Origin of the sequence: Salinicoccus jeotgali (assembly GCF_039538805.1) — a bacterium.
GTDB classification, from domain to species: domain Bacteria; phylum Bacillota; class Bacilli; order Staphylococcales; family Salinicoccaceae; genus Salinicoccus; species Salinicoccus jeotgali.
Window position 1 is genome coordinate 57,672 of sequence record NZ_BAABCK010000013.1, and the last position, 115,343, is coordinate 173,014.

At 47.7% G+C, this 115,343-nt stretch carries 116 protein-coding genes (2 of these 116 cut by a window edge); 86 read left to right on the plus strand and 30 right to left on the minus strand.

Translation table 11 applies throughout. The features are described 5' to 3' along the window. The 7 genes in view from purF to purE are tightly spaced (each overlapping or abutting the next) and all read right to left on the minus strand, a layout consistent with a single transcriptional unit that may run on beyond the window. On the minus strand, positions 1-938 hold the 5' portion of the coding sequence (gene purF / locus ABD734_RS02730) for an amidophosphoribosyltransferase (protein ID WP_344701166.1). The gene continues 481 nt to the left of window position 1, outside the view; only the first 938 of its 1,419 coding nucleotides appear in the window; it begins with the start codon at positions 936-938; the stop codon falls past the left edge of the window. After that, the gene (purL, locus tag ABD734_RS02735; protein WP_344701499.1) at positions 917-3,094 is read right to left on the minus strand and encodes a phosphoribosylformylglycinamidine synthase subunit PurL; all 2,178 of its coding nucleotides are present in this window, start codon (positions 3,092-3,094) and stop codon (positions 917-919) included. Before purL ends, purF begins: the two co-directional genes overlap by 22 nt. Further along, positions 3,078-3,755: a phosphoribosylformylglycinamidine synthase subunit PurQ gene (purQ, locus tag ABD734_RS02740; protein ID WP_344701501.1), complete on the minus strand. Its 678-nt coding sequence runs from the start codon at positions 3,753-3,755 to the stop codon at positions 3,078-3,080. Before purQ ends, purL begins: the two co-directional genes overlap by 17 nt. Then, complete coding sequence (purS, locus tag ABD734_RS02745; protein WP_344701168.1) at positions 3,755-4,012, minus strand: phosphoribosylformylglycinamidine synthase subunit PurS; 258 nt, start codon at positions 4,010-4,012, stop codon at positions 3,755-3,757. Before purS ends, purQ begins: the two co-directional genes overlap by 1 nt. Next, positions 4,012-4,713: a phosphoribosylaminoimidazolesuccinocarboxamide synthase gene (purC, locus tag ABD734_RS02750; RefSeq protein ID WP_344701170.1), complete on the minus strand. Its 702-nt coding sequence runs from the start codon at positions 4,711-4,713 to the stop codon at positions 4,012-4,014. The genes purS and purC overlap by 1 nt, the downstream gene beginning before the upstream one ends. Beyond that, positions 4,710-5,834, minus strand: coding sequence for a 5-(carboxyamino)imidazole ribonucleotide synthase (gene purK, locus ABD734_RS02755; RefSeq protein ID WP_344701172.1), 1,125 nt, complete (start codon positions 5,832-5,834; stop codon positions 4,710-4,712). The genes purC and purK overlap by 4 nt, the downstream gene beginning before the upstream one ends. Continuing rightward, entirely contained in the window at positions 5,821-6,303 is a 483-nt protein-coding gene (gene purE, locus ABD734_RS02760) for a 5-(carboxyamino)imidazole ribonucleotide mutase (RefSeq protein WP_344701174.1), read from the minus strand. Before purE ends, purK begins: the two co-directional genes overlap by 14 nt. A 276-nt stretch (positions 6,304-6,579) precedes the next feature. Between purE and ABD734_RS02765 the strand changes: the two genes are divergently transcribed. Next, positions 6,580-7,431, plus strand: a complete 852-nt coding sequence (locus tag ABD734_RS02765; RefSeq protein ID WP_344701176.1) for a bifunctional 5,10-methylenetetrahydrofolate dehydrogenase/5,10-methenyltetrahydrofolate cyclohydrolase — start codon at positions 6,580-6,582, stop codon at positions 7,429-7,431. Between the two features lie 70 nt (positions 7,432-7,501). On the opposite strand, the gene ABD734_RS02770 is transcribed toward ABD734_RS02765, so the two are convergent. The 5 genes from ABD734_RS02770 to ABD734_RS02790 form a co-directional block, all read right to left on the minus strand. After that, entirely contained in the window at positions 7,502-8,458 is a 957-nt protein-coding gene (locus tag ABD734_RS02770; RefSeq protein WP_344701178.1) for a calcium/sodium antiporter, read from the minus strand. 97 nt (positions 8,459-8,555) lie between these two features. Further along, positions 8,556-8,954 carry a hypothetical protein gene (locus tag ABD734_RS02775; protein ID WP_344701180.1) on the minus strand — a complete coding sequence of 133 codons (399 nt, stop codon included), beginning with the start codon at positions 8,952-8,954 and terminating at the stop codon, positions 8,556-8,558. 14 nt (positions 8,955-8,968) lie between these two features. After that, complete coding sequence (locus ABD734_RS02780; protein WP_344701182.1) at positions 8,969-10,393, minus strand: sensor histidine kinase; 1,425 nt, start codon at positions 10,391-10,393, stop codon at positions 8,969-8,971. Beyond that, positions 10,390-11,061 (minus strand): response regulator transcription factor, encoded by a 672-nt coding sequence (locus tag ABD734_RS02785; RefSeq protein ID WP_344701184.1) that lies wholly within the window; start codon positions 11,059-11,061, stop codon positions 10,390-10,392. Before ABD734_RS02785 ends, ABD734_RS02780 begins: the two co-directional genes overlap by 4 nt. Positions 11,062-11,207: 146 nt before the next feature. Next, a complete protein-coding gene (locus tag ABD734_RS02790) occupies positions 11,208-12,344 on the minus strand; it encodes a globin domain-containing protein (RefSeq protein ID WP_344701186.1) in 1,137 nt (378 codons plus the stop codon). A gap of 185 nt (positions 12,345-12,529) precedes the next feature. Here ABD734_RS02790 and ABD734_RS02795 point away from each other — a divergent pair, with 185 nt between their 5' ends. Both ABD734_RS02795 and ABD734_RS02800 read left to right on the plus strand, forming a co-directional pair. After that, positions 12,530-12,940 (plus strand): RrF2 family transcriptional regulator, encoded by a 411-nt coding sequence (locus ABD734_RS02795; protein WP_344701188.1) that lies wholly within the window; start codon positions 12,530-12,532, stop codon positions 12,938-12,940. A 5-nt stretch (positions 12,941-12,945) separates the two neighbouring features. Beyond that, positions 12,946-13,692 (plus strand): immunoglobulin-like domain-containing protein, encoded by a 747-nt coding sequence (locus tag ABD734_RS02800; RefSeq protein WP_344701190.1) that lies wholly within the window; start codon positions 12,946-12,948, stop codon positions 13,690-13,692. Positions 13,693-13,797: 105 nt separating this feature from the next. Here ABD734_RS02800 and ABD734_RS02805 read toward each other — a convergent pair whose 3' ends face one another. Then, positions 13,798-14,313: a type 1 glutamine amidotransferase domain-containing protein gene (locus ABD734_RS02805; RefSeq protein WP_344701192.1), complete on the minus strand. Its 516-nt coding sequence runs from the start codon at positions 14,311-14,313 to the stop codon at positions 13,798-13,800. A gap of 154 nt (positions 14,314-14,467) precedes the next feature. On the opposite strand from ABD734_RS02805, the gene ABD734_RS02810 reads away from it, so the two are divergent. Continuing rightward, positions 14,468-14,707 (plus strand): hypothetical protein, encoded by a 240-nt coding sequence (locus ABD734_RS02810; protein ID WP_344701194.1) that lies wholly within the window; start codon positions 14,468-14,470, stop codon positions 14,705-14,707. Positions 14,708-14,737: 30 nt separating this feature from the next. Here the strand turns inward: ABD734_RS02810 and ABD734_RS02815 are convergent, their stop codons facing one another. Further along, on the minus strand, positions 14,738-15,178 hold the full coding sequence (locus tag ABD734_RS02815) for a hypothetical protein (protein ID WP_344701196.1): 441 nt from the start codon (positions 15,176-15,178) through the stop codon (positions 14,738-14,740). 146 nt (positions 15,179-15,324) lie between these two features. Here ABD734_RS02815 and ABD734_RS02820 point away from each other — a divergent pair, with 146 nt between their 5' ends. Together ABD734_RS02820 and ABD734_RS02825 are read left to right on the plus strand one after the other, a co-directional pair. After that, positions 15,325-15,507 carry a CsbD family protein gene (locus tag ABD734_RS02820; protein ID WP_344701198.1) on the plus strand — a complete coding sequence of 61 codons (183 nt, stop codon included), beginning with the start codon at positions 15,325-15,327 and terminating at the stop codon, positions 15,505-15,507. A 132-nt stretch (positions 15,508-15,639) separates the two neighbouring features. Then, entirely contained in the window at positions 15,640-15,882 is a 243-nt protein-coding gene (locus tag ABD734_RS02825; protein ID WP_344701200.1) for a hypothetical protein, read from the plus strand. 49 nt (positions 15,883-15,931) lie between these two features. On the opposite strand, the gene ABD734_RS02830 is transcribed toward ABD734_RS02825, so the two are convergent. After that, the gene (locus ABD734_RS02830; RefSeq protein ID WP_344701202.1) at positions 15,932-16,639 is read right to left on the minus strand and encodes a hypothetical protein; all 708 of its coding nucleotides are present in this window, start codon (positions 16,637-16,639) and stop codon (positions 15,932-15,934) included. Between the two features lie 276 nt (positions 16,640-16,915). Then, positions 16,916-17,272 carry a YugN family protein gene (locus ABD734_RS02835; RefSeq protein ID WP_344701204.1) on the minus strand — a complete coding sequence of 119 codons (357 nt, stop codon included), beginning with the start codon at positions 17,270-17,272 and terminating at the stop codon, positions 16,916-16,918. A gap of 144 nt (positions 17,273-17,416) precedes the next feature. Here ABD734_RS02835 and ABD734_RS02840 point away from each other — a divergent pair, with 144 nt between their 5' ends. Continuing rightward, positions 17,417-17,860, plus strand: coding sequence for a YlbF/YmcA family competence regulator (locus ABD734_RS02840; protein ID WP_344701206.1), 444 nt, complete (start codon positions 17,417-17,419; stop codon positions 17,858-17,860). Positions 17,861-18,003: 143 nt separating this feature from the next. Next, a protein-coding gene (locus ABD734_RS02845; RefSeq protein WP_344701208.1) for an IS3 family transposase occupies positions 18,004-19,334 on the plus strand; the annotation gives its coding sequence in 2 pieces (ribosomal slippage) (positions 18,004-18,376 and positions 18,376-19,334; 1,332 coding nt in all). A gap of 64 nt (positions 19,335-19,398) precedes the next feature. Here ABD734_RS02845 and ABD734_RS02850 read toward each other — a convergent pair. After that, positions 19,399-20,823 carry an APC family permease gene (locus ABD734_RS02850; protein WP_425568286.1) on the minus strand — a complete coding sequence of 475 codons (1,425 nt, stop codon included), beginning with the start codon at positions 20,821-20,823 and terminating at the stop codon, positions 19,399-19,401. A 109-nt stretch (positions 20,824-20,932) separates the two neighbouring features. Between ABD734_RS02850 and ABD734_RS02855 the strand changes: the two genes are divergently transcribed. Then, positions 20,933-22,237 carry an outer membrane protein assembly factor BamB family protein gene (locus ABD734_RS02855; RefSeq protein ID WP_344701212.1) on the plus strand — a complete coding sequence of 435 codons (1,305 nt, stop codon included), beginning with the start codon at positions 20,933-20,935 and terminating at the stop codon, positions 22,235-22,237. A 68-nt stretch (positions 22,238-22,305) separates the two neighbouring features. On the opposite strand, the gene ABD734_RS02860 is transcribed toward ABD734_RS02855, so the two are convergent. Both ABD734_RS02860 and ABD734_RS02865 read right to left on the minus strand, forming a co-directional pair. Further along, complete coding sequence (locus ABD734_RS02860; RefSeq protein ID WP_344701503.1) at positions 22,306-23,889, minus strand: SLC13 family permease; 1,584 nt, start codon at positions 23,887-23,889, stop codon at positions 22,306-22,308. A 295-nt stretch (positions 23,890-24,184) separates the two neighbouring features. After that, positions 24,185-25,105: a glycerophosphodiester phosphodiesterase family protein gene (locus ABD734_RS02865; protein WP_344701214.1), complete on the minus strand. Its 921-nt coding sequence runs from the start codon at positions 25,103-25,105 to the stop codon at positions 24,185-24,187. Between the two features lie 86 nt (positions 25,106-25,191). Between ABD734_RS02865 and ABD734_RS02870 the strand changes: the two genes are divergently transcribed. After that, entirely contained in the window at positions 25,192-25,455 is a 264-nt protein-coding gene (locus tag ABD734_RS02870; RefSeq protein ID WP_344701216.1) for a DUF2129 domain-containing protein, read from the plus strand. Positions 25,456-25,459: 4 nt separating this feature from the next. On the opposite strand, the gene ABD734_RS02875 is transcribed toward ABD734_RS02870, so the two are convergent. Further along, on the minus strand, positions 25,460-25,834 hold the full coding sequence (locus ABD734_RS02875) for a DUF7147 family protein (protein ID WP_344701218.1): 375 nt from the start codon (positions 25,832-25,834) through the stop codon (positions 25,460-25,462). A gap of 57 nt (positions 25,835-25,891) precedes the next feature. On the opposite strand from ABD734_RS02875, the gene rsmD reads away from it, so the two are divergent. Then, the gene (gene rsmD / locus ABD734_RS02880; RefSeq protein WP_344701220.1) at positions 25,892-26,437 is read left to right on the plus strand and encodes a 16S rRNA (guanine(966)-N(2))-methyltransferase RsmD; all 546 of its coding nucleotides are present in this window, start codon (positions 25,892-25,894) and stop codon (positions 26,435-26,437) included. After that, complete coding sequence (coaD, locus tag ABD734_RS02885; RefSeq protein WP_344701222.1) at positions 26,434-26,919, plus strand: pantetheine-phosphate adenylyltransferase; 486 nt, start codon at positions 26,434-26,436, stop codon at positions 26,917-26,919. The genes rsmD and coaD overlap by 4 nt, the downstream gene beginning before the upstream one ends. Here the strand turns inward: coaD and ABD734_RS02890 are convergent. After that, on the minus strand, positions 26,906-28,042 hold the full coding sequence (locus ABD734_RS02890; protein WP_344701223.1) for a nucleotidyltransferase: 1,137 nt from the start codon (positions 28,040-28,042) through the stop codon (positions 26,906-26,908). The two genes, coaD and ABD734_RS02890, sit on opposite strands and share 14 nt — an antisense overlap. A gap of 134 nt (positions 28,043-28,176) precedes the next feature. On the opposite strand from ABD734_RS02890, the gene ABD734_RS02895 reads away from it, so the two are divergent. Beyond that, complete coding sequence (locus ABD734_RS02895; protein ID WP_344701225.1) at positions 28,177-28,692, plus strand: YceD family protein; 516 nt, start codon at positions 28,177-28,179, stop codon at positions 28,690-28,692. A gap of 2 nt (positions 28,693-28,694) precedes the next feature. Next, positions 28,695-28,868 (plus strand): 50S ribosomal protein L32, encoded by a 174-nt coding sequence (rpmF, locus tag ABD734_RS02900; RefSeq protein ID WP_344701227.1) that lies wholly within the window; start codon positions 28,695-28,697, stop codon positions 28,866-28,868. A gap of 66 nt (positions 28,869-28,934) precedes the next feature. Here rpmF and ABD734_RS02905 read toward each other — a convergent pair whose 3' ends face one another. Beyond that, the gene (locus ABD734_RS02905; RefSeq protein ID WP_344701229.1) at positions 28,935-29,399 is read right to left on the minus strand and encodes an N-acetyltransferase; all 465 of its coding nucleotides are present in this window, start codon (positions 29,397-29,399) and stop codon (positions 28,935-28,937) included. Positions 29,400-29,513: 114 nt separating this feature from the next. Between ABD734_RS02905 and bshC the strand changes: the two genes are divergently transcribed. The 29 genes from bshC to pyrE all read left to right on the plus strand — a co-directional run bounded on the left by bshC (position 29,514) and on the right by pyrE (position 60,931). Next, complete coding sequence (bshC, locus tag ABD734_RS02910) at positions 29,514-31,097, plus strand: bacillithiol biosynthesis cysteine-adding enzyme BshC (RefSeq protein ID WP_344701231.1); 1,584 nt, start codon at positions 29,514-29,516, stop codon at positions 31,095-31,097. Between the two features lie 132 nt (positions 31,098-31,229). Then, positions 31,230-31,661: a division/cell wall cluster transcriptional repressor MraZ gene (gene mraZ / locus ABD734_RS02915; RefSeq protein ID WP_344701233.1), complete on the plus strand. Its 432-nt coding sequence runs from the start codon at positions 31,230-31,232 to the stop codon at positions 31,659-31,661. A gap of 11 nt (positions 31,662-31,672) precedes the next feature. Next, positions 31,673-32,602 (plus strand): 16S rRNA (cytosine(1402)-N(4))-methyltransferase RsmH, encoded by a 930-nt coding sequence (gene rsmH / locus ABD734_RS02920; RefSeq protein ID WP_344701235.1) that lies wholly within the window; start codon positions 31,673-31,675, stop codon positions 32,600-32,602. A gap of 11 nt (positions 32,603-32,613) precedes the next feature. Then, on the plus strand, positions 32,614-32,985 hold the full coding sequence (ftsL, locus tag ABD734_RS02925; RefSeq protein ID WP_344701237.1) for a cell division protein FtsL: 372 nt from the start codon (positions 32,614-32,616) through the stop codon (positions 32,983-32,985). Next, positions 32,972-35,119 (plus strand): penicillin-binding transpeptidase domain-containing protein, encoded by a 2,148-nt coding sequence (locus ABD734_RS02930; protein ID WP_344701239.1) that lies wholly within the window; start codon positions 32,972-32,974, stop codon positions 35,117-35,119. The genes ftsL and ABD734_RS02930 overlap by 14 nt, the downstream gene beginning before the upstream one ends. An 11-nt stretch (positions 35,120-35,130) precedes the next feature. After that, the gene (gene mraY, locus ABD734_RS02935; RefSeq protein WP_344701241.1) at positions 35,131-36,093 is read left to right on the plus strand and encodes a phospho-N-acetylmuramoyl-pentapeptide-transferase; all 963 of its coding nucleotides are present in this window, start codon (positions 35,131-35,133) and stop codon (positions 36,091-36,093) included. A gap of 1 nt (position 36,094) precedes the next feature. Next, on the plus strand, positions 36,095-37,429 hold the full coding sequence (gene murD / locus ABD734_RS02940; protein ID WP_344701243.1) for a UDP-N-acetylmuramoyl-L-alanine--D-glutamate ligase: 1,335 nt from the start codon (positions 36,095-36,097) through the stop codon (positions 37,427-37,429). A gap of 17 nt (positions 37,430-37,446) precedes the next feature. After that, a complete protein-coding gene (locus ABD734_RS02945) occupies positions 37,447-38,604 on the plus strand; it encodes a cell division protein FtsQ/DivIB (RefSeq protein WP_344701245.1) in 1,158 nt (385 codons plus the stop codon). Between the two features lie 109 nt (positions 38,605-38,713). Next, on the plus strand, positions 38,714-40,144 hold the full coding sequence (gene ftsA, locus ABD734_RS02950; protein WP_344701246.1) for a cell division protein FtsA: 1,431 nt from the start codon (positions 38,714-38,716) through the stop codon (positions 40,142-40,144). A gap of 36 nt (positions 40,145-40,180) precedes the next feature. Further along, complete coding sequence (gene ftsZ, locus ABD734_RS02955) at positions 40,181-41,308, plus strand: cell division protein FtsZ (protein WP_344701248.1); 1,128 nt, start codon at positions 40,181-40,183, stop codon at positions 41,306-41,308. 55 nt (positions 41,309-41,363) lie between these two features. Continuing rightward, positions 41,364-42,155: a purine nucleoside phosphorylase YfiH/LACC1 family protein gene (locus tag ABD734_RS02960; RefSeq protein WP_344701250.1), complete on the plus strand. Its 792-nt coding sequence runs from the start codon at positions 41,364-41,366 to the stop codon at positions 42,153-42,155. Further along, complete coding sequence (locus ABD734_RS02965) at positions 42,136-42,777, plus strand: YggS family pyridoxal phosphate-dependent enzyme (RefSeq protein WP_344701252.1); 642 nt, start codon at positions 42,136-42,138, stop codon at positions 42,775-42,777. Before ABD734_RS02960 ends, ABD734_RS02965 begins: the two co-directional genes overlap by 20 nt. Positions 42,778-42,782: 5 nt before the next feature. Beyond that, complete coding sequence (locus tag ABD734_RS02970; protein ID WP_344701254.1) at positions 42,783-43,343, plus strand: cell division protein SepF; 561 nt, start codon at positions 42,783-42,785, stop codon at positions 43,341-43,343. Positions 43,344-43,354: 11 nt separating this feature from the next. After that, complete coding sequence (locus tag ABD734_RS02975; RefSeq protein WP_344701256.1) at positions 43,355-43,660, plus strand: YggT family protein; 306 nt, start codon at positions 43,355-43,357, stop codon at positions 43,658-43,660. 100 nt (positions 43,661-43,760) lie between these two features. After that, positions 43,761-44,540 (plus strand): YlmH family RNA-binding protein, encoded by a 780-nt coding sequence (locus ABD734_RS02980; RefSeq protein WP_344701258.1) that lies wholly within the window; start codon positions 43,761-43,763, stop codon positions 44,538-44,540. Between the two features lie 26 nt (positions 44,541-44,566). After that, complete coding sequence (locus tag ABD734_RS02985; protein WP_344701260.1) at positions 44,567-45,082, plus strand: DivIVA domain-containing protein; 516 nt, start codon at positions 44,567-44,569, stop codon at positions 45,080-45,082. 266 nt (positions 45,083-45,348) lie between these two features. Further along, positions 45,349-48,087: an isoleucine--tRNA ligase gene (gene ileS / locus ABD734_RS02990; protein ID WP_344701262.1), complete on the plus strand. Its 2,739-nt coding sequence runs from the start codon at positions 45,349-45,351 to the stop codon at positions 48,085-48,087. A gap of 9 nt (positions 48,088-48,096) precedes the next feature. Continuing rightward, positions 48,097-48,582 carry a signal peptidase II gene (gene lspA, locus ABD734_RS02995; RefSeq protein WP_344701264.1) on the plus strand — a complete coding sequence of 162 codons (486 nt, stop codon included), beginning with the start codon at positions 48,097-48,099 and terminating at the stop codon, positions 48,580-48,582. Continuing rightward, positions 48,569-49,477 (plus strand): RluA family pseudouridine synthase, encoded by a 909-nt coding sequence (locus ABD734_RS03000; RefSeq protein WP_344701266.1) that lies wholly within the window; start codon positions 48,569-48,571, stop codon positions 49,475-49,477. Before lspA ends, ABD734_RS03000 begins: the two co-directional genes overlap by 14 nt. 200 nt (positions 49,478-49,677) lie before the next feature. Continuing rightward, the gene (pyrR, locus tag ABD734_RS03005; RefSeq protein ID WP_344701268.1) at positions 49,678-50,199 is read left to right on the plus strand and encodes a bifunctional pyr operon transcriptional regulator/uracil phosphoribosyltransferase PyrR; all 522 of its coding nucleotides are present in this window, start codon (positions 49,678-49,680) and stop codon (positions 50,197-50,199) included. Between the two features lie 16 nt (positions 50,200-50,215). Then, positions 50,216-51,568, plus strand: coding sequence for a uracil-xanthine permease family protein (locus ABD734_RS03010; RefSeq protein WP_344701270.1), 1,353 nt, complete (start codon positions 50,216-50,218; stop codon positions 51,566-51,568). Beyond that, complete coding sequence (locus tag ABD734_RS03015) at positions 51,531-52,412, plus strand: aspartate carbamoyltransferase catalytic subunit (RefSeq protein ID WP_344701505.1); 882 nt, start codon at positions 51,531-51,533, stop codon at positions 52,410-52,412. The genes ABD734_RS03010 and ABD734_RS03015 overlap by 38 nt, the downstream gene beginning before the upstream one ends. Next, entirely contained in the window at positions 52,412-53,683 is a 1,272-nt protein-coding gene (locus tag ABD734_RS03020; protein ID WP_344701272.1) for a dihydroorotase, read from the plus strand. Before ABD734_RS03015 ends, ABD734_RS03020 begins: the two co-directional genes overlap by 1 nt. After that, positions 53,683-54,768, plus strand: coding sequence for a glutamine-hydrolyzing carbamoyl-phosphate synthase small subunit (carA, locus tag ABD734_RS03025; RefSeq protein ID WP_425568288.1), 1,086 nt, complete (start codon positions 53,683-53,685; stop codon positions 54,766-54,768). Before ABD734_RS03020 ends, carA begins: the two co-directional genes overlap by 1 nt. Then, positions 54,761-57,937 (plus strand): carbamoyl-phosphate synthase large subunit, encoded by a 3,177-nt coding sequence (carB, locus tag ABD734_RS03030; RefSeq protein ID WP_344701274.1) that lies wholly within the window; start codon positions 54,761-54,763, stop codon positions 57,935-57,937. Before carA ends, carB begins: the two co-directional genes overlap by 8 nt. An 8-nt stretch (positions 57,938-57,945) precedes the next feature. Continuing rightward, positions 57,946-58,695 (plus strand): dihydroorotate dehydrogenase electron transfer subunit, encoded by a 750-nt coding sequence (locus tag ABD734_RS03035; RefSeq protein WP_344701276.1) that lies wholly within the window; start codon positions 57,946-57,948, stop codon positions 58,693-58,695. Beyond that, complete coding sequence (locus tag ABD734_RS03040) at positions 58,692-59,618, plus strand: dihydroorotate dehydrogenase (protein WP_344701278.1); 927 nt, start codon at positions 58,692-58,694, stop codon at positions 59,616-59,618. The genes ABD734_RS03035 and ABD734_RS03040 overlap by 4 nt, the downstream gene beginning before the upstream one ends. Further along, positions 59,618-60,316 (plus strand): orotidine-5'-phosphate decarboxylase, encoded by a 699-nt coding sequence (gene pyrF / locus ABD734_RS03045; RefSeq protein WP_344701280.1) that lies wholly within the window; start codon positions 59,618-59,620, stop codon positions 60,314-60,316. Before ABD734_RS03040 ends, pyrF begins: the two co-directional genes overlap by 1 nt. Next, positions 60,317-60,931, plus strand: coding sequence for an orotate phosphoribosyltransferase (gene pyrE, locus ABD734_RS03050; protein WP_344701282.1), 615 nt, complete (start codon positions 60,317-60,319; stop codon positions 60,929-60,931). Positions 60,932-60,973: 42 nt separating this feature from the next. Here pyrE and ABD734_RS03055 read toward each other — a convergent pair whose 3' ends face one another. Beyond that, positions 60,974-62,656, minus strand: coding sequence for a phospho-sugar mutase (locus ABD734_RS03055; protein WP_344701284.1), 1,683 nt, complete (start codon positions 62,654-62,656; stop codon positions 60,974-60,976). Next, positions 62,646-64,712, minus strand: coding sequence for a type I pullulanase (gene pulA, locus ABD734_RS03060; RefSeq protein WP_344701286.1), 2,067 nt, complete (start codon positions 64,710-64,712; stop codon positions 62,646-62,648). Before pulA ends, ABD734_RS03055 begins: the two co-directional genes overlap by 11 nt. 158 nt (positions 64,713-64,870) lie before the next feature. On the opposite strand from pulA, the gene glgB reads away from it, so the two are divergent. The 4 genes from glgB to glgA are packed head-to-tail and all read left to right on the plus strand — an operon-like array spanning position 64,871 to position 70,474. Further along, positions 64,871-66,796, plus strand: coding sequence for a 1,4-alpha-glucan branching protein GlgB (gene glgB, locus ABD734_RS03065; RefSeq protein ID WP_344701288.1), 1,926 nt, complete (start codon positions 64,871-64,873; stop codon positions 66,794-66,796). Position 66,797: 1 nt separating this feature from the next. Continuing rightward, positions 66,798-67,949: a glucose-1-phosphate adenylyltransferase gene (locus ABD734_RS03070; RefSeq protein WP_344701290.1), complete on the plus strand. Its 1,152-nt coding sequence runs from the start codon at positions 66,798-66,800 to the stop codon at positions 67,947-67,949. Further along, on the plus strand, positions 67,949-69,049 hold the full coding sequence (glgD, locus tag ABD734_RS03075; RefSeq protein WP_344701292.1) for a glucose-1-phosphate adenylyltransferase subunit GlgD: 1,101 nt from the start codon (positions 67,949-67,951) through the stop codon (positions 69,047-69,049). The genes ABD734_RS03070 and glgD overlap by 1 nt, the downstream gene beginning before the upstream one ends. A 24-nt stretch (positions 69,050-69,073) precedes the next feature. Then, positions 69,074-70,474, plus strand: a complete 1,401-nt coding sequence (glgA, locus tag ABD734_RS03080) for a glycogen synthase GlgA (RefSeq protein ID WP_344701294.1) — start codon at positions 69,074-69,076, stop codon at positions 70,472-70,474. 44 nt (positions 70,475-70,518) lie between these two features. On the opposite strand, the gene ABD734_RS03085 is transcribed toward glgA, so the two are convergent. Next, positions 70,519-72,219, minus strand: coding sequence for an Rqc2 family fibronectin-binding protein (locus tag ABD734_RS03085; RefSeq protein WP_344701296.1), 1,701 nt, complete (start codon positions 72,217-72,219; stop codon positions 70,519-70,521). A 140-nt stretch (positions 72,220-72,359) separates the two neighbouring features. Here ABD734_RS03085 and gmk point away from each other — a divergent pair, with 140 nt between their 5' ends. The 10 genes from gmk (at position 72,360) to ABD734_RS03135 (ending at position 84,289) form a co-directional block, all read left to right on the plus strand. Continuing rightward, positions 72,360-72,983: a guanylate kinase gene (gmk, locus tag ABD734_RS03090; RefSeq protein WP_344701298.1), complete on the plus strand. Its 624-nt coding sequence runs from the start codon at positions 72,360-72,362 to the stop codon at positions 72,981-72,983. Further along, complete coding sequence (rpoZ, locus tag ABD734_RS03095; protein ID WP_344701300.1) at positions 72,983-73,177, plus strand: DNA-directed RNA polymerase subunit omega; 195 nt, start codon at positions 72,983-72,985, stop codon at positions 73,175-73,177. Before gmk ends, rpoZ begins: the two co-directional genes overlap by 1 nt. Before the next feature lie 70 nt (positions 73,178-73,247). Then, entirely contained in the window at positions 73,248-74,438 is a 1,191-nt protein-coding gene (gene coaBC / locus ABD734_RS03100) for a bifunctional phosphopantothenoylcysteine decarboxylase/phosphopantothenate--cysteine ligase CoaBC (RefSeq protein WP_344701302.1), read from the plus strand. Beyond that, complete coding sequence (gene priA / locus ABD734_RS03105) at positions 74,438-76,819, plus strand: primosomal protein N' (RefSeq protein ID WP_344701304.1); 2,382 nt, start codon at positions 74,438-74,440, stop codon at positions 76,817-76,819. The genes coaBC and priA overlap by 1 nt, the downstream gene beginning before the upstream one ends. A 12-nt stretch (positions 76,820-76,831) precedes the next feature. After that, positions 76,832-77,776, plus strand: a complete 945-nt coding sequence (gene fmt, locus ABD734_RS03110; RefSeq protein WP_344701305.1) for a methionyl-tRNA formyltransferase — start codon at positions 76,832-76,834, stop codon at positions 77,774-77,776. Beyond that, a complete protein-coding gene (rsmB, locus tag ABD734_RS03115; protein ID WP_344701307.1) occupies positions 77,776-79,071 on the plus strand; it encodes a 16S rRNA (cytosine(967)-C(5))-methyltransferase RsmB in 1,296 nt (431 codons plus the stop codon). The genes fmt and rsmB overlap by 1 nt, the downstream gene beginning before the upstream one ends. Before the next feature lie 2 nt (positions 79,072-79,073). Further along, positions 79,074-80,177: a dual-specificity RNA methyltransferase RlmN gene (gene rlmN / locus ABD734_RS03120; protein ID WP_344701309.1), complete on the plus strand. Its 1,104-nt coding sequence runs from the start codon at positions 79,074-79,076 to the stop codon at positions 80,175-80,177. Positions 80,178-80,179: 2 nt separating this feature from the next. Next, the gene (locus tag ABD734_RS03125; RefSeq protein WP_344701311.1) at positions 80,180-80,926 is read left to right on the plus strand and encodes a Stp1/IreP family PP2C-type Ser/Thr phosphatase; all 747 of its coding nucleotides are present in this window, start codon (positions 80,180-80,182) and stop codon (positions 80,924-80,926) included. Then, positions 80,923-82,947 (plus strand): Stk1 family PASTA domain-containing Ser/Thr kinase, encoded by a 2,025-nt coding sequence (locus tag ABD734_RS03130; RefSeq protein ID WP_344701313.1) that lies wholly within the window; start codon positions 80,923-80,925, stop codon positions 82,945-82,947. The genes ABD734_RS03125 and ABD734_RS03130 overlap by 4 nt, the downstream gene beginning before the upstream one ends. A gap of 70 nt (positions 82,948-83,017) precedes the next feature. After that, the gene (locus ABD734_RS03135) at positions 83,018-84,289 is read left to right on the plus strand and encodes a cytochrome P450 (RefSeq protein ID WP_344701315.1); all 1,272 of its coding nucleotides are present in this window, start codon (positions 83,018-83,020) and stop codon (positions 84,287-84,289) included. 143 nt (positions 84,290-84,432) lie between these two features. On the opposite strand, the gene ABD734_RS03140 is transcribed toward ABD734_RS03135, so the two are convergent. Then, the gene (locus ABD734_RS03140; protein WP_344701316.1) at positions 84,433-84,738 is read right to left on the minus strand and encodes a rhodanese-like domain-containing protein; all 306 of its coding nucleotides are present in this window, start codon (positions 84,736-84,738) and stop codon (positions 84,433-84,435) included. A gap of 87 nt (positions 84,739-84,825) precedes the next feature. Here ABD734_RS03140 and rsgA point away from each other — a divergent pair, with 87 nt between their 5' ends. The 4 genes from rsgA to ABD734_RS03160 are packed head-to-tail and all read left to right on the plus strand — an operon-like array spanning position 84,826 to position 87,682. Next, positions 84,826-85,692, plus strand: a complete 867-nt coding sequence (gene rsgA, locus ABD734_RS03145; RefSeq protein WP_344701318.1) for a ribosome small subunit-dependent GTPase A — start codon at positions 84,826-84,828, stop codon at positions 85,690-85,692. After that, positions 85,693-86,337, plus strand: a complete 645-nt coding sequence (rpe, locus tag ABD734_RS03150) for a ribulose-phosphate 3-epimerase (protein ID WP_344701320.1) — start codon at positions 85,693-85,695, stop codon at positions 86,335-86,337. 4 nt (positions 86,338-86,341) lie between these two features. Continuing rightward, positions 86,342-86,968, plus strand: a complete 627-nt coding sequence (locus tag ABD734_RS03155; protein WP_344701322.1) for a thiamine diphosphokinase — start codon at positions 86,342-86,344, stop codon at positions 86,966-86,968. Positions 86,969-86,980: 12 nt separating this feature from the next. Beyond that, complete coding sequence (locus ABD734_RS03160) at positions 86,981-87,682, plus strand: DUF554 domain-containing protein (RefSeq protein WP_344701324.1); 702 nt, start codon at positions 86,981-86,983, stop codon at positions 87,680-87,682. A 53-nt stretch (positions 87,683-87,735) separates the two neighbouring features. Here ABD734_RS03160 and rpmB read toward each other — a convergent pair whose 3' ends face one another. Then, a complete protein-coding gene (rpmB, locus tag ABD734_RS03165) occupies positions 87,736-87,924 on the minus strand; it encodes a 50S ribosomal protein L28 (protein WP_344701326.1) in 189 nt (62 codons plus the stop codon). A 203-nt stretch (positions 87,925-88,127) separates the two neighbouring features. Here rpmB and ABD734_RS03170 point away from each other — a divergent pair, with 203 nt between their 5' ends. From ABD734_RS03170 to rplS, 20 genes are all read left to right on the plus strand, one after another. Then, complete coding sequence (locus ABD734_RS03170) at positions 88,128-88,496, plus strand: Asp23/Gls24 family envelope stress response protein (RefSeq protein ID WP_344701328.1); 369 nt, start codon at positions 88,128-88,130, stop codon at positions 88,494-88,496. Between the two features lie 21 nt (positions 88,497-88,517). Continuing rightward, a complete protein-coding gene (locus ABD734_RS03175) occupies positions 88,518-90,167 on the plus strand; it encodes a DAK2 domain-containing protein (RefSeq protein ID WP_344701330.1) in 1,650 nt (549 codons plus the stop codon). 56 nt (positions 90,168-90,223) lie between these two features. Next, positions 90,224-90,889 (plus strand): L-serine ammonia-lyase, iron-sulfur-dependent subunit beta, encoded by a 666-nt coding sequence (gene sdaAB / locus ABD734_RS03180; RefSeq protein ID WP_344701332.1) that lies wholly within the window; start codon positions 90,224-90,226, stop codon positions 90,887-90,889. 11 nt (positions 90,890-90,900) lie between these two features. Continuing rightward, entirely contained in the window at positions 90,901-91,773 is an 873-nt protein-coding gene (gene sdaAA / locus ABD734_RS03185) for an L-serine ammonia-lyase, iron-sulfur-dependent, subunit alpha (protein ID WP_344701334.1), read from the plus strand. Further along, a complete protein-coding gene (gene recG, locus ABD734_RS03190) occupies positions 91,773-93,740 on the plus strand; it encodes an ATP-dependent DNA helicase RecG (protein WP_344701336.1) in 1,968 nt (655 codons plus the stop codon). Before sdaAA ends, recG begins: the two co-directional genes overlap by 1 nt. A 245-nt stretch (positions 93,741-93,985) precedes the next feature. Further along, positions 93,986-94,558 carry a transcription factor FapR gene (fapR, locus tag ABD734_RS03195; RefSeq protein ID WP_344701338.1) on the plus strand — a complete coding sequence of 191 codons (573 nt, stop codon included), beginning with the start codon at positions 93,986-93,988 and terminating at the stop codon, positions 94,556-94,558. Continuing rightward, the gene (plsX, locus tag ABD734_RS03200) at positions 94,551-95,534 is read left to right on the plus strand and encodes a phosphate acyltransferase PlsX (protein ID WP_344701509.1); all 984 of its coding nucleotides are present in this window, start codon (positions 94,551-94,553) and stop codon (positions 95,532-95,534) included. The genes fapR and plsX overlap by 8 nt, the downstream gene beginning before the upstream one ends. Beyond that, positions 95,531-96,436 (plus strand): ACP S-malonyltransferase, encoded by a 906-nt coding sequence (gene fabD, locus ABD734_RS03205; protein WP_344701340.1) that lies wholly within the window; start codon positions 95,531-95,533, stop codon positions 96,434-96,436. The genes plsX and fabD overlap by 4 nt, the downstream gene beginning before the upstream one ends. Beyond that, positions 96,429-97,166 (plus strand): 3-oxoacyl-[acyl-carrier-protein] reductase, encoded by a 738-nt coding sequence (gene fabG, locus ABD734_RS03210; protein WP_344701342.1) that lies wholly within the window; start codon positions 96,429-96,431, stop codon positions 97,164-97,166. Before fabD ends, fabG begins: the two co-directional genes overlap by 8 nt. 34 nt (positions 97,167-97,200) lie before the next feature. Next, on the plus strand, positions 97,201-97,437 hold the full coding sequence (locus ABD734_RS03215) for an acyl carrier protein (protein WP_344701344.1): 237 nt from the start codon (positions 97,201-97,203) through the stop codon (positions 97,435-97,437). 96 nt (positions 97,438-97,533) lie between these two features. Next, entirely contained in the window at positions 97,534-98,301 is a 768-nt protein-coding gene (gene rnc, locus ABD734_RS03220) for a ribonuclease III (RefSeq protein ID WP_344701346.1), read from the plus strand. Beyond that, positions 98,301-101,855: a chromosome segregation protein SMC gene (gene smc / locus ABD734_RS03225; RefSeq protein WP_344701348.1), complete on the plus strand. Its 3,555-nt coding sequence runs from the start codon at positions 98,301-98,303 to the stop codon at positions 101,853-101,855. The genes rnc and smc overlap by 1 nt, the downstream gene beginning before the upstream one ends. Further along, positions 101,852-102,958, plus strand: a complete 1,107-nt coding sequence (ftsY, locus tag ABD734_RS03230; protein WP_344701350.1) for a signal recognition particle-docking protein FtsY — start codon at positions 101,852-101,854, stop codon at positions 102,956-102,958. The genes smc and ftsY overlap by 4 nt, the downstream gene beginning before the upstream one ends. Further along, a complete protein-coding gene (locus tag ABD734_RS03235) occupies positions 102,939-103,286 on the plus strand; it encodes a putative DNA-binding protein (protein WP_344701352.1) in 348 nt (115 codons plus the stop codon). The genes ftsY and ABD734_RS03235 overlap by 20 nt, the downstream gene beginning before the upstream one ends. An 11-nt stretch (positions 103,287-103,297) precedes the next feature. After that, positions 103,298-104,644, plus strand: a complete 1,347-nt coding sequence (gene ffh, locus ABD734_RS03240; protein WP_344701354.1) for a signal recognition particle protein — start codon at positions 103,298-103,300, stop codon at positions 104,642-104,644. 103 nt (positions 104,645-104,747) lie between these two features. Then, complete coding sequence (rpsP, locus tag ABD734_RS03245; protein ID WP_344701356.1) at positions 104,748-105,023, plus strand: 30S ribosomal protein S16; 276 nt, start codon at positions 104,748-104,750, stop codon at positions 105,021-105,023. A gap of 5 nt (positions 105,024-105,028) precedes the next feature. Further along, positions 105,029-105,256, plus strand: a complete 228-nt coding sequence (locus ABD734_RS03250; protein WP_344701358.1) for a KH domain-containing protein — start codon at positions 105,029-105,031, stop codon at positions 105,254-105,256. Positions 105,257-105,313: 57 nt separating this feature from the next. Then, positions 105,314-105,808: a ribosome maturation factor RimM gene (rimM, locus tag ABD734_RS03255; protein ID WP_344701511.1), complete on the plus strand. Its 495-nt coding sequence runs from the start codon at positions 105,314-105,316 to the stop codon at positions 105,806-105,808. Further along, on the plus strand, positions 105,805-106,470 hold the full coding sequence (gene trmD / locus ABD734_RS03260) for a tRNA (guanosine(37)-N1)-methyltransferase TrmD (RefSeq protein WP_344701360.1): 666 nt from the start codon (positions 105,805-105,807) through the stop codon (positions 106,468-106,470). The genes rimM and trmD overlap by 4 nt, the downstream gene beginning before the upstream one ends. A 140-nt stretch (positions 106,471-106,610) precedes the next feature. Next, positions 106,611-106,958, plus strand: coding sequence for a 50S ribosomal protein L19 (gene rplS / locus ABD734_RS03265; RefSeq protein WP_344701362.1), 348 nt, complete (start codon positions 106,611-106,613; stop codon positions 106,956-106,958). A gap of 37 nt (positions 106,959-106,995) precedes the next feature. On the opposite strand, the gene ABD734_RS03270 is transcribed toward rplS, so the two are convergent. Genes ABD734_RS03270 through ABD734_RS03280 form a run of 3 tightly spaced genes read right to left on the minus strand, consistent with a single transcriptional unit; the run spans position 106,996 to position 110,915 of the window. Next, positions 106,996-109,587: a YfhO family protein gene (locus tag ABD734_RS03270; protein ID WP_344701513.1), complete on the minus strand. Its 2,592-nt coding sequence runs from the start codon at positions 109,585-109,587 to the stop codon at positions 106,996-106,998. 19 nt (positions 109,588-109,606) lie between these two features. Beyond that, positions 109,607-109,984, minus strand: a complete 378-nt coding sequence (locus ABD734_RS03275) for a GtrA family protein (RefSeq protein ID WP_344701364.1) — start codon at positions 109,982-109,984, stop codon at positions 109,607-109,609. Continuing rightward, complete coding sequence (locus tag ABD734_RS03280) at positions 109,971-110,915, minus strand: glycosyltransferase family 2 protein (protein ID WP_344701366.1); 945 nt, start codon at positions 110,913-110,915, stop codon at positions 109,971-109,973. The genes ABD734_RS03275 and ABD734_RS03280 overlap by 14 nt, the downstream gene beginning before the upstream one ends. Positions 110,916-111,018: 103 nt before the next feature. Between ABD734_RS03280 and ylqF the strand changes: the two genes are divergently transcribed. The 5 genes from ylqF to dprA all read left to right on the plus strand — a co-directional run. Continuing rightward, positions 111,019-111,873 (plus strand): ribosome biogenesis GTPase YlqF, encoded by an 855-nt coding sequence (ylqF, locus tag ABD734_RS03285; protein WP_344701368.1) that lies wholly within the window; start codon positions 111,019-111,021, stop codon positions 111,871-111,873. After that, positions 111,870-112,631, plus strand: coding sequence for a ribonuclease HII (locus ABD734_RS03290; RefSeq protein WP_344701370.1), 762 nt, complete (start codon positions 111,870-111,872; stop codon positions 112,629-112,631). The genes ylqF and ABD734_RS03290 overlap by 4 nt, the downstream gene beginning before the upstream one ends. A gap of 80 nt (positions 112,632-112,711) precedes the next feature. Further along, on the plus strand, positions 112,712-113,878 hold the full coding sequence (gene sucC / locus ABD734_RS03295) for an ADP-forming succinate--CoA ligase subunit beta (RefSeq protein ID WP_344701372.1): 1,167 nt from the start codon (positions 112,712-112,714) through the stop codon (positions 113,876-113,878). A 17-nt stretch (positions 113,879-113,895) separates the two neighbouring features. After that, on the plus strand, positions 113,896-114,804 hold the full coding sequence (gene sucD / locus ABD734_RS03300) for a succinate--CoA ligase subunit alpha (RefSeq protein WP_344701374.1): 909 nt from the start codon (positions 113,896-113,898) through the stop codon (positions 114,802-114,804). 154 nt (positions 114,805-114,958) lie between these two features. Continuing rightward, positions 114,959-115,343, plus strand: the 5' end (the start) of a protein-coding gene (gene dprA / locus ABD734_RS03305; RefSeq protein ID WP_344701376.1) for a DNA-processing protein DprA. Its footprint extends 419 nt past the window's final position; the window shows 385 of its 804 coding nt (coding positions 1-385); its start codon is at positions 114,959-114,961; the stop codon falls past the right edge of the window.

The window sequence follows — 115,343 nt, forward strand, 5'->3', positions numbered from 1 at the left end:
AGTCCCTGCTCCTGTGGGATTCCGGATTCTTCAGAAAATCCTTTTGCAGCAGCAAGGCTCGAGTCCGGCACGCCGATCACTATATCCGCATCCACATCCATTTCCTTAGCCAACTGCTGACCGAGCGATTTTCTGATGGTGTATGTGGATGTATTGCGGAATTCCGAGTCGGCACGCGCAAAGTAGATGTACTCCATCGAGCACATATTCGGATGCGACGCGTCCGTATAACGGTCGAAGTCGATGCCTGCTTCACTCAATGTAATCAGTTCGCCGGGTTCGATATCACGTATGTACTCTGCACCGATTGCGGTGAAGGCACACGTTTCGCTGGCAACGCAATAGGCACCGTCTATCATGCCGAGCATGAGCGGACGCACACCATGATCATCCAGGGCGATGGTCAACGCCTCTTCGTCCAGGATGACGAAGGCGAAAGCCCCCTTGATCTGCCTGAGCGCCGTCTTGATGCGCGTTTTCCTGTCCGGGCTTTTATTTTTACGGATCAGATGTGCCAATGTTTCGGTGTCCGATGAAGTCTGGAAAATCGCCCCGTCGTCTTCTAAAGCCTCACGGACGCTCATGGCATTGACAAGATTGCCGTTATGCGCAAGGCCAAGGTCCCCCTTATGGCTTTTGAACAGGAATGGCTGGACGTTCGACAGCTCGCTGCCACCGCTTGTTGCGTACCTTACATGGCCGATGGCATGCGGAAAGCCATGCAGCGATGCCAGCTGTTCCCTGGAGAGCGCTTCGGTCAAAAGGCCCATGCCGCGTGCGCCGAAAAGGTACTCTTCGTTCGAACAGACGATGCCGGCCCCTTCCTGCCCCCGATGCTGGAGGCTGTGCAGTGCGATATAAGTCAATTCGGCGGCATCCGGATGGCCGTACACACCGAATATGCCACACTCTTCATTTAGTCCACGGATGTCATACATTTCGGGATTGCCCCTTCCCATGTGTTTGAGATGGCGTCCAGGCTACGTTCTATCGTCATATCACGCGATGCTACTTTGAATGCATCTTCTGTCAGGACCCCGATTTCGACAGCGCCTTCAATGTCTTGTCCACCTGCTCCGATGACGATGTAGCGGGAGGCATTTTCTGCAAAGAGATCTTCCCCGTCCATATCGAGTGATGCATCCACTCCGAGATGATGGAAGGCTGCGAGCTGCGCCAGTTTGATGGCGATGCCGCCACGGCCAATTGGTGCGATCTTTTTGATGCCACCGTTCTTCAGACGATCCCTGAGATCCATGCCGCGGCTGTATTCGATTTCCAGGTCGATGTGGCGTTCCTGCTTCGAAATATCTCCATCAATCAGCTTTTCAAGCTGACTGCCGGCAAAGCTTTTGTGTGTCTCACCCACCAGATAGATTGAATCCCCCGCCTGTATCTGGACGTCTTCCATGAAGCGCACATCTTCTATCAGACCGACCATGCCGATGACCGGCGTTGGTAGTATTGTGCCTTTGGATTCATTGTATAGGCTGACGTTGCCGGATACGACCGGTGTCGACAGCGTCCGGCACGCTTCTGCCATACCGCGCGTCGAAGCATCGAGCTGATGGTAGATTTCAGGGTTTTCAGGACTGCCGTAATTCAGGCAGTCAGTCATGGCAAGCGGGAGTGCACCAGTCGATATGATGTCCCTGAACGCCTGCGCGACGACTTCTTTACCGCCATTGAACGGATCGGCATAGACATAGCGGCTCTTGCCGTCGACCGTCATCGCGATGGCCTTATCCGTCCCTTCCACTCTGACGATCCCTGAGCCGAAACCTGACTTCTGGATGGTGTTCGAACCGACCTGATTATCGTATTGTTCATATATATAGCGCTTTGAACCATGGTTCGGATGGCTGAGCAGTGCATCGAATGCCGCGTTCAGATCTTCTTTACTGTAGTCATATGTTTTGTCGTCGACTCCTGGGTTTTTGCCTTCCAGCACATAGACAGGTGCCTCATCGGACAGTGGCTGTACGGGAATATCCGCGTACTTCTCGCCTTCATAGAAGAGTTCCAGACGGTCGGAGTCCGTCACTTCACCGATGACCGCGGAATCGAGTTCATATCCGTCGAACATCTTGAGGAATTTATCCTCTGTGCCGTCCTGTACGACAAGCAGCATGCGTTCCTGTGTTTCCGACAACATCATTTCGTATGGGGAGATGCCGTCTTCCCTGACAGGCACCTGGTCGAGGTAGAGCGCCATGCCCGATTCACCTTTGGCTGCCATTTCGGCACTTGATGATGTCAAACCTGCCGCCCCCATATCCTGGATGCCGACGAGTTCAGGCTGGTTGATGGCGTCAAGAGTCGCTTCCATCAGTTTTTTGCCGGTGAATGGGTCTCCAATCTGCACAGATGGACGCTTCGACTCTGATTCCTCAGATAACTCTTCAGACGCGAAAGTTGCGCCGTGGATGCCGTCCCGTCCTGTCTTCAGGCCGACATAGATGACTTTGTTGCCGACACCTTTGGCCGTCCCTTTTTGTATCTGGTCGTGGTCGATGACCCCGACACACATGGCGTTGACAAGCGGGTTGCCGTCATATGAAGAATCGAATTCGACTTCTCCTGAGACAGTCGGGATGCCGATGCAGTTGCCGTAGCCGCCGATACCAGATACGACGCCTCTGAGCAGCCAACGGTTGTTTGGTTCAGATAGCTCGCCGAAACGGAGGGAATTCAATAATCCGATCGGGCGCGCGCCCATCGATACGATATCGCGGATGATGCCGCCGACACCCGTCGCTGCCCCTTGGTAGGGTTCGACTGCAGAAGGGTGGTTATGGGATTCGACTTTGAAGACGATGGCCTGGTCGTCGCCGATGTCGACGACGCCTGCACCTTCACCCGGTCCCATCAGTACGCGTTCCCCTGATGTCGGGAACTGCCCGAGGAACGGTTTCGAATGCTTATACGAACAATGCTCACTCCACATGACCGAGAATATGCCGGTTTCCGTATAGTTCGGTTCCCTGCCGAGTATTTCCACGACATGCTTGTATTCTGCATCCGTCAAGCCCATCTCTTTATAGAGCTTGTCGTCTTTGATCATCTGTTCTGTCGGTTCATTGAATTTCATTATGAGTGGCCTCCCAGTTTGCCATATTTTCAAACATTCTCTTACCATCATCACTGCCGAGCAACGCTTCAAGTGCGCGTTCCGGGTGCGGCATCATGCCGAGGACATTGCCCGCTTCATTGATGATGCCTGCAATGTCGCCGCGCGAGCCGTTCGGGTTGTCCATGTATTCCAGGACAATCTGATTATTCTGCTTGAGCGTGTCATAAGTCTCATCATCACAGTAGTAATGCCCTTCCCCATGCGCAATCGGAAAAGTTACCGTTTCATCAGGCTGATAACCCGTTGTGAATGCAGTGCGGTTGTTGGACACTTTCAGCTTTTCATCCCTTGAGATGAATGTGTGGGTGTCATTGAATATGAGCGCACCTGGCAACAGGCCGATCTCAGTCAGTATCTGGAAGCCGTTGCATATGCCAGCTACCGGCTTGCCGGCTTCTGCCGCTTCGACGATTGCTTTCGTCACCGGTGCCACAGCAGCCATCGCACCGCTCCTCAAATAGTCCCCAAAACTGAAGCCACCTGGAATCAGGACACCATCATAACCTTCAAGCGACGTCTCCCGGTAATCGACGTAGTCCGCTTCCCCGCCGGACTTCAGGATAGCGTTCAGCATATCCCTGTCACAGTTCGATCCTGGAAAGCGTATCACAGCGAATTTCATCATTCAGCCACCTCGTCGATGATAGTATAGGAATATGTTTCGATGACTGTATTGGCGAATAGTTTCTCGGACAGCCGACGGACGCTTTCATCGATTTTCGTCTCGTCTGTTTCATCGATGTCGAAGTAGAGCACCTTGCCGACACGGATGTCGTTGATTTCCTCATGCCCCAGTTCGTGGACCGCCCGGTTCAGGGCCTCACCTTGTGTATCCAATACTTGCGGCTGCAGTGTGACGATCAGTTCAATCTTTTTCATTATATGAGTGCCTCCATCTTTTTATAAAATGCCCTGTAGGTGTCAATCAGTGATCCTGTACTGTTGCGGTAGACGTCTTTATCGAAATTCTCTTTGCTCTCCATATCCACGATGCGGCATGTATCCGGCGAGATTTCATCTGCGAGCATAATGACACCGTCACGATCTTTGCCGAACTCGATCTTGAAGTCGATCAGCGACAGCCCCATTTCCTTCATCATCGCTGTCAACACTTCATTGATCTTAAGGGCCTGCGCTTTAAGGTGGGCGACTTCCGCCACACTTGCGAGGTTGAGCATGGCGATATGGTCATCCGTGAGAAGCGGATCGCCGAGTGCGTCTTCTTTATAGAAGAACTCGACTAAAGGTGGGGTCATCGGCTGATGTGTTTTGAGGCCAAGACGTTTGACTATGCTGCCCGCGGCATAGTTCCGTACGACCACTTCGAGTGGGATGATATCAAGGGGCTTGACCAGCTGCTCGGTCTCACTGATGCGTTCTATATAGTGGGAGTCGATGCCATGCTTTTTCATATATGCGAATATGCCTGAAGAGATCAGGTTATTGAGACGTCCTTTGCCTGTCATGTAGTCGTGCTTTTCCCCATTACCGGCCGTCACTTCATCTTTATATTCAATCCGGTATGCCTCTTCTTCCGTCCTGTAGACACGTTTTGCCTTCCCTTCGTAAACGAGCATCATGACTCCTCCTTGATGAAATTCTCTTCCAGCCGATCAAGTGTTTCTAAGACATCGTCAGTGAGCACCGTCACGTGCCCCATTTTCCTTGCCGGCTTGCGCGCTGTCTTGCCGTAGACGTGGACGTGCCACTCCGGATTTGTGAAAAGCGTCTGTTCAAGGCGGTCGAGATCGGCACCGAGCAGATTCATCATGACTGCATGCTGGTGCTGATGAACGGCAGGCATCGGATGGCCGAGGATCGCCAGTATATGTGCATCAAACTGGCTGATGTTGCATGATTCGATTGTATGGTGGGCTGAGTTGTGGGGCCTCGGGGCGATTTCGTTCACATACAGCGCGCCGTCCTGACCGATGAAGAATTCTATCGTGAACACGCCGGTGAAATGCAGCTTATCCATGATTTTACGTGCCGCTTCCTGCGCTTTGGCTGTATATTGCGCATCAACACCTGCCGGTGCGATTGTGCGGTAGAGGACCTGGTCCTTGTGCAGATTTTCCTGAAGTGGGAAATATTCGACTTGGCCTGTCGTACTTCTGGCGACAGTCAATGATACTTCGCGTTCCAACTGCAAGTATTTTTCGGCAACCCATTCTGCCTGATCGAATGGAACCTCGATGCTTTCCATATGCGCCTGTGATTCGATCACCATCTGACCCTTGCCGTCATAGCCGCCCGTTGCGGTCTTGACGATGACAGGGTAGCCATTGGTGTCGGCGAATGACGCGAGTGCGTCTCGTGTCGATACTTTCGCATAAGGAACGATGGCCGCACCCGCCTCTTCTATCGCCGTCTTCTCGTAATCCCTGTTCTGCAGCGTCAGAACCGTCTCAGCACCTTGGGGGATATGGTAATCATCCACTAAGGTGCGCAGTATGTGGGCATCGATATTCTCGAATTCATATGTGACGATGTCCGACAATCTGCATAGTTCCTTAAGTGACTCAAAATCACTGAATTCCGCATGGATGAATGTATGACAAGTACTTCTCGCCGGCGCATCTTCAGAAGGGTCGAGCACCGCGACCCTATACCCCATCCTTAAAGCGCTCTGCGCAAGCATCTTTCCGAGTTGCCCGCCACCTATTATGCCTATCGTACCGCCTAGTTCAATCGAGCTCATTCTGCATTCCCTCCACTTTCTCTTCTAAAGTCTCCGTATAGGCTTCCAGTCGGCTGTAGAGGGCATCATCGCCAATCGCCAACATCTTTGCCGCGAGTATGCCTGCATTCGTGCTTCCCGCCTTACCTATCGCCGTTGTCGCGACAGGGATGCCGCCTGGCATCTGGACGATGGACAGCAGTGAGTCGAGGCCATTCAGCGCCTTCGATTCGATCGGGACGCCTATGACCGGTATGTGCGTCATCGACGCTACCATGCCGGGCAGATGAGCGGCACCCCCTGCACCCGCGATGATCACTTTGATGCCCCGATCCTTTGCATCCCTGGCGTAGTCCATCATCATTTCAGGTGTCCTGTGGGCACTGACCACTTTCTTTTCATAAGGGACGGATAGCTGATCCAGCATGTCGCACGCATGTTTCATCGTCGACCAGTCTGAAGAACTTCCCATAATCACTCCTACTGTCATAAACGAAACCCTCTCTTTTATCCGGATGTTTATTTCTTCAGATTCAGTTTAACAATAGAGTTCTATATAATCAACTCAAAAACGAACAATAAATTATTTTATATTAATATAGTTTGTATATAGACTAAATTATTTTTGCCTTACAGATTTATTATACGGCAATACACTCTGATTGGACTCTATTGATTTCAGAATTTTATGGTCTTCAATCTGGAAATTTATGCTCAGTTGTTGGATAATGGAGGAGAAATAGATAGAAACCAGGAGGGCTTTCATATGACAGCAGAACTATTGAACGGCAGAGAAATAGCGAAGGACTACCGCGCTGATCTTGCCGCCGAAGTCGAAAAGTTGAAGGAAGCAGGTACGACACCCAACTTGACCGTCGTCATCGCAGGCGACGATGGCGCATCTCTCAGCTACGTGCGGTCAAAGAATAAGGCAGCCGAAAAGATTGGCATGACTTCAGAAATTGTGCAGCTCGACGGAACGGTGACTGAGCAGGAAGTGCTGGACATCATCGCACGGCTGAATGATGATGATACAGTCAATGGTATCCTTGTCCAGGTCCCGCTTCCTAGCCAGGTCAGCGAAGAAAAGGTGCTGGAGGCGATTGCCCCAGATAAAGATGTCGACGGCTTCCACCCTATCAACATTGGACGCCTCTACACCGGACAAGAGACATTCGCACCATGTACACCACTTGGCATAATGGAGCTCCTCAAGCATACAGGTCCACTAGAAGGCAAGGATGTCGCCGTCATCGGACGCTCACATATCGTCGGGCAGCCGGTCGCAAAACTGCTGACCGATCAGAACGCCACGGTCACACTCATGCACTCCCGCACCCGTAATATGACCGATAAGCTGAAAGACTATGACGTCATAGTAAGCGCCGTCGGACAGCCGGGCCTCATTACAGGTGAACATCTGAAGGAAGGCGCCATCGTCATAGATGTCGGCAACAGCGTCGTAGATGGCAAGCTCGTCGGTGATGTCGACTTCGATTCCGCCAGTGAGACTGCAAGCTACATCACCCCAGTACCGGGCGGCGTCGGCCCGCTCACAATCACCATGGTACTAAACAACACACTGATCGCCGCCAAAAGGCAGAACCAATCCAAATGACGCCAAAAACCCCGGCTGGATCTGATTGTCATCAGATCCAGCCGGGGTTTAGTCCGTCACCGTCCACTATTCAATTTCGAATGATGATATAAGTGAGATAAGCCGTGTATGCCACCAGCATGAACGCCCCTTCCCTTCTGCCGATGGAGAAGTGCGTCCGCGAAAATATCAGAAGCAGCACGGTCAAACCAACCATGACAAAGCCGTCCAGGAACAGTTTCGATTCTGCGGCTATCGAACTTACGGTCGCAGCAGTACCGGTGACGAAGAATATGTTAAAGATATTGCTGCCGACCACGTTGCCGATTGCCATATCCCCCTTACCCTTCAATGCGGCGGTTACAGAAGTCATGATTTCCGGCAGGGAGGTCCCGACTGCCACAATCGTCAAGCCGACCAGCGCCTCGCTCATGCCGAGTGCCAAGGCGATTTCAGTCGCGCTGGACACGACCATTTCACCTCCGATGATGATGGCGGCCAAGCCGCCTAAAGTGAATAGGATATTCTTCCACCAAGGCTCGCCGTAGTCGGTTGGTGCTTCAGCCACTGTACCGGACCGGTTTTTGCGTGCCATTTCAAATACATAGTACAGAAATATCAGGAAAAACAGCAGGATGATGATGCCGTCTCCACGTGTAATCGCATTGCTCGGGCTATCTTGGAGGAATGTGTCCATCATAAGGACCATCATCACAACCGCCCCGAGCAGGGCGAAGGGAATCTCTTTGCGCACTGTTTCACTCTGTACCGTAAGCGGGGCGATGACCGCCGTCAAGCCGACCACAACAGTCATATTTACGATGTTACTGCCGATGACGTTGCCGAGGACAACGCCTGCACTGCCATCCAAAGCCGCGAGGATGGCGACGGTCGCCTCCGGGGAACTCGTCCCAAGCGCGACGATTGTCAAGCCGACAAGCAGCGGCGACACATTAAGTTTGACTGCAATATTCGAAGCGCCCTGCACAAAGTAATCTGCGCCCTTGATCAGAAGGACGAAACCGATTATAAGCAATATGTAGGCCAAGCGTCCCACCTCATTTCCGTATCATGGATTTGATATATTCTTAATATGCATTAAAACATAAAACGCTCCCCTGTGCCTTAAAAGGGGAGCGATTATTTTATTTTTCTGTACGCGGTTCGACGAAGAAGGTGATGACAAGGAACATCAGGAAGGCAAGCAGCAGTACGCTGCCGCCGACGATGAACAGGACTGTTGTGAACGTTTCATTCATATTGAATGGATCAAGCATATAGAAATACATGCCGACAGTCAGCAGCACCGCCCCCAAAATACCCGTTACACCATGGATATGCACAAGCACTTTATGCCGCACCGTGTAGACGCTGTAGAAGATTCCCCATGCAAACATGGAAAGCCAGCCCACCAGAAGTACGTGCGTGTGAATCGGCCGGATCGCGTAATCCATCTCCCCCGCCATCTGCGAACCGATGAATACACCGAGCAGCCCAAATGCCGCTGCCACCCTGATAAAATTAATGCCCCATTTTCTTTCCATTATAAATCCTCCTGTTATTTCTTCAATGTAATTGTAAATGTCGTGCCTGAACCAAATTCACTCTCGATTTCCACTTCGCCTCCAAGCATATCAAGCGTCTCCTTGACGATCGCAAGCCCAAGGCCTGAACCATTCGTCGAACGCGACTGGTCCACGCGGTAGAAACGCTCGAACAGCTGGTCCATATCTTCTTTTCTGATACCCACTCCCGTATCGCTGAAAATCACTTTCACCCGGTCACCTGCGTCAGTGAGCCTGATGAATATTTCATCACCCGGCCCCGAGTACTTGATGGCGTTCGACACAAGGTTATCCCAGACGTTGTAGAGCAGATGCGGATCGGACTTGACCGATACCTCATCAAGGGTATAGGACAAATCTATCTCTTCCTGATCGAGACGCCATGAAAATGCACGGATGACTTCCTGCACTTGTCGGTCGAGCCTGATTTCTTCATGCTTCACCTGATACGTTTGATCGTCAAAGCGGTTGAGTACCGTCAATTGCCTGGCCAGTGCAGACAGGCGCCTCGCTTCCTGGTGGACCACTTCCGCCGGCTGGCGGAGTCCCTTAGGCAAGTCCTGATCCATCATCAGCTTGGAATAGCCTTGGATATTGAGCAGCGGCGACTGCAGATCATGGGTGACATCACTGATGAACTTCTGCCGCATATAGCGGTTCTCACTCAACTGTCCCTGCATGGCGTCGAGACTGACGGCCAGTTGACCGATTTCATCCGGTGCATAGTTTTCCGGCTCGATAGCGTAATCGAAGTTCTCCCTTCTGATTTCATCCGCCGCCGTAGACAACCTCCCGAGCACCGTCGCCATACGCCGGGACATTATGATGATCGATATGAGACCGACTATGAAGACGGTCAAGAAAAAAACCAATCCAATGATATGGAATTCGCTGAACATCAAGGCACTGTCCTGCTTGATGAAGAGGGCATACTGTCCCCCTTCAACCTCAAGCGGGACGCCAACCGTATTCCTTACATCATTCATGAAATGGCCCATCATGAACCAATTGGCAAGCGTTGCCGCTTCGCCCTGGTATACACCACCATCCATGACATCCCGGACATTTGCCAAAGAGAGTTCCGTCCGGTCGAATGGCTCACCCGCTAAAGTGACGGCAGCAGTGTCAAAATCGACCACATCAGAATCTTTCCCCTCTACATCTTCCCGCTTTACTATAGCTCCTTGATAACCGAGGGATGTAAAGAGTTGCAGATGCTCATCGAGCACTGCTTCAGTCATGTCAGCCTTTTCCAGACCTGCGACGAAAGTTTCCGCAGTGTCGACAAGTGCCTGATCCATCTTTGGCTTCGAGTGGAGCATATAGAGGATATTTGCTGCAAGCAATGCAGTCAATGCGCTTAAAGCGATGACGATGACCAGCCCGATTATGAATTTTCTGTTCAGGGACTGTTTCATGCCTCCCCCTCCAATTTATAGCCAATGCCACGGACGGTGACGATCTCAAGAGGCACACGGTGCTTCTCAAGCTTCTGCCTGAGCCGGTTGATATGTGTATTGATCGTGTAGGCACCCGATTCAATGTCTCCCCACACCGCTTCTGCAAGATAATCACGGGTCACCACCCGCTCTGGAGTCTCCATCAGACAGGCAAACAGCTCGAGTTCCTTGACCGGCAGCATGAACGTCTTATCATGGGCCCTGACCTCGTAATGGATGCGGTCAAGGACGACCCCGTTGTAGCTCAACACTGAATGGCTGTCCGGCTGTGTGCGCTTGAGCACGGCCCGCACCCTGTAGATAAGCTCTTCCGGTTCAAATGGTTTGAGGATGTAGTCCTCAGCTCCTGCTGTAAACCCGCGTCCTTTATCTTCCAGCTGACCCTTGGCCGTAAGCAGAATGACCGGAATATCCAGGTCACCACTTAGTATCTCAGTAAGCTTGAAGCCATCCATACCTGGCATCATGACATCCACAACAGCGAGATCCACTTCATCATCCTCAAGTTGGCCAAGCGCGTCGTCCGCCGATTCTGCCAATATGGCTTTGTAGCCATCCTGCTTAAGATATATGGATACAAGTTGCCTGATATGCGGATCGTCTTCCACTACCATCACCTTCTGCACGTCTCCCCACTCCTTCCGTAAATATCTTATCACAATGATATAAACATAATATAAACAAAAACACATACAAAAATACACCCATCCGATTAGGGGCGGATGGGTGTATATGTCTATATGAAATGTGTTGGATGATTCAGGTTGGAAACCTAGACAGTCTGGAGACTCATTTTCGGGCCGAATGGCTCGAAGTGGATGCGGGATTCATCGATACCCAGTGCATCCAACTCTGCGATCATTGTATCCATGAAGCGCATGGAACCACAGATGTACACTTGTCGGCCATCGAGTTCTCCAAAGTCGGAACGGTTCAGATAGCCGTCCGGCTCACTGTATTTTACTGTAATGTCGGCACCATTCTCTTCTAGTGAAGCAAACTGGTCTTTGAATGGCTGGAAATCCTTGTTGATTGCACTGTAGACGAATTTTACATCTTTGCCTTTTTCAATCGCATCTTCTGCCATTGCCATCACTGGTGTGGCACCGACGCCGCCTGCGATGAAGAGCAGTTTGTCGTGGTCTTCCTCGACTTTGAAGTCCCCGGCAGGGGCAGAAAGATAGAGGACATCCCCTTCTTCGATACCGTCATGCAGGTAGTTCGAAACGACACCTTTTTCGCCGCCTGCCATTTCACGTTTGACACCAAAAGTGATACCGTCTTCAGTTGAATTGGAGCAGATCGAGTAGTGGCGAAGTGCGTCATACGGATATCCTGAAGGCTGTACTTTGACTGTGATGTACTGGCCTGCTGTGAATGTTTTATCGACATCATCAGAATCTACTGTGAATCTGACGATTTCAGGTGTCATGACTTCTTTCTTTTTGACCATGAAAGGCTTGAAGCCATCCCATGCAGCATCCTTATACATGTCTTTTTCGACATCGATGAAGACTTGGGCAATCTGGTTGTAGTATTCGCCCCAAGCATCGATGATTTCAGGAGTCGCCTGATCGCCAAGCACTTCCTTGATGCCTTCGAGTAGATATTTCCCTACGATTGGATAGTGTTCTGGCAAGATCTGCAAAGCACGGTGCTTGTGCGCAATGCCAACTACATGCGGTACGATCGCATCCAGGTTATCAATATGTTTAGCAGCAGCGAGAACCGTCATCGCAAGTGCTTTAGGCTGATCTCCTATTTTCTGGTTTGTCTGATTGAAGATATTCAAAAGTTCAGGGTGTGCCTCGAACATTCTTCCATAGAATACGGACGTGATTGTAGTGCCATGCTCTTCCAATACTGGAATCGTCGCTTTGATGATATCTTTTTTAGTTTCAGTAATCATTAACAGAACCCCTTTAATTTTTAAAGATATATTTCTTATGCATCTTTATAATAAAGGGTAATCCTTTTCTTTACAAGGTATATGTAGAAGTTTTCACAAATTGTTCACAGAAGTTCCCACTGCAAGACCCTTCTATTTATTGATTCTGCGAATCCGTGTATAATCATTGCGAGGAGTTGATCGCAATGAAATTGACATTATATACGGACTATTCCCTAAGAGTGCTCATGTACCTCGGCATGAATGAAGATAAAAAAATGCAGATTGATGATATTGCAGAGTTTTATAACATCTCGAGAAACCATTTGACGAAAGTGGTCCACCATCTGGCAAAGCTTGAATACATCAAGACTGTACGTGGCCGAGGTGGCGGGATTATGCTAAACTGTAGACCAGAAGAGATAAATGTCGGCGAAGTCGTCAGACGGACAGAAGATAACTTCCACATGGCAGAATGTTTTTCGGAAGGCAATGAATGCATTCTGACGCCTATCTGCGGGTTACGCTTTGTCTTAAATGATGCATTGAAGGCATATCTTGCAGAACTTGATAAACATACTTTGCGGGATATCATCCCTAAACCGATATTGAGGTGAATACGATGGACTCAAGTACAATCGTAAAATTTTTAGCAGGTCTTCTCCCCGTCGCCCCCATCACCGGAGAACTCCTCGACGAGGAACTCCAGGTGCAGCAGGCGGACTCCAACGAAGAAAGTAGCGAAACCGATTCCAGATATGCCGATTATGAGGGACCGATGATGGAAGAAGAAATTGCCGCCCATAATGGCAATCAACCGGCCATTAAAGGGGTCAAAGGCAACTTCAACGTCCAGGTGGGCAGCCGATTTAATCCCAGGGCAGGCGTCTATGCCGTCGATCAATACGATGGCAACATCACCGGCAATATAGAGGTAACCAAAAATAATGTCGACACCAGCCGCCCAGGCAGCTACACGGTCACCTATCGTGTAGAGAACAGCCGCAACTACTGGTCCACTTATACGAGGATGGTGGACGTGGTGAATGGAGCAGGTGACCGCGTCCCACTGGTCCCGCCGACAGAGTCCCAGCTTGCAGGCAAGGATGAGGATGAGGCAGAAGAATCAGAAGCGGGTTCCGCAATCACTTTCTTTGGACTGGATGACCAGACGATTGAACAAGGGAGTGATTTCGATCCGAAAGAAGGTGTCCAGGTGATAGACGTCGACGGCAGCGACATCACCTACCGCCTCCATATTTCAGGCGAAGTCGATACGGAAACTCCAGGCGAATATACAATCGCCTATGCCACATTCGACCATTTCGGAGATCCGCATGCGAAAGCACGGACAATTACCGTGGAGTAACCTCCTTTCGTCCACTGCTTTTTGTTGCGGTTCAGTTTCCAACAGCGTCATGCAATATAAAAAAGGTGGATCCTTAAATGGATCCACCTTTTTCAATGGGGTGTTTTATTTATCCAACTGTGCCTTTACTTCACGGTTGAAGTCTTCAAGATCGTCCGGTTGACGACTGGATACGAGGTTGCCACATACTACGACTGATTTGTCGTGCACTTTCGCACCTGCGTTCTCCAAGTCCTTCCGTACAGAAATGAAGGATGTGATATTGCGGTCTTTCAGCATATCCGTGTCGATCAGCACTTGCGGACCGTGACAGATTGCGAAAGTCGGCTTATCCTCTTCGAGGAAGTGTTTGGCAAATTTGCCGAAACGCCCCTCTTCATCTGAACGCAACAGGTCCGGCGAGAAGCCACCTGGAATGAACACTGCGTCATAATCACTTGGTTGTACGTCATTTATACCTTTATCGGCTTTAAATTTACCGCCTTGTTTACCTTCCAGTTCACCAGCTTCCGGTGCAATGACCTCCACTGTATGGCCATCTGCTTTGATGGCTTCTACTGGATTCGTATATTCGATATCTTCTACCATATCCGTCATCAGTATAGCGACTTTTTTAGTCAAAACTGAATCACTCCTTAAATATCTTTCGTTACATTATATAGTATTCCACATGTCATCACGCCTTAAACATAAAATATGCATTTAACGTATATAGCAATGATTTGTTTGACATTAAGAACATACGTTCCTATAATACTATATCAGGAGTGATGATATGAATTTTTCTTACGATACTGAACTTGAATATAAAATATTATATAATGTCAAAAATGATCTGTTTGACTATCCGAATACGAGCATGGCCGAATATGATATAAGGACCGTCGACTTCCATATGCAGCTTATGGCCCAAAAAGGACTGCTTATACTGACACCATTCGACTATGATTTCTACTATAGCAATATAGAATTGACGGAAGCAGGAGAAATGCTGCTCTCCAAAAGAGCTTCATGACAAAACCCTCCATCTTGGAGGGTTTTTTTATCACTTAAGATCAAATGCACTACGCACACGTTGGGTCATGTCGGCGTCCATTTGCGTGACCGGATCAGCCGCTTCATATTCGCCGATCATCAGGCCATCATCATCCGAATCGACGACAGTCAACCACTCCACACGCAATACATATTCCTCTTTTCCAAAATGCGGATTGATGCGCTGGATTTCCTTGAAGGGATATTCATCATACTCGATCAGTTTACCGCCCGAGTACATTTCAAATGCTTCAAATGGGACGGCGGGTTCCACCACCCGACCGATGCCAAGGAAACCTTGTCTAGTGCTATACAATGCGAATTCATCGCCTCGTCTCAGATGTTTTACACTCTCTTTATGCCGTGAAGTCGTCAAGCTGACGATCCCCAGTTTCTTATACGTATCAAATTCCCTGAAGGTCTGATTGAACCTTCCATTTATCGCAAACATTTCTCCACCCCTGTCATTTATACCTTCTGAAACCATATACTACATGATAGCAAAGACAATTTCAGCGGATATAACAAGGAAATGTTTATTTTCTTATGGATTCGGGCATTGTAATGGTGTAACGAAAAATTTTAAGGGGTGTTAATATGGCTGAAGAAAGCAAAAAAGATCAATTGATGGGTAAAGCCAAAAAGGCTGCCGGAGATTTTATGAATGATGAAAAGACTAAAGAAGAAGGTAAACGCCAAGAAACAGAAGGCAAAGTGAAAGACGCAGCGAACGATGTAAAAGATAAGGCAACAGACGCTTTCGATAACGATAAAAAATAATTATAGAAAATCACTGCTTATTGCAGTGATTTTCCCTATTTTCATTTTTATGTTTAATAACCTGTATATATAGGTACTGTTTAATGTAGCTTGAAAGACAGTTTAGATTCTTATAGAAGGAGTGGATTATTCATGGCAGAAGAGAAAAAAGGATTATTCGACAAAGCAAAAGACTTGGTCGACAAAGCGAAAGACAAAGATACACGTGAGAATGTCTCCGAAAAATGGGACAACGCCAAAGAATTCGGCGATCAGCACGCTGATAAGGTAGGCGCTGGTGACAAATGGGATACAGTCAGCGAAAAAGGCGACAGCATCGTCGACAAGTACGGCATCGACGGTGACGAAGAAAACAAGAACGATGAAGAAAAGTAATTGTCGTTCATAACAAAAAGGGTGGTTCCTATAGGAACCACCCTTTTTTCTATTTCTCCGTCACAATATACCGATCTTCGTCATGGAAGGCAGATTTCAGATTTTCCAAATGATTGATCGTGTCTGAAGCATTGGACATGTATTTTCTGCTATTGCGCATATGAACATCGAACATTGTTTCGTTCATATCGTATTCTTCTTCCTGATTCATAAGCTTGAACTCGATCAGTGCCAAGGTACGGTTTGAGATCGCCAATCCCAAATCCGACTTCAGCTGTTCAAAATACTCGGCATGGACCGGTTTCAGATATTCAGGAATCTGCATGCCATCCAACTCCATCTCGAGAGTATTGTAGGATTCATGCAGTGATTCCAAAGCAGGGGCCAATTCATTCGGGTCGAGAGCTGCCCATTGATACTTTTTTTTCAGTGGACTGAAATCATCGGTCCAGATTCCCACCACATCCTGCTGGATCTGTTCCAGATGATCAACCATTGCACTCAAGTTATCCTGTTCCTCCTGCGTATAAAAGTCATCTATATTTTTACCGTCTGTCTGATTTATGACGGCTACTGTATTCAGTTCGGCTGCCTCTACATCATTGATGGAGGATTCGGCCAACTGCAAGTTTTCATGATTAATTATGCTGGGTGTCGGCCTTTCGGCTTTGAAATCCTCAAAGCCAATATTCTGTTCCGCCCTAGATGTACATGCACTTAACAGCAGTATGGCGAAAATGGTTAATATCGGTTTCACTTGGGTCGTCTCCTCTGCTTAAGAGTCACTTATCTTCATATCCCACCCATTGTAACACAACTGTAATATCTCAAAAAGCATTTTCATTGCCTCAAATAAAGAAGAAGACCCCCTGATGAATTGGACTATAACCCGAATAATGGACACTTATAAAAAAGTGTTCCGTTATTCGGGTTATTTCTGTTTCTAGAAAGTAAAGCCGTTTATAATGAATATAAGTTTTTGAACGGAGAGTGACTATGAGTAAANTAATGCTTCCAGTCTTTTTACTTTTTATTAGATGAGACTTTTCAGTTCATCAGCAATTGTACGGATCTTTTTGACAGCGTGGTCGACCAGTCGTTCAGGGAAGTGTTCGTCGCTTCCGTACTCAACACCCGTAGGATAGTAGTGTTTACCCATATATGGATCCATAAGCTGGAGGACAGCGTTTCTTGCTCCAACATCACCTTCCACAGCATATCCGGGTATGCGGAGATAGTAGATGCCTTCAGGCACTTCATACTTATAGTCAAAAGTCATGCGTTCATAATCCCATGAACCTCCGAGCACTAGACCGTTCTTGTTCATTACATTCTGTAAGATATCCTGAGACACGATCATCGTCTCAAGAGTAGAATTTTCAAAAACCATGAATTTTCCTCCCTAAACATTTTTACCATTAATCTAATTTTAATCTATTCCAAGTAGAGTTGCAAATGGTATTTATACAGACCCTGAAAATTGGTAGCGGCCGATAGGACCATTATGATACTATGGACGGGAGGTGTTCAATATATGACGACAGATATAGAAATGGAAGTAATGGATCGTATAGACCATTTGAATGCAATGGTCCGCGAGACCGATATATATAAATATTATTGCCGATACAGTAGACTGCTCGAAGAAGATACCGAGGTCGCCGGGCTCATTTCCAAATTCAACAGAATGAAAGTGGATTTCGAGGAAGTCAGCCGCTTCGGCAAATATCATCCTGATTTCAGTGCAAAGCGACGGGAACTTAATAATTTCAAGAAAACACTTGATATGCACCCGGTAGTGATGGAATACAGACGGGCAGAGTTCCAACTGCAGGAAATGCTGGATGAAGTACTTTTCCACATCAGTTCCAGCATCAGCGATCATGTTAACGTGGTCAGCAGCAACCCGTTCTTTTCAATGTCCAATGAATCTGGATGTGCAACAGGCGGCAGCTGTGGCTGCCAGACAGCAGGCTAGAAATAAAATAAGGGTTCCCCCGTTTTGGACTATAACCCGAATAATGGACACTTATAAAAAAGTGTTCCGTTATTCGGGTTATTTCTGTTTCTAGAAAGTAAAGCCGTTTATAATGAATATAAGTTTTTGAACGGAGAGTGACTATGAGTAAAAAAATATATTCAAATGTCGAAATGAAACAATTGGAGGCCAATCCTAATGTGGTAAAGGTTTCAGAACGGTCCATCACCTATCACCCATTTTTTAAGAAAGTTGCGATTCAGGAATACCAGACTGGCAAGTTCCCAAGTCAGATCTTTGAGGAACACGGATTTAATTTAAATATAATTGGGAAGGATCGACCTAAACGTTGCTTAAAGCGTTGGCGAGACACTTTTGAAAAGTACGGAGAACTAGGTCTTGAAGGAGAACGTAGAGGGAAAGGTGGCACAGGCCGCCCTTCTTCCAAGGAACTGTCTGCGGAAGAAAAGCTAAAGAAAGCTGAAGCTCGTATTAAGTATTTAGAGGCTGAAAATGAATTTCTAAAAAAGCTAGACGAACTCGAAAGGCAGGCGATGAAAAAGAAGTGAAAATAGCTCCAACTGAAGTTTATCAACTGATTGAACAGACCATCCGTAAATATTCTTTAAGTCATATGGTCTCATTCTTATGTTCATTTACGGGAGTGAGCCGAAGTGGATATTATGCGTGGTTAAAGAGTAAGCCGCAAAGACAGATGAGAGGTCAAAAAGATGAAAAGGATATAGAGATGATTCGATTCATCTTTACGCAGAACCAAGAAAAAGTAGGTGCTCTACAAATTAAGATGGAGCTTGAAAATGACTATGGCCTCTTAATGAATCATAAGAAAATTCGAAGATTAATGAAGAAATTCGGACTTACGGCAAAGATTAGACAAGCCAAACCTTATAAAAAAATGATGAAAGCGACCCAAGAACACCGTACGTGCCCCAACCATCTAAACCGGGAATTCAATCAACAGGAACCTGGAAGAGTCTTTTTAACAGATATCACTTATACCTATTATGGGAAAGGCCAAAAGGCTTACCTATCATGTGTTAAAGATAGTGCGACCAAGGAAATTGTCGCTCATCATATCTCTACTTCCTTAGAGATGGATATTGTTTATCGAACATTAGAAAAACTGGAAGGAGCCGTTGGAAGTTTTCATCCCGAAGCAATGATTCACTCTGACCAGGGATTTCATTACACTCACCCTAAATTTCAATCCAGAGTGAAAGAAGCTGGCCTTCTTCAATCGATGTCGCGAAGAGGAAACTGTTGGGATAACGCTCCAATGGAATCATTTTTTGGTCATTTTAAAGATATGGTAGACCATGAATTATGCGAGAACTTAAGCCAACTCAATGATGAAGTGAATCAATATATAGAGAAATATAATAACAAGAGATATCAGTGGAAATTAAATAAGATGACCCCAGTACAATACCGAGATCATCTTCTAGCTGCCTAGAGCTCTTTTTATAAACTGTCCATATTATGGGGTACAGTTCAGATGAATCAGGGAGCCTTTTAAGTCATTCTTCTTCGTTCAATATCAAATAGTCTAATTCTTCTTTCGTCAACGCGTTCAACCTTTTGAATTGGAACAGGAAGAACAGCAGTCCAAGTACCGTCCAGGCCGCCAAAGCCCAGTAGGACGGGGCAGAGAGCGACGCCGGTGAGCCCGGATACAACAGAAGTACAAGGAAGGCCAGCGATATGATGGCACCGAGCACACCAAATATGACGTAGAGGAGATTATAGTTATCCTTAACCCTAAAGAATCTCACAGCGACCAGGCTGGTGATGAGGAAGGCAATCGATACACCCGTAGATGACATGTCGACAATCCAACTCAAGGCAGTACGTCCAAGCCAAGGGGCTAACAGACAGACGGCCATTACAAAAAGGATTGCCACATAAGGCGTCTTGCTCTTGCCGACCTTCATGAAGACGGACGGGATGAACTTCGCACGCCCCAGCGCGAACAGCAGGCGTGATGATGACATATAAAATCCGTTAAGCCCAGTGAACACACCGAATGAGATGGCGAGTGCAAGCATCGTCATGCCGATGCCACCCATTGAACTCTGGACGACCGAGCCAGTTACCCAAAGTGCGCCCCCCATCGTCTGCTCATCAGGATAGACCCATGACGTTACCAGAATCATCAGTACGTACGTGACGATTGAAGCCACGATACCGAAGACGATAAGCTTGAACGTCTTATCCGGACTGAAGTTGAACTCTTCAGCAGCTTGCGGGATATTGTCGAATCCAACATACATCCACGGGGCAATGGCGACAATCAGAATGATCGAAGTCCAGATGCCATTGTCACTGTTGAACAGCGGCTTTGCATTCGTCAGTTGAAACTCTCCAGAAAAGAACGACCAGGCGAACAGGATTGTAACGACGATCGCCATAAATAATGCAAAGATGAATTGGAGATTACCGGATAATCCGCTACTCTTGATCGAGATGAAGGCAAACAGGATCAGTACGAGTGATGACAGTATGACCTCCATGATATAGACGTCCCAGCCGGCAATCGTATAGAGATAGCCTATTTCCAGGAAATCGGGTAAAATAAATTTAAACAGTAGGCTGAAGGCACTGGCATTCAAAGCGACCACCGATATGTAGCCGAGTGCCAGGAACCATGAAGCGATAAAGCTCACATACTTACCGAAACCGACGTAACTGAAGGCGAATTCACCGCCGGACACCGGAAAGCGTGTCGTCAGTCCTCCATACGCCACCGCGATGATGAGCATCAGGATACCACCAATGGTGATGCCAAGTGTGGAACCGAGCGTCCCAGAGGACAATAGCCAATCCCCAGGCAGGATAAATGCCCCCCAACCGATGCTTGAACCGTAGGCCACTGCCCAAACGAAACGTTTTGACATTGTACTGTCGAGTTCCGTTCTCTCCATATCTGTTATTTTATTTTCAATTTCCATATGTATTTTAGCTCCCTTTTCCCTTTTATGTTTTATATCCTAACAGAGTACATGCTAAACGTAAAATTTACAATTGGCACACAAATTGAAGGGTATGATGAAAATGAAAAAATTCTTGAAATATTTAATCGCTGCCAGCACGCTGTTTGTGATTTCTCACACTGGTGCAGAAAACGCTTCTGCTGCGGCCTTCGGGGCACAGGAGTGGACGCAGTACCGCTTCTCACCGGACAAGAATGCCGTCATAGATTCAGGCCATGAACCGCTTGAGTATATGACATTGGAGACGGAAGACGAAGTGCGGGTGACGCCGGTGGTGGCAGATGGCAAAGTGTTCATCGGCAACCATAACTCAGGTGATGTCATGGCATTCGACCTAGAAACCGGTAAGCGGGTGTGGCACAATACGGCGCCAAACTGGATACACTCTGAGGCCATCTATCACGAAGGTTTGGTGTACGTCGGCTACGGCAACAGGTTCTTCCAGAAGAACCGGGCCTACAGCTTCTTCAAAAATTTCGGGCTCCATAATCTGTTTCGGCACAGGGCGATCCGAGGCACTGGGGAGAGTGGCGTCATGGCACTTGATGCAGATACCGGGAAGCTGGTGTGGCGCTATGAGACAAGGGGCGAGGTCATGCCCACTCCTGCCATATACAAAGATCACCTCTACATTACGACCGGCGACCGCACTTTGTATAAGCTGACACTCGATGAAGGGGCGCTCATCCATAAGGAAGACATCGGATCCACCGTCAGCATGTCCTCCCCGAACATCCATGAGGCTACGCTCTATGTCGGCGGCAGCGGCCCCCTCCCCTATACTTTCTCGGCATATGATCTGAAGAAAGATGACATGAAATGGCAGACTGAATTTCCCGATGTCGACATGGGTCTCGATGATGTGCCACCGGCAGTCAGCAACGGTCTGGTCATCACCACGGGATTGGTCTCCAACAAGGACGGGGAATTGGAGCATGAAATTTATGCATTAGACATCTCTACCGGTGAAATGGCCTGGCAAGATAACTGGGGGACGGGCCAGTTCGTCAAAAACAATAAATCAGGCGCCCCGATCATCCATGAAAGCAAGATCTTCGTTGCAAGCCCCATAACCAAAACCTATTACGCCTACGATCTAAATAGCGGCGAACAGCTCTGGGCGTACGAGGATGAGGCCGCGAAAGCACCGCCGGTCGCCAAAGATGGCATCGTCTATTTCTCAAATGTTGAAGGTGAAGTCGTCGGCCTGGACATCACACGCGGCACACCCGTCAAAAGAATGGCGCTTGAAGGTGTGCTTGCGCCCGCCGGACCGGTCATTGTAAACGATACGCTCTTTATCGGCAGTCAGGACGGCAACATCTATGTCGTGCCGCTGGATGATTTTGAAGACATCGATAATTAGAGGATATGAAAAAGGCGCAGACCAGCTGGTCTGCGCCTTTTCTGATACGCCATTTTCATTTCCATAAATCAGCCCTTATAGTCGAGCAGATTGATGCCGAATATGAGTGGCATCATCACATAGACGAACGCCACTATCAGGATGACCCCGATGATGTTCAGGGCAAATCCGGTCTTCGCCATCTCCTGGATGCTGATTTTATTGGTCCCGAATACAATCGCGTTCGGCGGGGTGCCTACAGGCAGCATGAACGCGCAGTTCGCCGCCATGGCAGCTGGCACCATGAGCGTCAATGGATGGACTTCAAGTGCAATCGACAGTCCAGCCAGTACAGGCAGGATCATCGTTGCCGTCGCCGTATTGGAGGTGATTTCTGTGAGGAACAAAATCGTCACAGAAACAACGACCAGCACCAGGATGATGTGAATGCCTTCGACACCCTTCAGCATCTCACCGAGCCATTGGTCGACGCCTGTCTCGACAATCGCCGCAGCGAGTGCCAGACCGCCGCCGAACAGCAGCAGAACCCCCCACGGCAGCTCGCGTGAAACTGACCAGTCGAGTATGCGCTTCGATTTTTTGGCAGTCGGCAGCAGGAATAGTATGACTGATGCAAGCATTGCGATGGAACCATCAGTCAGCATGCTTGTGAATTCAATCTTACTCCATATGAATCCGCGCGTGATCCACATGAATGCGGCAAAGAGGAAGACGATGAGTACAAGTACTTCTTCCCGGGAGATCTTACCGAGTTTATTCAATTCATCCGTAATGATCTTGCGTCCACCCGGCAGTTGGATCATGTTGTGCCGGAAGGCGAAAAAGTTCATGAACGCCCAGGCGAGCGCCAGGAAGATGATGACGATCGGCACACCAAACATTATCCATTGGGCGAAACTCATGTCATAGCCGAAAATCTCCTTCAACTGACCAGCCATTATGATAAGCGGCGGCGTGCCGATCAGTGTACCCAAACCGCCGATTGTCCCGGCATATCCTATACCCAGTACCAGAGATTTTTCAAATCGCATCAGATCATCTTCAAGGACTGATGAAGAAAGGGACTGGGCTTCATTTATAATGGCCATCCCGATCGGTATCATGATCATGACGGCAGCAGTGTTGCTGACGAACATCGACAGGGCCGCGGTTGCTATCATGAAGCCAAGCAGTATCATCGATGTGCGTGTGCCGATCGCATTGATAATCGTCAATGCTATGCGAGTATGTAGATTCCAGCGTTCCATTGCGAGTGCAATCAGGAAGCCACCGAGGAACAGAAAGATGATGTCGTTGCCGTAGGAACTTGTTACGGCCCCACTATCCATGACTCCACCCATCGGAAAAAGAAACAGCGGCATGAGTGATGTTGCAGGAATCGGAATCGCTTCCGTAATCCACCATGTAGCAATCCATAATGTTGAAGCGACGACAAAGACGCCACCCTCTTCAAGCCCCTTCGTATCGAGCAGCAGTAGTGTCAGGATAAACAGCAAAGGCCCCAATATGAGTCCGACAAGCTGCATGCCCCCGTAGGATTTCTCCGGTCCTTCCGAGCCGTGCGACGAGCCACCCCTATCCGCATTCTTCTTCGCCTCATCGACACTGAAAAACTTCAGCAAGGACTTTGTCCGCCTCGATTCCCGCCACATATTGCGGTATGTACGCTTTAATTTTGACACGTTACTTCCCCTTTTAAATGGAAAACGGTTTCAACCGTATTGATTGAAAATAACACATTCTCTGAATACTCGCTATAGCGATATGAATTTTGTAACTAAAAAAACCGGAATCTCCTGATCTGAACCCTACCAAGTTGACAGATGAAATAATATAAATGTTTCCCGCCTGAGAATGGAGATTCTCAGGCGTTTTTCTATGCCGCCAATGCCCTGAATTCCAGCGGACTCAATCCCTTGAATTTNTTTCGGGGGAACCCTTATTTAATCAGTAACGCTGTTTCAGCAGATGGCTGCTGATGTCCGGATAATCGGTGACGATTGTATGGGCACCTTTTTGAATCAGTTCATCCATCTGATCCATTTCGTTTATGACCCAGTAGCCGACTGCGACATTCAAGCTTTGGAGATACTCGATGAACCCTTCTTTATCAAGCGGGATATTGTTGTGCTTTGCCGGCATCTGCAGTGTGTCGGCTTTCGGGTTGAATAAGTGGCCGAAGCCGCTCGCATAGGCCAGGTAGGCATTGCGTACTTGATCTTCGCCGGCGCCAAGTGCAATGTCTTCGCCTGAATAGAGCCTGAAACGATCGATCTGGTCGTCATAGAAGCTCGTGATGAGTACTCTGTTGCTGACGTCTGTTTCATCAATCAGACGGTAGAGCAGGCTTGGTATCAGACTGCCCTCATAAGTGTTCGGATCATCTTTGATGTCTATGTTGATGAGCATATCGGGATATTTCTTGATGAGCTCCCTAAGTGTCATGATTTTGGCCTCATTGCTGCCCCTGTATGGATGGCTGCCTTCAGCGTCTCTGAAATGGTAGCCGAAATCGAGTTCCTTCAGTTCGTCCAGAGTGAGCTCACTGATACGGCCTGCACCATTCGAAGTACGGTCTACATAGGCATCGTGGAAGACCACAATTTCTTCATCCTTGGTCATGCGGATGTCGATTTCAAATCCGTCCACACCAAACTCAGCAGATTTGTTGAATGCTGCAGCTGTGTGTTCCGGTGCAAGTCCCATACCGCCGCGGTGCGCGAGGATATAAGGTGAGCGATGCCTGAAGTATGGCTTGATGTCGCGGATATCCTGCTCAGATGTCAATTTTGTACCGATCCACAGGCCACCGACTGCTCCGCCGGCTAATCCAATTGTTGTCAAAAGGCTTTTTGTACATTTCTTCATGATTACTGCCTCCAGTTATAGTTTCATTTAAAACTTCTCATTTACATGGTATCATAACTTTATAAAATTTTATAAGGTGGGGTAATATGCTTGAGAAACGCATCGGCATATATATTTATTTTAAACAAAATAAGTTCATCCGACAATTGAAACGGCACGGCCACCTGATATATGTAAATAAAGATAAGAAGTATCTACTTCTCTATATATACGAATCAGAGCTTGACCAAACCGCTCAGACATTGAATGGCCTGAAATACGTCGAAGATGTCCTTGTGTCGGAATATCCGCACATCCAAAGGGAGTACAACGCTGAAAACTATGAACCCAAGGATTACCGCGTCATCTAATATATCAGGTAAGCGGCGGTATCAGGTTGTTCAACCTCAAGACGCCAGTGATATATTGGAAAAACTGCTCTTTATCGTGGAAGTCCTCCGGATCGCGCGTTTTGAATTCGACAATAGGTAGGTCATGTGCCGTACACCATTCGGATATCATTTGATACTTCTTGCCGGAACCGTCTTTATATGGAACGCCCTGATAGATGGTGTATAGGGTTTGGAAATTTCCACGGACAGGCTTCATCACTAGGACGAATGTAGCAGGCCGTTCATCTGCATGAAGGAATATGCCTTTATCAATCCGGTGGTGGTTATGTTCTATGATGGCTTCGAGTTCAAATACATCTCCGTAGCCTTCTCCAAGTACAATGAATTTTTGCATCATTAATCAGCTCCCGATTCCATTTTAAATGAAGGGACAAGGGAAAGAAAGGAATCGCCCATGAGAATAATCAGCGGCAAATATAAATCAAAGACAATTTCGACTTTGAAATCGCAGGATACAAGACCTACATCAGACAAGGTGAGGGAAAACATCTTCAATATCCTCGGTCCGGTAGAGGGGAGGGTGCTCGATCTGTTTGCAGGAAGCGGAGCGCTCGGCATCGAAGCGTTGAGTCGTGGTGCTTCCTCTGCCATGTTTATAGACGGAGCGGGCGACGCAGTCAGGATGGTGAAACAAAATACGAATGAACTGGATGAAGATGTGGAAATCTACCGGAATGATTACCGGCGCGCCCTGAAGGCGATGGCGAAACGCGACCGGCAGTTCGATCTCATTTTTCTCGACCCACCTTATCATAAGGGAATGGCTGAGGAGTCGCTCAAATACATAAAAGATCTTAAAATATTGGATGCAGGAGGGAGTATAGTCGTCGAGACACATAAGGATGAGAGATATGCAGAAGAAGGCTATACGAGCATCAGGGAAGCAGTATATGGTACGATCCGAATCAATATCCTGAAGAAAGAAGGAGAACAATCATGAAAAGAATTGCAGTATGCCCAGGAAGTTTTGATCCAATCACATATGGCCATATCGATATCATCGAAAGGGCGAGTCGAATATTTGATGTAGTCTATGTCTCCGTCCTGAAGAACTCTTCCAAGGAAGGACTATTTACGCCTCAGGAGCGTGTGGAGCTTATCAACGAGGTGACGAAGGGGCTGCCGAATGTTGAAGTGCGCATCTTCGATGGACTGCTGATCGATTTCTGTGAGGAAGTGGGGGCACAGGCAATCGTGCGGGGCTTGCGTGCCGTAAGTGATTTTGAATATGAAATGCAGCTGACTTCCATGAACAGGAAATTGAACAGTACGATTGAGACGATCTATATGATGACCAACAACAACTATTCATTCATTTCATCTTCAATGGTCAAGGAGGTCGCAAAGTACGGCGGCAAAATAGAAGATGTAGTGCCACCCCATGTGGAGTCGGCACTGCGGGGGAAATTCAATCCGCAATGATGACGGGTGTGTTGTAGTCATTGCGCTTTGAGCCACTGAAAATATTATGGACATCAGTCGCCGTTATTTCATCTTGGATGTGATGACGGTTGGTGCTGTTTACATTGGTGATGATCTCGAGATCTTGAGATAGCGTCTTCAGATAGGCTTGTCCATGCCTGTTCATGGCGAGGACCCTTACAGCCTGCGGCAAGGAATAATCATCCACCTTTGTACTGGTCAGGTTGAAGAGGATGTAGAGCATCAGCCGGTTGAGGCGTGTGCGCGTATATCGTTTCGTTTTGACGTCATCAAGGAATGATGCGTAAGTCGAATGCCTCCTTATTCTGGAAATCAGCCTATGTTCAAGACCTTCGGTCATCGTGTAGATTTTGCGCAGTTCTTCCGGTGTGCTCCTGTGGATCAGGAGTTTCAGTGAAGGAAACAGGACTTCATTGGTGAGGGGGCCATCTTTATGGATCTCCTGTGCAAGTGGGGCGGGCATGAAACGTGATGCACCTTCTAGATCACCTTCCCAAAGAGCATTCCTCAGGCTGGTCGCGCTGGAGAAGCGCCGCTCGGACAGGGCAGGGTCATTATAGTCATTGCCGATCCTTTGTATTGTATGAGGGGTTATATTCGATTGCAGTTTTTCCAGAGCTTTCAAGTAGGACAAGCCGAGAATATCATTGGCTCCTTTAAACACATCTGTCTGCAAGGCTGCAGCAAGGGCTCTTGGATAACTGTAACCTTTCTTCTGCAACGTCTGCATGGACGAGTGGATGTCTGCGTCTCCCATAAGGGATTGTAGCCTCGACAGTTCTGCAATATCACCGGATTCACTACCAAAGACGATGTTGTCGCTTTTAAGCAGATTCGCAATATGGACGCCACCCACCGCAAAATCATCTGCAAAGCTGACAGCGTTGACGAACGGCAGTTCGACCACAAGATCGACGTGCCTGATGGCAGCTTTCGCCCTTTTGAATTTATCCGTCACTGCAATTTCACCACGTTGCGTGAAATTCCCCGACATGATGGCGATGGTGACATCGGCCCCGGTCAGGCGCTTCGATGCTTCAATATGATGGATATGTCCATTATGAAAGGGATTGTACTCTGTAATCAAAGATGTGATAATCATAATAGTGCTCCTTTCCATTCGATTCCATTGTATCAGAAATGGGGCAGAATCATTAGTGATGTTAAGAAAAAAACTTGACAGAGTACTGTTAGAAAGGTACAATATTTTTTGTGCTCATAAGAGGTGAAAACTATATGAGATGGTCATTGACGCAACTGAAAAAGTTCAATCAGGATTCAATCGCTGTAAACGAAAAGGTCCAGTTTAAAGAGATGACGGATCGTAAAGATGTCACTTCAGTGGACGAAGTGTCCGTCGAAGGCGTCCTTCATGTCCGTAATCGCCAGATCATGGCTGATTTAACCATAGAGACGGTGGTCAATATGCTGGACAGCCGCACAAGCGAAGATATCCAAGTGCCGCTTCATATTGAAGCGGAGGAGATTTTCGATGAGGATGCGGAAGAAGCGGATGATCTCGCTGAAAATGTTCATCCAGTGACCCACACTTTAGATCTGGAACCGGTCATCAAGGAACTCATCATCGTCAACATACCTTTTGTCATCACTAAAAGCGATGAACCGCTTAGTGGTGGCAAGGAATGGTCCGTGACCGATGAGGAATCGTTGGAAAATGAGCGGACGAGCGTGGATCCAAGACTATCAAAGCTAAAATCACTGTTGGACGACAGTGATAACAAGGAGGAATAGAAATGGCGGTACCAAAGAGAAGAACCTCGATTACGCGTAAAAGAAAACGTCGTACCCACCTGAAGCTTTCTGTACCAGGTATGGTAGAATGCCCAAACTGTGGAGAAATGAAACTTTCCCACCGTGTATGTAAAGAATGCGGCAGCTATAAAGGTGAAGAAGTTACATCTAAATAATTTATGTAGAAAAAGACGCTGGCAATTTTGCCAGCGTCTTTTTCATGAGGCCTATGGAGTTTGCCGCTATTGGAGGTGGAAGCCTTCCGGATACCAGATCAAGGGGTCTTCCGCCATATCCCTTTCGATATCATACTTCAGCGTTTCGAAGCCATGCGCTTCGAAGAAGCCGCGTGAGTTTTGACGGCTGATGGCTTTAATTGGCATGCCATAGTCTTTGGCGAAGTCGATGAGCTTGCTGCCGTAGCCACGGCCTCTATATTTCTCATGTACTTCCAGTTTCCATATCACCATATAATCATGCGGCGGATCGAATATGGGTTGATGATCATCTTCTTTTCGGTAAAGGCACATGCGCGCAGCCAGCGTGTCGCCTACGTAGATGCCAAAGAATGGCGAGTCTGTATTGGCATCCATGATATTGCCTTCCAGCTCTTTTTTCATCTGCAGTTCCTGCGCACCATACTCGCGGAATTTCTTGAATTCTTCTACTGTCTTATAATTGATTGCCAGATGCTTCACTTCTGTCATTTTGCATTCTCTCCTTTTCTTTAGTATAGTACATATCTTTGAAACCGTTCAATTGTTTTATATCTTCATAATATTTATAATCAAGTTAGCATTAGAGTGAGAAGGGGTCGAATTATGGAAATTGAATGTTTGAATTACACACAGGACGATTTTACACACCGGTTCGCCGGTGGGGATGGACAAACGCTGTCCTTCTATCAAAACTTGACTTATGATGAAAAAAGTATAAAAAAAGTGATGGATAGACCAAGTCATCCGCATACAGGTAAGCTTGCTGATATCATGGCCGAGGGGATGGCGCCCTATGGTCTGAGTGACAAGCAGGAAGATAACCTTAGACGTCTCCGGGAAGGCGCCAGGGTCATCGTCGGTGGACAACAGGCAGGCCTCTTCATGGGTCCCAGCATGATCATGCATAAAATGCTCACTTTGCTTGTACTGGTTGAAGAAGTGAAGAAAAACTACAACTACCAGGCAGTGCCCGTCTTCTGGATAGCAGGCGAAGACCATGATTTTGAAGAAGTGAACCATACCCATATCTATGATCGCACCCATAGACGCCGGCGCAAAATTTCCTATAAACCGAATCTGACGGTGCCGATGAGCCTGGGGTTCTACAGGTATGACCAAAGTGCAATGAAAGACACTCTGGATCGTATAGTGGAGGAGTGCGGAGATTCAGGTTACCTGAAGGAGAAAAAGTCAGAAATAGAAACGATGATTGAACAAAACGAGTATTGGACTGAACTGTTCCATGCGCTCGTCCATGATGTTTTCGCGGATGCGGGATTGTTGATTTTCAACTCTCATGATGAAGCGGTGAGGAAGCTTGAAGCACCGATGTTCAAAAAGATGATCGAAAATCATGAAGCCATCGATGCAGCGTTCAGGCAGGGGCAGCGGGAATTCATTGAAGCGCATGACCTATCCCCAACGATCGATACTGAAACGAATGTGCATCTATTCACCGGTTCACGGACGACGCGTACTCTATTAGACCAGCAGGACGGCAGCTACCTGGCCGATAAGGGTACGTTATCCAAAGATGCGTTACTTGAATATCTTGAGCAAGACCCTGCTTCATTCAGCAATAATGTCGTAACAAGACCACTTATGCAGGAGATGCTATTCAACACCCTCATATTTACGGGTGGCGGCGCAGAAGTGAAGTATTGGGGCGAGCTTCATAAAGTGTTTGAAGTGATGGATATCGACATGCCGATTGTACTAAAGAGAATGGAGATCATCCATGAGGATATGAGGCTCAACAAACTTCTCGATAAATATGGAATCAAAGTTTCTGAGAATCTCGCAACAGATTCCGAAACTAAAAAGCAGAACCTGATCGAGTCGGCAACAGATACCACTTTCTTCGACGAAGTCGACAGCATAGCGGATCATCTCGATACCGATTACAGCCGTTTGAAGGATAAGGAGGGCCGTGAAGCCCATCGTGATCTGATTGAAGCCAATCTGAAGGTGCACAAGAAACAATTGAGTTACCTGAAACGGCGATACCAACTTGAAGTGAAACGTACTTTGCGCAAAGAATTGAATGATTTGGAAGAGATATCAGAAAGGCTGATGCCGGGCGGATCGCTGCAGGAACGCATCTACCACCCGTGGATGTTTCCAATCTATCTCGAAGTGGGGCGCCTCGCCTATACGACGCAGCTTACAATCATCAAAGGAATCTAGAATATTGGACGGTCTTCATTTTTATGAGGGCCGTCTTTTTTATTGTGTCAAATTAATTGGAGGAGAAAGCACATTATTTGTGGTACATAGTGGGGAGATGTGGTAAATTATTTGTATAGGCGAGGTGATCAGATGTTCATGGGAGAGTTCAAGCATCAGCTTGATGCTAAAGGACGCTTGATAGTGCCAAGTAAATTCAGGGACGGACTCGCAGGACATTTCATCATCACCCGAGGCCTTGATCAGTGTCTATTTGGCTACCCTCTCGAAGAGTGGGCCCAAATGGAACAAAAAATGAGTACTTTACCGCTTACTAGGAAAGATGCCAGAAAATTCATGAGGATGTTTTTTTCGGGCGCTGCCGAAGTGGAAGTGGATAAGCAGGGGAGGATCAACATCCCCGCTAATTTGAGGGAATATGCTGGATTAAAAAAAGAATGCACCGTCATCGGTGTTGCCCATAGGATTGAAATTTGGGATACGGATAAATGGACATCATTTTATGATGATTCAGAAGCCCATTATGAGGATATCGCAGAAGAATTGATTGATTTTGACTTATAGGATGTGAGGGTATGTTCAAACATGACACCGTTCTATTGAAAGAGACAGTGGATGGGTTGAATATACGCCCTGACGGCACATATATCGACGCCACTTTGGGTGGCGGAGGCCATAGTGCCTATCTCTTGGAACAATTGACCACGGGTCATCTATATGCTTTTGACCAGGACTCCTGGGCAATAGAGAACGCACAGGAAAGATTTAAAGGAAACGACAATATTACACTTGTCCATTCCAATTTTGAGAATTTGAAGGCGGAACTGGCGAAATTCAACGTCAGTGGAGTCGATGGCATAATGTATGACCTCGGCGTTTCAAGTCCGCAGCTTGATGTAACTGAACGGGGATTCAGCCACTCTAGGGAAGCGCGACTCGATATGCGCATGAACCAGGACCAGTCGCTTGATGCCTATGAAATTGTAAATACATATTCCTACAGCCAGTTGGTAAGCCTCTTCTTCCGCTACGGAGAAGAAAAATTTTCGAAAAAGATAGCTAGGGAGATTGAACGCACCAGGGCCGAGGCGCCTATTGAGACCACTACGCAATTGACTGAAATCATCAAATCCCAGATTCCCCACAAATTCAGACGAACAGGGGGGCATCCAGCCAAGCGGATATTCCAGGCGCTCAGAATAGCGGTCAATGATGAGCTCGGGGTTTTCGAAAGGTCGCTCGAAGCGGCAATCGACCTTCTTAATAAGGACGGAAGGGTATCCGTCATCACATTCCATTCCCTGGAAGACAGAATATGCAAACAGATGTTCATGGAATATGAAGCAGGGCCCGAACTGCCGCGCAATATGCCTGTCATCCCGGAAGCCTACGAACCTGTATTGAAACGGGTGAACAAGAAGCCAATCACTGCAGACGATGAAGCGGTGCTCGATAACCCGCGTGCGCGCAGTGCAAAATTGAGAATTGCTGAGAAGCAGAAATAGGGAGTGATAACATGGCAGTAGAACATTATCAGCAACCCCTGTCCCAGCCCGGCAGCCATAGGGAGCAACAGCCTGCTACTAGAAGAAGACGCCGCGTCGTCGGCCTCGGAAAAATCGAGACGCTTACTTATCTCGTCCTTTTTGTTCTGATCGCAACTGTTGCGATATACGTATTATCACTAAAGATGGAGGCCCATACTGTCCAGACGCAGATTAGCCAAATCGAAAGTGAAACCGCAATCAAGGAAGGCGAAATAAGTGAGTTGAAGACGGAGGTTACGGATCTCTCGTCCTACGATAGAATTTATGAAAAAGCAAATGAACTTGGACTTGACCTGGATAATGGAAATGTAAAGGTTGCTGAGAAGTATGGCAAGAATTAGAATCAAGCTACGAAATACAACAAAAACACTATCTGTTGGCGCGCTCCTAATCTACCTGGGTATAGGAGTGCTTTTTGTTTGTATATTTTGGCAGTTCAGCTATTTGATGATAGGTAAATCCCTGGATGATGAAGATCTGGTTGCCCACGGCGAAGAAAAATTCTCACGTACCTCACAAATAGAAGCAGCACGCGGGCGCATACTGGATCGTGACGGCAACGTTCTGGCGAGCGATATGGAGGCGTATCGCATTGCTCTGATTACGGACCCCAGCTATTCGAACCACGTCAGCGATCCTGAAGCTGCCGCAGAGAAAATCGCAGAAGTCGTCGATATGGATAAAGATGAAATCGAAAAACGCATCAAAGAAGGTATAGAGGAAGAACGCTTCCAGATTGAGCTTGGCAAAGAAGGACGCGAATTATCCTATAACGATAAAAAGACCCTCGAGGAGGCTGAAATCCCTGGCATAGTCTTCATCGCCGAAACGAAGCGGTTCTATCCGAATGGCAATTTCGCTTCGCACCTTATCGGCTATGCCGAAAAGAATCAGGATACTGGGGAGTTCGAAGGATCGCTTGGGATTGAACAGGCGTACGACGAGAAGCTGAAAGGTCAGGACGGTGGACTCGACTACCTCAAGGACTTATGGGGGTATATCGTACCGGGGACCGACAGCGTTGCCGAAGCGAAGAATGGTTCGGATATCCAACTGACAATCGATTCGAACATTCAGATGTATCTTGAGGATTCCCTCGACACGATGGAAGAACATTTTGAGCCTGAGGAGACTTTTGCGGTCGTGGCGGATGCCAAGACTGGAGAAATTCTCGCAAGCGGCCAAAGACCGTCATTCAATCCCAGAACTCGAGAAGGGTTTGGAGAGAGCTGGCTCAACATGCTTTACCAACATTCATTTGAACCCGGTTCGACCTTTAAGGTGTTCGGTCTGGCGGCAGCGATTGATGCTGGAGTATATGACCCGAATGCAGTATATGAATCCGGATCATATGATGTCGACGGCCATACAATCTACGATTGGGAGCCTGAGGGCTGGGGCGATATCACTTATAATGAAGGGATGCAGTACTCCTCAAACGCCTTGATGATGATCCTCCAGGAAAAAGTGGGGGAAGAGAAGATGCTTGAATATTACAAGGACTTTGGCTTTGGCCAAGTGACAGGCTCAGAATTCCCGAATGAACAATCAGGAACCTTGGCATGGGATGCTGAACTGCAGAGGAAAACTACCTCTTTCGGTCAGACTTCTACTGTTACCCCGATACAGATGATCCAAGGTATGACGGCGATACTAAATGGTGGCAAAATGAAGAAGCCATACATCGTCGAATCCATCACTGATAGTGAGAGCGGTGAAGTGATCAAAGAGAATGACGAAACTGTCGTGCGTCAAGTGATATCGGAAGAAGCGGCAGATAGGACACAGGATGAAATCAATACATTCGTCGGAGGATCGATGGAACGTAATCCGCAATACCTTCTCGAGGATTATGAAGTCGCAGGGAAGTCAGGTACCGCCCAGGTGATCAATCCGGATGGAGGTGGTTATCTGAAGGGCGATTATCAATTCCTGACGTCCTTCATCGGGTATGCACCAGAAGACGACCCTGAGGTTATCGTCTACTATGGCGTCAAGCTTGCCAGCAAAAATAAATCGGATACATGGGATATTGGTGTGATGCCCGGCTTCAATCCGCTTATGGAGCGGACCTTGAAATATCTGACGGTCGGCGAAGAAGATGGGGAATCACCTGAGCCAGTGAAGATAGAAGATTATACGGGCAAGATGATTTCCGATGTGCCCGCAGCGGCAAATGATTCTATACAGACAATCATATTGGGAGATGGCGAAGAAGTAGTGGACCACTACCCGAAAAATGATAAACTGTTACCGTATGAAACATTTTTTGTCAAAACTGATGGACAGCTGAAGATGCCTGATTTGACGGGACTTTCAAAGAGGGAAGTTATTATGTTTGGAGACTTTGCCGGAATGGATGTAACTGTAGAAGGTGAAGGGTACGTCAACGGACAATCAATCGACCCGGGCGTCGTTTTAGAGGATGGACAGGAATTAAAAGTCACTCTGTCGTCCAACGACCCTGAAGACTAGAGGAGGATATCATGGACTATTTATTTTTAATATCCGCATTTATATTGACGGCGGTACTCGTTCCTGTAACGATACCGTTGCTCAAGCGGATGAAATTCGGACAGTCGATACGTAAGGAAGGGCCAGAGAGCCATCAGGTTAAAACGGGCACCCCGACCATGGGTGGCCTTACATATCTAATTCCCGTAATCATATTATCGTTGATTGCGCTTCTATTTGTGGATGATACCTACAAGATGCTGGTCATGATCATCGTGACTATCGGATTTGGGCTCATCGGATTCATAGATGACTACATCATTGTGGTCAAAAAGGACAACAGGGGGTTATCTTCAAAACAGAAGTTCCTTGCACAGATTGTGCTATCGGTGATTGTCTATTTCATTATGACCCAGGCTATTCCGGATATAGAAACGGCCCTACGCATTCCAGGAACGGATTGGACACTGCCCCTTGGCGTGCTGTTCGTCGTATGGATTGTGTTTTGGCAGGTTGGATTTTCAAATGCGGTTAACCTTACAGATGGCCTCGACGGATTGGCGACAGGACTCTCAATCATTGCATTTTCAAGTTTCCTGGCTATAGCGTGGGTACGGGAGGAGACGACGCTTGTCATCTTCCTGATGATACTGATCGGCGGATTGCTTGGCTTCCTCCTATACAATAAATATCCGGCAAGGCTGTTCATGGGGGACACCGGTTCGCTCGCCCTCGGGGGCATCATTGCGACAGTATCCATCGTACTTAATGAAAGTCTCCTGCTGCTGCTCATTGGAATCATGTTCGTCATAGAAACTGCTTCTGTGATGATGCAGGTGGCATCTTTTAAATTGACCGGAAAAAGGATCTTTAAAATGACGCCTATCCATCACCATTTCGAACTCAGTGGCTGGAATGAATGGAAGATTGTCATTGTATTCTGGACGGTTGGTGCTGTTGCAGGCATCATTGGTGTCCTACTGGGGGTGGCCTAGATTGGAGAAGCTGGATTATCAGAATAGGAAAGTACTTGTACTTGGTTATGGCAGAAGTGGCAGAAGTGCCATCTCTGCATTGCTCACGTTAGGCGCCAATGTGACGCTTACAACGAATGAAGTGATTTCTGATGAGGGGATCCGCCAGCAGCTGAAGGGATGGGGAGTCGAGATAGTCGATGGCCACCATCCTGTGAGTCTGCTGAACGATATTGAACTGATTGTGAAAAATCCAGGCATTCCCTATACCATCGACTTTTTGAAAGAAGCGGCAGCAAGAGATGTGCCGATAATTACCGATGTGGAACTCGCGTATCATATTTCGCCAGTGCCGATCATCGGCATCACGGGCACCAACGGTAAAACCACCGTTACGCACCTTATTGGAGAAATGCTGGAACGTTCAGGTTTCGAACCGATACTGTGCGGCAACATAGGCTACCCCGCTTCCCAGGCTGCCAGAGAAGCTGTGCCTGGTAATATATTGGTTATGGAACTCTCGTCCTTCCAGTTGATGGGTGTAAGGGATTTCCGTCCGGATACCGCAGTATTCACAAATATCTATGAAGCGCATCTTGATTATCACGGGTCGAAGGAAGCATATGTGAAAGCGAAGTTGAATCTGCTCAGGAATATGGGGCGGGAAGAAAAAGTCGTCTTCAACAGCCGTCAACGGAATATAGTCGAAGAAATGACGACGCTCTCGATCGAATACTTTGCGACTGAGGGGGACGCAGAAGCCATGATCAGAGATAATATGATCATCTACCGGAATCGTCCACTGATAGACGTTGATGAGGTGCTGCTAGAAGGCGAACACAACCATGAGAATATATTGGCGGCACTGTTGGCCGCTAAAAACCATGGTGCTTCCGACACAGCAGTCATCGAAACCCTGAAGCACTTCGGGAGTATACCTCACCGCATGGAGTATTTGGGGCTTAACCAAGGTGTAGGCTATTATAATGATTCCAAGGCGACAAATAATCTGGCGACTTCTTTTGCACTGAAAAGTTTCCATTCCCCTGTCATCTGGATTGCTGGAGGACTTGATCGCGGACAGTCTCTTGCATCACTCGTGCCAGACCTTGAACATGTGCGTCTGATCATCGCATTTGGTGAGATGAAAGAAAAGTTCGTTTCGTTGGCGGATGAACTCGGCATTGACTCGGTAGTGGTGGAAAACCCGCATGATGGTGTCATAAGGGCAGCAGATCATGCACATCCGGGGGATGTTGTGCTTTTCTCTCCAGCATGTGCCAGTTGGGACCAGTACAAAGATTTTGAGGCCCGCGGTGATCATTTCAAAGAAGGTTTTACAGCACTCGACAACTGATGGGTAGGGGGGATTCCATGGACAATCATAATGATATAGATGAGCTGAAGCAGAAGTTGAAGCAAAGAGAACGCGACAAGAAAGCATGCAAGCTAGAAGAACGGCTGCAGCAGGATACTCCCCCGCCGGTGGAAAAACCAAAAAAGAGTGTGGATAAAAGGACATCTAATGTCGACGGTGAGAATCGTAAAGAGGTACCTAGAAGCAGAACGGGGAAAGAGGCGGTTATTCCAGACGAGGAAATAGAGACCTTCCACCAAGGTAAAACCATCTCCTTTAGAATGGGCGAAAAGCCTACAAAAAATGATGGGTCTAAAAAGGACAAGGATATACCTGAAAGAAAAAAGGCAAAGCTAAAAATGCCGGTGCTCACCCGCACCCATCTCTTCCTGGGCATCATCATCACGCTGCTCCTCGCGGTCTGTGGCCTGATTTATTATGCAGTAAGCAGTGCAAGTGATGTAAAGGAAATCGCCTTAGAAGGCAATGAAATGATCAGTGATCAGGAAGTGATGGAACGGCTCCAATTTGAAGAGGGTGACAAGATGTTCAGTGCGAACCTTTCCAGGGCTGAGGAAAACATTGCGATGCTTCCGGCAATTGACGAAGTGACGATTGAACGTCAGTGGTTAAACACGATAAATGTTTCCATCTCAGAGCGCGAGTCCGTGGCCTATGTAGCATCGGGTGATCTGTTCTACCCTGTGCTTGAGAATGCCCAAGTGTTGAGGGGCCACCCGGCTCTGCCCGAAACTGCCCCTATCCTCCACTTTTTTGAAGGCCAGGAATTCGATGCGCTAATCGATAATCTGAACAAAATGGAGAGGGAGGTTCTTGAGGGGATTTCGGAAATCTATTACCGTCCCTCAGAAAACACCGACACCCGCATCCATATCTTCATGAACAATGGCCAGGAAATCGTTGCTGATTACCGTACAATCGATGAGAAGATGGATTACTACTTGAGCATGCAAGAAGAAATCGGGGAGCCTGGTGGTGGCATAATCGACATCGAAATCGGCAGCAGTTTCCTCCCTTATGGCAGCGAAGAGGCGGATGATGTAAAAAAAGGAATCTATGAGAACCCCGTAAAGCCTCGTTACATCGAAGATATCGAGAAGACTCTAGGTGACTTGAAGTCGCAACTGACGTCAATCGGCGAAGAAAATGAATGATTGCCGATCCGCATTTATACTGGACTATTACGTTTAAATAGTTCACAATGTAAAAAGTATACTGTAAACTATATAAGAGAGTGAAATGGCTTACTAGGAGGCAGAAGAGTTGAAGGAACATTATTATGTCGCCCTGGATATCGGCTCAAACAGTGTCAAAGCCGTAGTCGGCGAGAAATTCCATGACGGTGTCAACATCATCGGTACTGGACAGACGTATACTGATGGCGTATCCAAAGGGACGATAAGAGATTTTGACCTGACGAGAAGTGCAATTATAGATACTGTGAAAAAAGCAAAGATTTCATCTGGCGTCGATATTGATGAGGTCTTTTTGAAAATGCCGCTTGCCGGCACGGAATTGAAGTTTGCAGAGGAAGAAATCCGTTTTGGAGGCAATTCAACCGAAATAAACGGCACCCATATCGAAGATATGCTTGAAACGATCCGGGAACGGGTTGTGCAAAGTGATAAGGAAGTAGTGACCGTCTACCCGGTGTACTTCAAAGTGGACGACCTCCACGAAGTCTCCGATCCGAAAGAGATGATGGCTACCCAGTCACTCTTTGTCAGTGCGGGGATACTGCTTTCCAGCCGGACTGTTTTAATGAACGCGGTGAAGTGTGTGGAAGAAGCTGGATTGACTGTGCTTGATGTCTATTCCGATGCTGTGAACTATGCGCATATACTAAGCGAATCAGAGGTCGAGCTCGGTGGTGTGGTCATCGATATCGGTCATGAACTGACGCAGTTCGGATATTATGAGCGCGGTACGCTAAAAACCTCAGGCAGCCTTCCAGTAGGCGGTAAGCATATAACGAAGGATTTGTCTGAAGCGTTCAATACTACCCTCGAGGCTGCAGAAAAAGCGAAACATCACTACGGGCATGCCTTCTATGATCTGGCCTCAGCTGAGGACATCGTGCGTCTGCCTCAGCGCGATGGCGAAGCTGATATCGAGATTACGCCTCAGGATATGTCAGACATCATAGAGATGAGGATGGAAGAAGTCTTTATGGATGTTTTTGGGGTCCTACAGGAAAATCAGATCACCAAAGTAAGTGGTGGCTTTGTCGTTACAGGAGGCACAGCGAACCTTCTTGGCATCAAAGAACTGATGCAGGATCTCGTATCAGAAAAAGTCCGCGTTCATATACCGAATCAAATGGGTGCCAGGAAACCAGAGTTTTCAAGCGCCATCGCTACAGTTTCAAGCGGAATAATGTTTGATGAACTCCTTGAATATGTTACAATTGATAATTATGATACAGAGTCGGATACTGTCCGGCATGCCGCTGATGAGGAGTCATCAGGAAACTTCTTCACCGGACTCTTCAACAAGCGCAGAGAGCAGGAATCACACGACGCGGACAGCGGGTCTGTTGATCAATCAAAAAACGCTTCCGAAGAATACGCCGATTATTCATATGATGATAGATCGGAAGACATGGACAACCGGGATAGTGCAGACAAACGTCAGGGTGAAGACAAAAACTACCGTGGCTATATGAAAAAACTCTTTAAAAATCTATTCGAGTAGAATCAGTAAGATGAATGACTGGGAGGAAATAAAATAATGTTAGAATTCGAGCAAGGCTTCAACCATATGGCAACACTTAAAGTGATCGGTGTCGGTGGCGGCGGTAACAACGCAGTCAACCGCATGATAGACGACGGTATGCAGAATGTTGAATTCATCGCCATCAACACAGATGGTCAGGCACTCAATCTGTCGAAGGCAGAATCGAAAATCCAGATTGGTGAAAAATTGACACGTGGACTGGGCGCAGGCGCTAATCCTGATATCGGGAAGAAAGCAGCTGAAGAATCCAGGGAACAGATCGAAGATGCGATACAAGGTGCTGATATGGTCTTTGTAACAGCAGGCATGGGCGGTGGCACGGGCACAGGTGCTGCCCCAGTTGTCGCCAAAATAGCAAAGGAGATGGGGGCGCTGACAGTCGGCGTCGTCACGCGTCCTTTCTCTTTCGAAGGCAGGAAGCGTCAAACTCAGGCATCAGCTGGAGTTGATGCGATGAAGGCGGCTGTCGATACGCTGATAGTGATTCCGAATGACCGCCTACTTGATATCGTCGACAAATCCACTCCTATGATGGAAGCATTCAAAGAAGCGGATAATGTACTCCGTCAAGGTGTTCAGGGTATTTCCGACCTGATCGCGGTTTCAGGGGAAGTGAACCTGGACTTTGCGGACGTTAAGACAATCATGTACAACCAAGGTTCCGCGTTGATGGGTATAGGTGTTTCAAGCGGTGAGAACCGCGCAATAGAAGCGTCGAAGAAAGCAATTTCCAGTCCGCTGTTGGAAACTTCCATCGTCGGAGCGCAAGGTGTGCTCATGAATATCACCGGTGGGGAATCCCTTTCCCTGTTTGAAGCCCAGGAAGCGGCAGACGTTGTACAGGACGCTGCAGATGAGGATGTCAATATGATCTTCGGTACGGTGATCAACCCAGAACTTGAGGATGAAATCATCGTAACTGTCATCGCTACAGGTTTTAATGAGAAATCCGTCAACCGTTCTCCTGAGAGGGAAGAGAAGAAGGATCCAATCATCCAACCGAACCCTTCCAGAAACGAAGAACCTAGAGAGCGTGACTTCCAGGCGAGAGACAACACACCACAGGACGATGATTACGAAGTGCCTACGTTCTTAAGGAACCGTTCGAGACGCAGAAGATAGAAAAGTTTTCAAGTCAGAAAGGTGTCCCTTTCTGACTTGTTTTGTGAGGTGGACCATGAAGTTCAATAACTATCGCCATCATGTTGGCAATAGTCTCGGCAATATCGCTTTCGGCTATACGAAGCGCACCGGTGGGACCAGTCCCTACCCATCAGAAGCTTTCAATATGGCTCTATACATCGATGATGATGTTAAAAACATTCATCATCATCAGGATGTGCTGGCTAGCCATATCGGTTTTCCTCCAGAAAGTTGGGTAGCCCCAATCCAACAGCATGGCAGTACCGTCAAAGAAGTCCATGCTGAAGATGGGGGTTCCAATATTCGTAGGCGCACAGATATGCTTACAGGTGTGGACGCCTTATATACATATGATGCGGATACCTTGTTGACCATGAATTATGCAGATTGTGTGCCTGTCTATGCTTTCAGCGAGACGGATGGTTTCATCGGACTGGCCCATGCAGGCTGGCGGGGCACTGCATCAGAAATAACAAGAAAACTGATCGGATCCTATCGTGGTGATCCGGCTGACTTGAATATTGTTATAGGCGTGGCAATCAATGGAAGTTGCTATGAGGTGGACGAAAATGTCATCAATGCACTGGGGATGACAAGTGTGCCTGATGATGCCATCACCCGGACAGCCGAAGGTTTTAAGCTCGATCTGAAAAAGGTGAATGGACATCAGGCCCGGCTTGCTGGTGTACTGAATGAAAGAATTCATCTAACACCTCTTGGCACTGAAGATACCAGCACCTTCTTTTCATATAGGACTGAACAAGGCAATACGGGACGGGCCCTTGCCTTTATTGGGAGGAAGAACAATGATCAAAAAGAATTATGAAGATATTAAAAATGAAATCGGTGATGCCGTCAACTTGATTGCAGTGACCAAATACCACACTGTGGATGAAGCGTTGGAGGCTTATGAGGCTGGCATCCGTCACTTTGGTGAAAACCGTGTGGAAGGCTTCCTTGAAAAGCGCAGGGCACTTCCGGAAGATGCTGAAATACACTTCATAGGTACACTCCAATCCCGTAAGGTCAAGGAAGTCATTACGCATCTCAACTATCTCCATTCTTTGGATAGGGAGAGCATCGCGAAAAAAATTGAACAATACAGCTCTCATGCTGTAAAATGCTTCTTACAGGTGAATGTATCCGGAGAAGCATCCAAACATGGTTTGGCGCCGGAAGATGTCCCCGATTTCCTGGAGAGAATGAAATCTTATGAAAAGGTGGAAGTCATCGGTCTGATGACCATGGCTCCGGACACGGACGATGCGACCCGTGTGGAAGGTGTCTTCCAGCGCCTGGCGGAGTTGCGTGATTCCCTTGCTGAAGTCAATGGGGATAACGTCCAGATCGACGAACTCAGCATGGGGATGAGCAACGATTACACTCTTGCAGTAAAGCACGGGGCGACTTATGTACGCATTGGCAGCAAACTAATGGGAAGCAGGTGAATGCCATGGCCATAAAAAAGTTTTTCAAGGACATCTTCATTGTGGAGTATGATGAAGAAGAGTCCGTTGAAGAAAACAAGCCAAAACAGCAGAACAGCAAAGTGACGCAACTTGACCAGTCAAAAAAGAAAAAAGTCAATGAAGGGTCTGGCGAACCTCGACAGATGGAGCAGGGCAGTGCCCCGGTCTCTCCATCATTCAGGAAGAAAGACCGCCGCTCCGGAGAACCAAGACACCAGAAGAAGCAATCCAATACAAGGGACAAGGAGACTACTTTGATGAGTGCTGAAGCAAGCAATACAAAAGTATGCCTATTTGAACCGAGAGTGTTCTCGGAAACGCAGGACATTGCAGATGAGCTTAAGAATGAACGGGCGGCTCTCGTCAACCTCTCCAAAGTCGATCACAGCCAGAAAAAGCGCATCGTTGACTTCCTGAGCGGCACGGTCTATGCTTTGGACGGAGATATCCAAAAAGTCGGCGCTGATATTTTCCTATGTACGCCAAATAGTGTCGGCGTTAAAGGGGAAATCAGCCAGGAAAAGAATCAGACTGAAGAAATGTAAGGAGAATGAGTTTGGATAACCAACTGTTAATAGATATAGTATTTTTCGTTCAAAGGTTCATAAACACCGTCTTTCCAATATTTTTCTGGGGATTGATCATCTATATTCTGAGTTCTTGGCTGCCGGGCCTCCGGGAGTCTGCTTTCGGAAGAATCCTCGGAAAAGTATATGAGCCGATACTTGAGCCGTTCAGAAAACTCATCCCACCAATTGGAGGAGTGTTGGACTTGTCGCCGATCATTGCGATTTTGACCATGAACCTTTTCTTGAGCGGCCTGAATGCGATATTCAGGGTTATCGTACAGGCATTGGTCTGAAGAACCTGAATTACTAATGATGCCGGACGCCCTTATGATCTAATCGTTTCCCGATGATTATCATGAGGGCGTTTCCGATATTTTACAGGAGGGCTCTGGATTGAGGGAAGTCTATCAGCATTTCAGAAAAGAAGAATATGAGAAAATAACGTATTTCAATGGCAAGTTCGAGATTGCTGCGAGGGATTATTATCCGGTACTCCTCGATTTTTTGGATCCGAGAGAGAGGTTGATCGTCGAGAGTCTGTCTGGGCGCCACCCCGATCTGTACGTCGAGTTTTATGGTGGACCCGGTGAACGCGAGCGTCAAAGGGCGATGATTATTCCGGAATTTCTGGAAGTTACTCCTGAAGAATTTGAAATCGGGATCTTCGAAGTCGATTATCCCAAAAAGTTCGTCAGCCTTACACACCGCAACATCCTCGGTGCCATTATGAATGTTGGAGTCGACCGTTCACTGATTGGTGATATAGTCGTTTCAGCCCACATTCAATTCGCTTATGCAGCACCGTATCGTCAAGTCTTCGAACAAGGCCTTGAGAGGATCAAAAATGCACCAGTCACACTTAATGATGTGCCGCACGCCGCGTTCATGGAAGCAGTTGATGAAGGAAAAGATAAACACATGCTCGTCTCATCCTTCAGATTGGACGCAATTATTTCAGAAGCCGTCGGTGAAGGGCGTTCAAAATCCAAGGAACGCGTGGAAAAGGGCAGGGTGAAGGTGAATCACACCCTGACTTCGAATCCGGCGTTCCTGGTTGAATCCGGTGACATCATTTCTGTCCGGCATTTTGGCCGTTTTAAGATTACATCAATAATTGCTGAAACAAAAAAGGGTAAATATCGCCTTATGGCCCGGATATATAGGGACGGGTAGGGTATTAGTCAATTGAGGTGAAGAAAATGGATAGAGAAGAAGCTCTGAATCGTAAATTTCCAACAGTTTACCGTGGTTTGGATGAAAGGGAAGTAAGAGAGCATCTACAGGCGATGCAGTCTGAAATCGACAGTCGCGATGAGAAGATAAAGCAGTTGGAAGGCATGCTCGATGAGAAGGAAGAGAATCTGAACAGCTTCAGGACCGTCGAAACAAGCATCAACGAGGCCATCCTGACGGCGCAGCGGGCAGGGGATGAAGCGAAACGAACGGCACAGGCGCGTTCAGAAGAAATCATCCGAGCTGCAGATGCTGAACGCGAACGCATCATTGATGATGCGCTTGCCAGAGCCCGGCATATCTCGAGCCAGACGGAAGATATGAAAAGGCAATCCAAAATTTTCCGTGCACGGTTCAAGATGCTCGTGGAGGCACAGCTCGACCTGCTGCAATCGGATGACTGGGATTACCTGCTCGACTTCGAAAAGAATCAGGAACACCGCGTCGATGATCTGGAGGATAAAGAGCGCAACCAGGAATAATGATGTGTTGACGTATTGAAGGATATTTAGCATAATAATAGTATTGTTAGACAGGGAAGCATGCATTATGGATGCAGCGACCGGGGGAAGGTGGGAGCCCCGGCACATAAGGTGCTTCTGAAATCACTAATGATGTATTTTAATGACTGTAACGAGTGGACTCTGGACCAGAGTCAATCAGGGTGGTACCGCGGAGAATTTCGCCCCTATTGACACTGGCCAGAGTTTTTTTAAATCATCTACCAAATAAAAAAGGAGTTTGGAAAATGGACTATAAAGATACACTGCTCATGCCGAAAACCAAGTTCAAAATGCGTGGCGGCCTTGTAAACAAAGAGCCGGAGATGCAGAAGAAATGGGAAGAAATAAACCTTTATGAGAAAAAATTGAAACTCAATGAAGGAAACACCCCTTATGTGCTCCACGATGGCCCGCCTTATGCCAATGGTGCCCTGCACATGGGACACGCCTTGAATAAGATCATCAAGGACATCATCATCCGTAATAAGCAGATGCGCGGCTACTACTCACCATATGTACCCGGCTGGGACACGCATGGACTGCCGATAGAACAGGCACTCACCAATAAAGGTGTCGACCGTAAAAGTATGTCGATCGAGGAATTCAGAAACAAATGCATCGAATTTGCCGACACGCAGATCGACCAGCAGCGCGAAGGCTTCAAACGCATGGGCATCGATGGCGAGTGGGACAACCCCTATGTCACTTATAAACCTGAATTCGAAGCCGCACAGATTCGTGTGTTGAAGGATATGGTCGAAAAGGGTCTTATCTATAAAGGGAAAAAACCGATCTACTGGTCCCCGGTCAGTGAGTCATCATTGGCTGAAGCGGAGCTCGAATATAAGGATAAGCGCTCTCCTTCAATCTATGTTGGCTTTAAAGTGGCTGATGGCAAAGGCGTACTTGATGAAGGCGTGCAGATGGTCATCTGGACGACGACGCCATGGACGATTCCATCCAATTCAGGCATTGCAGTACATCCTGAGTTGAACTATGTCCAAATCAATTACGAAGGTCAGGAATATGTAGTGGCTGAAGCGCTTCTGGACCATTTCTGCGAAGAAGTCGAATTCGATAAGGATAAAGTGACGCGTACAAAAGAAATCAAAGGCTCAGAAATGGAGTACGTCACGACCAAACACCCACTATATGACCGCACAAGCCTTGTCGTGCTGGGTGAACATGTCACAACGGAAGCAGGTACAGGGTGTGTCCATACTGCTCCTGGACATGGTGACGATGACTTCATCATCGGCCAGAAATATGAACTCGATGTAATCAGTCCTGTAGACGATAAAGGCGTCTTCACGGATGAAGCGGGCAAGTATTCAGGGCTTTTCTATGATGACGCCAATAAAGTGATCACGGAAGACCTTGAAGCAGCAGGTGCTCTGGTTAAGCTCGGCTTCTATACGCATTCTTATCCTCATGACTGGCGCACTAAAACACCGGTTATATTCCGGGCAACGCCACAGTGGTTCGCATCAATCAAAAATGTTCGTGAAGATATCCTCCAGGCGGTCATGGACACTGAATTCCAAGTGGAATGGAACCAGAAACGCATGTACAACATGATCAAAAACCGTGGTGATTGGGTAATTTCACGTCAGCGTGTATGGGGTGTACCATTGCCTTTCTTCTATGCAGAAGATGGACAGGAGATAGTTGATGCTGCAGTCATCGAGCATGTCGCATCATTGTTTGAAGTACATGGATCGAACATTTGGTTCGAGTGGGATGCAAAAGACCTCATGCCTGAAGGTTTCACACATGAAGGTTCGCCAAACGGTGAATTCACAAAAGAAAAAGATATAATGGATGTCTGGTTCGATTCTGGCTCGACCCACCGTGGTGTACTGACAGTACGCGATAACCTGACATACCCAGCGGACCTTTATTTCGAGGGGTCCGACCAGTACCGTGGGTGGTTCAACTCCTCAATCATCACCAGTGTTGCAACTAAAGGCATCGCACCTTATAAAGAACTCCTGAGCCATGGATTCGTCATGGATGGTCAAGGCAAGAAGATGTCGAAATCCCTCGGCAATGTCATCCTGCCGGAGAAGATCATGAAACAGATGGGGGCAGATATCATCAGGCTATGGGTGATGTCTTCTGACTTTGAGGAAGACGTCAGGATTTCAGATGATATCCTGAAGCAGGTGTCTGAAGTCTACCGCAAAGTAAGGAATACTTTCCGCTTCCTGCTCGGGAATGTGTCTGATTTCAATCCTTCAACGGATGCAATCGCTTATGATGAATTGAAGGAAGTCGACCAGTTCATGATGCAACGCTTCAACGAAATGGTGAATCTGATGCGTGACTGTTATGACCGCTATGATTACGTCACCATGTACCAGTCACTTCAGAACTTCATCAATGTCGACTTGTCGAACTTCTATCTCGACTACGGTAAAGACATCCTTTACATTGAGAAACAGGATGCTCATATACGCCGCAGCATGCAGACAGTGCTGTATTCCATATTGACTGGATTGAACCGTCTGCTTGCACCTGTTCTGGTACACACGGCTGAAGAGATCTACCAGCATACGCCGTATACCGAAATGGAAAGTGTCCATCTCGAGTACCTGCCTGAGGCGAAAGAAGTCGATACGGCACTCACTGCAAAATGGAAACATTTCATGGATGTCAGGGATGATGTGCTGAAGGCGCTTGAAGAAGCCCGTAATGACAAGGTCATCGGCAAGTCACTTGAAGCGAAAGTATATGTGACACAGCCAGACGACATGAATTATTCTGACATCAATGGTCGTCTCGAACAGCTCTTTATCGTCTCTCAAGTGGAAGTTGTAGAGTCACTTGAAGATGGTAGACAATATGATAATATCAAAGTCAAAGTCGTACATGCTGAAGGCACACGCTGCGAGCGTTGCTGGAACTATTCCACAGCGCCATCCATCGATGGTGGCGAAGACGACATCTGTCCACGTTGCCGCGAAGTGGTGGATCAGCTCTAGGGGGCTATTATGAAATCATATAGAATCATTCCAATGAGTTTGATCGGTCTAGCTGTACTGGCAATCGATCAGCTGACGAAATACTTTGTTGTGACCGGCATGCAGGAAGGGGAATCCGTGCCGGTCCTCGGCAAGTACTTCATGCTGACTTCCCACCGCAACAGTGGGGCGGCATGGGGCATGTTCCAGGGTCAGATGCTGTTCTTCTATTTGGTGACGTTGCTGGTCCTTGGTATATTGATCTACGTTTATGTCAAGGAGGCGAAAGGGAATACACTGCTGCAGCTTGCGCTCACCCTGCTGTTGGCCGGTGCCCTCGGAAACTTCATCGATCGCATATTATTCCAGGAAGTAGTGGACTTCATCGATGTGCTGATCGTGTTCTACGATTTCCCGATATTCAACATTGCTGATAGCGCACTCACAATTGGTGTGATATTGATGATTTTGGAATTCTTTATAATAGGAAAAGGTGACACGGATGCAGGAAATTAAAGCAAATGAAATGGACAGTGGCCAAAGAATCGACAGGCTGCTGGCAGAGAAATTGGACGATACTTCACGCAGTGATATGCAGGGCAGGATCAGGGATGGACTTGTTGAAGTGAATGGTGAGGCCGTCAAGCCGAACTATAAGGTCAAAATTGATGATGTCATCATAGTCCATCAACGTGAACTGGTGGAGGCTGACATCACCCCCCAGGACCTGAACCTTGAAATCCTCTATGAGGATGATGATGTAGCCGTTGTGAATAAGCCTAAAGGCATGGTGGTCCATCCTGCTGCCGGCCACCATTCGGAAACGCTTGTCAATGGCCTGATGTTTCAGCTTGATGACCTCTCAGGTATAAATGGAGAACTGAGGCCAGGCATCGTGCACCGCATCGATAAGGATACGAGTGGGTTGCTGATGGTCGCAAAGAATGATGTGGCCCATCGTGCACTGGTCGATCAGCTCGTCGATAAAAGTGTCACCAGGAAGTATACAGCACTTGTACACGGTACCATCCCACACGATAAGGGAACCATTGAAGCGCCGATCGGCAGAAATCCAAAGGAACGCCAGGAAATGGCAGTCATCGATTCTGGACGGGATGCTACAACGCATTTCAATGTGCTAGAAAGATATGAAGGGTATACGTTGATAGAATGCATCCTTGAGACGGGCCGGACCCACCAGATCCGCGTCCATATGAAATATATCGGCTATCCGCTTGTCGGGGATCCGAAATATGGTCCAAGGAAGACGTTGAATACAGATGGCCAGATGTTGCATGCGGGGACGCTCGGCTTCATCCATCCAACAAATGGTGAGTACATGGAATTCAGCGATTCATTGCCTGAACCATTCGAAGATGTATTAGAAACATTGACACCTTTATCGGAATAATGCTTGACTTCACTCTGTATTAAGGCTAGACTATTGAAGAAAAGTGAATATGAATGTCTTTAAAAGGAGTCCCGTGAGGCTTCAAAGACGTGATATAACCGGGTACACTTAGGGATAAGTGTATATTTATCAGGATACGTGTATACTCATGTCTTTGGACATGAGTATTTTTTTATACATTTTTAGAGGAGAGGATTTAGGTGGACAAACGAACGATACTGGATGAATCACAAATTACACGCTCGCTTACCCGCATGTCGCATGAAATACTGGAACATAATAAAGGGACTAAAGGACTGGTGTTCCTTGGAGTCAAAACACGCGGTGAGTATCTTGCGGAACGTCTTCAAAAGAAGATTACTGAGATAGACGGCGTGGAGATACCGACAGGCACAATCGATATAACAGGCTATCGTGATGACAGGAAGAAAGAACGCGCCGGCAGTGCCATAGACATCGGAGTGTCACTTGATGACAAGCATGTAGTCATCGTCGATGATGTACTCTTTACGGGCAGGACGATCCGCGCCGCGATGGATGCGATATTGAATGAAGTCAGACCTTCAAAGATTTCCTTGGCTGTACTAATCGACCGAGGGCATCGGGAACTGCCGATCCGCGCCGATTTTGTCGGTAAGAATATCCCGACTGCCAAAGAAGAGAAGATAGATGTCCATCTAGAGGAGCACGACGCAGTCAACGAAGTTCTATTAAGCAGATAACAGGAGGACGGCTGAAATGCAGACCAAAGAATCACCAGAAGAAATCTACTCAAAAAGTGTCTCCCCCATACTCGATGTGCAGGATAAGCCAAAGCCTGCCCAATGGTTGATGCTCAGTTCACAGCATCTATTTGCAATGTTCGGTGCTACGGTGCTTGTGCCGTACTTGACGGGGTTGCCGGTATCCGCGGCTCTGATTGCAAGCGGCATCGGCACCCTGCTCTACATACTCATTACGAAAGGGCAGATACCAGCATACCTTGGCTCAAGCTTCGCATTCATACTGCCCATTACAATTGCGCTTGGAGCAAATAGTCTAGGCGAAGTGCTGACAGCGTTATTCTTCAGCGGAGTACTATATATCATCATCGGTATCGCGATAAGGGGCTTCGGCATAGATTGGCTGATGAACCTGCTGCCTCCAGTAGTCGTCGGACCGGTCATCATGGTCATCGGGCTCGGCCTTGCACCGGTTGCGGTCGATATGGCGATGTATACGGATTCGGGCAATCAGGAAGGCTACAGTATGCTCTACATATTTGTAGCGGCGGTGACGCTCATCATCACGATCTGCGCTTCGATATTCCTGCGCGGGGTACTATCCCTGATCCCCATCCTGATCGGTATCATCGGAGGATACATCACAGCTGTACTAGTGGGCATCGTCGACTTCACACAGATTATCGAAACGAGCTGGTTCATGCTCCCGGACGTCCATCTCCCGTTCGTCTCATACAATCCGACCTGGAACCTCGGACTTATGGTCGTGATGCTGCCGATCGTGTTCGTCACAGTGAGTGAGCATATCGGCCACCAGATGGTCATCAATAAGATCGTCGGACGCAATTTCTTCAAAAAGCCGGGCCTGCACCGTTCCCTAGTCGGGGACGGAGTCTCGACAATGTTTTCAAGCCTGATTGGAGGACCACCGACTACGACCTACGGGGAAAACATCGGAGTACTGGCGATCACGCGCGTATTCAGCGTCTGGGTCATCGGAGGGGCCGGCGTCCTTGCAGTCATACTAGGCTTCATAGGAAAGTTCACAGCCATTGTCCAGAGCATACCGACCCCTGTCATGGGTGGGGTGTCGATCCTACTTTTTGGCATCATCGCCTCAAGCGGCTTGAGGATGCTTATAGATGAGCAGGTGAACTTGGATTCAAAACGCAATCTGGTCATATCTTCTGTAATCTTGGTCGTAGGAATCGGAAAAGCGCACCTTGATTTCACGATCGGCAACATACCTTTCAACCTTGAAGGGATGGCGCTTGCGGCTGTTGCAGGGATACTGCTAAATGCGATCCTGCCTAAGGAGGTGCCGGTTAGTGATGGACAACCTGTTGTCGATGACACAACTACAGACTGACGATATCATGAGGCTCATCAAACGCGCCCAGGCGATAAAAGCCGGGAAATTTGAGCCATTTAAGGAAAAGAAGTATATATCAAATCTATTTTTTGAACCTTCCACACGGACCAAGGCCAGTTTTGAAATGGCTGAAAGCCGGCTCGGCATCCACTCGATCCCCTTCAATGCGGACCACAGTTCGGTGCTTAAAGGAGAATCATTGTACGACACGTGCCGCACCATGGAAGCCATAGGATGTGATGCACTTGTTGTACGCCACGCTATGACCGCCTACTATGACGATCTGGATGGCCTATCGATCCCAGTCATCAATGGCGGGGATGGCAGCGGATCACATCCAACCCAGTCGCTTCTCGACTTAATGACGATATACGATAGATTCGGTACTTTTGAAGGGTTGAAAGTGGTTATGGCGGGTGATATATCACACAGCAGAGTCGCCCGCAGCAACCAACAGGCACTAAAGAAGCTCGGTGCGACGGTCGTTTTCAGCGGACCGGAAGCGTGGCGCGACAAGGAAATGGATGGGGAGTACGTGGACTTCGACGATGCGGTGGAGTCGTGCGATGTCATCATGCTGCTGCGTGTCCAGCACGAACGCCATGGTGATCAGGCGGATTTTACGAAGCGCAGTTACCATAATCAATACGGGCTGACCCTGAAGCGGTACCAAAGGATGAAGCAGGGCGCCATCATCATGCATCCTGCACCAGTCAACCGCGGCGTTGAAATAGATGGGCGTTTGATAGAGAGCCCGCGATCAGTCATTTTCGAGCAGATGAATAATGGTGTGTTCATGCGCATGAGTGTAATACAAGACATACTTAGGAGTGAAGGATAATGACAGTACTTTTGAAGAATGGCACAGTGGCGACAGAAAATGGTGAGGTCAGGATGGACATCCTTATTGACGGCGGAGAAATAGTGGACATGGCCCCTCAAATCGAGCAGGGGGATGAGATCATCGATTGTAGGGGCAAGCTCATCACGCCAGGTTTCGTCGACGTCCACGTTCATTTGAGGGAACCCGGCGGTGAGCATAAGGAGACGATTGAAACTGGCACAAGAGCGGCAGCTCGCGGAGGGTTCACCGCAGTATGTCCAATGCCAAACACACGACCTGTGCCAGACAATGAGAAGACGATGGCCGATATCAAAAGGCGCATCGAAGAAAGCGCCAGTGTAAAGGTACTGCCTTATGCATCCATCACGACGCGTCAACTTGGCAATGAACTGGTCGATTTTGACGCACTTAAAGCCGCTGGTGCATTTGCCTTCACAGATGATGGTGTAGGCGTCCAAAGTGCCGATATGATGCTTCGTGCAATGAAGGAAGCAGCCCGTATAGACATGGCGATAGTCGCCCATACTGAAGAGAACACACTGATTCACGGCGGCGCAGTCCATGAAGGCGGGGTCAGCGAGCGGTTGGGATTAAAGGGGATCCCGTCAGTGACTGAATCCGTACAGATTGCACGCGATGTACTGCTGGCGGAAGCAGCGGGGTGCCATTATCACGTCTGTCATGTAAGCACCAAAGAAAGTGTGCGGGTCATACGGGACGCCAAACGAGCGGGCATCCGTGTGACGGCGGAAGTGACGCCACATCACCTGGTGCTTGACGAAGGAGACATCAGGGAGGACGACCCGAACTTCAAGATGAACCCACCACTCAGAGCATCAGACGATCGTCACGCCCTGATTGAAGGCCTGAAGGATGGGACCATAGACTTCATTGCAACAGATCACGCTCCGCATGCAGAGGAAGAGAAGTCGGTCGGCATGGACACGGCACCGTTTGGCATCACCGGCAGTGAGAATGCATTCCAGCTCCTATATACGAAGCTTGTCAAGTCGGGGGTGTTCACACTGCAGCAGCTAATCGATTGGTTGACAGTCAGGCCAGCGGAAGTGTTTGGACTTGAGATGGGCGTGCTCAAGGTCGGCAGAGCCGCCGATATCACGATTGTTGATCTCGAAAAGAGATATGTCCTCGACAAATCAAAATTTTTATCAAAGGCACGCAACACGCCCTTCCACGGAATTGAACTGACTTCGGACATCTACATGACCATCGTCGACGGAAATATCACTTATAAGGGGGAAGCATGATGATTAAAGAGAGAAGATATCTTGTTTTGGAAGATGGCACCGTATATGAGGGGTATCCTTTCGGCGCCCAGAAGGCAGCGGAAGGCGAGCTCGTCTTCAACACTGCCATGACTGGGGCTCAGGAAATCATCACCGACCTCTCCTATACCGATCAGATCATCACCTTCAGCTATCCGCTGATCGGTAACACTGGCGTCAATATAGAGGACAACGAATCTCTGAAGGCGACGGCTAGGGGGGTTGTTGTAAGGGAAGCTTGTACAGACCCATCGAACTTCCGCACGACGGAAACGCTGGATACATTCCTGAAGCGACATGATATACCGGGAATCAGCGGCATCGACACGCGCAGCATCACAAGAAAACTGAGGAACGGCGGGGTCATGAAGGCAGTGATTACAGATGAGGCCTATCACGAAGACCTGATCGAGCTTCTGCAGCATTCCTCCTTCAGGACCGACCAGGTAAAGCGTGCATCCACCAAGAATCCGTATATCTCTACAGGCACCGGCCCGCGGGTGGTGCTGATAGATTACGGAAAGAAGGAAAATATCGTCAGACAGCTGAATGCACTCGACTGTGATGTGACGGTCGTGCCACACGACACGACAGCGGATGAGATCATCCAGATGAGACCTGATGGCATAATGCTTTCGAATGGTCCTGGGGACCCGGCCGATATACCAGGCCAGGTCAAGACCGTCAAGGCACTCCTTGGCATCCCGCTCTTTGGAATCTGCCTAGGCCATCAGATACTTGGAATCGCTTGCGGTGCTTCGACATATAAGATGAAGTTCGGTCACCGGGGCAGCAACCATCCGGTTAAGAATCTCGCCACCGGAAAGATTGAAATCACTTCACAGAACCACGGCTTTTCGATAGATGGTGCCTCACTGGTCGGTACAGGCCTCGAGGTCACCCACCTGGCACTTAACGACAGGACGATAGAAGGACTACGCCATACTGAGTACCCGGCATTCTCGGTGCAGTTCCACCCGGAAGCGGGTGCAGGGCCCCATGACTCTGAATACTTGTTCGACGAATTTGTGAAATTGATGAAACAAAAGGAGGCCAACCATGCCTAAACGTCAAGATATAAAAACAATTCTAGTCATCGGCAGCGGTCCGATCATCATCGGCCAAGCTGCAGAGTTCGATTACGCAGGCACCCAAGCATGCCTGGCATTGAAGGAAGAGGGGTACCGCGTCATTCTCGTCAACTCCAACCCAGCGACCATCATGACGGATAAGGAAATAGCTGATGTTGTATATATCGAACCACTGACGCCGGACTTCATTGCCAGGATCATCCGCAAGGAGCAGCCGGATGCACTATTGCCGACGCTCGGTGGGCAGGTTGGCCTGAATATGGCGGTTGAGCTCGACCGTCTGGGCATCCTTGAGGAAAACGGTGTTGAACTGCTCGGGACAAGGCTCGAATCCATCAAACAGGCAGAAGACCGGGATCTTTTCAGGCAGCTGATGAACCAGATGGCGGTACCGGTACCGGATTCGGACATCATTACCACGCTCGATGAAGCGAAAACATTCCAGGAGCGCGTGGGATATCCATTCATCGTGCGCCCGGCATTCACGATGGGCGGTACAGGTGGAGGCATCTGCTATAACGATGCCGACTTGAATGAGATTGTCGCAAATGGGCTGAAGTACTCCCCTGTCGGCCAGTGCCTTGTGGAGAAATCAATCGCAGGATTCAAGGAAATAGAATATGAAGTCATGCGCGACTCGAACGATAATGCCATTGTGGTCTGTAATATGGAGAACATCGACCCCGTCGGCATCCACACCGGAGATTCCATCGTCGTCGCACCCACCCAGACATTAACCGATAAAGAGCATCAGATGCTCCGTGATGTGTCGCTCAACGTCATACGCGAGCTGGGCATAGAAGGGGGATGCAACGTCCAGCTTGCACTTGATCCCCATTCCTTCGACTACTACATCATCGAAGTGAACCCACGGGTATCACGCTCATCCGCCCTTGCTTCCAAGGCAACCGGATATCCGATCGCAAAACTTGCAGCAAAAATCGCCATCGGCATGACACTTGATGAAATGATCAATCCGGTGACGGGTACAAGCTATGCCGCCTTTGAACCGACCCTCGACTACGTAGTGTCAAAAATTCCGCGCTTCCCGTTCGATAAGTTCGAAAAGGGAGAACGGAAACTCGGCACACAGATGAAGGCTACCGGTGAAGTCATGGCTATCGGACGGACATATGAAGAATCCCTGCTGAAGGCAATCCGCTCACTGGAATACGGTGTCCATCACCTCGGGTTACCTAATGGAGACCAATTCGAACTGGACTACATCAACGACATGATAAAGAAGCAGAGTGATGAACGACTGTTCTATATTGGTGAGGCATTAAGGCGGGGCGTAGATAAGAAGACCATCCATGAGTGGACGAAAATAGATCTATTCTTCCTGAGGAAATTTGAACACATCATCGAAATAGAGCATGAGCTGAAGGAAAACCCGGGGTCGCTCGATCATCTCAAATGGGCTAAAACCTACGGCTTCAGCGATAAGGTCATCGGACACCGCTGGAATATGGAAGAAGAGGAAATCTTCGGCATGCGCAGGGAGAAGGGCATCATGCCAGTCTACAAGATGGTCGATACATGTGCGGCTGAATTCGAGTCGAATACTCCATATTTCTATGGTACTTACGAACTTGAAAATGAATCAGTGGTCAGCACGAGGGAAAAGATAATCGTACTTGGAAGCGGTCCGATCCGGATCGGTCAGGGTGTGGAGTTCGACTACGCCACCGTCCATGCAGTATGGGCAATCCAGGAAGCCGGTTATGAAGCTATAATCATCAACAATAACCCCGAGACCGTCTCCACGGATTTCTCAATATCCGATAAACTGTACTTTGAACCGCTGACCCATGAAGATGTCATGAACATCATCGAGTTGGAGCAGCCAAAAGGCGTAGTCGTCCAGTTCGGCGGCCAGACGGCCATCAATCTGGCCGACGGCTTGGAAGAAGCGGGGGTCCAGATCCTCGGCACATCCCTTGATGATCTGGACCGCGCCGAAGACAGGAAACGCTTTGAGGCACTGCTGCGCGATATAGATGTACCGCAGCCTCTCGGCAAGACTGCCACCAACGAACAGGAGGCATTGGAGAACGCTGAACTGATCGGCTACCCGGTTCTAGTCCGTCCAAGCTATGTCTTGGGAGGCCGTGCGATGGAGATCGTCCATAGCAGTGGGGAATTGAAGAATTACATGCGTGATGCCGTAAAGGCCTCACCGCAGCACCCGGTTCTGATAGACCGATATCTGACTGGCAAGGAGATAGAGGTGGATGCGATCAGTGACGGCGAAAATGTCATCATTCCTGGAATCATGGAACATATCGAACGGGCCGGTGTGCACTCCGGAGATTCTATCGCGGTCTACCCGCCTGTCACACTAAGCGAAGCAGAAATCGATAGGCTTAAGGACTATACGGTGAAATTGGCGCTTGGATTGAAGACAGTAGGACTCATCAATATTCAGTTCGTCATAGCCGACGGCGAAGTGTATGTCCTCGAAGTGAACCCGCGCGCCAGCCGTACAGTGCCGTTCATGAGCAAGATCACTGAAGTGCCTATGGCCGCCCTTGCCATGAAAGCAATACTGGGAGTGAACTTGAAGGATACTGGACATCCGATGGGATTGGTGCCATTCCAGGATGGTTATCACGTTAAAGCACCGGTCTTCAGCTTCAGCAAACTGAAGAATGTGGATATTACACTTGGACCAGAGATGAAATCGACCGGTGAAGTGATGGGCAAGGATATGAGCTTGAACAAAGCGTTGTATAAGGCATTGGCAGCAAGCGGATTGGAAGTTAAAGACCACGGAACCGTCCTGTTCACAGTGGCAGATAAGGATAAGGAAGAAGCAGTGGCACTCGCCCATAGACTGTCACAATGCGGATTCAGGATAATGGCTACGGAAGGTACCGGAAAGGCATTGGAGTCACGCGGCATTTCCTGCCTCACCGTCGATAAGGTGCGGGAAAAGGAGAACAGTCTGCTTAAGGATATCCAAAACGGCAGCGTGCAGATCGTGATCAACACAATGACAAAAGGGAAACAGGTCGAAAGAGACGGATTCAGGATCAGAAGAGAGTCTGTCGAGAACGGTATTCCATGCCTGACATCACTTGATACGGCACGTACCTTGGTTGAAGTGATTGAAAGCATGACATTCAATATGGAAAAGATGTAGGTGATCATATGAAGACACTCATGACCATAATTGCCAATGACGAGATTGCCGACCGGGTATTCGAGATGGAGCTTGAAGGGGCGCTCACTTCAGATATGAAGACACCGGGACAGTTCGTCCACGTGCGCATCGACGAGTCGACCGAGCATGTACTGAGGCGGCCCATCTCAATCGCCAGCATCGATCAGGAAGCTTCGCGCTTTACCATCATATATAGGGCGGATGGCGCAGGGACTTCCAAATTAGCGGACAGACGTGCCGGGGAGAACTTGGATATATTATCCCCCCTCGGCAACGGCTATCCATTGGAACGTGACAGACATGTACTCATAATAGGCGGGGGCATCGGTGTTCCACCTCTTTATGAATTATCCAAACAGTTGAACGCGCGAGGCGTGAAAACTACCCATGTACTGGGATTCAATTCACAGAAAGATGTTTTCTATGAAGATAAATTCAGTGCACTCGGTGAAACATTTGTCTCCACGGCTGATGGTTCATACGGCACGAAAGGATTCGTTACAGATGTCATCGAAGCACTTGATGGACCTTTCGACCGCTTTTACGCTTGTGGTCCGAAAGTAATGCTGAGGGCACTTTCCGAGACGATGGAGATTGATGGTTATATTTCGCTTGAGGAACGGATGGGATGCGGCTTTGGTGTGTGCTACGCATGTGTATGCGAAACAACGGAGGGTGAATATGTCAAGCTTTGCACTGATGGCCCGGTCTTCAGGAAAGGGGAGATAGTGTTATGAACAAAGAGGCGATGCATATCTCCCTGCCGGGGTTAAACCTTAAGAATCCGGTAATGCCGGCATCAGGCTGCTTCAGTTTTGGTGAGGAATTCTCCCGACTCTATGATCTTTCACAGCTTGGTGCAATAATGATCAAAGCTGCAACGCATGAGGCAAGAAAAGGCAATCCCACCCCGCGCGTGGCAGAGACTTCAAGTGGCATGCTGAACGCCATCGGGTTGCAGAACCCTGGGGTTGATCACATCATCGAGCATGAACTCAAATTCCTTGAACAGTACGATGTGCCCATCATAGCGAATGTTGCAGGCACTGAGATAGATGATTACGTGATGGTCGCAGATAAAATATCCAAGGCAGGTAACGTCAATGCGCTGGAATTGAACATTTCATGCCCGAACGTCAAAGCCGGAGGCATCCAATTCGGCACTGATCCAGAAACAGCGCGGCGCTTGACCGCTGCAGTCAAAGAAGCTTCTGACGTACCAGTCTATGTAAAACTTTCACCGAACGTCACAAACATCGTCGAAATGGCAAAGAGCGTCGGAGATATAGCGGACGGATTGACAATGATCAACACACTTGTAGGCATGAGGCTCGACACGACAGGGCGACCGATCCTATCTAACATCACTGGCGGATTGAGCGGTCCGGCCATCAAACCGGTCAGCCTGAACATGATCTACCAAGTCCGGCAGCACATGCCCGACATACCGATAATCGGGATGGGCGGCATTTCGACAGTGGATGATATACTCGACTATATTTCAGTAGGTGCTGATGCTGTGGCAATAGGTACGATGAACTTTACTGATCCCATGATCTGTCCAACTCTCATCAGAGGGTTGGAAGAACGCTTGAAAGATATGGGTGTCGCCCACATCCATGACTTGAAGGGGCGCGCCTACAAACGGGAGGAAGACTAATGGACAGACCGATAATTGCACTTGATTTCAGTACGATGGAGCATGTACGCGAATTTCTAAAACGCTTCGATGAAGCGCTGTTCGTCAAAGTAGGCATGGAGCTTTATCTGCAGAATGGGCCGGAGGTCATAAAAGAACTGCGCAGCATGGGGCATGATGTCTTCCTTGATCTGAAGCTCCACGATATTCCGAATACAGTAGGCAAGGCGATGGAAGGGCTCGCGGCACTCGATGTCCAGATGACGAATGTCCATGCACAGGGGGGAGTGGCGATGATGAAGCGCGCTGCGGAATCCTTCAAAAACTACAACCCTGACGGGCTGCTCATCGCTGTCACCCAGCTCACATCGATGAGCGAAGAGCTGGTCCATGAAGAACTGGGTTCCAGATTGAGCCTCGATGAGAGCGTCGTTCATTTTGCGAAACTTGCGCAATCTGCAGGCCTTGATGGTGTAGTGTGTTCCCCACTTGAAGCAGAGCTTGTCCATGAAGCTTGTGGCAAGGAATTTAAAACCGTCACACCAGGCATCCGCATGCAGTCGGACACACAGGATGACCAGGTGCGTATCATTACACCTGAAGGAGCTAAAAGTGCCGGGTGCGACTATATTGTGGTAGGGCGCTCCATCACCAGAGACCCGAATCCATCAGAAAAATATTATAAGATCAAAAAAGAATTTGAAAGCGGGGAACAATAGATGGAATTACGCACTGCAGAAATACTTCTTGATGTAGGAGCCGTAGAGCTCAGTCCTGAAGCACCTTTCACTTGGGCGAGTGGCATAGAATCTCCCATATACTGTGACAACCGCAAAATAATAGGGGATATACAGGCAAGAAACGAAATTGCGGATGCATTCGCCTCAGTAATCAAAGAGCAGATGCCTGAAGCAGAAGTCATTGCCGGAACCTCCACCGCTGGAATTCCACACGCTGCGTTCGTCAGCGAGCGTCTGCAATTGCCGATGTGTTATGTCCGGGGAAGCAAGAAAAAGCATGGTAAGGGGAATCAGATTGAAGGCGCGGATATCTCCGGTAAAAAAGTAGTGCTCATCGAAGATCTGATTTCCACCGGTGGTTCGAGTATTGAAGCGGCTGAAGCCTTGAAGGAAGGTGGAGCTGAGGTGCTTAAGGTGATCGGAATCTTCACTTATGGCCTGCCCCAGGCGGCTGAAGCATTCAGCCAGTCAGGTTTTACTCTCTTTACATTGAGTAATCTCGATGCATTGGTCGAGGTAAGTGCCAATCGCGGGACTCTTTCTGATGGTCAACAGAAGACGGTCATGGATTTCAAGACATCACTATCAAAATAAAAGCTCAAACTGGAACTTCAGTTCCAGTTTGAGCTTTTTTCATCATACACCAAATATCATATCGTTTATGAATTTGGCTTCCTGTTCAATGTGTTCACTATCTAAGGAGGCATAAAGTTTTATTTTTGGTTCTGTACCTGACGGCCTTAGAGCAATCCAGCCATCCTGGAAATGAATTTTGATGACATCGGCTTGTGGGAGTTCAATCTTTTCTGTCCGGCCATCTTGATACGTCCGAGTCTGAGTCTTAAAATCTTCAGACATGACCACTTCCCTCCGGTCGAGCTTTTTAGGGGTGTTGGTGCGGAACTGCCTCATGATTTCATTGATTTCCTCCTTGCCGCTCGTCCCTTCGAAGGTATGACTGAAAAGAACTTCCATACGCCTGCCGTACGTTTCGTAGATTGATTCCAAGACATCCACAAGCGTCCGGCCTTCATTCTTCAGTGCGCTTGCCATCGAGACAAGGTACGGCACAATCTGTATGGCGTCTTTGTCACGCACGAATGGTTCAAGGAGAAAACCGTAGCTTTCTTCGTAGCCGAATATGAACTGTTTTTCGGGATTGTCTTCAAGCATCTTGATCTGCTCACCGATATACTTGAAACCAGTCAGAACTTCTATCATCTCTGCACCTTTATCTTCTGCAATCTTACGGCCTAAGTCGCTTGTCACAATTGATTTGATGACGACCGGACTTGGGCCGTCGTGGTTATCCAAGCGATGGTTGAGAAGCAGTATACCGAGCTGGTTGCCGTTCAAATGGACATACTCACCATTATGCAGGACCTGCACTCCAATTCTGTCGGCGTCGGGATCTGTGGCAATGAGCAGATCGGCTTCATCCTTTTTGCCAAGTGTCCGTGCCTCTTCAAATGCAGACTCGTTCTCCGGGTTTGGAGATTCGACCGAAGGAAAATCACCGTCGGGGCGACATTGTTCCTCGACCAGTTGATAACCGTTGAATCCAAGTGTATCGAGCAGCTCGGGCACAATCGGCACACTCGTTCCATGCAGGCTTGTGAATACGACTTTAAGGTCGGATTTTGGAATTTCTGGAATGAACGCAGTAATTCTCTGCTTATAGAGCTCTTCCATTTCAGTAGAAATGTATCCAGCGTCGCCGTTTTCCAACGCTTCTTCAAAAGGAATGGCAGCAATGTTGAATATATCTTCTATCGCGTTGATCTTCTCACTCAGTAGTGAAGCCGGCCGATCGATCAGCTGGGCACCATCCGCACCGTACACTTTAATGCCATTATACTCCGGTGGATTATGGCTTGCCGTTATCATGACCCCGAGGTCTGCATTGTGTTCCCTGACATGGAACGAGAGCTCCGGCGTTGAAATATATTGTTTTGAGAGCTTGACTGATACATTGTTGGTAACAAGGACACTCGTCATGGCTTGGGCAAATTCTGGTGAAAAGTGGCGGGTATCATAACCTATGACGACGAGTGAATCATCATCATCTTTTAAGCTATGTGCAATGCCAAGCGCCACTTTCTCGACTGTATATCGGTTCAGACGGTTCGGCCCGAGTCCGATTTTCCCCCTTATGCCTGCTGTCCCGAATGCAAGAGTACCGGTAAATGCGTCATTCTTCTCTTCTTCTGGTAGACGATCATATTGCTCCTGTGTGATGAAACTTCCCTCAATATTATTTTCCCATTGTGTTCTTTCCACTTCAATCACCTTCCTGGTCTGTTGTGTATTAGGCGGCATCGGCCATCTTCCTCAGTATAACGACTTCATACCCTTTAATATAGAGACTATTGGCATATACGGCCTTATCATGCCAACGCTGGTTTGAGAGTATGATCCTATAGGAATCATCCGAGCCATATCCAAGTTCGACGGATTTTTCCGTCGGATTGATGATGATCATAAACTCGCTCTCCTCGTGGCTGATCTGCACCCCGAAGGCTTGCGGCAAGTTGTTGAACGTCATGAATGTAAGCGCCTTTTTAATTTCGTCAGGATTTTTCAGGCGGAAGACATCTTCTTCTAGCCTGAAACGTATTACTGCTTTGATGAATTCAATATTATCCTGATACTTGGCTCTGCGGTTCCAGTCCATGCGGTTCAACAGGTCGCTTAGATTATACGTATTTCCATGACCATATTTGGTCCTGAAGAATTCCTGTCCGGCGTGCAGAAATGGTGTGCCGAACGATAGCAGGGTCAACGCAGTTGCAAGCTGATGTTGACTCTCAAGCACATACTGCCGCTTGTCCGAGGAATACTTGAGGCGGTCATATAACGTATGGTTGTCATGAACTTCCACATAATTGATGCTCATACCCGGATTGAATGCTTTGAAACTCCCAGTGAACATTTCCCTGATAGCTTGGGCGCCTTGTCCATCTCCATTTACATACCCCTTTTCGCTCAGTTCAAAATTGCTGCCTTTGATCACATCGCGGAAATGGTCGTTAAAGAAATGGACACTCGGAATGCGATCTGAAAATTCAGGGAGTGTCTTTTTATGATACTCCAAGGCTGTCGGCAAGTCCCAACCTTCTCCCAGGAGGAAAATTTCCCGGTCCTGTTCTTTTGAAATATGTTCTATACCTTGCATTGTTTCGATATCGAGCGCCCCCATAAGATCAAACCGGTAACCGTCGACCCGGTAGAAATCGAGCCAGAATTCCATCGTTTCAAGAATGAAGCGGCGGGCCATCATTTTTTCTGAGGCGAAATCATTGCCGACTCCCGTGCCGTTCGACAAGGATAGATCAGCATTATGTCTGAAGTAATAGCCGGGTACCAATTTCTCGAAACTCGAGTGTTCCACCCTATATACATGATTCAAGACTACATCCAAAACGACTTTCATGCCATTCTCATGTAATGTAAGTATAAGGTTTTGGAGTTCGACGATGCGGCTGATCGGGTCTGAAGGATTTGTTGCATAACTGCCTTCAGGCACCATAAAGAAATGAGGGTCATATCCCCAGTTATAACTTTTATCCCGATTCAATTCATCAACGGTCGAAAAGTCATTGACCGGCATCAATTCTATGTGGGTGACACCTAGCTCCTTCAGATAATTGAGTCCGCTGCTCAGCCGGTGGCCGGTCTCCGTATCTTCCGTCATCCCGAGGAAGAGGCCTCTCCATGCTTCACTGACACCACTGTTCGGATGACTGGTGATGTCCCTTACATGGGTTTCGTAGATGATTGCTGAATCATTCGGTATATCTGGTACATGATGTTTCCGGTAGTTGGGGTTGATGCGTTCGAAATCGACAACCATAGCCTCTTTTGCGTTGGCTGACACTGCCTTGACATACGGATCGATGACGAAATGCGTCACATGATTGTGGCTCGCTTCGAAATGATAATTTTTGCCATGACAGTCGTGGGAAATGACTTTTTCAAAGTAGCCGCCAATTTTATCCATATTATAAGGTTGACCATCAAGGAGCAGTCTGCACTGGAAGACTGTCGGAGCAAATACTCTGAAGATGGTCTGTTCTTTTGTATAGATGGCACCCATCTGCTGATCGGTTGCATACTTCAAGTCGAATTCTGTAGAAAAGGTATAGCGGCCCATCTCAAGTGGGATATGCCGCCCGCCTATAATCAGAAAAGTGAAATGATCGAGGTTCAGGGGATGTGCTAACGAAATGGTGGTGCACTTATCGCTGATATGGGCCGGGTGGATTTCAAGCGCTTCGCCATTCTGCATGACGGAAATGGACGCTGTATTTTCCGAACTGGCATTTTTTTTGACTATAGTAATCTGATCTGATGCATCTAGATATGCGTCATACATAAAGTTCCTCCATCTAGTTGTAGTAAATGATTGTTGCATGTATAATTATCATTTAAATAAATATTCTGAAATTGCTGTAAATGTATCATTCCAAATTTATAAGTTGTAACACCATAAAAATGGGTATGGACATAGTATAACGTAAAGGGGGAGATATTTTGAGTGCAGAGCGGTTGGAAATGGATAAATATCTGTTTCACCAGGGCACCCACTACAATGCCTACCAATTCATGGGGGCTCACGTTTTGGGTGATGAGGTGCGATTCATCACCTGGGCGCCGAATGCTACGCATGTGCAGCTCGCGTGTGAGCACAATGACTACAGTGGTGAAGGCATGGATTTTGAGCCTTTGGGCGATCAAGGTCTATGGATTTTCAAAACCCCCAACATGAAAAAAGGGGACGCCTATAAGTATAAGATTTATTTTCAGGGCACATCCCATCTGAAATCAGATCCCTATGGATTCTACCATGAACGGCGACCGGCAACAGCCAGCATCGTCCACCACGATGATTTCACCTTTACGGATGATGAATGGATGGCGAAAAGAAGCAGAAGCAATGTCTATCAAGCCCCGATCAGCATTTATGAAGTCCATCTGGGGACTTGGATGAGACATGCCGTGGACAGTGCAGATTATAACACCGTCGATGAGCTGACTGATGCTGCCCATTTCAGCTATGATGAAATTGCTGAAGCATTGGTGCCATATGTGGAGAAGATGGGATACACACATGTTGAGTTCATGCCTTTGACTGAACATCCCTTTGACTTGTCCTGGGGTTACCAGGTGACAGGCTACTTCTCTCCGACCAGCCGTTTTGGGGAGCCGGCTGGATTGAAGCGCCTGATCAACCGTCTGCATGAAGCGGGAATCGGTGTCGTCATGGACTTTGTACCCGCCCATTTCTGTAAAGACGCGCATGGATTAAGGATGTTCGACGGCATGCCTGTCTATGAACATCCTGATCCGAGAATTGCTGAAAAACGCCAGTGGGGAACGTTGACGTTCGATTACGGACGGCCTGAAGTACAATCTTTCCTCATCTCTTCGGCGATGTATTGGTTGCGTGAATTCCACATCGATGGTCTTAGGATCGATGCTGTGCACAGCATGATTGACCTGAACTTCGAAAACCATGAAGCCCGGGATAAAATCTATAACGAAGACGGCAGTGAGACGAACATTGCCGGGGTGGAGTTCCTGAAGAAATTGAATAAAGCTGCCTTCATGTATGATGAAACGCTCCTTATGATGGCGGAAGATTCTTCCGATGAGGCGAAAATCACCCACCCGGTCCACACCGGCGGACTCGGCTTCAATTTCAAATGGGATCTCGGCTGGATGCATGATCGGCTTGATTATATGGAACAGGATTTCTACGCGCGGGCAAACATCCACAATAAACTCACGTTTTCGATGGCATATAAGTACAATGAGAATTATCTATTGCCTCTGTCCCACGATGAGGTTGTCCATGGTAAGAAATCCATAGTCGATAAGATGGCTGGAGACCAATGGCAAAAATTTGCCCAGACCCGGCTGTTATATGGCAATCAGACCACAGAACCAGGAAAACAGCTACTGTTCATGGGGCAGGAAATAGGGATGTTCCATGAATGGAAGGATAAGGGGCAGGTCGACTGGCATCTTCTCGAATATCCGTACCATCACTCCCTGCAGAAATATACCGCTGACCTGAACGCGTTCTATAGGACGCATCCTGAGTTCCATAAATGGGATTACATGCCTGAAGGGTTCAAATGGCTGCTCGTCGACGATAATACGCATTCCGTCCTCAGCTATGTACGCAGATACAAGGAGACTTTTAAAGTATGCATATTCAACTACCGTCCGGAAGTATATCATGATTTTAAAATCCCAGTGCCTGAACCCGGCGTCTATCGGGAAATCTTCAATAGTGATGAAGACAAATATTCAGGTTCCGACGTCATGAATGACGGCAGGCATTTTTCAACGGATGAACATTATATCCGCGAAGACCAATATATAAAAGTATCCATCGCACCACTTGCTTTTCAAGTATTCGATCTTGAAGATGACACAGACAGGAGGAAGTAATATGACATCTAATACTGTAGCCATGCTGCTGGCAGGGGGAAAGGGCACGCGGCTTGGCGAACTGACGAAGGATATCGCCAAGCCAGCTGTACCGTTTGGAGGGAAGTATAGAATCATCGATTTTACAATGAGCAACCTGGCCAACTCGGGTATTTCGACAGTCGGGGTGCTCGTACAATACTCACCCTTAATGCTCAATAAGCACATCGGCATCGGCAAACCTTGGGGCCTTGACAGGCAATATGGGGGCGTCAGTGTACTCTCGCCGCATTCCAACCGTGAGGGCAGTGCCTGGTTCAGTGGTACGGCAGATGCAATCGTCAAGAATCTGCATTTTATCGATCAATACGAGCCTGATAATCTGATTGTCCTGAGTGGCGATCATATCTATCAGATGGATTATACTAAAATGCTCGAATTCCACCGGGCCAATGATGCCGATACCACCATCTCGGCAATTGAGGTACCATGGGAAGATGCCAGCCGATTCGGCATTCTGAACACGAATGAAGATATGAGCATATATGAATTTGATGAGAAGCCCGAGGAGCCAAAAAACAATATGGCTTCAATGGGAGTCTACATCTTCAAATGGGAAACGATTAGACCATACCTGCTCGAAGATGAAAAGAAGGAAGACAGCGAACATGATTTCGGGAAGGACATCATCCCAATGATGCTGTCGGATGAGAAGAGATTGTTCGCCTACAATTTTGAAGGCTACTGGAAAGATGTAGGCACAATCAAAAGTTATTGGGAAGCAAATATGGATCTGCTGAAAGACGATTTCCAGACTTTGCTGATGTCCAAAGAATGGCCTACTTATCCGAACGAAGAAAACCGTCCACCGGAGTACATCGGAGAAACAGCGGAGATAAAGGATTCACTCATTTCTCCAGGTTCTTTCATTGAAGGAAAAATCGATAATTCGATACTCTTCATCGGTGTGGAGACGGGGGCAGGCTCAAGCATCAAAGACTCCATCATACTACCTGATGCAGTAATCGGCGAAGGTGTCCGACTTGAGCGTGTAATCGTCACTTCAGGTGTTGAGGTGCCGGATGGTGCTGAAATACTCGCCGAGGACGAAGAGCCTATCGTCATCAGTCATGATACTTTAGACGACTATCTGCCAAAAGGGGGGCAATCATAATGGATAACGAAATACTTGGACTGATCAATCTACAGCCTGAACAGGATTACCTGGATGAATTGACTTATTTTAGGAGCAGTGGGTCGGTGCCATTCATGGGGCGCTATAGACTGATTGATTTCGCAATCACCAGCATGAATAATTCAGGCGTCAATGTCATAGGAGTATTTGCTGGCAATAAATTCAGATCATTACTCGATCATCTGAACCGCAAAGAAGATTTCGGCATTGAAGGAAGACAATCTAAAATATTCGTCCTTCCCCCTGACTGGAATGATCCGACTGACGTATCACAGGGAGATCTTAAGCATTTCCATAACCACTCCGATCTGTTCAGCCGTTTTAAAGGAAATCATGTGCTCGTCTCCGGCTCCCAGTTCATATCGAATACCGATTACTCTGAAGCGGTTGAACAGCATATCAAGAATGATAGGGACGTGACATTCGTTTCAGAAAAAGTTGAAACCCCTCCAGAAGGCCCGATCCTTCGCCTCATTACAGAAGGGGATCAGGTTACTGGATTTACACACGATCAAGAAAACTCGCACCTTTATACAGGCGTATACATCATTAAAAAATCTGTCCTTATGAACATCGTCACGTTCTGCATCAACAATTACAAGCCGAGTTTCTTCCATAATGGCATAAGAGAGAAGCTTGAAGAGTATAATACAGGTTTTTTTGATATAACGGCAAAAACACATTACTTCCATTCGATTGAAACATATTTCAACAACAGCATGGCATTGCTGGAAAAAGACCGCTACCGCAAATTCTTCTTCGGCAAGAATAGAGTGAAGACGAAAGTGAGCACCAGCCCACCGACGCTCTATAAGAAGACCAGCAACGTCAAAAAATCAATCTTGGCAAATGGCGTCACGGTCGAAGGAACTGTCGAACGCTCGATAATCGGCCGCAATGTCAAGATCGGCAAAGGAGCAGTCATTAAAAACTCCATCATTTTTGCAAATTGCAGAATCGAACCCGATGTCCACCTTGAGAATGTGATATTGGATAAAGATGTCAGGATTACAGAAGGACGCCAGCTGATGGGTTCTGAAGAAAAACCTTATGTTCTGGCCAAGCGTACCGAGATCTAATTTGATATGGGAAGAAGTGACAGCATGAAACATGTACTTTTTGCTGCAAGTGAATGCACACCGTTCATCAAGTCAGGTGGGTTGGCCGATGTCATCGGCAGCCTGCCGCAGGCACTTGTCAAGGAAGGGGCAGAGGTGTCGGTCATTTTGCCTCTATATAAGGGAATCATCCATTCAGATTACCGCCGGGATATGGAGGAAGTGATGATCTACAATACCCCGGTAGGATGGCGCAACCAGTATACCCGCATCTTGAAATATACAGATAGGAGAGTCACCTACTATTTTGTAGATAATGAGTACTACTTCAACCGTGACGGCCTCTACGGATATATCGATGATGGGGAGCGCTTTGCCTACTTTTCGAATGCGATCATTGAATTCATGTACCGTACAGATGAAAATTATGATGTGCTCCATTGTCATGATTGGCAGACTGGGGCTGCCGTTGCAATCGGCAGCATCAAACGGCCACACCCCGGCATGAAGATTGTCTACACGATCCATAATATCCAGTATCAGGGATGGATGGATCACTCGGCCTTCGGGGATATGTTCAACTTCGGCATGGAGCATTTCGCGGGATTCGAGTGGCAGGGCATGCTTAACATGATGAAAACCGCCATCCATCATGCGGATGTCATTACGACCGTGTCCGAAACATATGCCGAAGAGATTCTGACGCCATTTTTCGGTGAAGGTCTGGAGACGGTGCTCGAATACAGGAGGCATGATCTGCATGGCATCATCAATGGTCTGGATGTGACAGAATATAATCCCCTGAAAGATGATGCACTTGACTATAGATACCGATCATCATGCAAGACCAAACTGAAAAATAAGACGGCGCTTCAGAGTGCTCTCGGATTGGAAGTGGATGAGGCAATCCCCATGTACGGCATTGTGACTCGTCTCGTTTCACAAAAAGGTCTGGATCTCATCACACATGTCATGCATGAATTCCTGATGGAGGATGTCCAACTCGTCGTACTCGGATCAGGAGAGCAGCAGTATGAGGATTATTTCAAATCACTTGTCCATAATTTCCCCGGGAAGGTGCATGCGACAATCGGATTCAGTGAATCCTATGCCAGGAAAATCTATGCTTCCAGTGATTTCTTCATCATGCCGAGCCTGTTTGAACCGTGCGGTCTGGGCCAGCTGATCGCCATCAGATATCTAACGGTTCCAATCGTCAGGGAAACTGGTGGATTGAAGGATACGGTCGTGCCATATAACGAGTTCAATCATGTAGGGAACGGATTTTCATTCGAAAGCTACAATGCCCATGAACTGCTCGATGCCATGAGGTACAGCCGATCCATCTACCATGACAAGGCGCATATGGATGCCTTGTTCAATAACATGATGCAATCGGACTACAGTTGGGCAAAATCTGCCGAACGCTATATGAGCCTCTATTAAAGAAAAGCCACCTCCACAATATATTGTGGAGGTGGCTTTTCTTATTATGCTTCCGGCTGTGCCATTTTCATCACTTTTCCGCGGTCTGGAGTGACATTTACGGTCTGCTGGTCAGTATAGGTCACAAAACCAGGTTTTGCACCGCTGACTTTATGCACATGCCGGACTTTTGTAAAATCGACAGGCACCGACTCCGAGTCTCGGGCCTTGGAGTGATAGGCTGCTATCATCGCAGCTTCCAGAATATCCTGTTCTTCTATTTCGCCTTCAGTATGCAAGATGACGACGTGGGAACCTGGGATGTCTTTTGTGTGGAACCACAGATGGTTGTTCTGTGCTTTTTTACTCGTCAGATAGTCGTTCTGCTTGTTGTTTTTACCGACCAGTACATCCAGTCCATTCGTTGTCCGGTAAGGATGAAGCTGAATTTTATGCTTTTTCTTCTTCGGTTGTCTACGATTGTTCTTGATGATGCCCTGCTCGCCCAATTCCTCCCTTATCTCTTCAACTTCTTCTTCAGTGCTGATGCTTTCCATCTGATGCAGCAGTGAAGCGAGGTATTTAATGTCCTGGTATGAGCGCTCCAGCTGTGTAGCGGCGCTGCTTTCGCGCGTCTTCAGTTTATTGTACATCTTATAGTAGCGTTGGGCATTTTCACTCGCTGTACGATTCTTATCGAGGGGGATGCTCAGAGGTTCATCGGTATAATAATCGATGACTTCGATGCTTTCATCGTATGGTTTGACCTGGTGCATATATGCAGTGAGCAGTTCCCCGTACTTTTGGTATTCATCCATCTTCTCCGCTTCAGCGAGGTCCGCCTTGAGCTTTTCTATCTTACGTTCTGTACGGTCATATTCACGTTCGATCAAATGGACATAATCTTGTGCCTTCTGTCTGATCAGCGACTTCCTGTATCTGTCATGGTAATAGTCGTCCATCAATCCAGAGAGCGAATCATATGTTGCATCCGGTGCACCAAGGTGGCTGAGTGGAGTGAAATAGAATATTTCAGCGTCACCGGACGTATAGAGCACAGGCTTTATCTCTTCCGCCTGATGCATGGCTTCTTTTATTGCCGGTACGATGGTTTCAGTGGTGAAGTAACCCGCGAGATATTCGACTTCCTTGACGAAGAGTGGACTGAATCCTTCTACATTGTGGAGGATCTGCCGGCCTACCTTCCCCCTGTTGAAGTCGATGCGTGCTGTAAGTGACTCTATATCCGCCGTCCTCGGATTCAGTTTCGGCTCAGTGGGTGGGGCTGTATATGGGAAGCCTGGCATGATGGTCCTGCTGTTGTTGTTCGGCGTGAGGTGCTTGATGCCATCCTGGATGATATAGTCGGCATCCGTTATGATGATGTTCGAATGCCGTCCCATGATTTCCAGGATGAGTATGCGTTTGATTGGGTCTCCTAGTTCATTCCGCGATTGAATGTGCATTTCAACCCGGCGGTCGTTGCCGATTTGTCTGATGGTCTCAATGATGCCGCCCTCAAGATGTTTTCTGGCAACACGCACAAACATCGGCGGATCGAATGGAAATTCGTATTTATGGTCTGTCAGATGGAAGCGTGCATACATGGGATGCGCACTTATCAGAAGGTTATGGTTTGCACCTTGTGCCCTGACCTTGAATATCATGCTTGTGTCATCCATCTGTTGTATCTTATTTATCTTCCCGCTATGGAGACTATTCAATTCTCCCAATAGGGCGTGGACAAAATTACCGTCGAATGCCATGGTTTCATCCTCCTGTTTTAGACTAATGAACATTTTAACACGAATTGTGCCATGTTTGTCGCAAGCCGTCATTTGATGATGAATTTTTCTCCCGGTTATGGTACATTAGGAGATAATCACAAATAGAAAGGTTACGTGTTATGACTTCAGAAAAGGGATTGCTGATTGTACTCTCCGGCCCATCGGGTGTTGGGAAAGGCACGGTCAGAAAGGCGATTTTCGATCATCCTGATACTGACTTCAAGTACTCGATCTCCATGACGACAAGGGAGAGGCGAGAAGGGGAGACGGATGGCGTCGATTATTTCTTCAAAAGCAAAGCAGAATTCGAAGCATTGATTGAAGCAGATAAATTCATTGAGTATGCCGAGTATGTGGGCAACTACTACGGCACTCCGGTGGATTATGTGGAGGAGACCATGTCAAAAGGGCATGATGTATTCCTGGAGATAGAAGTCGAAGGGGCAAAACAGGTAAGGGAAAAGTTTCCTGAAGCCTTGTTCATCTTCCTGGCCCCACCGGACCTTAGCCAATTGGAGCAGCGTCTTGTGAACAGAGGAACAGACTCCCCTGAGATCATCAAACACCGCATTGATGAAGCAAAAAGAGAACTTAAAATGATGAACCTTTACGATTATGTCGTAATCAACGACGATGTGGACACTGCACGCGGACGGGTCCAATGCATTGTCGAAGCGTCCCATATGAAACGGGCACGTGTAGAATCCAAATTGAGAAAAATGCTACTGGAGGTCAATCAATAATGTTATATCCATCCATACACGATCTGAAGAAGAATGTCGATTCGAAATATCTGGTAGTGACAATGGCTGCCAAACGGGCACGTCATCTACAAGATGAACCGGATGATCTTATCTTGGAAGAGTACAAAACTTTGAAGACGGTCAGCCGGTCACTTGAAGAAATTGCTGCAAATAAAGTTAAGGCAAAAAACTAGCTGACAAATTTTGTCAGCTTTTTTTAACAGCCCATCGCGATAGAAGGGCTATATTCAAAGAGGTGAGAGCATGTCAAATATCGTTATCGGTGTAACAGGCGGCATCGCCGCCTATAAGGCAGTCGACTTAACAAGTAAACTGATTCAAGGTGGACACCAGGTCCGTGTCGTCCTGACGGAAAATGCACTTGAATTCATCACACCGCTCGCATTTCAGGCAATAAGCCGCAATCATGTATACACCGATACCTTCAAAGAGGAAGACCCGTCGGTGATTTCCCACATCAACATCGGGGAGTGGGCGGATATCATAGCAGTAGTGCCAGTGACTGCAAATACTATCAGCAAGCTGGCCAACGGCATCTATGACAATATGCTGCTCAATATGCTGGCGGCAAATCCAAAACCGGTGGTGCTTGCGCCGGCAATGAATGTCCACATGTATAACCAGCCTGCAGTACAGAGGAATATGGAAGTGCTTACTAAAGATGGATACCAATTCATCGATGCAGAATCCGGGTTCTTGGCATGCGGTTATAATGCCAAAGGACGCATGGCAAATGTACCGGAAATAAAAGCCTATATAGAAGCCCAGCTTGAACAAGATGACCGGATGTCTGGCAAGAAAGTGCTGATAACAGCAGGACCGACACAGGAACCTCTGGATCCGGTGCGCTACATCACCAACCATTCAAGCGGCAGGATGGGATACGCTTTGGCCGAGGCTGCGGCTGAGAGAGGTGCAGAAGTTGTACTGGTCAGTGGCCCAGTCAATATCGATGCACCACGGGGTGTTGAAGTCGTCGATGTCGTAACGGCAGAACAGATGCGGCGTGCAGCAGATGACCATATGGATGCTGATCTTGGCTTGTTCACTGCTGCAGTCAGTGACTTTGCACCTGTCTCCATGCAGGACCAGAAGATGAAGAAAGAGCAGGGGACAGAGCGTATGACCATTGAGATGAAAAAGACACCGGATATATTGAAGCATGCCGGACTCCATGCCAGAGATATGTATGTCGTGGGATTTGCAGCAGAAACCGAAAATGTTGAAGCGTATGCGTTGGATAAACTGAAGCGGAAGAATGCTGACTGCATCATCATGAATGATGTATCCAACCCTGATATCGGCATGAACAGCCCGGATAACGAGGTGGTCATGCTGTTTAAAGAGGGGGAGCCGGTACCATTCGAAAAGATGGATAAGCAATTGCTCGCTTCTGTCATCATGGATACGCTGCTCGACAGGTGGCTGGACTGATGTATGCTTCTGTAATAGTGGATATCCCGAGTAAAAGCGTAAACCAAGTCTTTGACTATCGTGTCCCGGAAGGCATGCTGGATATACTCAAGGTCGGCCACCGCGTACTCGTACCTTTCGGGCGACGTACCATCCAAGGGTATGTGATGAAGCTCAGCGAAAAGACCGACTTCGATCCGGAGCGGATCAAGGAAATCGCACGCACTCTCGACATTGAGCCAGTGCTGACAGAAGAGATGGTGGTCATCGCCAAACATCTTGCAGACTACTACATCGATCAGTATATAAGCGTTATAGAAACCATTTTGCCGGCAGCGCTGAAGGCAAACTACAAAAAGGTGCTGCGCTTGGCTGAAGGGCATGGAGCGACAGCAAAAAGACTTCTTGAATCCCATCAGCAGGGTGGGGAGGTGGAGACGAGACATCTGCCTGCCCCAGTGCTGGAGGAACTTGCACCCTACCTCGCGTCTGGGGAAATAAAGGAAGAGACAGTAATCACGCAGCATACGAAAAAGAAGACGGCCCTTGCAGTCTATTCCCTACGTCATCCTGCAGTCGAACTGTCACGCGCCAAAAAGCAGCAGGAGCTGCTCGACGTAATCGAATCCAGTTCGGAGCCGATATTTATCAGAGACCTTGCCGCTGAAGGGTTCTCCAACCATCTGGTCAATGAACTTGTCCGGAAAGGATATGTAGAGAAGGTCGAACGGCAGATGGAACGGGATCCGTATGCTGATAGGGTATTTACACTGGACCCGCCGAAAGTGTTGAATGAAGAACAGCAGCATGCCTATGACCGCATCGCTGAAACGATGGATGCCAGGGAGCCCCACACCTTCCTGCTCCACGGGATTACAGGCAGCGGCAAGACTGAAGTATATCTTCAGGTCATTCAAAAGGTGATGGATGAAGGACAAAATGCCATCATGCTGGTGCCGGAGATCGCTTTGACCCCGCAGATGGTCAACCGCTTCAAAAGCCGATTCGGTGATGATGTGGCGGTGCTCCATTCCGGGCTTTCCCACGGGGAGAAATACGATGAATGGCGCAAAATAAAAGAAGGCCGTGCACGTGTATCGGTCGGGGCCAGAAGCAGTGTCTTTGCTCCCTTCGAGAATATCGGTGCCATCATAGTGGATGAGGAGCATGAAACGACATATAAGCAAGGAGATCGGCCGATGTACCATGCTACTGAAGTGGCGAAGTTCAGGAGCCGATACCATAATTGTCCCCTGATACTGGGAACGGCGACACCGAGCCTCGAAACATATGCCCGTAGTGAGCGGGGCGTCTATGAGCGGCTTGAACTGACGCAGCGGGCCGGGACGAAAGTGCTGCCCGAGATCCATGTTGTGGATATGGCAGAAGAGCATCGCGGGGGCAATACCTCGATAATTTCACAGACGCTCAAAGAAGCCATCGACCAGCGCATCGAGCGGGGTGAACAGACTGTGCTGCTGCTTAATAGGCGGGGATATTCGAACTTTCAGATATGCCAAAACTGCGGCTATGTGCCAATCTGTCCAAACTGTGACATCTCCCTCACCTACCATAAATCAAACAGCAGCCTCCTGTGCCATTACTGCGGTTATGAATCGGCAGTCCGACGTACATGCGAAAACTGCCAAAGTGACGATGTCACCTTCAGGGGCACGGGTACCGAGAAAGTGGAAGAAATACTGCGCGATATGTTCGATGCTGAAATCGTCAGGATGGACAACGATACAACAAGGCGAAAAGGCATGCATGAAAAGCTGCTTGATCGCTTTGAAGAAGAAGAAATACCCATTCTGCTCGGCACTCAGATGATTGCAAAAGGGCTCGACTATCCCAAGGTGACGCTTGTGGGTGTGCTGAACGCAGACACGATGCTCAATCTTCCTGATTTCAGAGCCAATGAAAAAACATACCAGCTGCTCACTCAAGTATCGGGCCGCGCAGGACGGCATGCTTTGTCTGGAGAAGTGATCTTCCAGACCTACAATCCGAGCCATTATGCAATCCAGCTGGCAAAAGGGAACGACTACAGGCAGTTCTATGAAAAGGAGATGGCATTCAGACGTCTGGCTCGCTACTCACCATTTTATTTTCATGTATTATTTACCGTTTCGAGCGAGGATATTTCAAAATGCCTCAAAGCAACAAGTCATATCCATGATGCCCTGGTGGACGCCGTTACGGACAAGTCCATCATAGTGGGGCCATCCCCAAGTCCTCTTGAGAGGATCAACCGGCAGTATCGTTTCCAGATAATGTTGAAATATAAGAGGGAGCCGGCACTGCTCGAAGTTTTGGGTGAATTGGATGAATACTATCATGAAGCATATCGTACGGAAGGTGTCTCACTCCGGATAGATGTGGATCCGCAAGTCATCATGTAGGAGGAATTTATAATGACGGAAACAATCATTTTTATGGGGACCCCCGATTTCTCAGTACCCATATTAAAGAAGCTCCACGAAAAGCATAACGTCGCGCTGGTCATCAGCCAGCCGGATAAGCCGGTCGGCAGAAAAAGGGTGCTGACCTCTCCGCCGGTCGCAGAAGCAGCAAAAACCCTCGATATTCCACTTTTACAACCTCAAGATATCAGACAGGAGGAAGCGGTGGAGAAGATCAGGGAAATGGCTCCGGATCTGATCGTCACAGCAGCCTACGGACAGATACTCCCAAAGGCACTGCTTGACATTCCGCGTCTCGGAGCGGTCAATGTGCATGCCTCCCTGCTGCCGAAACATAGAGGCGGCGCCCCGATCCACAGGGCGATCATGGAAGGTGATGCAGAAACCGGTGTGACGCTCATGTATATGGCTGAAGGGCTCGACAGTGGAGATATCATCACAAGCGTAAAGACCAACATCACGCCTGAAGATGATACAGGAACTTTACATGACCGCCTCTCACACCTTGGTGCAGAGCTTCTCAATGAGACACTTCCTGCCTTACTGGCAGGGACGAATACCCGTGTTCCACAAGATGAAGGGCAGGTCACAATCAGTCCGAACATTTCCAAAGAGGATGAACAGTTGGACTGGGGGGACGATGCAAAGCATCTGTTCAATCATATACGGGGATTGTCCCCATGGCCCGGTGCCTATACTGAAATGGATGGCAAACGCCTGAAGATCTACGGTGCGCGACTTCTTGAAAAGCACTCAAAGCGTCAACCCGGCACCATCGATTCGGTGACGGAAGATGGCTTCACCGTAGTCTCCGGAGATCGTCGGTTGATTGAGGTCACACAAGTCCAGCTGGCTGGGAAAAAGCGGACTGATGCATCGGAATTCACAGCAGGCAGACAAAATCTAGAAGGCACAATACTTGGGGGTATCAGATAATGTCATTACGTAAACTGGCCCTCGATGCATACAGCCGGGTGATGGATGAGGGGGGTTATTCCAACATCGTCTTGAACGATATAATCAAGAGCCATCCATTGGAAGCGAATGATAAAGGACTGCTGACTGAAATCGTCTACGGCACGATCGCAAAGCGGCTGCACATCCAATATCAGATCAGGCCCTTTATACGCACAAGGCTCAAGCGGTGGCAGCGCAATCTGATAGAGATTACAGTCTATCAGATCATGTGGCTGGACCGTGTGCCGAACTACGCCGCAATCAATGAAGCGGTGGAGATCGCCAAGGCATCAGGCGGCCCAAAAGACGCCAATGCCATCAATGGCATACTGAGGAATTTCGAAAGGTCGCCGAGGCAAGATGCCGATACCATCAAAAGCGCAACAAAGCGGTTGTCTGTTGAAACGAGCATCCCCGAATGGATCATTTCCCATTGGAAGACCCACCACGGCATCGATGGGGCCCGTCGGATAGCGGAAGCATTGGACAGCCGTCCCCAGATGTATATACGCACCAATACATCACGCATTACACGGGAGTCGCTCATCTCGAAATTGACAGCGGAAGGCTTGAAGGCGATCCCTTCAGATATTCATCAAGACGCCATTGAAGTGGATGGTGATATCCTGAAGTCGGAGGGCTATGAAGCAGGATTATTCAGCATCCAGGATGTCAGTTCGATGCTTGTCAATGAAGCCCTTGAACCGGCAGTGGATGATATCATCCTTGATGCCTGCAGTGCGCCAGGCGGTAAAGGGCTGCACGCGCTAGAGAAAGCCACCAGCGGGCATGTCGATCTGAGTGATGTACACGCGCATAAATTGCCGCTTGTGACCCAACATGCCAAACGCCTGGGGTTGTCGAACCTCGAAGTTTTTCTGGCAGACGCAGCCCAGGATGAATATCCGAGACTGTATGATAAAATCATAGTCGACGCCCCGTGCTCAGGGCTCGGGGTGATGCGCAGGAAGCCGGAAATCAGGTACGAGCGCACTGCGGAAGATGTAGAAGCGCTTGTTGGTCTCCAGCTTGAAATTTTATCCAACGTAAAGCAATACTTGAAAAAAGGCGGCGTGCTCATATATTCGACATGCACCATCCATCAGATGGAAAATGAAAATGTGGCCTATACGTTCAAAAAGGAAAATGACGATATCGAGTTTGATCCGTTCAGATTGGAAGCATTCGATTTTGAAGGGCCATATCGCCAGATTCTGCCCCAGGAAGCAGATACAGATGGCTTCTTTATAGCCAGATTCAGGAAGAAGGAATAGAAATGATAAAAAGACCAGAAAAGAAACCGATTAAAGATTTTCAGCTGCCGAACTTCGATCGACCGTCGATCTACACGTTAAACCTCGATGAATTGGAGGCATTGGCAGTCGAATGGGGAGAAGAGCGGTATCGCGGTGCGCAAATATTCGAATGGCTCTATATTCATCGTGTAGACCAGTTTGAAGAAATGTTGAACCTGCCTAAGGATATGCGCCAAAGACTGTCCGAGATGTACAGCATAGCGCCGCTGGAGACGGTGGTCAGGCAGGAAAGTAAGGATGGCACCATGAAGTTCCTGTTCCGCCTACGGGATGGCTATACCATCGAAACTGTATTGATGCGCCATGATTACGGCAACTCCGTGTGTGTAACGACCCAAGTTGGCTGTCGTATAGGCTGCAGTTTCTGCGCGTCGACGCTCGGGGGATTGAAGCGTAATCTCGAAGCGGGCGAAATTGTCTCGCAGATCGTCCAGATTCAGAAAGCGCTGGACGAAACGGGCGAACGTGTGAGCAGCATCGTCATCATGGGCATCGGTGAACCGTTTGAAAACTACAACCAGATGATGAAGTTCCTGCGTATCGTCAATCATGACGATGGATTGAATATCGGCGCTCGTCATATCACGGTGTCCACTAGTGGCATAGTGCCCCGCATCTATGATTTTGCGGAAGAAGATATACAGATCAACTTTGCCGTGAGCCTGCATGCAGCGGATAATGATATAAGGACACGCCTGATGCCGATCAATAAAGCTTATGATATAGAGAAATTGATGGATGCCTTGAAGTATTACCAACAGGAGACCGGCCGTAGGATCACTTTTGAATATGGCCTTTTCGGTGGCGTCAATGACCAGCCTGAACATGCACGAGAGCTTAGTGAATTGATCAGCGGCTTGAAATGCCATGTCAATCTCATACCTGTCAACCATGTGCCGGAGCGGAACTATGTACGCACTACAAGGGATGATATCTTCACATTTTTGGAGACACTCAATGAGTGCGGGGTGAACGCGACGCTCAGAAGAGAGCAAGGAACCGATATAGATGCCGCATGCGGCCAGCTCCGTGCCAAGGAATCCAAGGAAGAAACGGGGGAATAGCAATGAAGGCAGTAGAAGACAGCATCAAGGGAGACTACCGCAGCTTGAATGAAGATGCCACCGGCATCTTCTATAATGGAACAGATCAGATGCTGCTGCTCGTTTCGGACGGGATGGGCGGCCATGAGCATGGTGATGTCGCCAGCAGGTTTGCACATGATGAAGTGAAGGCAGCATGGGAAGAGCAGAATCTGTTCGACGTCGAGCAGGCGGTCGAATTTTTGAGGCATCTTGTGATGGATGTCAACCGCAGGATGCATGAATACCAGGAAGAATATGCAGAGTATCGCGGAATGGGCACGACCCTTGTCCTCGCGGCAGTGATTGACGAAACCCTGCTTATTTTGAATGTGGGGGATTCCAGGGCATATGTGATGAACGCCCGCTCCATCGAACAGGTGACGAAAGATCACTCATTCGTCAACATGCTGGTCGATGCCGGAGAAATTACCGAAGCAGATGCAAAAGTGCACCCTAAAAGGAATATAATCACAAAAGCACTCGGCACCGACCGTCTCATCCAAGCAGATGTCTTCAGGTTACGGAACAAACAGTATAATCATCTCCTGCTGGCTTCTGACGGCCTGACGGATGAAATGGATAGTGGAGAAATTCATACAATCGTGTCAAAGCCGGACATCCCGTTTGAGGATAAGCCGGGGTATCTTATAGAACGTGCACTCAAAAATGGCTCTACGGATAATATCAGCCTTGTATTGGCTGAACTGAAGGCAGGCAATCAGGTGTGATTGGGGAAATCGTTTCAGAGCGCTACAAGGTGATTGAATACCTCGGCGGTGGCATGAGCTCCGTTTACTTGGCTGAGGATATCATCTTGAACCGGGAAGTGGTCGTAAAGCTGATCAAAGTGGATCATCATAACCGCGAGAAATCCGTGGCGCGGTTCCAACGTGAGGTCGAAAGTACGATCCAACTCTCCCATCCAAACATCGTCAGCGTTCTGGACGTCGATGAGACGGATATGTATCATCTGCTTGTAACCGAAGTGATCCATGGTCCGACGTTGAAACAGTTCATCGAAGATAATCATCCTGTGCCGGTAGCTGAAGTGCTGAGGATATGTGGGATGGTGCTGCGTGGCATCAGGCATGCCCACGGTGCAGGCATCATCCATAGGGATATCAAACCCCAAAACATTCTGATGGATGGTAAAGGACAAGTGAAGATTACAGACTTCGGCATTGCTAAGGCCCTGAGTGATACACGCATGACTGAAACTAACCAGGTCATGGGTTCTGTGCAGTACATATCCCCGGAACAGGCAAAAGGCAACCAGACGGATGAACGGACAGATATCTATTCATTCGGGATTGTATTGTTCGAATTACTTGCCGGCCGGCTGCCGTTTGAAGGGGAAACCCCGGTTTCAGTGGCATTGAAGCATATATCAGAGCCCTTTCCGGACATACTGGAATTCAGGGAAGTGCCGGAAGCGCTTGTCCGCATAATCGGTAAGTGCACTGAAAAAGATCCCCATAACCGCTATCGTCAAGTAGATGAAATACTCAATGATATCGCTGCATTCAATTCCGGTACAGTGTCTCAGACCCACCTTGGGCCAAGCCCCCTGAGCAGCCATCAAGAAGATAGGAAGAAGAATCGAAAGCTATGGCTCATTCCATTGTTGGCAATGTTGCTTCTGCTGCCGACATTATTCTTTTTCTTTGTTATGGACCAATCGACCATCCTCCCGGACATGAACGGTATGCCGATTGAAGATGCCGGAGAGATACTTGAAGAAAATGGTTTGGAGATGGGTGAGACAATCGAGGAATATGACCCTGAAATGAGTACTGGCTCGATCATCAGCACCGTACCAGGGGCTGGTGGGAAAGTAGATAAAGGCACTCCGATTGATATTATCGTCAGCCGAGGAGAAGCACCCTATAAAATGGAGGATTTTGTCGGGGGCTACTATGAAGATATCAAAGGTGATCTGGATGCACTTGGATTCAGCAGCGTCGAAGTGGAAAAGATACCCGATGCTTCAAAACCTGACACGGTACTTTCGCAGTCCATTGGAGCTGGAATGGAAGTCACTCCTGAAGAACATGAGCTGGTCCTTGAGGTGTCTTCAGGAATGGAAATGCCTTTGTTGACGGGACTTTATCTTGAAGATATGCAGGCTGATATTGAAGCGATGGAATTCAGCTCATTCGAAGTTGAAGAAGTATATGATCCATCTGAACCCGGGACTATAGTAGAACAGTCAATAGAACCAGATACCCTTGTCGATCCGTCTTCAGACAATTTGAAGCTGACAGTGTCAAAAGGCTTGGAAATGATAGAAGTGGAAGATTATAGGGGACAGCAGCTGGAGGAAGCAGAGGCAGCACTGATTGAGTCAGGATTTGAAGTGGATATCATCCAGGAAGCCCACAGCGCAGACTTTGAAGAGGGCCAGGTCATGGGCCAGTCCCCACATTATGGGGAATTCACAAAGGGTTCCACAATCGATATAATCAAATCTTTAGGGCCCGAACCAAAAAATGAGAAGCAATTTGCCAAGGAAGTCTTGATTCCATACGACGATAAAGATACAGACTCCAAGGAAGAACGTCCAACCCGTACTGTGGAAATATACATTGATGACAAAGATAACGATATAGATGATGTATTCGATACACTGGAAATCGATTCGGATCACGAGTATACGATCAATATGATTATCGAAGAAGATGAAACCGGCCACTACCGCATCGATGTCGATGGTGAGACCGTCAAAGAGGATAAGGTGCCCTACAAGTGATTGAAATAGTGGCATAAGCACGATCATTTATATATAATGGATTAGGAATAATGAAATTGGAGGAGAACTTATGAGCACAATAAAAAGAGACAAAGGTCTCGACAACACGCTTAAGGTAATGAAAGAAGGTTACCTATACACCACGAATCAAAGAAAGCGCCTTGGTGCAGAAAACATATTTGAAACAAGGGGTCTTGGCGGTAAGCGCATCCTCGTCCTCAGTGGTAAAACAGCTGCTGAGACTTTCTATGATAACGATAGGATCGAACGGTCCGGCACTCTGCCAAAACGCGTCGTCAATACTCTGTTCGGTAAAGGTGCCATCCATACGACGACCGGTAAAAAACATATAGACAGAAAAGCACTCTTCATGTCACTTATGACAGAAGGCAACCTGAAATACTTACGTGAACTTACACGCAATCACTGGTATATGAACACCCACCGCATGGAGCAGATGGGCCGTGTAAACATCTATCGCGAATCCATCGTCCTCCTTACTAAAGTAGGTACCAAGTGGGCTGGTGTACAGGCTCCAGAATCTAAGATTGAAGAAATCGCAACGGATATGGACATCATGATCGATTCCTTCAAAGGCTTGGGCTCCAAGTTCAAAGGCTACAGGGAGTCCGTCAAAGCACGTCACCGTGTCGAGGACTGGCTTGAAGATCAGATCATCCAGACCCGTAAAGGCAAGATCCACCCGCCAGAGGGAACGGCTCTCTATGAGTTTGCACATTGGGAAGACTACAAGGGGAACCCTATGGACTCAAGACTCTGTGCCATCGACCTGATGAACACGTTCCGTCCTCTCATCGCGATCAACCGATTTGTATCATTCGGTCTGCATGCGATGAATGAATATCCAATTTCAAGGGAAAAAATCAACAATGAAGAAGATTACGCGTACATGTTCTCCCAAGAAGTGCGTCGTTTCTACCCATTCGTCCCATTCCTACCGGGCAAAGCGAAGACGGACTTCAACTTCGATGGACATGATATAGACAAGGACACTTTCCTTCTGCTCGATGTCTACGGCACAATGCATCGCGATGATGTATTCGAAAATGCGAATGAATTCCGCCCTGAACGCTTCATAGACTGGGATGGCAGTCCGTTCGACCTCATTCCACAAGGCGGCGGCGACTACTATACGAACCACCGTTGTGCGGGTGAGTGGATGACAGTCATCATCATGGAAGAGACGATGAAATACTTTGCCGGCAAAATTTCATATGATGTGCCTGAGCAAGATCTCACCGTTGATCTGAACAGCATCCCAGGCTACGTTAAAAGTGGCTTCATCATTGAAAATGTCAGAGAAAACGTCGACCGTAAATAAATTCAAATGCCCCCTTCCGCCATATGGCGGAAGGGGGCATTCATTTATGGGCAAATTGTCATTTGGCCCTGCCTACCAAGAAATGGTGGCGCAATGAAAAAGGAGTCTCTCCCGCCTTGGGATAGACTCCTTCGTGCATATGGCTAGAATGTATCGAGTGGGCCGTCATAAGCCAGTATGCCGCCTTCGACATTCAACGCTTTGTAGCCGTTATCAATTAAATGGTGCTGTACTTTCTCACTTCTCTTGCCGGATCTGCACATTACATAATACGTCTTGTCCTTATCGAGGGAGGAAATGGCATTCTCGAAGTCCGACATCGGATAATGTTCAGCACCAGGCACGAAGCCTGTCTCTTCCAGTTCATTCTTTTCCCTGACATCAATCAGGACTTTATCCTCATCTTGGATTACATCTTGCAGTTCGTTCGCTTCAATTGACTCTGACATAGTAGTACCTCCTTTTATGATGCTAGTGATATTTTATCATAAAGAGGGTAACTGTTATAATAAAGTAAAATCAATCAGGGGTGACGTATGCTTAAAGGAAGAATAATCAAAGCATTGAGCGGATTCTACTATGTAGAGTCCGAAGGGAGTATATACGCAGCGAGGGCGAGGGGCCTGTTTAGAAAAACCAAGGAATCCCCGCTTGTCGGCGATATTGTAACATTTCAGGTGGAGAACGATATGGAAGGGTATATAACAGCGATAGATCCGCGCAAAAATTCACTTGTGCGGCCACCAGTCGCCAATATCGATCAGCTATTGATTACAATGAGCATGAAATCCCCTGAATTCAACTATTATCTTCTGGACCGATTCCTTGCCTACGCAGAAGCGCATGATATGGAGCCAGTAGTCATCATCACCAAGATGGACCTCGCTGATGACGATTTCGATGCCGAAGCGCTGAAATCGGTCTATAGTGATATCTACCCTGTCCATTTCACCGACCGAGGTTCCATCGCCCGGGATTTGGAAATGATCTTCAGGGATAGGATCAGTGTCTTGGCTGGTCAGTCCGGGGTGGGTAAATCGACTCTACTGAATACATTCCTGCCGGCACTCGATCTTGAGACTGCAGAAATCTCCAACGCTTTAAATCGTGGAAAACATACGACGCGGCATGTGGAGCTGATGGATATTGCCGGAGGCAAGATTGCAGACACCCCAGGATTCAGCACGATAGAATTCACAAGTCTCGATAAATACAACCTCAAGTTCTGTTTTCCGGATTTCAATGTGCACAGTGAGAAATGCAAATTCAGGGAGTGTCAACATATTAAAGAACCTAAGTGCGGCGTCAAGGAAGCCGTGGCGAACGAAGTGCTGGCCAAGACGCGCTATGACAGCTATGTAACGATCTATCATGAAATTGAAAACAGAAAGGTAAGATATTGAATGGATAAAATTTTACCATCCCTGCTTGCCGGGGATTTTGCGAATCTGGAACGCGATATTGATAGGATGGAGGCAGCTGGTGCCGATATGTTCCACCTTGATGTCATGGATGGCCAGTTTGTGCCGAACATATCATATGGACTGCCTGTGATCGAAGCCATCAGCAAGGTCTCCAACATACCGCTTGATGTGCATCTGATGACCCTTCAGCCCGACCAGTTCATCGAAGAACTGAAGCGGATGGGCGTTGCTATGGTGTCCTTTCACGTTGAAGCGACGCATCACCCGCACCGACTGATCCAAAAAATCCAGCAGAATGGCATGAAGGCGGGTATCGCGCTAAATCCACATAGTTCCATATCTGAGCTTGAATATCTGCTGCCAGACCTTGATTTCGTCCTCATCATGACAGTCAATCCAGGCTTTGGCGGACAGCAATTCATCAGCCAATGTGTGGATAAGATCACCGAACTTGAGGGGATGAGGAGAGCGCATAACTATCAATTTGACATCGAAGTCGATGGCGGCATAAATGATGAAACGGCGGCTATATGCAGGCGTGAGGGGGCAAACCTGTTTGTCAGCGGCTCCCATCTGTTCAAGGCCGAGGACCCTGCCGCAGCAATCAGCCGGTTGAGGGGATGATGGCATGCATATCAACGTGTTAGTCCGTGAATCTAAAAAGGGCATAGTGGAAGCCATCAGGCCCGGCGAATGGGCTGGGGTGGATCGCGGTGCATATCTTCTGCTCAAGGAAGGCATCCACCCAAAGTATACTTATGGGGATTTCGATTCTGTAGACGATGGAGAATGGGCGTTCATCACCAGACATATGGCGGTGACACCTGTTCCGACACGGAAAGATGATACGGATTTGGAGATATGCCTGAAAGATCTTGTGGCAAAAGGCTACTTGAGCATAGATGTATACGGGGCGACGGGTGGTCGGCTCGACCATACTCTTGCGAACATCTTTCTGTTGACGCGCAGCAGCTTCAGCAAGGCCAACATCAGGCTCATCGATCACCAGAACATCATGCAGCTGCTCCCGGCAGGCCAGCATACAGTAGCAAAAGCTGAAGGCATGCGCTATGTCTCCTTTTTGCCGTTGGCTGCAGGTGGGAACTTGAGCTTGGGGGGATTTGAATATGATTTGGATAATGTCGAACTCGAGGTTGGCCGAACATTGACGATAAGCAACGAATTTAAAGAGGAATATGCTTCGGTGCATACGGATGCTACAATAATTATGATACAATCCAGAGATGACCGTTAAAGGAGGGGCAGAATGATTTTAGCAGGTGCATTCACAAATGGTATGGCAATCATAGTCGGTGGATTGCTGGGTTTGATATTTACATTCATTCCGGCTCCGATAAAGGATTCCATAATGAAAATACAGGCATTGATCATTCTGACTCTGGGGATTCAGATGGTCGTCCAGGCCGATGATATCATCATAACATTACTCAGCCTGATCGTTGGGGTGGTCATCGGGGAAGTCATCCGTCTTGAAGAGATGCTGAACCGCTTCGGCCACTGGATGGAGATCAAGCTCGGCGACAAGCATGCCGGTAACCTGTCACAAGGGTTTGTCTCCGGTACTCTGGTCTTCATTGTAGGTGCCATGGCAATTGTCGGAGGATTGGATGCAGGCCTTAGAGGCTCGAATGAAGTACTGATCACAAAATCGATCATGGATTTCTTCATCGCAATAGTCATGACGACCACCTATGGCCTCGGCGTCATCATCTCAGGCGTGCCGACATTCTTTTATGAATCAGGCATCATACTTTCTGCCCAGCAGATAGCCAAGTTCATACCGGAGTTCATCCTCGATCAGATGATCCAGCAGGTGACGAGTACTGGTGGCGTAATACTTCTTGCGATTGCCTTAAATATGCTCAACATCACTAAAATGAGGGTGGGCAATATGATACCCGCAATCTTCACAGCGATGCTGATGGTTTATCTCATCAACATATTCTAAATAAAATAAAAAAATCCATCCGATCTGATCGGATGGATTCAATATTGCCAAGATTATACGCGTTGGACTTTGCCGGATTTGAGTGCGCGGGCTGATGCCCAGACTCTTTTAGGCTTGCCGTCGACGAGTACCCTTACTTTTTGCAGGTTGGCGCCGAAAGTCCTTTTGTTGGCGTTCATTGCGTGTGAACGGTTGTTGCCTGTGCTTGCTTTACGGCCAGTGAAATAGCATTCTTTAGACATATTGTCATCTCCCTTTATAAAGATTACCATAAATATTGATTATAGCTTTATTTGCATACTATAATATAATACATGATAAGAAAAGATTTTACAAGCGATATTCCGAGGGTACGCTAGGCGGCCGGCACTATGGTGTTATAGGCATACTTGTATTTATATGCGGTTTCCGCTTATAATTAAATGATGTATGAGGAGGAAAGACAATGACTCTTGAAATAAAAAATGAAATGGGCAGTATTGATATCGCCATGGACGTAATTGCGAATATTGCAGGCGGTGCAGTGGTGGAAAGCTACGGTGTCGTCGGTATGGCTTCTAAGCACCAGGTGCGTGACGGCTTTGCCGAACTCCTCGGCAAAGAGAATTATTCGCGCGGCGTCATCGTGGAAAACAACGAAGGCGAAGTGGATATCGATCTATATATAATCGTCAGCTACGGCGTCAAGATTTCAGAGGTGGCGACGAATCTGCAATCGACCGTCAAATATAAGCTCGAAAAGACACTTGGGTTGAACATAAAGTCAGTTAACATTCATGTTCAAGGTGTCAGAATCATCAATACTGAGGACTGATCAGGGAGGATTTACTAAGCAATGGATAAGATAGATGGTGTAATGTTTAAAAATATGATTTTAAGTGGTGCCGAGAACTTGCGGCAGCGCGCCGAGTATGTGGATTCATTGAACGTCTTCCCGGTTCCAGACGGTGACACGGGCACCAATATGAATTTATCGATGACTTCAGGAGCCAATGAAGTGGAAGATAAAAGTGAAAGCCATATCGGAGATATCGGCAAATACTTTTCCAAAGGTCTGCTGATGGGTGCGCGGGGGAACTCTGGCGTGATACTCTCCCAGCTCTTCCGTGGTTTTTCCAAGTCCATAGAGGACGAGGAGGAAATAGATGCAGCAACTTTTACAGCTGCGCTCAGTGCCGGTGTACGCACTGCCTATAAAGCAGTCATGAAGCCTGTCGAAGGCACTATCCTGACAGTCGCTAAAGATTCTGCCACAAAGGCTGAGGAACTGGCTGAAACAGAAACGTCACTCACCTCCTTGATGGAAGGCATCATCAAGGAAGCGAAAGCATCCTTGGACAGGACACCAGACCTGTTGCCGGTACTTAAAGAAGTGGGCGTCGTAGATTCCGGTGGACAGGGATTATTATATGTCTATGAAGGCTTCCTTTCTGCATTGAAGGGCGAAAAGATTGAAGTCAAGGATGAGCAGAAGAACATGAAGGACTTCGTTGATGATCATCACGAGTTCGATCAGTTCATGACGGCAGACGACATCGAGTATGGTTTCTGCACCGAATTCATGGTGCGCTTCGATGATAAGGGCCGTGAGTTCAACGAAGATGCGTTCCGCGAAGAGATGAGTGAATTCGGCGACTCGCTGCTTGTCATATCAGACGATGAGATCGTCAAGGTCCACGTCCATACTGAAACACCAGGAGAAGCTATGACTTATGGCGCCGAGTATGGTGAACTGATCAAGATGAAGATTGAAAACATGCGTGAACAGTTCAGGGAGATACAGGACAAGAAAGGTCCGGCCAAAACCGAGACAAAGGACAAGCAATCCTATGAAACGGCAATTATAACCGTTTCATCCGGAGAAGGCATCAATGAATTGTTCAGGAGCATCGGTGCAACGCATATCATAAACGGCGGCCAAACGATGAATCCCGCTACGGAAGATATCCTGAAGACGATAGAAGGGGATGATGTCAAAAATGTCATCATCCTGCCCAACAATAAAAACATCATCATGGCCGCTGAGCAGGCATGTGATCTACTTGATATCCCGGCTGCCGTAATACCGAGCGCATCGATACCTGAAGGATTGGCGAGCCTGCTGATGTATTCTCCAGATGCTGGGCTGGAAGACAACAGTACTGCAATGAAGGAAGCACTTGAACACGTCAAGACAGGACAGGTAACATATGCAGTACGCGACACCAAGATAGACGGAGTCGACATCAAAAAAAATCAGCACATGGGCATCAACAATGGCAAGATAACCGGCGCAGACGATTCCAGGGAAGCGGCATTGAAACAGCTGCTTGAATCGATGATTGATGATGAATCTGAAATCGTCACTGTACTTATCGGCGACGAAGGAGATCGGGATGAAGTAAACCGCATCATTGAAGCAGTTGAAGCAGAACATGACGAAGTGGAATTTGAAGTCCATGAAGGACATCAACCGGTGTACAGTTATCTACTTTCTGTAGAATAGTCATGAGACCCCATCGGTTCGCCTGGATCGATGGATTTTTTTATGGAGGGGATCGAATGAAGTATAAAAGTGTTTTTGACATCATCGGACCGGTAATGGTCGGACCATCTTCTTCACATACTGCAGGAGCAGCACGGATTGGCCTGCTCGCGCGCAGTCTTTTTGGGGAACAGCCGGACCATGCGGATATCTATCTGTATGGATCCTTTAAAGATACGTACAGAGGACATGGTACGGATGTTGCATTGATTGGTGGACTGCTCGGTTTCGACACCGATGATGACCGCATAATCACCGCTAAAGATCATGCAGATGAAGCGGGTATGCATATACAGTTCATCGAAATGGGAGAGGAACGTTCCCATCCGAATACTGCATTGCTGCACTTGGTCAAAGGGTCAGACAGACTGACGGTTGAAGGGATATCAATAGGTGGCGGCAAGATTGAAGTGGTCAGCATCAACGACTATCCGATCAGCCTATCCGGCAATTATCCAGCCCTTCTGGTTTTCCATAAGGATACCTTCGGGACCATCGCCAGAGTCACGACAATTCTCGGAGGCCATCAGATCAACGTCAGCCAGATGAATGTCGCGCGCAAGGAAAAAGGGGATATTGCACTGATGACGATCGAGCTTGATGAAAAGATCAGCCAGGAGGTCATCGACGAAGTCGCCGCGGCAGAAGGTGTCGATCGAGTAATTGAAATGAAAGAAAGCTAGGGGGGACAGATATGTTTAGGACGATAGAAGAACTGATAGATAAAGCAACTGCCGAAAACAAAGCCATCGCCGACATTATGATCGAGCAGGAAATGGAAGTGACGGGACGTTCGTATCTTGACGTCTATAAAGATATGGAGCGCAATCTTGAAGTTATGGAGAATGCCGTTGAAGAAGGGTTTGACGGCGTAACCAGTACTACAGGCCTGACCGGCATGGATGCTGTAAAGATGAAGAAATACATCGACAGCGGCAAAGGCTTGAGCGGAGACCTTACTCTGTACGCCATCGCCCATGCCGTGAGCACAAATGAAGTGAATGCTGCGATGGGTAAGATATGCGCCACACCGACCGCCGGCTCTGCTGGTGTCGTACCAGGCGTCCTGTTTGCGATGAAGGAAAAGCATGATGTTTCCCGCGAAGAGATGGTCAGATTCCTGTTCACATCAGGTGCCTTCGGATTTGTTGTAGCGAATAACGCAAGCATCTCCGGAGCTGCGGGAGGTTGCCAGGCAGAAGTGGGCAGTGCAAGTGCCATGGCAGCGGCTGCCCTTGTTGAAATGGCAGGGGGGACGCCTGAGATGAGCGGTCACGGTTTTGCGATTGCCTTGAAGAATATGCTTGGCCTCGTATGCGATCCGGTGGCAGGGCTGGTGGAAGTGCCTTGCGTCAAGAGGAACGCAGCCGGTGCCAGCAATGCTCTGACGGCGGCGGATATGTCGCTTGCCGGCATCGAATCCAGAATACCTGCTGATGAAGTGGTGGAAGCAATGTACAAGATAGGACTCACCATGCCTTCCGCACTTCGTGAAACGGGTCGTGGCGGACTTGCCGGTACACCGACTGGAGAACGGCTAAAAGCTGAGATTTTCGGTGGTCAGTAATGATGCAGCTCTACCGGGTGTCAAAGTCTTCGCGGCCGGTTGAAAAGCTGAAAGGTGTTGGACCGAAGTTACATGAGAAGCTCAATGAACTGGAACTGACTGATTCAGACACCATCCTGTTCCATCTGCCGAGCGGCTATGAGAATCTCGCAGTGATGAATCTCAATGATGCCAAGCATAATGATAAAGTGACCGTTTCAGGGAGGGTCAGGACTGAACCCACCGTCTCTTTTTTTCGTAGGGGGAAAAGCCGTCTGACTGTCTTTGTCGAAATTGATGGCTTGAATATAAAAGTGATCTTTTTCAATCAACCTTATTTGAAGGATAAACTGATTGTTGGGGAAACCGTCAATTTCACCGGTAAATTCGATAGGAACAGGCTTGAAATAAACGGTCAGAGGATGATATTCGATCCTTCCGGCGGCTATCGCATAAAGTATCCCCTCGGCGGGGTCATGCATTCAAAAACATTCAGCAAAATCGTTGCCAGGGTATTTGAAGATGCTAGGTTCATCTACGATCTGCCGGAGGAATATAAGCGGAAATATCGATTGTTGTCTATCAAGGAAGCTTTGTGGCACCTCCATTTTCCCGAAAATCCGCATGACATCAACGAAGCGAGGCGGACCATAAAATTTTATGAACTTTTCATATTCCAGCTGCAGCTTATGGAAAAGCGCCGCCGGGAGAGGGTACGCAACGAACAATACATCATCGATTATGACATCAATGCCCTGAAGGCGTTCATCGCCACTTTGCCTTTTGAACTGACGGGCGATCAAAAGCGCAGTGTGAATGAGATTTGCAGGGACCTTAAGCAGAACATCTCGATGCACCGGCTTCTCCAAGGTGATGTTGGCAGCGGCAAGACGATTGTGGCGGGCTTGGCGAGCTACGCCGTCAAAACCATCGGAGAACAGACCGCGTTGATGGTGCCTACTGAGGTACTGGCTAATCAGCATTATCAGTCTTTCCTTGAAATATTCGCCGGAGAACTCAATATCGAAAAACTGACAGGCAATACACCACGCAAGGAAAAAGACCGGATACTCATGGAATTGGCACGAGGCGGGATAGACTTGATCATCGGTACCCACGCACTGATAGAAGACGATGTCGTATTCAAAAGCCTGTCGCTGATCATCACCGACGAACAGCACCGCTTCGGGGTCAATCAGAGGAGACGCCTGAATGATAAGGCACTCAGGAAAAATGTCCTGTACATGACGGCAACACCCATACCAAGGACGCTGTCCATAACCGCTTTTGGTGATATGGATATTTCAGTCATCAGACAGATGCCCAAGGGCCGGAAACCGGTACAGACATACTGGCGTCGCTTTGAAGAGACCGATGAAGTACTTCAGCAACTTTCAGAGGAAATCAAAAAAGGACACAGTGCCTATATCGTGGCACCGCTGATAGAAGAATCTGAAACGCTTGATCTGAAGAATGTGCAGGAAATCCACGAACTGTTCAAGAACCGATTTGGTGAAGAGGATGTCGAGCTTGTGCACGGCCGTATGAAAGCGGATGAAAAAGCAGAGGGCATGGAGCGATTTGAATCGGGTGAAAAACCCATACTCGTTTCAACGACAGTGATAGAGGTCGGCATCAACGTCCCGAGTGCCACATTCATGGTGATCTTCAATGCGGAACGATTCGGACTCTCGACGCTCCACCAACTGAGGGGCCGTGTCGGCCGGAGCGACAAGCAGAGTTACTGTGTACTCATCAGTGATCCGAAGACAGAGAATGCAAAACTCAGGATGGATATCATGACCAGTACGACAGATGGTTTCGAACTGAGTGAGCGTGACCTTGATATGCGTGGACCCGGTGATTACTTCGGTGTACGCCAAAGCGGTCTGCCCCAATTCAAGGTTGCAGATTTGGCAGAAGACTACAGAGTGCTTGAGCATGCACGCCAAAGTGCAATAGAGTACGCAGAAAATCTGAATTCGTAGAGCATCATTCCGTATGGAATTCAAAGGTGGCGGCGGTCAGTGCTACGCGCTGATCGGCTGTGAAACTCAAGCTCCAGACATTTCACACTATGGAACCATATGGCCAATAAGATTGTGATAATAGATTGAAGCATGCACTGTATAAACCATACAGTGCTTTTTTTTGAAAGGCCCACAAAGTGTTTGAAATCCACAAGGCACTTATATATACTGATTCTAGTACCAACTACTAAACGAGGTTGAATATGGTTAAATACAAAAAGACGGAACGGCAGGAACTGTTACTTGAGAGGGTATCTTCAGACCCGTTTTTGACTGATGAGCGTCTGGCTGAAATATTTAAAGTCAGCATTCAGACCATAAGGCTCGACCGCCTGGAACTCGATATCCCGGAAGTGCGGGAGCGCATCAAGCACGTTGCACGGGAAGAGACCGATAAGATACGGAGCCTGTCATTGCAGGAAGTCATCGGTGAAATCATAGACATTGAATTGAATGATCATGCCCTATCCCTGTTTATAGCAGAGGAAGGCCATGTCTTTAAAAAGAACAAGATTGCCCGCGGCCACTATCTATTTGCACAGGCAAACTCTTTATGTGTGGCTGTCATAGATCAGCCGCTGGCGTTGACGAAAACTGCCCATATCGACTTTGTACGCCCCGTCAAACTGGGTGATAAGGTGATATCAAAGGCAGTGGTTGAAAATATGGATGGTCGGATCGCCACCATTCAAGTAGTATCCAAAGTGGAACAACGCCTCGTTTTTAAAGGGCGTTTTGAAATGTATTATACAGGTGAAGGTGAATATGATGGTTAGAATTGCGGTGGATCTCATGGGCGGAGACAATGCCCCAAAAGAGATAGAGAAAGGCGTACTACAAGCTGTTGAAGCGGATGACAGCCTTGAAATTCTCCTGTATGGGCTCGAAGGATCCTATTCGGGAAACCATCCCAGGGTGACATTCATAACAGTCACACAGAAGATTGAATCGGATGATGACCCAGTTCGCTCGGTACGCCGTAAGAAGGACAGTTCCCTTGTGCGTGCGTGTAAAGCAGTGAAGGATAAAGAAGCGGATGCATGTGTTTCAGCAGGGAACACGGGTGCATTGATGAGTGCCGGACTGTTCGTGGTGGGACGCATCAAGGGGATTGAACGGCCCGCCATCGGCACCTTGCTGCCGACGACCGGTGGTGAAAGAAATGGCATGATGCTATTGGACATGGGGGCGAACGTCGACAATAAACCCCAGCATCTGCATCAATTTGCAGTGATGGCTGATCTGTATATGCGTGAGAATGAAAAGCGCAGCAATCCAAGGATCGGCCTCGTCAATAACGGCAGTGAAGATAACAAAGGAAGCGAGCTTACGAAGGAGACTTTCAAGCTTCTAAAGGAAAGCGACCTGAACTTCACAGGGAATTTTGAGACACGCGACATCCTCTCAGGTGACGTCGATATCGCTGTTACCGACGGATTTACGGGCAACATAATTCTTAAGACGATTGAAGGTACTGCCAAGGCATTGATGGGGGAAGTCAAGCATGCATTCCTCAAGAATGCCAAGAACAAGTTGGCGGCCCTTATCCTAAAAAGGGATGTGCAGTCCGTCAGGGAACTTCTGGATTACAGGCAATATGGCGGGGCACCGCTGCTCGGTCTTGATGGAAACGTACTGAAGGCCCATGGTTCAAGTGATGCAGAAGCAATAGTCTCGGCAATCCGTCAAGCCAAAAAAATGGCTGAATCCGATGCAATCGTCAAAATTAAAGAGAAGGTGGGAAACGAATGAAGAAGATGATTTTATTCCCAGGGCAAGGCTCCCAATACGCAGGTATGGGGAAAGATATATACGAGCAGTCACCGGAAGGCCGGACATTGCTGGATGAAGTCTTTTTGAACGTTGATTTTGATCTGAAGTCGATAATGTTCGAAGAGGACGAGCGCCTCAACATGACACAGTATACTCAGCCGGCACTATTTGCCCACAGTCTTGCGGTACTTGCGGCTACAGGCCTGAAAGGCGATGTTGTACTCGGCCACAGCCTCGGGGAGCTACCTGCTCTTGTACATGCTGGCGTCATCACGGTTAAGGACGGAATTTCGATAGTGGCAAAGCGTGGTGAGCTTATGGCGCAGAGCGAAGGGGGCGGCATGGCTGCAGTGATCGGTATGGAATATGATCCTTTAAAAAAGTTATGCGATTCATTGTCGGATGATGAAAGAAAGATACAGCCGGCAAATATCAATGCGCCTGATCAGATAGTGATTTCGGGTGATGAAAGCCTGATCGATGATTTTGTCGAACAGGGCAAATCACATGGGGCAAGACGCGTGATGAAATTGAATGTATCGGGTGCATTCCACTCGTATCTTATGGAAGATGCACGGGAAGCGTTCGCTTCATTCATCAAAGATATCCCATTTGCTTCACCAACCATCCCGGTCATCCAAAATGTATCGGCAGCATCAGAGATGAATCCGGACACGATCCGTGCCCAACTGATCGATCAGCTCACCCATCCTGTCCGCTTCACCGAATCGATTCAGACAGCATCTGAATTGGGGGTCGGTGAGGCAGTGGAAGTCGGTCCGAAAAAAGTTTTGAGTGGTCTGGTTAGAAAAATCGACCGCTCGATCAGCGTTTCACATATTGATACAATGGCACATGTAAAGGAGTTAGAAAATGGCTAAAACAGCACTTGTAACAGGAGCGTCAAGAGGCATCGGAAAAAGCATCGCACTTAAGCTCGGGCAGGCCGGCTACAATGTAATCGTGAATTATTCAGGATCGAAGGATAAGGCCGAAGCAGTTGTAGAAGCCATCAAAACAGGAGGCGGTCAAGCTGAGGCGATTCAATGTCAGGTCCAGGACCATGAAGAAGTCAAAGCGATGATCAAAGACATCACCGACCGGTACAAGGCAATCGACCTTGTCGTCAACAATGCCGGTGTGACCCAGGACAATCTGCTCATGCGCATGAAAGAGGACGAATGGGATAAAGTCGTTGATGTAAACCTAAAAGGCACGTTCAACGTCATCCAAAGTGTCTCACGTCCGATGATTCGCCAAAAAGGTGGAAGAATCATCAATATCTCCAGCATCGTCGGATCGATTGGAAACGCGGGCCAGACGAATTATGTCGCCTCCAAGGCTGGGATAGACGGCATCACAAAATCCGTCGCACGGGAACTCGCTCCAAAAGGCATCACAGTGAATTCTGTTTCCCCGGGCTTCATCGAAAGTGATATGACTGATGTATTGTCCGATGAAGTTAAAGGAAAGATGCTTGAACAGATACCGCTTAAATTCTTTGGTGATGCCGATGATATTTCAGAAACAGTCATGTTCTTGGCATCGGATAAGGCACGTTACATTACCGGACAGACAATCCATGTAAATGGCGGTATGTACATGGGGTAAACCCTGTGATAATATTGGAGGGAGGTGAATTATAATGGCAAACTTCGACAAAGTAAAAGACATAATCGTCGACAAATTGGGAATTGATGAAGAGAAAGTGACTAAGGATGCATCATTCAAAGATGACCTCGGTGCTGACTCTCTGGATATCGCTGAGCTTGTGATGGAGCTCGAGGACGAGTTCGAGATGGAAATCCCGGACGAGGAAGCTGAGAAAATCAATACAGTAGGCGACGCCCTCAACTACATCGACAAACTAGAAGCGAAATAATGTTAAAATCCACTTTCAAAGTGGATTTTATTTTTGTTATAAAATCTTTTATTAAATATCTCATTCCTTTAGAATGAATTAAATGGAGGTAAACAGATGGATTTCAATGAAATAGAAAGACGGATCAATAAAGATCCGCATGCCAGGCAGAGGCTTCAAGATTTCAGAAGGAAGTTTACGGATTTTATCGATCGGACAGGCATTTCCGTCGATGATGAAAGCCTATATATCCAGGCATTTATGCACAGTTCCTATATAAACGATCTTCAACTGGACAAGATCCATAATAACGAACGGCTCGAATTTTTAGGGGATGCCGTACTAGAATTGATGGTTTCAGATTATATCTATAACCGGTTTGAAAAATTGCCGGAAGGTGATTTGACAAAACTGAGGGCCAATATCGTATGTGAACCATCACTTGTAGTATTTGCATCGAAACTGGATATGGCTCCACTCATCCTGCTTGGCAGAGGTGAAGAGAAGACGGGTGGCAGGGAACGGCCGTCAATCGTCTCTGATACATTCGAGGCCTTCCTTGGAGCGTTATATCTGGATCAGGGCACAGCTTCAGTAGTCAGCTTCCTAAAAGCCCATGTATACCCTGAAATAGGCGATGATAATTATAATGCTGTAATGGACTATAAGACAGCGCTCCAGGAACAGATGCATCAAAAAAGTCAGCAAAGCGTCGAGTATCGCCTTATTGAAGCGACCGGACCGAGCCATGATAAGAGATTCGTCACTGCGGTCTTTGCAGATGGCATCATGATAGGCAAAGGGAGCGGACGTTCAAAAAAGGACTCCGAGCAGAAGGCTGCTGAATATGCATTTAAGAATTTTGATGATGGAGAGAAGGATTAATGGTTTATTTGAAAAAGATGGAAGCGCACGGATTCAAATCATTCGCCGATAAGGCGGACATCAATTTTGATGCCGGGGTTACGGCTGTGGTCGGTCCGAATGGCAGTGGCAAAAGCAATATCACCGATGCCATACGCTGGGTGCTTGGAGAACAATCGGCACGTTCCATCAGAGGTGTCAAAATGGAAGATGTTATCTTCAATGGCACCGCAGACCGCAAGGCGATGAATTATGCATATGTCCGGCTTGTATTGGATAATGCATCACGAACTTTGCAGATGGATGCTGATGAAGTCCACATTACACGCAAGCTATACAGAAATGGCGACAGTGAATATTACATCAATAAGGAACGCACCAGGCTCAAGAAAATAAATGAGCTTTTCCTCGATTCCGGTTTGGGGCGAAATGCATATAATATCATTTCCCAAGGGGAAGTGGATGAAGTTTTGAAGGCGAAACCGGAGCAGAGAAGAGGCCTCATTGAAGAAGCGGCAGGCGTGATGAAATACAAATTACGCAAAAAGGAATCCGAAAAAAGACTTGAAGAAACTGCAGATAACCTCGACCGGGTGCACGACATCATCCATGAACTCGAAGGCCGGGTGCATAGGCTTGAGAAGGAGAGTGCAACTGCCGAGGAGTATCTGGCGCTGAAAGAGGAGATGCGCAACAGTGACATAGAAGTGACGGTATATGATGTGGAGACGCTTATGGCCATGCTTAATGAAGAGACTGAGGGTCTCCAATCGTCAGAAGCTAAAATCAAAGAAATGCACAGCCGATTGGAGCATAAGGAAAAAAGGATGGCCGAGATTGCCCGGCAACGTGATAGGCATGATGAGGAGAACGCTGGGCTAAACAGGCGTCTGGTCGAATTGACAAAGAAATTGGAGCAGGCTAGTGGTCGGATTGAATTGTATAAAGAACGGAAGGATACTAAAGGACAGACGAGTGAAGAGCTGTCAAAACGCCTTGCTGCCCATCAGGCACGCGCTGCCTCCATAGATTCAAAGCATCGTGAATCCTTAAAGAAAGCTGCTGAACTTTCCACTGCGGTCAACGAATTGACTGGGGCTCAAGAAGAAATCGCCGCACATAAAAAAGAACTTCTGCAGGATCAGTCGGGTGAAATCGAAACGCTTAAGGACGAATACTATGATCTGATGGTGGAAAAGACGACGCTTGAGAATGAATGCAGACGGGCGGAATCCGAAAAGAGCAGGCTTGATGATAATATACGCCAGAAAAAGGAGCGGGTCGTAGAACTCGAGCATCTCCAGAAGACGGACAACGCCCAGCATGCTGAGGAAAAAACCCGCCATGAAAAAATACTGAAGAAGATGGATGATAACCATAAAGCGTTGCAGTCGGCATCAGCGGCACTGAAAGCACTCGAAGCAGATTACGACAACGAGAAGAATAGGCTTGATACAGCCAGACATTATATCGAGCAGCAGAAGTCGAAGGTTGATATGTTGTCTGCCATGCATAATGAGTACCGTGGATATTATCCGGGTGCACGTTTCACATTGAAGAATAGGGCACAGTTGGACGGCATCATAGGCGCTGTAGGGGAGATGGTTTCCGCTGACAAACGATATGTCAAGGCATTGGATACGGCACTTGGGGCACAAGCCCAAAACATCATCACCCAAGATGAGCAGAGCGCCAAAGCGGCAATCAGTAAACTGAAGTCCGCCAAAGCCGGATTTGCTACATTCTTGCCAAGGACCACCATACGTCAAAGGCATCTCCATAAGGATATTCGTGGCATACTGGAGCGCACAAGCATCAAGGTGCACACCATGTCGGAAATCGCCATTCATGACGACTCAATAGCGGACGTCGTGGGCCACCTCCTCGGGACGACACTTGTCGTGGAGACAATTGATGATGCCACAGCATTGGCTTCTGAAATCAACCATAGGCTGCGGATCGTTACATTGGGTGGCGATACCATCATGCCGGGCGGAGCGATGTCCGGTGGCTCCAAAAGTACTAAAGGCTCAATCATCGAGAACCAGCAGGAACTGCAGGAAACAAAGGAGAGCCTGGAAGCCTACCGTATGAAAACCCGGAAGATCGAGGCGACGGTGAAACAGCTTGGTGACGACTTGGCAAGTCAGATGGAGAAGAAAAACAAATTGGACCAGACCAGCCAGCAGCTGGCTGCAGAAAAAGACAAATATCATGGCAACATCCTGAGGCTCGGTTATCAGCTTGAGGCGAGGGCGGACAATATCAAGATTCTGAGGGAAGAACTTTCAGGGCTGGGCGCCCCAGAAGATACTGCAGAGAAGAAAGAGAGAATCGTCCAGATCGAGGTCTCACTAGACCATCTCAATCGTCGCATCACACAGATGAATGCATCCGATAAAGATAAGAAGGAAACGCTCCAGCATCTGACTGACGAAGGTCACGCCACCAGCCGGGAGTTAGCAGCAGTAAAGGAACGGCTCAGGCATGCACAAGATGAAACTTCCCGCCTTGAAGAAGAGCAGGAAGAAATCACTGCGCTGATCAATGAAGCCAAGGAACAGCAGAAAATGATCAGTGAAGATCTGAATGAGATGGATATTGAGCGTTTGGAGAAAGAACGTGCTTACCTATCACAGGAAGTTGAAGCGCTCAACCACTCTGCAGAAGAGAAGTCATCAGTCCTATATGCGCTCAGAAAGGAATATGAGGAACTGGAGTCAGACAGGCGCGAACTCCTGCCGGTGCGCGATGAACTGCAGGAAACTTTCCACGCCCATAAAACAAAAAGAGAGAAGCTTGATATCCAGGTGGAACAAAAGATTGAATATCTGTCAGAAACGTATAAAATAACGTATGATAGAGCTAAAGAAACACACCAGGATTTGACGGATATCGATCAGAAACGAATGAAAATTTCTTTGAACAGGAAAAGCATCGATGAGCTCGGACCAGTTAATCTGGCATCGATAGAAGAATATGCGCGTGTGGGTGAACGCTATCAATTCCTGAAGACACAGGAAGAAGATCTGCTCGAGGCAAGAGATACACTACTTGAAGTGATCCGTGAAATGGATGGCGAAGTGGCAATGCGCTTTAAAGAAACCTTCAAGCAGATCAATATACGCTTCGGTGAAGTGTTCCAGAAGATGTTTGGGGGCGGACAGGCGGAGTTGAGGTTGACTATAGAAGACGATTACCTCGAATCCGGAGTGGAAATTTACGCCCAGCCTCCCGGCAAAAGATTGTCGACATTATCATTGCTGTCAGGGGGAGAGCGGGCATTGACTGCAATTAGCCTGCTGTTCAGCATTCTGCAGGTCCGGGTCAGTCCGTTCATCATATTGGATGAAGTGGAAGCTGCCCTCGATGAGTCGAATGTGCTGCGCTACGCACAGTATCTGAAATCCTTGTCAAAAGAGACGCAATTCATTGTAATCACCCACCGTAAAGGAACGATGGAAGAGAGCGACCGGCTGTTCGGGGTGACGATGCAAGAACGAGGCGTCAGTCAACTGATCAGCGTAGATCTTAAGGATTATGAAGAAAACATAAGAGAGGAAGAGACGGTGTGAGCTTATTTAAACGACTGAAAGACAAGTTCCAACCGAAGTCCAATGAGGTAAAAGATCTTTCGGATGAATCGCTTGAATCACAGACCGAGGCACTTGATGACGGTCTGATAAGCATAGATGAATTCGAGGAATGGGAACAGGAGCAGATAGGCTATAAATTTAAAGCGGGCCTCGAAAAGAGCAGGGAAAGGTTCCAGAGTGAAATCAATGAACTCATGGCCCGCTATCGTACCGTCGATGAGGATTTCTTTGAAGCGTTGGAGGAAGTCCTGATTTCGGCTGATGTCGGGTTCAATACCGTGATGGAACTGACGGATGAACTGCGTCATGTTGCAAAGGTGAATAACATTACAGATACTTCGGAGCTGCGTGAGACGATCGTCGAAAAAATGGTGGAGATCTATGAGCGTAATGACAATCTTCCCGAAACGGTCAATATCCAGGAAGAGGGCTTGACTGTCATCCTCGTCGTCGGGGTGAATGGTGTCGGCAAAACGACGAGCATAGGCAAGTTGGCACACAAATACAAGCAAGAAGGCAAAAATGTAATGCTTGCGGCCGGTGATACTTTCCGGGCCGGTGCGATCAACCAGCTTAAAGTCTGGGGAGAACGAGTGGATGTCGATGTAGTCAGCCAGGCTGAGGGCAGCGACCCAGCCGCAGTCATGTTCGACGCAATCAACGCGGCGAAGAAGCGAGGGGCTGATGTCCTCATCTGTGATACGGCGGGGCGTCTCCAAAATAAAGGGAATCTGATGAATGAGCTTTCCAAAATGAAGAAAGTCATACAGAAAGTTGTTCCCGAAGCACCCCATGAGTCTTTACTTGTGCTTGATGCCACGACTGGTCAGAATGCATTAAGCCAGGCCAAGTCCTTCAAGGATGTAACCGATGTCTCCGGCATTGTGCTGACCAAACTGGATGGTACGGCTAAAGGCGGTATCGTGCTGGCCATCAAAAATGAGCTCGGCATTCCGGTGAAGTTCGTCGGTCTTGGTGAACAGCTTGATGATCTGCAGGAATTCAATGCAGAGAACTATGTTTACGGCTTGTTTGCAGATATGGTGTCGAATGCCGAAGGGGATGATGAAGAACGTGCTTGAAGAACTTGAACGCACCATGCGCATGAACTATCTCTATGATTTCTACCATACGCTGTTGACCAGCAGACAAAGGAAATATATAGAGCTTTATTACTTGGAAGATTTCACATTCAGTGAAATTGCAGAGGAACTTGATGTGACAAGACAGGCAGTCTATGATAATTTGAAACGGTCGAAAGACTTGCTTGAACATTATGAAAAGAACTTGGGGATGTACAGGAATTTCATCTCCAGGCAGTCACTGATAAAAGAACTTGGTGAGATATTGGGTGAGGACCGCTCCCACGATGTAGAAAGAATTCTCGAGACGCTTGAGGCGCTCGACTAGGAGGAGATATTATGGCTTTTGAAGGTTTAGGGGAAAGGCTTCAAGCAACTATGGACCGCATCAAGAGCAAAGGGAAGGTATCGGAATCAGACATCAAACTGATGATGCGTGAAGTCCGCCTTGCCCTTTTAGAAGCTGACGTCAACTTTAAAGTTGTCAAACAATTCATCAATCAAGTGAAGGAGCGCGCGCTCGGCACGGACGTCATGCAGTCGTTGACCCCAGGTCAGCAGGTCATCAAGATCGTCAGGGAAGAGTTGACCGACTTGATGGGTGGCGAGAACCAGAAGATCATCTTCAGCCAGAAGCCGCCGACTGTCATCATGATGGTCGGCCTCCAAGGTGCGGGTAAAACCACAACAGCCGGTAAATTGGCCCTTCACCTGCGTAAACAGTTCAATAAGAAACCGCTTCTGGTAGCTGGCGACATCTACCGCCCGGCGGCGATCGATCAGTTGGAGACGGTCGGTAAACAGATTGATGTACCTGTGTTCTCATTGGGTGATCAGGTTAAACCGCAGCAGATCGTCACCGAGGCGATGGCACATGCGAAGGATGAGCATCTGGACACCGTAATCATCGATACTGCAGGACGCCTCCATATCGATGAAAAGCTGATGAATGAATTGAAGGATATCAAAGGCATTGTAGAACCTGATGAAATCATGCTTGTCGTGGATGCCATGACGGGCCAGGACGCAGTCAATGTTGCGGAGTCGTTCAATGATCTCCTCGACATCACAGGCGTCACGCTGACTAAACTGGATGGCGACACCCGGGGTGGTGCAGCCCTATCAATCCGTTCGGTCACCGAAAAGCCGATCAAGTTCGTCGGTATGTCGGAAAAGCTGGATGGTCTGGAAGCATTCCACCCAGATCGCATGGCACAGCGCATATTGGGCATGGGGGATGTATTATCCATCATTGAAAAAGCGCAGGCCAACGTCGATGAAGGAGATCAGAAGGCGCTTGAGAAAAAGATAAAGGATCAAAGCTTCACGTTGGATGACTTCCTGGATCAGATGGATCAGGTGAAGAATCTCGGACCTCTCGATGAACTCCTTAAAATGATGCCTGGCGCCAAGAAGATAAAAGGCCTCGACAGCATGCAGATGAGCGGCAAGGAAATCGATCACGTCCAGGCCATCATCCGGTCTATGACCATGCAGGAGCGTGAAAACCCTGCAATCATCAATGCGAGCCGCAAGAAGAGGATCGCCAAGGGTTCAGGACGCAGCCTGCAGGAAGTAAACCGCCTCCTCAAACAATTTGGTGAGATGAAGAAGATGATGAAGCAGATGACAAGTCAGAAAGGAAAGAAGAAAAATCCTTTCGGCAACATGGGACTGCCATTCTAGATTGAAATTCGTAAAGTAAAAAGTCTTTACAGGATTTTAACCATCTGTTATAGTAGTAAAAGTGAAAACGAATAATACAGGAATCGAAAGGAGTTAATATAAGATGGCAGTTAAACTTAGACTGACACGCATGGGTTCTAAAAAGAAACCTTACTACCGCATTGTAGTTGCGGATTCCCGCAGCCCGAGGGACGGACGCATCATCGAGCAGATCGGTGCATACAATCCTATCTCAAAAGGGGACAACATTGTTGACCTCGATGAGGAAAAAGCCCTTGAATGGCTTCAGAATGGTGCTAAACCAAGTGATACGGTACGTGACATCCTGAGCAAAAAAGGTGTTATGGAACGTTATCATAATGCAAAACATGGGAAATAGTCCCGATGCAGAAACTACTTCAAACAATTCTTGAGCCGGTGCTTGAACATCCTGAGATGCTCACAATCGCTGAGGAAGAGACCGATCACGCAATCTCCTACAGCATTACCGTCCATAAAGACGATATCGGCCGTGTCATAGGCAAGCGCGGACGTATGATCAGGGCAGTGCGCACGATCATGGCCAATGCCAATCATGGCGGTTCAAAGAAAGTGTTTGTTGATGTTGACTAGGCACACCTCGCGGTGTGCCTTTTTTAATACAAGATATATGAGGAAATGGGGGATATGATGAGAATAAGTATAGGCCGGCTGGTGAATTTCCATGGTGTGAAAGGAGAAGTCAAAGTGCTCAGTGACTCTGACTTCTCAAAAGAAAGATTCAGTCCAGGCAATATCGTGGAAATAGATGGGAAAAACTTTGAAATTGCACAGTATCGTACTCATAAAAATTTCCATCTGCTGCAATTTGAAGGGGTATCGAGCCTCAATGATGTAGAGGAGTTGAAGGGAAAGGAAGTGATGCAGGAAACTGATGCAGTCCAATTGCCGCTTGCGGAAAATGAATTTCATTACAAAGATATCATCGGTTTGGAAGCTAAGCTCGAAGACTCCATGAAGCCGATCGGAACTGTTACGGATATATTCGAAACAGGGGCCAACGATGTCTGGGTCGTCAAAGGAGAGCGGGAATATATGATTCCCTATATCGAAGACGTAGTAAAAAAGGTGGATCTTGAGGCAGGACATATCATCATCCATCCCATGGAGGGACTGTTGGATTGAATATTCACTACTTGACGCTTTTCCCAGAAATGTATGATGGCATCTTGAACACCTCGATACTCGGCCGTGCCAAAGAAAAAGGCATCGTCGACTATCACACGATCAACTTCCGTGATTTTTCCGGCAATAAGCACAATAAGGTCGATGACTATCCATATGGCGGCGGTGCGGGTATGGTGCTCAAACCCGAACCTGTCTTCAATGCCATGGAATCCCTTGAACTCGATGACCCGCGGGTCATATTGTTGTGTCCGCAAGGACGGCCCTTCGATCAGAAGATGGCTGAGGAATTGAGCACAGAAAATGATATCGTCTTCATCTGTGGCCATTACGAAGGCTACGACGAGCGGATTAGAAGCCTTGTGACCGATGAGGTCTCCATCGGGGACTACGTGCTGACGGGTGGGGAACTCGCCAGCATGACGATGACGGACGCAGTAGTCAGACTGATCCCCGGCGTGCTGAATCGCGAAGAGAGTCATCAGGAGGACTCCTTCAGCACGGGGCTTCTCGAGCATCCGCACTACACCAGACCTCGCGAATACAGGGGTATGAAAGTACCTGAAGTGTTGCTTAACGGCAATCATAAGCTGATTGAAGAATGGCGCCATGAAGAAAGCCTAAAGCGTACCAGGGAGAGGCGTCCGGATCTGCTCGAGTGATCAGGGCCGTCCGATAATTTGCATTTAAGCCGTTGAAACACGATGGCTATTGTGGTAATATTATACGAGTGTGAAACACACATATACACAATCATCCGCTGCTATGATCGGCAAGATAATTGGAAGAAGGAGAAGATAACATGTCACAGCAATTAATCAATGAACTGACGCAGGACCAGCTTAAGACTGACCTGCCTGATTTCAGGGCCGGAGACAACGTCCGTGTCCACGTACGTATCGTAGAGGGTTCCCGTGAGCGTATCCAGGTTTTCGAAGGTGTCGTAATCAAACGTCGCGGCGGTGGAATTTCCGAAACATTCACAGTCCGCAAAATTTCTTACGGCGTAGGTGTTGAACGTACATTCCCTGTACACTCCCCTAAACTCGAAAGAATCGAATTGACACGCCGTGGCCGTGTACGTCGTGCGAAGCTCTACTACTTGCGTAACCTGCGTGGTAAAGCTGCCCGTATCAGAGAGCGCAGATAGAAAACGTAAAAAGCCTGACATTCAATGTCAGGCTTTTTTATTTGCCTTTTTTGCGAAACTCCTTTGCCATAATCCAAAAAATGGAGAGGATCAGTGAGATTATACTGACCAGCAAAGTGGTCCAGTAATACGGCGGGGTATAGGAAATGGTGATGACACTGTCGTTCCCCGTTTCAAAGCCCGTCATCAAGTAGTTCGCCCTGAATGTATCCAACCTACCGGAAGCATCTCCAGTAGCAGTCATGCCTTCCCTGAAGATCATGGGGACAGTAATTAAACCAGGCTCAAGATCGTCGAGTTCTATGACGTAGGAGTTTTCCTTTTCGGTTACGGTATAATTTGGAGACTCTTTTCTGCTCTGTTGCTCAAGTACATCATAATCTTCGATGTACACGCCTTCAATGTCCACCGCATATCGGCCTTCTGGAAATGAAATAGGGATCTTATCTTCCAGTTTGACCCGGTAGAGCAGGTCATCTGCATACGTCCGGTATTTGCTGGTGGCAAACAACCTTTCATTCGGATAGCCATCAACATCGATGGTGAACCGTTTGACTGGCTCCATGAGTTCGATGGATATTTCAATATATACATCACTTTCTTCAGCAATTTCAATATTGGAGAAGTCGAACATGAAGCCGCCGTCGTCTGAAGGGACATCCAGAATGCCGTTAGTGTAGGAGGCATTTTGTGGTGCAATTTCTATCTCATCGATTATATTTTCAGGGGATGGTTCAGAAGCATTCGGAGGCCTTGCATCGGTCACTATTCCTTTTAGCATGGCACGTTCACGCTCTAGAGGGCCCTCCAGTTCATCCGGGTCATAGATGCGGGAGACTCGCCTGACGAAGGGAAGTGGCAGGGTATTCTCATATACCGTATAAGTGCCATCCTCCTTGATGGGTGAGAATTTCAGCGGAATGCCGTAATGGTCCTTGCTGCGCATCATATAATCGACGTTGAAGAGGGAGAACAGGTTGCTCCGCGATTGAAATGTCGAGTAGCGGCTAATGGATTCATAGCGGATATTGACCTTCAAATCATTATAATAGAAGTCGATGATTTCGCCGTCTATGATGCTCGAATAGAGGCTGGTGCCGTTGAAGCCCATATATAGGGGCGTATTATCTTGTTCTTTGACCTTGTAGTCTATCTTCTGTTCAGGCTGTTTCCTCTGTTGTATCCAGTCGATGTTATATTCCTGGAGATCACTCGCGTAGTGGTTACTGTTGATATAGAACAGATGATTTCGGTCGGTGATGCCATCATGGTAGATCTGTGACTCGGTGTGTGAAGCGGCGACCATCATGACAAAGGTGATGATGGCAAAGATATGCGCCACCTGAACCAGGGGCTTCCTTCCCCATCTGAAGTACAATAGGAGACCCAGGAGCTGGATCAGCGGAATCATCCACACCCAAATCACAATGTCACCTTTAATCCAGGCGGACAGCGCAATTATGATATAGACCGGAATGAGGCTTGTGAGATACTGTTTGAGCGGGATGGTCCTGAATTTTGATAGATACAGTGCGATCAGTGCAGCTTGGAAGAAGACTAGCATATAATGCCATCTTTTCTGGGGCTGTTGGAAACCGTTGAAGAAAGTGTCGACGTACGGCGACAACGTAAATAGCATGAAGACGATCGTCAGCACTGCAAATAGCCGAAAGAAATAGTGACGGTAGAGTTTCATGGTGAATAAAGCCTGGATGGCGAGGAACAGGATGATTATCAAATAGTTTTCATAAAATATGTTATCCTGCCATCCTAGCTCCGAGACAAGCGGTACGGTGACTTCATATTCCCTGTCATCGTTGTTGAAGAATCCCCGCACAGCATGGAAGAAGGCAACGCAGGAAATACCTGCGCCGAGTAGTCCCGACGGAATGGCCCGCTTCAATGTATCAATCCGGGAAGCATCACCTCTCTGTTTGAATAACAGACGCACGCCCAAGTAGACAAGGGCGATGATGAATTGATAATAGGCAAAATAGAAATTGTTTATCATCGTGGCTGCAACGGCAAATATAAATAACCCGGGCCGACCTTTTCTGATGAGTACCTCGATTGCCCAAAGAGTCAAGGGCAGCCAGATGAAGACGTCACTAAAAAAGGACCAGAAGATGGTGAACCTGAAATAGGTGGGGGATGCAGCGAAAATAAATCCACCGACCAGTGCAGGGAGAGGGGCGCTTCCGATCGATTTCAAAAAGCGGTATGTAAAATAAATGATCAGGAATGTTTTCAGCATGGAAATGAAAAATGCATTATAAGCCCAAAAATCGATGCTTGCGACATCTAAGCCAATGAAGAACTCCGCCACACGTACCATAACCATGTTGATGTGATGGATGATGTTTGTCGAATAGTAGTAGGCGAGATCCGTATAGAAATCCCCACCCAGACCAAAATCGGTGTCATAGAACCATGTACCCTCCTTGAATTTTTCATAGAGGTAGAGCTGCATGGGGAGCATCTGTTCCAGGCCATCATTGGCGCCCGTCATGAACACCTTCAATTTATCGTCAGTCGGTGACAGGAAGCGCCACAGGAGGTAGGAATGGGATAGCACCGATAGTACACTGATGAGGACGATGAGACGTATAGCTGAAAAAGGCGCCTTCATTTTCTTCAATTTACTCCTCCTAATCTTTCAGGATCCATCGGGTGATGATGTATGTGAGCGGTACAGTGATGATCAGTACGGGCAGCGGTGCGAAAGGCTCGGGCCAGCCGAAAGATTCAACGAACAGGTAAAGTAGAGCAGTCTGGAGCCCTATATTGAAAACCTGGCTCAAGGGGAATTTCAAGAATTTTGCCAATGTCGGCCGTACTTTATATACATACCTGCAATTCAGGAAGTAGGAAATGATGAAGGCTACAGCGAAGCCTATGAGATGCGCCGCCAGATAAGGTGCCCCCATCGTTATCAACAGAATGTAGAACACATAGTAATTGATGGTGTTGATAAAGCCGACGAAAATGAAACGGAGAACTTCATTGACATCACTATTCAGTTCCATGATGACCTCCTTGTGCGAGATCGCTGTCTGAAGATGTCTCGATGATATATTTTGGACGATCTTTGGTCTCTATATAGATACGACCGACATATTCGCCGATGATGCCGAGCGAGAACAGCTGGATACTGCCTAAAAGCAACAGGCTGGCAATGATTGTAAAGTAACCCGGGACATCGATGCCATTAAACATAATATTAACAAACATGTACAATATATAGATGAGTGAGATAACCAGCACAACCAACCCTAAATAAAAACAGCTTCTCAGTGGCCGATGATTGAACGCACTGATGCCATCGATTGCGTAATCCAAAAGTTTGAGTGGATTGAATGTACTGATTCCTGAACCCCGCTTGATATGATCGAATTCGACGACGGTCTTATTGAAGCCCACCCATTCGAATATTCCCTTTGAAAACCGGTTATTTTCGCTAAGCAACAGTATCGCATCAGCTACTTTCCTTGAGATGAGGCGGAAATCACCCTCTCCATCGACAAGCTTCACTGTACTCGTAACATTCATCAGGCGATAGAATAGCTTTGATGGCAGGCGTCTGGAAAGCGGTTCCTCCACCTTGTTGCGCTTGGCGACCACCTGATCGAATCCTGCCTCGTAGGGCCTGATCAGATCTGGAATGAGGGAAGGTGGATGTTGCATATCGCCATCCATGATGACGATTGCATCCCCCCGCGCCATTTTGAGGCCAGCCAGAAGAGCCGCCTCTTTACCAAAATTACGAGAAAACGAAACGAATCTGACGTTTGGGTTGGAGAGCCCCCTGATTTTTGGCAAGGTGGCGTCTTGTGAGCCGTCATCGATGAAGATGATTTCGTAGGTATGTTCGATTGCATGCATGACTGATGAGATTTCTGCATCAAGCACCGGAATATTTTCTGCTTCATTGAAAACTGGAATTACAACCGAAATCATCGACCCTCACCTCCCGTCGTTTATTAAATGGTGATTGTATTATATAATACAGGGATGAATTAATGAAATAAAATAGAAGATTTATAGATAGGAGTGCTTTTATATGAGCATAAACTGGTTCCCGGGTCATATGGCCAAAGCGAGAAGGGAAGTGGAAGAGAATTTGAAGAAGGTGGATGTGGTGATTGAAATACTGGATGCCCGCATCCCAAATTCAAGCCATAACCCCATGATGGATGAAATCACAAAGCATAAACCTCGTGTCGTAGTGTTGAATAAAGTGGATATGGCCGATCCGAAAGCTACGGATCGCTGGTTATCTAAATTCAAGAGTGAAGGGAAATATCCAGTCGCCCTGGATGGCCGCCATAACCAGATAATCAAAAAAATCGAGCCGTTGGCGGTAAAGGCTACTGCCGAGGACTTCAATAGAATGGAAGAAAAAGGCATCAGGCGCCGTGCCATAAGAGCTATGATCATAGGTATACCCAATGTCGGCAAATCCACAGTCATCAACAATATCGCCAGAAAGAAAGGAGCGAAGACCGGGAACACCCCAGGTGTCACTAAACAGCAGCAATGGATCAAAGCCGGACAGCAGATGGAGCTGCTGGATACACCAGGTATCCTCTGGCCGAAATTCGAGGATGAGGCGACAGGAAAGAAGCTTGCCTTGACCGGTGCAATTAAGGATACGGTTGTGCCACTTGATGAAGTTGCAATCTTTGGCATGCAGCACCTGCTTGAATGGGACCCCGAGCGCTTTAATGCATTCTACAACATTTCTGCGAGCCAAGATGATGACATCGTCACAGTATTCGATGCCATAGGCAAGTCTAGAGGTATGAAGTCAAGCGGAAATGAAATCAACTATGAAGCTGTGACCAATCGGGTCATCCACGATATCAGAAATGGCAAGATTGGCCGCTATACATTCGATAAGGTGGATGCACAGTGAAGATATCAGAGATCGAAACAGAACTCGGAGACTATACAACACTTGATGAATTGAACAGGTCCCCATGGCGTGATGATCCGAGGAAAGGGGTAGCCAAATCATTAGAACGCCATAGGAAGAGGCTGGAAAATGAAGCCCTGATGAGAGAAAAATATGAATATATGAGCCGATACGAACGTAATCTAAAAGGCAAGGCTGAGTATATTGCGGGTGTCGACGAAGCGGGGCGCGGACCCATTGCGGGGGAAGTGGTGGCAGCTGCGGTCGTTCTGCCGGAAGGCTTCATGCTGCCCGGTCTGGATGATTCAAAGAAGCTTTCCCTGAAGAAAAGGATGGCCTTCCGTGAGATAATCATCGCGGAGGCGGACTACGGTATAGGCACCGCAAGCGTCTATGAGATAGATCGGCTCAATATCTACCAGGCAAGCCGTCTGGCGATGAAGCGTGCCGTTGATGAGTTGGCCGCTGCTCCCGACCATCTTCTTGTGGATGCGATGACCATCGGCATGGGAATTGAAGAGACCTCAATCATAAAAGGAGATGCAAATTCCGTCTCGATTGCTGCTGCCAGTGTGCTCGCCAAAACAGAAAGGGATCTGTATATGGAGCATTACGACACAGTTTATCCAGATTATGGATTCTCCGCCCATAAGGGATACGGCACAACGGAGCATTTGGCCGCACTTGACTCACTTGGCCCCTGCGAAATACACCGCCATACATTTGAACCGGTGAAATCCATGCGACTAAAATATTAATTTTTGGAATGCAGTTTACTTTAATGAGCACCTTTTCTATAATTGGGGGGTAAGGTTAAAAAAGTCTTAGGAGGATGAACATGAATATCCATGAGTATCAAGGGAAAGAAATCTTTCGCTCCATGGGCGTGGCCGTGCCTAACGGCAGTGTAGCCTATACACCGGAGGAAGCAGTGAAAGCAGCTAAAACACTGGACTCTGATGTATACGTCGTAAAAGCACAGATCCACGCGGGCGGACGCGGTAAAGCAGGCGGTGTCAAAATCGCCAAGACACTGGATGAAGTTAAGGAGTACGCCAAGGAACTGCTCGGCAAAGTGCTCGTTACCCACCAGACCGGTCCTGAAGGAAAAGAAGTTAAACGTCTCCTGATCGAAGAAGGATGCGACATCCAGAATGAATACTATATCGGTCTAGTCGTAGACCGTGCAACAGACCGCGTCGTATTGATGGGTTCTGAAGAAGGCGGTACCGAGATTGAGGAAGTTGCTGAAGCGACTCCTGAAAAAATCTTCAAGGAAGTCATCGACCCTGTAGTCGGACTCATGCCTTATCAGGCCAGAAGACTTGCCTTCAACATCAACATTCCAAAGGAATCTGTCGGCAAGGCGACTAAATTGATGCTCTCCCTATACAAAGTATTTACTGAAAAAGACTGTTCCATCATGGAAATCAACCCGCTCGTCACAACGGGCGAAGGTGAAGTGCTCGCATTGGATGCGAAAGTGAACTTTGATGAGAATGCGCTCTTTAGGAATAAAGATATAGTAGAACTCCGCGACTTGGATGAAGAAGATCCAAAAGAGATTGAAGCATCCAAATATGATCTGTCCTATGTTGCGCTGGATGGTAATATCGGTTGTATGGTAAACGGTGCCGGTCTTGCTATGGCAACAATGGATACCATCAATCACTTCGGCGGCGAGCCTGCCAACTTCCTAGACGTAGGGGGCGGCGCTACAACTGAGAAAGTAACTGAAGCATTCAAGATCATCCTCGGGGATGAAGGTGTTGAAGGTATTTTCGTCAACATTTTCGGCGGCATCATGAAATGTGACGTCATCGCTGAAGGTGTCGTGGAAGCGGTCAAGAATGTCGGGCTTGATATCCCGTTGGTTGTGCGTCTGGAAGGTACCAACGTTGAAAAAGGTAAGGAAATCCTTGCACAGTCCGATTTTGATATAATTTCTGCACAGACGATGGCTGAAGGTGCCAAGAAAATCATCGAAGCGGTCAATAATAAATAAAAACGGAGGAATCTACTGTGGGCGTATTTATCGATAAAAATACTAAAGTACTAGTTCAGGGCATCACCGGAGCAACTGCATTGTTCCATACAAAGCAGATGCTTGAGTATGGAACCCAGATTGTTGCAGGGGTGACACCAGGTAAAGGTGGCCAGGAAGTAGAAGGCGTGCCAGTATTTAATACTGTTGAAGAAGCGAAGAAAGAAACAGGTGCATCAGTATCTGTCATCTATGTGCCGGCACCTTTTGCGGCTGATGCGATAGTCGAATGTGCCGATGCAGAACTGGATATGGCGATCTGTATCACTGAGCACATTCCTGTACTTGATATGGTTAAAGTCAAGCGTTATATGGAAGGCAAGAAGACGCGCCTTGTCGGACCGAACTGTCCGGGCGTAATCACTGCCGACGAATGCAAAATCGGCATCATGCCAGGATATATACACAAAAAAGGTCATGTCGGCGTAGTAAGCCGCTCCGGCACGTTGACATATGAAGCGGTGCACCAATTGACTGAAGCCGGAATCGGGCAGACTACTGCTGTCGGTATCGGCGGTGACCCGGTCAATGGTACAAACTTCATCGACACGCTGAAAGCGTTCAATGAAGACCCTGAGACAGAAGCGGTGGTCATGATCGGAGAAATCGGCGGTACTGCAGAAGAAGAAGCTGCAGAGTGGGTCAAAGAAAACATGAACAAGCCTGTCGTAGGATTCATCGGTGGGGTGACAGCTCCTCCAGGCAAACGTATGGGTCACGCAGGTGCAATCATTTCCGGTGGTAAAGGTACAGCTGATGAAAAAATCAAAACGATGAACGCGTGTGGCATCGAAACGGCTGATACGCCTTCTGAAATCGGTGAAACTCTAATCAACCGAATCAAGAAAGAAGATGGTCTTTACGAAAAATGCCTCACTGTAAAATAAACGTCATATAAATCATATGAACTTCTACAAAAAAAGCAGAACCCTATATGGGGTTCTGCTTTTTTTGGCAGTTAATTCCATAAGATTTAACATAAATGTCATGGCGTGTCGGGTTAATTCTCCTATAATTCAAAAAGAGATGGGAGGAATATATTTGAATCATTTAAAATTAAGCTTTGCAGGAGTTACTGTACAGGAGTATAGGAAATATATTGTAGGAAGTGCATTCCCTCCAAAAGGGCTGTCGGAAAAGATTTCCCGTGCACAGAAAATGGATGGGGAAGCGTTGCTTAAAATCTTAGAGGAACAGCGCATAGGATATATTACGATTGATGATGCGGATTATCCAGCACTCCTAAAGGAAATATATGATCCCCCCTACATACTTTATTATCGCGGTGACCCGACGCTTTTTGCACATTGCAAGCTAGCTGTAGTGGGGAGCCGTAAGGCAGGATTTTATACACGCCGGGCATTGGATGGTATCATACCAGGACTTGCACAGGAGATAACGATTGTTTCCGGCCTCGCCTATGGCG

Coding starts and splice junctions, on each gene's coding strand:
- ABD734_RS03170 (WP_344701328.1), top strand. CDS start 88,128: ATGACTCTTGAAATAAAAAATGAAATGGGCAGTATTGATATCGCCATG.
- ABD734_RS02855 (WP_344701212.1), top strand. CDS start 20,933: ATGAAAAAATTCTTGAAATATTTAATCGCTGCCAGCACGCTGTTTGTG.
- carB (WP_344701274.1), top strand. CDS start 54,761: ATGCCTAAACGTCAAGATATAAAAACAATTCTAGTCATCGGCAGCGGT.
- ftsL (WP_344701237.1), top strand. CDS start 32,614: ATGGCAGTAGAACATTATCAGCAACCCCTGTCCCAGCCCGGCAGCCAT.
- ABD734_RS02875 (WP_344701218.1), bottom strand. CDS start 25,834: ATGATGCAAAAATTCATTGTACTTGGAGAAGGCTACGGAGATGTATTT.
- rsgA (WP_344701318.1), top strand. CDS start 84,826: ATGCTTAAAGGAAGAATAATCAAAGCATTGAGCGGATTCTACTATGTA.
- ABD734_RS03000 (WP_344701266.1), top strand. CDS start 48,569: ATGCAGGAAATTAAAGCAAATGAAATGGACAGTGGCCAAAGAATCGAC.
- rimM (WP_344701511.1), top strand. CDS start 105,314: ATGAGAATAAGTATAGGCCGGCTGGTGAATTTCCATGGTGTGAAAGGA.
- ABD734_RS03275 (WP_344701364.1), bottom strand. CDS start 109,984: ATGGAACTGAATAGTGATGTCAATGAAGTTCTCCGTTTCATTTTCGTC.
- ABD734_RS03160 (WP_344701324.1), top strand. CDS start 86,981: ATGATTTTAGCAGGTGCATTCACAAATGGTATGGCAATCATAGTCGGT.
- ABD734_RS02795 (WP_344701188.1), top strand. CDS start 12,530: ATGAAATTGACATTATATACGGACTATTCCCTAAGAGTGCTCATGTAC.
- ABD734_RS03010 (WP_344701270.1), top strand. CDS start 50,216: ATGCAGACCAAAGAATCACCAGAAGAAATCTACTCAAAAAGTGTCTCC.
- glgA (WP_344701294.1), top strand. CDS start 69,074: ATGAAACATGTACTTTTTGCTGCAAGTGAATGCACACCGTTCATCAAG.
- ABD734_RS02775 (WP_344701180.1), bottom strand. CDS start 8,954: ATGGAAAGAAAATGGGGCATTAATTTTATCAGGGTGGCAGCGGCATTT.
- ABD734_RS02860 (WP_344701503.1), bottom strand. CDS start 23,889: ATGTGGCGGGAATCGAGGCGGACAAAGTCCTTGCTGAAGTTTTTCAGT.
- ABD734_RS03055 (WP_344701284.1), bottom strand. CDS start 62,656: ATGCCGCCTAATACACAACAGACCAGGAAGGTGATTGAAGTGGAAAGA.
- ABD734_RS03070 (WP_344701290.1), top strand. CDS start 66,798: ATGACATCTAATACTGTAGCCATGCTGCTGGCAGGGGGAAAGGGCACG.
- ABD734_RS03250 (WP_344701358.1), top strand. CDS start 105,029: ATGCAGAAACTACTTCAAACAATTCTTGAGCCGGTGCTTGAACATCCT.
- ABD734_RS02890 (WP_344701223.1), bottom strand. CDS start 28,042: ATGATTATCACATCTTTGATTACAGAGTACAATCCCTTTCATAATGGA.
- rpsP (WP_344701356.1), top strand. CDS start 104,748: ATGGCAGTTAAACTTAGACTGACACGCATGGGTTCTAAAAAGAAACCT.
- sucC (WP_344701372.1), top strand. CDS start 112,712: ATGAATATCCATGAGTATCAAGGGAAAGAAATCTTTCGCTCCATGGGC.
- ABD734_RS03125 (WP_344701311.1), top strand. CDS start 80,180: ATGAAGGCAGTAGAAGACAGCATCAAGGGAGACTACCGCAGCTTGAAT.
- ftsZ (WP_344701248.1), top strand. CDS start 40,181: ATGTTAGAATTCGAGCAAGGCTTCAACCATATGGCAACACTTAAAGTG.
- coaD (WP_344701222.1), top strand. CDS start 26,434: ATGAAAAGAATTGCAGTATGCCCAGGAAGTTTTGATCCAATCACATAT.
- rnc (WP_344701346.1), top strand. CDS start 97,534: ATGGATTTCAATGAAATAGAAAGACGGATCAATAAAGATCCGCATGCC.
- purC (WP_344701170.1), bottom strand. CDS start 4,713: ATGATGCTCGTTTACGAAGGGAAGGCAAAACGTGTCTACAGGACGGAA.
- priA (WP_344701304.1), top strand. CDS start 74,438: ATGTATGCTTCTGTAATAGTGGATATCCCGAGTAAAAGCGTAAACCAA.
- ABD734_RS03040 (WP_344701278.1), top strand. CDS start 58,692: ATGAACAAAGAGGCGATGCATATCTCCCTGCCGGGGTTAAACCTTAAG.
- rsmD (WP_344701220.1), top strand. CDS start 25,892: ATGAGAATAATCAGCGGCAAATATAAATCAAAGACAATTTCGACTTTG.
- fabD (WP_344701340.1), top strand. CDS start 95,531: ATGAAGAAGATGATTTTATTCCCAGGGCAAGGCTCCCAATACGCAGGT.
- ABD734_RS03015 (WP_344701505.1), top strand. CDS start 51,531: ATGGACAACCTGTTGTCGATGACACAACTACAGACTGACGATATCATG.
- plsX (WP_344701509.1), top strand. CDS start 94,551: ATGGTTAGAATTGCGGTGGATCTCATGGGCGGAGACAATGCCCCAAAA.
- purE (WP_344701174.1), bottom strand. CDS start 6,303: ATGACAGTAGGAGTGATTATGGGAAGTTCTTCAGACTGGTCGACGATG.
- recG (WP_344701336.1), top strand. CDS start 91,773: ATGATGCAGCTCTACCGGGTGTCAAAGTCTTCGCGGCCGGTTGAAAAG.
- smc (WP_344701348.1), top strand. CDS start 98,301: ATGGTTTATTTGAAAAAGATGGAAGCGCACGGATTCAAATCATTCGCC.
- ABD734_RS03135 (WP_344701315.1), top strand. CDS start 83,018: ATGAGCACAATAAAAAGAGACAAAGGTCTCGACAACACGCTTAAGGTA.
- rlmN (WP_344701309.1), top strand. CDS start 79,074: ATGATAAAAAGACCAGAAAAGAAACCGATTAAAGATTTTCAGCTGCCG.
- ABD734_RS03155 (WP_344701322.1), top strand. CDS start 86,342: ATGCATATCAACGTGTTAGTCCGTGAATCTAAAAAGGGCATAGTGGAA.
- purS (WP_344701168.1), bottom strand. CDS start 4,012: ATGAAAAAGATTGAACTGATCGTCACACTGCAGCCGCAAGTATTGGAT.
- ABD734_RS03020 (WP_344701272.1), top strand. CDS start 52,412: ATGACAGTACTTTTGAAGAATGGCACAGTGGCGACAGAAAATGGTGAG.
- ffh (WP_344701354.1), top strand. CDS start 103,298: ATGGCTTTTGAAGGTTTAGGGGAAAGGCTTCAAGCAACTATGGACCGC.
- pulA (WP_344701286.1), bottom strand. CDS start 64,712: ATGTATGACGCATATCTAGATGCATCAGATCAGATTACTATAGTCAAA.
- rplS (WP_344701362.1), top strand. CDS start 106,611: ATGTCACAGCAATTAATCAATGAACTGACGCAGGACCAGCTTAAGACT.
- ABD734_RS02945 (WP_344701245.1), top strand. CDS start 37,447: ATGGACAATCATAATGATATAGATGAGCTGAAGCAGAAGTTGAAGCAA.
- rpe (WP_344701320.1), top strand. CDS start 85,693: ATGGATAAAATTTTACCATCCCTGCTTGCCGGGGATTTTGCGAATCTG.
- ABD734_RS02810 (WP_344701194.1), top strand. CDS start 14,468: ATGAATTTTTCTTACGATACTGAACTTGAATATAAAATATTATATAAT.
- ABD734_RS02825 (WP_344701200.1), top strand. CDS start 15,640: ATGGCAGAAGAGAAAAAAGGATTATTCGACAAAGCAAAAGACTTGGTC.
- mraY (WP_344701241.1), top strand. CDS start 35,131: ATGGACTATTTATTTTTAATATCCGCATTTATATTGACGGCGGTACTC.
- ABD734_RS02780 (WP_344701182.1), bottom strand. CDS start 10,393: ATGAAACAGTCCCTGAACAGAAAATTCATAATCGGGCTGGTCATCGTC.
- rpoZ (WP_344701300.1), top strand. CDS start 72,983: ATGTTATATCCATCCATACACGATCTGAAGAAGAATGTCGATTCGAAA.
- ABD734_RS02965 (WP_344701252.1), top strand. CDS start 42,136: ATGATCAAAAAGAATTATGAAGATATTAAAAATGAAATCGGTGATGCC.
- ABD734_RS03215 (WP_344701344.1), top strand. CDS start 97,201: ATGGCAAACTTCGACAAAGTAAAAGACATAATCGTCGACAAATTGGGA.
- carA (WP_425568288.1), top strand. CDS start 53,683: ATGATTAAAGAGAGAAGATATCTTGTTTTGGAAGATGGCACCGTATAT.
- ileS (WP_344701262.1), top strand. CDS start 45,349: ATGGACTATAAAGATACACTGCTCATGCCGAAAACCAAGTTCAAAATG.
- ABD734_RS03175 (WP_344701330.1), top strand. CDS start 88,518: ATGGATAAGATAGATGGTGTAATGTTTAAAAATATGATTTTAAGTGGT.
- sdaAB (WP_344701332.1), top strand. CDS start 90,224: ATGAAGTATAAAAGTGTTTTTGACATCATCGGACCGGTAATGGTCGGA.
- coaBC (WP_344701302.1), top strand. CDS start 73,248: ATGTCAAATATCGTTATCGGTGTAACAGGCGGCATCGCCGCCTATAAG.
- rsmB (WP_344701307.1), top strand. CDS start 77,776: ATGTCATTACGTAAACTGGCCCTCGATGCATACAGCCGGGTGATGGAT.
- rpmF (WP_344701227.1), top strand. CDS start 28,695: ATGGCGGTACCAAAGAGAAGAACCTCGATTACGCGTAAAAGAAAACGT.
- ABD734_RS03280 (WP_344701366.1), bottom strand. CDS start 110,915: ATGATTTCGGTTGTAATTCCAGTTTTCAATGAAGCAGAAAATATTCCG.
- sdaAA (WP_344701334.1), top strand. CDS start 90,901: ATGTTTAGGACGATAGAAGAACTGATAGATAAAGCAACTGCCGAAAAC.
- ABD734_RS03140 (WP_344701316.1), bottom strand. CDS start 84,738: ATGTCAGAGTCAATTGAAGCGAACGAACTGCAAGATGTAATCCAAGAT.
- ABD734_RS03035 (WP_344701276.1), top strand. CDS start 57,946: ATGAAGACACTCATGACCATAATTGCCAATGACGAGATTGCCGACCGG.
- ABD734_RS03270 (WP_344701513.1), bottom strand. CDS start 109,587: ATGAAGGCGCCTTTTTCAGCTATACGTCTCATCGTCCTCATCAGTGTA.
- mraZ (WP_344701233.1), top strand. CDS start 31,230: ATGTTCATGGGAGAGTTCAAGCATCAGCTTGATGCTAAAGGACGCTTG.
- ABD734_RS02790 (WP_344701186.1), bottom strand. CDS start 12,344: ATGATTACTGAAACTAAAAAAGATATCATCAAAGCGACGATTCCAGTA.
- glgD (WP_344701292.1), top strand. CDS start 67,949: ATGGATAACGAAATACTTGGACTGATCAATCTACAGCCTGAACAGGAT.
- ABD734_RS02960 (WP_344701250.1), top strand. CDS start 41,364: ATGAAGTTCAATAACTATCGCCATCATGTTGGCAATAGTCTCGGCAAT.
- bshC (WP_344701231.1), top strand. CDS start 29,514: ATGGAAATTGAATGTTTGAATTACACACAGGACGATTTTACACACCGG.
- ABD734_RS02820 (WP_344701198.1), top strand. CDS start 15,325: ATGGCTGAAGAAAGCAAAAAAGATCAATTGATGGGTAAAGCCAAAAAG.
- pyrF (WP_344701280.1), top strand. CDS start 59,618: ATGGACAGACCGATAATTGCACTTGATTTCAGTACGATGGAGCATGTA.
- ABD734_RS02840 (WP_344701206.1), top strand. CDS start 17,417: ATGACGACAGATATAGAAATGGAAGTAATGGATCGTATAGACCATTTG.
- ABD734_RS02800 (WP_344701190.1), top strand. CDS start 12,946: ATGGACTCAAGTACAATCGTAAAATTTTTAGCAGGTCTTCTCCCCGTC.
- fapR (WP_344701338.1), top strand. CDS start 93,986: ATGGTTAAATACAAAAAGACGGAACGGCAGGAACTGTTACTTGAGAGG.
- purQ (WP_344701501.1), bottom strand. CDS start 3,755: ATGAAATTCGCTGTGATACGCTTTCCAGGATCGAACTGTGACAGGGAT.
- ABD734_RS02815 (WP_344701196.1), bottom strand. CDS start 15,178: ATGTTTGCGATAAATGGAAGGTTCAATCAGACCTTCAGGGAATTTGAT.
- ABD734_RS03085 (WP_344701296.1), bottom strand. CDS start 72,219: ATGGCATTCGACGGTAATTTTGTCCACGCCCTATTGGGAGAATTGAAT.
- ABD734_RS02765 (WP_344701176.1), top strand. CDS start 6,580: ATGACAGCAGAACTATTGAACGGCAGAGAAATAGCGAAGGACTACCGC.
- ABD734_RS02930 (WP_344701239.1), top strand. CDS start 32,972: ATGGCAAGAATTAGAATCAAGCTACGAAATACAACAAAAACACTATCT.
- ABD734_RS02870 (WP_344701216.1), top strand. CDS start 25,192: ATGCTTGAGAAACGCATCGGCATATATATTTATTTTAAACAAAATAAG.
- purK (WP_344701172.1), bottom strand. CDS start 5,834: ATGAGCTCGATTGAACTAGGCGGTACGATAGGCATAATAGGTGGCGGG.
- ABD734_RS02970 (WP_344701254.1), top strand. CDS start 42,783: ATGGCCATAAAAAAGTTTTTCAAGGACATCTTCATTGTGGAGTATGAT.
- rsmH (WP_344701235.1), top strand. CDS start 31,673: ATGTTCAAACATGACACCGTTCTATTGAAAGAGACAGTGGATGGGTTG.
- ABD734_RS02985 (WP_344701260.1), top strand. CDS start 44,567: ATGGATAGAGAAGAAGCTCTGAATCGTAAATTTCCAACAGTTTACCGT.
- pyrE (WP_344701282.1), top strand. CDS start 60,317: ATGGAATTACGCACTGCAGAAATACTTCTTGATGTAGGAGCCGTAGAG.
- ABD734_RS03235 (WP_344701352.1), top strand. CDS start 102,939: ATGATGAAGAACGTGCTTGAAGAACTTGAACGCACCATGCGCATGAAC.
- fmt (WP_344701305.1), top strand. CDS start 76,832: ATGACGGAAACAATCATTTTTATGGGGACCCCCGATTTCTCAGTACCC.
- fabG (WP_344701342.1), top strand. CDS start 96,429: ATGGCTAAAACAGCACTTGTAACAGGAGCGTCAAGAGGCATCGGAAAA.
- gmk (WP_344701298.1), top strand. CDS start 72,360: ATGACTTCAGAAAAGGGATTGCTGATTGTACTCTCCGGCCCATCGGGT.
- rpmB (WP_344701326.1), bottom strand. CDS start 87,924: ATGTCTAAAGAATGCTATTTCACTGGCCGTAAAGCAAGCACAGGCAAC.
- ylqF (WP_344701368.1), top strand. CDS start 111,019: ATGAGCATAAACTGGTTCCCGGGTCATATGGCCAAAGCGAGAAGGGAA.
- ABD734_RS02895 (WP_344701225.1), top strand. CDS start 28,177: ATGAGATGGTCATTGACGCAACTGAAAAAGTTCAATCAGGATTCAATC.
- lspA (WP_344701264.1), top strand. CDS start 48,097: ATGAAATCATATAGAATCATTCCAATGAGTTTGATCGGTCTAGCTGTA.
- ABD734_RS02835 (WP_344701204.1), bottom strand. CDS start 17,272: ATGGTTTTTGAAAATTCTACTCTTGAGACGATGATCGTGTCTCAGGAT.
- ABD734_RS02865 (WP_344701214.1), bottom strand. CDS start 25,105: ATGAAGAAATGTACAAAAAGCCTTTTGACAACAATTGGATTAGCCGGC.
- ABD734_RS02905 (WP_344701229.1), bottom strand. CDS start 29,399: ATGACAGAAGTGAAGCATCTGGCAATCAATTATAAGACAGTAGAAGAA.